Origin of the sequence: Paraburkholderia diazotrophica, assembly GCF_900108945.1 — a bacterium.
GTDB classification, from domain to species: Bacteria; Pseudomonadota; Gammaproteobacteria; order Burkholderiales; family Burkholderiaceae; genus Paraburkholderia; species Paraburkholderia diazotrophica.
Genome location: NZ_FNYE01000027.1, coordinates 1 through 112,739, shown reverse-complemented (window position 1 = coordinate 112,739; position 112,739 = coordinate 1). Strand labels below are relative to the sequence as shown.

At 62.7% G+C, this 112,739-nt stretch carries 106 protein-coding genes and 3 pseudogenes; 75 read left to right on the top strand and 34 right to left on the bottom strand.

Features of this window, described 5'->3' with window-relative positions:
• Positions 1 to 196: 196 nt before the first annotated feature.
• Complete coding sequence (locus BMW76_RS27755) at positions 197 to 799, top strand: hemerythrin domain-containing protein (protein WP_090871072.1); 603 nt, start codon at positions 197 to 199, stop codon at positions 797 to 799.
• Between the two features lie 158 nt (positions 800 to 957).
• Here BMW76_RS27755 and BMW76_RS27750 read toward each other — a convergent pair whose 3' ends face one another.
• Both BMW76_RS27750 and BMW76_RS42615 read right to left on the bottom strand, forming a co-directional pair.
• The gene (locus BMW76_RS27750; RefSeq protein ID WP_322789304.1) at positions 958 to 1,701 is read right to left on the bottom strand and encodes an MDR/zinc-dependent alcohol dehydrogenase-like family protein; all 744 of its coding nucleotides are present in this window, start codon (positions 1,699 to 1,701) and stop codon (positions 958 to 960) included.
• Between the two features lie 42 nt (positions 1,702 to 1,743).
• A complete protein-coding gene (locus tag BMW76_RS42615) occupies positions 1,744 to 2,046 on the bottom strand; it encodes an alcohol dehydrogenase catalytic domain-containing protein (protein ID WP_322789303.1) in 303 nt (100 codons plus the stop codon).
• Positions 2,047 to 2,138: 92 nt separating this feature from the next.
• Here BMW76_RS42615 and BMW76_RS27745 point away from each other — a divergent pair, with 92 nt between their 5' ends.
• From BMW76_RS27745 to BMW76_RS27725, 5 genes and pseudogenes are all read left to right on the top strand, one after another.
• Positions 2,139 to 2,642 carry a LysR substrate-binding domain-containing protein gene (locus tag BMW76_RS27745; protein WP_090871070.1) on the top strand — a complete coding sequence of 168 codons (504 nt, stop codon included), beginning with the start codon at positions 2,139 to 2,141 and terminating at the stop codon, positions 2,640 to 2,642.
• 179 nt (positions 2,643 to 2,821) lie between these two features.
• A pseudogene (locus tag BMW76_RS27740) lies at positions 2,822 to 3,111 on the top strand (FAD-binding protein); the annotation flags it as partial.
• A gap of 172 nt (positions 3,112 to 3,283) precedes the next feature.
• The gene (locus BMW76_RS42855; RefSeq protein ID WP_407669030.1) at positions 3,284 to 3,676 is read left to right on the top strand and encodes a group II intron maturase-specific domain-containing protein; all 393 of its coding nucleotides are present in this window, start codon (positions 3,284 to 3,286) and stop codon (positions 3,674 to 3,676) included.
• Positions 3,677 to 3,902: 226 nt separating this feature from the next.
• A complete protein-coding gene (locus BMW76_RS27730) occupies positions 3,903 to 4,589 on the top strand; it encodes an alpha/beta hydrolase (RefSeq protein ID WP_090871069.1) in 687 nt (228 codons plus the stop codon).
• Between the two features lie 54 nt (positions 4,590 to 4,643).
• Positions 4,644 to 6,266 (top strand): ATP-binding protein, encoded by a 1,623-nt coding sequence (locus BMW76_RS27725; protein WP_090871067.1) that lies wholly within the window; start codon positions 4,644 to 4,646, stop codon positions 6,264 to 6,266.
• 126 nt (positions 6,267 to 6,392) lie between these two features.
• Here BMW76_RS27725 and BMW76_RS27720 read toward each other — a convergent pair whose 3' ends face one another.
• Positions 6,393 to 8,585 (bottom strand): xanthine dehydrogenase family protein molybdopterin-binding subunit, encoded by a 2,193-nt coding sequence (locus BMW76_RS27720; RefSeq protein WP_090871066.1) that lies wholly within the window; start codon positions 8,583 to 8,585, stop codon positions 6,393 to 6,395.
• 3 nt (positions 8,586 to 8,588) lie between these two features.
• Complete coding sequence (locus tag BMW76_RS27715) at positions 8,589 to 9,053, bottom strand: (2Fe-2S)-binding protein (RefSeq protein ID WP_090871064.1); 465 nt, start codon at positions 9,051 to 9,053, stop codon at positions 8,589 to 8,591.
• 349 nt (positions 9,054 to 9,402) lie between these two features.
• Between BMW76_RS27715 and BMW76_RS27710 the strand changes: the two genes are divergently transcribed.
• Positions 9,403 to 10,077, top strand: coding sequence for a DUF4410 domain-containing protein (locus tag BMW76_RS27710; protein WP_090871062.1), 675 nt, complete (start codon positions 9,403 to 9,405; stop codon positions 10,075 to 10,077).
• 27 nt (positions 10,078 to 10,104) lie between these two features.
• On the opposite strand, the gene BMW76_RS27705 is transcribed toward BMW76_RS27710, so the two are convergent.
• Positions 10,105 to 11,403, bottom strand: a complete 1,299-nt coding sequence (locus BMW76_RS27705; RefSeq protein WP_090871060.1) for an L-fuconate dehydratase — start codon at positions 11,401 to 11,403, stop codon at positions 10,105 to 10,107.
• 161 nt (positions 11,404 to 11,564) lie between these two features.
• On the opposite strand from BMW76_RS27705, the gene BMW76_RS27700 reads away from it, so the two are divergent.
• The 4 genes from BMW76_RS27700 (at position 11,565) to BMW76_RS27685 (ending at position 16,160) form a co-directional block, all read left to right on the top strand.
• Positions 11,565 to 12,326, top strand: coding sequence for a GntR family transcriptional regulator (locus BMW76_RS27700; RefSeq protein WP_090871058.1), 762 nt, complete (start codon positions 11,565 to 11,567; stop codon positions 12,324 to 12,326).
• A gap of 239 nt (positions 12,327 to 12,565) precedes the next feature.
• Positions 12,566 to 14,077 carry a sugar ABC transporter ATP-binding protein gene (locus BMW76_RS27695; RefSeq protein WP_090871056.1) on the top strand — a complete coding sequence of 504 codons (1,512 nt, stop codon included), beginning with the start codon at positions 12,566 to 12,568 and terminating at the stop codon, positions 14,075 to 14,077.
• 19 nt (positions 14,078 to 14,096) lie between these two features.
• Complete coding sequence (locus BMW76_RS27690; RefSeq protein WP_090871054.1) at positions 14,097 to 15,122, top strand: ABC transporter permease; 1,026 nt, start codon at positions 14,097 to 14,099, stop codon at positions 15,120 to 15,122.
• Positions 15,123 to 15,218: 96 nt separating this feature from the next.
• Complete coding sequence (locus BMW76_RS27685) at positions 15,219 to 16,160, top strand: ABC transporter substrate-binding protein (protein ID WP_090871052.1); 942 nt, start codon at positions 15,219 to 15,221, stop codon at positions 16,158 to 16,160.
• Positions 16,161 to 16,234: 74 nt separating this feature from the next.
• Here BMW76_RS27685 and BMW76_RS27680 read toward each other — a convergent pair whose 3' ends face one another.
• Together BMW76_RS27680 and doeA are read right to left on the bottom strand one after the other, a co-directional pair.
• Positions 16,235 to 17,323 carry an alcohol dehydrogenase family protein gene (locus BMW76_RS27680; protein WP_090871051.1) on the bottom strand — a complete coding sequence of 363 codons (1,089 nt, stop codon included), beginning with the start codon at positions 17,321 to 17,323 and terminating at the stop codon, positions 16,235 to 16,237.
• Positions 17,324 to 17,398: 75 nt separating this feature from the next.
• Positions 17,399 to 18,619 (bottom strand): ectoine hydrolase DoeA, encoded by a 1,221-nt coding sequence (doeA, locus tag BMW76_RS27675; RefSeq protein WP_090871087.1) that lies wholly within the window; start codon positions 18,617 to 18,619, stop codon positions 17,399 to 17,401.
• Between the two features lie 420 nt (positions 18,620 to 19,039).
• Between doeA and ehuA the strand changes: the two genes are divergently transcribed.
• The 5 genes from ehuA (at position 19,040) to eutA (ending at position 23,049) form a co-directional block, all read left to right on the top strand.
• Positions 19,040 to 19,942, top strand: a complete 903-nt coding sequence (gene ehuA / locus BMW76_RS27670) for an ectoine/hydroxyectoine ABC transporter ATP-binding protein EhuA (protein ID WP_090871049.1) — start codon at positions 19,040 to 19,042, stop codon at positions 19,940 to 19,942.
• Between the two features lie 72 nt (positions 19,943 to 20,014).
• Positions 20,015 to 20,857 (top strand): ectoine/hydroxyectoine ABC transporter substrate-binding protein EhuB, encoded by an 843-nt coding sequence (ehuB, locus tag BMW76_RS27665; RefSeq protein WP_090871047.1) that lies wholly within the window; start codon positions 20,015 to 20,017, stop codon positions 20,855 to 20,857.
• Positions 20,858 to 20,930: 73 nt separating this feature from the next.
• On the top strand, positions 20,931 to 21,590 hold the full coding sequence (gene ehuC, locus BMW76_RS27660) for an ectoine/hydroxyectoine ABC transporter permease subunit EhuC (protein ID WP_090871045.1): 660 nt from the start codon (positions 20,931 to 20,933) through the stop codon (positions 21,588 to 21,590).
• A 4-nt stretch (positions 21,591 to 21,594) separates the two neighbouring features.
• Positions 21,595 to 22,254 (top strand): ectoine/hydroxyectoine ABC transporter permease subunit EhuD, encoded by a 660-nt coding sequence (gene ehuD / locus BMW76_RS27655; RefSeq protein WP_090871043.1) that lies wholly within the window; start codon positions 21,595 to 21,597, stop codon positions 22,252 to 22,254.
• Between the two features lie 3 nt (positions 22,255 to 22,257).
• On the top strand, positions 22,258 to 23,049 hold the full coding sequence (gene eutA / locus BMW76_RS27650; protein ID WP_090871041.1) for an ectoine utilization protein EutA: 792 nt from the start codon (positions 22,258 to 22,260) through the stop codon (positions 23,047 to 23,049).
• Between the two features lie 41 nt (positions 23,050 to 23,090).
• Here the strand turns inward: eutA and BMW76_RS27645 are convergent, their stop codons facing one another.
• Entirely contained in the window at positions 23,091 to 23,675 is a 585-nt protein-coding gene (locus BMW76_RS27645; protein WP_090871039.1) for a VOC family protein, read from the bottom strand.
• An 830-nt stretch (positions 23,676 to 24,505) separates the two neighbouring features.
• On the opposite strand from BMW76_RS27645, the gene BMW76_RS27640 reads away from it, so the two are divergent.
• From BMW76_RS27640 to BMW76_RS27625, 4 genes are all read left to right on the top strand, one after another.
• A complete protein-coding gene (locus tag BMW76_RS27640; RefSeq protein WP_090871037.1) occupies positions 24,506 to 25,639 on the top strand; it encodes a porin in 1,134 nt (377 codons plus the stop codon).
• A 14-nt stretch (positions 25,640 to 25,653) separates the two neighbouring features.
• Entirely contained in the window at positions 25,654 to 26,931 is a 1,278-nt protein-coding gene (locus BMW76_RS27635; RefSeq protein ID WP_090871035.1) for an MFS transporter, read from the top strand.
• Positions 26,932 to 27,090: 159 nt separating this feature from the next.
• The gene (locus tag BMW76_RS27630) at positions 27,091 to 28,323 is read left to right on the top strand and encodes a CaiB/BaiF CoA transferase family protein (protein ID WP_090871033.1); all 1,233 of its coding nucleotides are present in this window, start codon (positions 27,091 to 27,093) and stop codon (positions 28,321 to 28,323) included.
• A gap of 11 nt (positions 28,324 to 28,334) precedes the next feature.
• A complete protein-coding gene (locus BMW76_RS27625) occupies positions 28,335 to 28,997 on the top strand; it encodes a TetR/AcrR family transcriptional regulator (protein ID WP_090871031.1) in 663 nt (220 codons plus the stop codon).
• 121 nt (positions 28,998 to 29,118) lie between these two features.
• Here the strand turns inward: BMW76_RS27625 and BMW76_RS27620 are convergent, their stop codons facing one another.
• The gene (locus tag BMW76_RS27620) at positions 29,119 to 30,282 is read right to left on the bottom strand and encodes an acyl-CoA dehydrogenase family protein (RefSeq protein WP_245763407.1); all 1,164 of its coding nucleotides are present in this window, start codon (positions 30,280 to 30,282) and stop codon (positions 29,119 to 29,121) included.
• A gap of 205 nt (positions 30,283 to 30,487) precedes the next feature.
• Between BMW76_RS27620 and BMW76_RS27615 the strand changes: the two genes are divergently transcribed.
• The 6 genes from BMW76_RS27615 (at position 30,488) to BMW76_RS42850 (ending at position 36,416) form a co-directional block, all read left to right on the top strand.
• Positions 30,488 to 31,963, top strand: coding sequence for a benzaldehyde dehydrogenase (locus BMW76_RS27615; protein WP_407669029.1), 1,476 nt, complete (start codon positions 30,488 to 30,490; stop codon positions 31,961 to 31,963).
• Positions 31,964 to 32,106: 143 nt separating this feature from the next.
• The gene (locus BMW76_RS27610; protein ID WP_090871027.1) at positions 32,107 to 33,279 is read left to right on the top strand and encodes a mandelate racemase/muconate lactonizing enzyme family protein; all 1,173 of its coding nucleotides are present in this window, start codon (positions 32,107 to 32,109) and stop codon (positions 33,277 to 33,279) included.
• Positions 33,279 to 34,454 carry a CaiB/BaiF CoA transferase family protein gene (locus BMW76_RS27605; RefSeq protein ID WP_245763406.1) on the top strand — a complete coding sequence of 392 codons (1,176 nt, stop codon included), beginning with the start codon at positions 33,279 to 33,281 and terminating at the stop codon, positions 34,452 to 34,454. Before BMW76_RS27610 ends, BMW76_RS27605 begins: the two co-directional genes overlap by 1 nt.
• A 32-nt stretch (positions 34,455 to 34,486) precedes the next feature.
• Positions 34,487 to 35,236: an electron transfer flavoprotein subunit beta/FixA family protein gene (locus tag BMW76_RS27600; protein ID WP_090871023.1), complete on the top strand. Its 750-nt coding sequence runs from the start codon at positions 34,487 to 34,489 to the stop codon at positions 35,234 to 35,236.
• A gap of 26 nt (positions 35,237 to 35,262) precedes the next feature.
• On the top strand, positions 35,263 to 36,198 hold the full coding sequence (locus tag BMW76_RS27595) for an electron transfer flavoprotein subunit alpha/FixB family protein (RefSeq protein WP_090871083.1): 936 nt from the start codon (positions 35,263 to 35,265) through the stop codon (positions 36,196 to 36,198).
• Positions 36,199 to 36,236: 38 nt separating this feature from the next.
• Positions 36,237 to 36,416, top strand: coding sequence for a transposase (locus tag BMW76_RS42850; protein ID WP_407669028.1), 180 nt, complete (start codon positions 36,237 to 36,239; stop codon positions 36,414 to 36,416).
• Positions 36,417 to 36,689: 273 nt separating this feature from the next.
• On the opposite strand, the gene BMW76_RS27585 is transcribed toward BMW76_RS42850, so the two are convergent.
• Together BMW76_RS27585 and senA are read right to left on the bottom strand one after the other, a co-directional pair.
• On the bottom strand, positions 36,690 to 37,112 hold the full coding sequence (locus BMW76_RS27585) for a universal stress protein (protein WP_090871021.1): 423 nt from the start codon (positions 37,110 to 37,112) through the stop codon (positions 36,690 to 36,692).
• A gap of 190 nt (positions 37,113 to 37,302) precedes the next feature.
• On the bottom strand, positions 37,303 to 38,493 hold the full coding sequence (senA, locus tag BMW76_RS27580) for a selenoneine synthase SenA (RefSeq protein ID WP_245763405.1): 1,191 nt from the start codon (positions 38,491 to 38,493) through the stop codon (positions 37,303 to 37,305).
• Between the two features lie 19 nt (positions 38,494 to 38,512).
• Here senA and senB point away from each other — a divergent pair, with 19 nt between their 5' ends.
• A complete protein-coding gene (senB, locus tag BMW76_RS27575; RefSeq protein WP_090871018.1) occupies positions 38,513 to 39,523 on the top strand; it encodes a selenoneine biosynthesis selenosugar synthase SenB in 1,011 nt (336 codons plus the stop codon).
• A gap of 4 nt (positions 39,524 to 39,527) precedes the next feature.
• Here the strand turns inward: senB and metE are convergent, their stop codons facing one another.
• A complete protein-coding gene (gene metE / locus BMW76_RS27570) occupies positions 39,528 to 41,834 on the bottom strand; it encodes a 5-methyltetrahydropteroyltriglutamate--homocysteine S-methyltransferase (protein WP_090871016.1) in 2,307 nt (768 codons plus the stop codon).
• 66 nt (positions 41,835 to 41,900) lie between these two features.
• Here metE and BMW76_RS27565 point away from each other — a divergent pair, with 66 nt between their 5' ends.
• Positions 41,901 to 42,854, top strand: coding sequence for a LysR family transcriptional regulator (locus tag BMW76_RS27565; protein ID WP_177200519.1), 954 nt, complete (start codon positions 41,901 to 41,903; stop codon positions 42,852 to 42,854).
• A 158-nt stretch (positions 42,855 to 43,012) separates the two neighbouring features.
• Here BMW76_RS27565 and BMW76_RS27560 read toward each other — a convergent pair whose 3' ends face one another.
• The gene (locus tag BMW76_RS27560; RefSeq protein WP_090871012.1) at positions 43,013 to 44,758 is read right to left on the bottom strand and encodes an FAD-dependent oxidoreductase; all 1,746 of its coding nucleotides are present in this window, start codon (positions 44,756 to 44,758) and stop codon (positions 43,013 to 43,015) included.
• Positions 44,759 to 45,213: 455 nt separating this feature from the next.
• Between BMW76_RS27560 and BMW76_RS27555 the strand changes: the two genes are divergently transcribed.
• From BMW76_RS27555 to BMW76_RS27535, 5 genes are all read left to right on the top strand, one after another.
• Entirely contained in the window at positions 45,214 to 45,681 is a 468-nt protein-coding gene (locus tag BMW76_RS27555) for a hypothetical protein (protein ID WP_090871010.1), read from the top strand.
• Positions 45,682 to 45,907: 226 nt separating this feature from the next.
• Complete coding sequence (locus BMW76_RS27550; protein WP_090871008.1) at positions 45,908 to 46,642, top strand: hypothetical protein; 735 nt, start codon at positions 45,908 to 45,910, stop codon at positions 46,640 to 46,642.
• 210 nt (positions 46,643 to 46,852) lie between these two features.
• The gene (locus BMW76_RS27545; protein WP_090871006.1) at positions 46,853 to 47,506 is read left to right on the top strand and encodes a peroxiredoxin; all 654 of its coding nucleotides are present in this window, start codon (positions 46,853 to 46,855) and stop codon (positions 47,504 to 47,506) included.
• Positions 47,507 to 47,670: 164 nt separating this feature from the next.
• A complete protein-coding gene (locus BMW76_RS27540; protein ID WP_090871081.1) occupies positions 47,671 to 48,741 on the top strand; it encodes an MBL fold metallo-hydrolase in 1,071 nt (356 codons plus the stop codon).
• A 284-nt stretch (positions 48,742 to 49,025) separates the two neighbouring features.
• Entirely contained in the window at positions 49,026 to 50,216 is a 1,191-nt protein-coding gene (locus BMW76_RS27535; RefSeq protein WP_090871004.1) for a glycosyltransferase family 4 protein, read from the top strand.
• 22 nt (positions 50,217 to 50,238) lie between these two features.
• On the opposite strand, the gene BMW76_RS27530 is transcribed toward BMW76_RS27535, so the two are convergent.
• Entirely contained in the window at positions 50,239 to 51,681 is a 1,443-nt protein-coding gene (locus tag BMW76_RS27530; protein WP_090871002.1) for an aminotransferase-like domain-containing protein, read from the bottom strand.
• A gap of 259 nt (positions 51,682 to 51,940) precedes the next feature.
• Between BMW76_RS27530 and BMW76_RS27525 the strand changes: the two genes are divergently transcribed.
• From BMW76_RS27525 to BMW76_RS27515, 3 genes are all read left to right on the top strand, one after another.
• Complete coding sequence (locus tag BMW76_RS27525) at positions 51,941 to 53,389, top strand: amino acid permease (protein ID WP_090871001.1); 1,449 nt, start codon at positions 51,941 to 51,943, stop codon at positions 53,387 to 53,389.
• Positions 53,389 to 54,621 (top strand): NAD(P)/FAD-dependent oxidoreductase, encoded by a 1,233-nt coding sequence (locus BMW76_RS27520; RefSeq protein WP_090870999.1) that lies wholly within the window; start codon positions 53,389 to 53,391, stop codon positions 54,619 to 54,621. Before BMW76_RS27525 ends, BMW76_RS27520 begins: the two co-directional genes overlap by 1 nt.
• Positions 54,622 to 54,732: 111 nt before the next feature.
• Entirely contained in the window at positions 54,733 to 55,893 is a 1,161-nt protein-coding gene (locus BMW76_RS27515) for a branched-chain amino acid ABC transporter substrate-binding protein (protein ID WP_090870997.1), read from the top strand.
• 108 nt (positions 55,894 to 56,001) lie between these two features.
• On the opposite strand, the pseudogene BMW76_RS27510 reads toward BMW76_RS27515, so the two are convergent.
• From BMW76_RS27510 to BMW76_RS27500, 3 genes and pseudogenes are all read right to left on the bottom strand, one after another.
• Positions 56,002 to 56,466: pseudogene (locus tag BMW76_RS27510) on the bottom strand (GNAT family N-acetyltransferase).
• 171 nt (positions 56,467 to 56,637) lie between these two features.
• On the bottom strand, positions 56,638 to 57,393 hold the full coding sequence (locus tag BMW76_RS27505) for an alpha/beta fold hydrolase (RefSeq protein ID WP_090870995.1): 756 nt from the start codon (positions 57,391 to 57,393) through the stop codon (positions 56,638 to 56,640).
• The gene (locus BMW76_RS27500; RefSeq protein WP_090871079.1) at positions 57,390 to 58,202 is read right to left on the bottom strand and encodes a DinB family protein; all 813 of its coding nucleotides are present in this window, start codon (positions 58,200 to 58,202) and stop codon (positions 57,390 to 57,392) included. The genes BMW76_RS27505 and BMW76_RS27500 overlap by 4 nt, the downstream gene beginning before the upstream one ends.
• 536 nt (positions 58,203 to 58,738) lie before the next feature.
• On the opposite strand from BMW76_RS27500, the gene BMW76_RS27495 reads away from it, so the two are divergent.
• Positions 58,739 to 59,428 (top strand): HAD family hydrolase, encoded by a 690-nt coding sequence (locus BMW76_RS27495; RefSeq protein ID WP_090870993.1) that lies wholly within the window; start codon positions 58,739 to 58,741, stop codon positions 59,426 to 59,428.
• 99 nt (positions 59,429 to 59,527) lie between these two features.
• On the opposite strand, the gene BMW76_RS27490 is transcribed toward BMW76_RS27495, so the two are convergent.
• On the bottom strand, positions 59,528 to 60,388 hold the full coding sequence (locus BMW76_RS27490) for a LysR family transcriptional regulator (RefSeq protein WP_090870991.1): 861 nt from the start codon (positions 60,386 to 60,388) through the stop codon (positions 59,528 to 59,530).
• Between the two features lie 259 nt (positions 60,389 to 60,647).
• Between BMW76_RS27490 and mdtD the strand changes: the two genes are divergently transcribed.
• Positions 60,648 to 62,042: a multidrug transporter subunit MdtD gene (gene mdtD / locus BMW76_RS27485; RefSeq protein ID WP_090871078.1), complete on the top strand. Its 1,395-nt coding sequence runs from the start codon at positions 60,648 to 60,650 to the stop codon at positions 62,040 to 62,042.
• A gap of 17 nt (positions 62,043 to 62,059) precedes the next feature.
• Here the strand turns inward: mdtD and BMW76_RS27480 are convergent, their stop codons facing one another.
• Positions 62,060 to 62,977, bottom strand: a complete 918-nt coding sequence (locus BMW76_RS27480) for a LysR family transcriptional regulator (RefSeq protein WP_090870990.1) — start codon at positions 62,975 to 62,977, stop codon at positions 62,060 to 62,062.
• Between the two features lie 136 nt (positions 62,978 to 63,113).
• Here BMW76_RS27480 and BMW76_RS27475 point away from each other — a divergent pair, with 136 nt between their 5' ends.
• The 3 genes from BMW76_RS27475 to BMW76_RS27465 all read left to right on the top strand — a co-directional run bounded on the left by BMW76_RS27475 (position 63,114) and on the right by BMW76_RS27465 (position 66,789).
• Positions 63,114 to 64,073, top strand: a complete 960-nt coding sequence (locus BMW76_RS27475; protein WP_090870988.1) for a hydroxymethylglutaryl-CoA lyase — start codon at positions 63,114 to 63,116, stop codon at positions 64,071 to 64,073.
• Between the two features lie 8 nt (positions 64,074 to 64,081).
• Complete coding sequence (locus BMW76_RS27470) at positions 64,082 to 65,233, top strand: CaiB/BaiF CoA transferase family protein (RefSeq protein ID WP_090870986.1); 1,152 nt, start codon at positions 64,082 to 64,084, stop codon at positions 65,231 to 65,233.
• A 110-nt stretch (positions 65,234 to 65,343) separates the two neighbouring features.
• Entirely contained in the window at positions 65,344 to 66,789 is a 1,446-nt protein-coding gene (locus BMW76_RS27465; protein WP_090870984.1) for an MFS transporter, read from the top strand.
• A gap of 92 nt (positions 66,790 to 66,881) precedes the next feature.
• Here BMW76_RS27465 and BMW76_RS27460 read toward each other — a convergent pair whose 3' ends face one another.
• Both BMW76_RS27460 and BMW76_RS27455 read right to left on the bottom strand, forming a co-directional pair.
• Positions 66,882 to 69,059 carry a malate synthase G gene (locus BMW76_RS27460; RefSeq protein WP_090870982.1) on the bottom strand — a complete coding sequence of 726 codons (2,178 nt, stop codon included), beginning with the start codon at positions 69,057 to 69,059 and terminating at the stop codon, positions 66,882 to 66,884.
• A gap of 47 nt (positions 69,060 to 69,106) precedes the next feature.
• Entirely contained in the window at positions 69,107 to 69,523 is a 417-nt protein-coding gene (locus BMW76_RS27455) for a heme-binding protein (protein WP_090870980.1), read from the bottom strand.
• A 344-nt stretch (positions 69,524 to 69,867) separates the two neighbouring features.
• On the opposite strand from BMW76_RS27455, the gene BMW76_RS27450 reads away from it, so the two are divergent.
• The 8 genes from BMW76_RS27450 to BMW76_RS27415 all read left to right on the top strand — a co-directional run bounded on the left by BMW76_RS27450 (position 69,868) and on the right by BMW76_RS27415 (position 76,568).
• Complete coding sequence (locus tag BMW76_RS27450) at positions 69,868 to 70,632, top strand: fumarylacetoacetate hydrolase family protein (protein ID WP_090870978.1); 765 nt, start codon at positions 69,868 to 69,870, stop codon at positions 70,630 to 70,632.
• On the top strand, positions 70,629 to 71,387 hold the full coding sequence (locus BMW76_RS27445; RefSeq protein ID WP_090870970.1) for a fumarylacetoacetate hydrolase family protein: 759 nt from the start codon (positions 70,629 to 70,631) through the stop codon (positions 71,385 to 71,387). Before BMW76_RS27450 ends, BMW76_RS27445 begins: the two co-directional genes overlap by 4 nt.
• 17 nt (positions 71,388 to 71,404) lie before the next feature.
• The gene (gene hpaE, locus BMW76_RS27440) at positions 71,405 to 72,862 is read left to right on the top strand and encodes a 5-carboxymethyl-2-hydroxymuconate semialdehyde dehydrogenase (RefSeq protein ID WP_090870969.1); all 1,458 of its coding nucleotides are present in this window, start codon (positions 71,405 to 71,407) and stop codon (positions 72,860 to 72,862) included.
• 70 nt (positions 72,863 to 72,932) lie between these two features.
• Positions 72,933 to 73,796, top strand: coding sequence for a 3,4-dihydroxyphenylacetate 2,3-dioxygenase (gene hpaD, locus BMW76_RS27435; RefSeq protein ID WP_090870963.1), 864 nt, complete (start codon positions 72,933 to 72,935; stop codon positions 73,794 to 73,796).
• Between the two features lie 20 nt (positions 73,797 to 73,816).
• A complete protein-coding gene (locus BMW76_RS27430; protein WP_090870962.1) occupies positions 73,817 to 74,215 on the top strand; it encodes a 5-carboxymethyl-2-hydroxymuconate Delta-isomerase in 399 nt (132 codons plus the stop codon).
• An 83-nt stretch (positions 74,216 to 74,298) separates the two neighbouring features.
• Positions 74,299 to 75,102 (top strand): 2-oxo-hept-4-ene-1,7-dioate hydratase, encoded by an 804-nt coding sequence (hpaH, locus tag BMW76_RS27425; protein WP_090870957.1) that lies wholly within the window; start codon positions 74,299 to 74,301, stop codon positions 75,100 to 75,102.
• 9 nt (positions 75,103 to 75,111) lie between these two features.
• The gene (gene hpaI / locus BMW76_RS27420) at positions 75,112 to 75,918 is read left to right on the top strand and encodes a 4-hydroxy-2-oxoheptanedioate aldolase (RefSeq protein ID WP_090870954.1); all 807 of its coding nucleotides are present in this window, start codon (positions 75,112 to 75,114) and stop codon (positions 75,916 to 75,918) included.
• Between the two features lie 35 nt (positions 75,919 to 75,953).
• Complete coding sequence (locus BMW76_RS27415) at positions 75,954 to 76,568, top strand: HAD-IA family hydrolase (RefSeq protein WP_090870952.1); 615 nt, start codon at positions 75,954 to 75,956, stop codon at positions 76,566 to 76,568.
• Positions 76,569 to 76,573: 5 nt separating this feature from the next.
• Here BMW76_RS27415 and BMW76_RS27410 read toward each other — a convergent pair whose 3' ends face one another.
• Positions 76,574 to 77,554, bottom strand: coding sequence for a bifunctional helix-turn-helix transcriptional regulator/GNAT family N-acetyltransferase (locus tag BMW76_RS27410; protein WP_090870951.1), 981 nt, complete (start codon positions 77,552 to 77,554; stop codon positions 76,574 to 76,576).
• A 205-nt stretch (positions 77,555 to 77,759) separates the two neighbouring features.
• Here BMW76_RS27410 and BMW76_RS27405 point away from each other — a divergent pair, with 205 nt between their 5' ends.
• A complete protein-coding gene (locus BMW76_RS27405) occupies positions 77,760 to 78,176 on the top strand; it encodes a cupin domain-containing protein (protein ID WP_090870950.1) in 417 nt (138 codons plus the stop codon).
• Positions 78,177 to 78,294: 118 nt separating this feature from the next.
• The gene (locus BMW76_RS27400; RefSeq protein WP_090870948.1) at positions 78,295 to 79,146 is read left to right on the top strand and encodes an alpha/beta fold hydrolase; all 852 of its coding nucleotides are present in this window, start codon (positions 78,295 to 78,297) and stop codon (positions 79,144 to 79,146) included.
• 18 nt (positions 79,147 to 79,164) lie between these two features.
• Here the strand turns inward: BMW76_RS27400 and BMW76_RS27395 are convergent, their stop codons facing one another.
• The gene (locus BMW76_RS27395) at positions 79,165 to 79,680 is read right to left on the bottom strand and encodes a GNAT family N-acetyltransferase (RefSeq protein ID WP_090870946.1); all 516 of its coding nucleotides are present in this window, start codon (positions 79,678 to 79,680) and stop codon (positions 79,165 to 79,167) included.
• Between the two features lie 311 nt (positions 79,681 to 79,991).
• Between BMW76_RS27395 and BMW76_RS27385 the strand changes: the two genes are divergently transcribed.
• Positions 79,992 to 81,371, top strand: a complete 1,380-nt coding sequence (locus BMW76_RS27385; RefSeq protein ID WP_090870942.1) for an MFS transporter — start codon at positions 79,992 to 79,994, stop codon at positions 81,369 to 81,371.
• A 110-nt stretch (positions 81,372 to 81,481) separates the two neighbouring features.
• Here BMW76_RS27385 and BMW76_RS27380 read toward each other — a convergent pair whose 3' ends face one another.
• Together BMW76_RS27380 and BMW76_RS27375 are read right to left on the bottom strand one after the other, a co-directional pair.
• Positions 81,482 to 82,453 (bottom strand): LysR family transcriptional regulator, encoded by a 972-nt coding sequence (locus tag BMW76_RS27380; protein WP_090870940.1) that lies wholly within the window; start codon positions 82,451 to 82,453, stop codon positions 81,482 to 81,484.
• A 166-nt stretch (positions 82,454 to 82,619) separates the two neighbouring features.
• Complete coding sequence (locus BMW76_RS27375) at positions 82,620 to 83,699, bottom strand: tartrate dehydrogenase (RefSeq protein ID WP_090870938.1); 1,080 nt, start codon at positions 83,697 to 83,699, stop codon at positions 82,620 to 82,622.
• Positions 83,700 to 83,869: 170 nt separating this feature from the next.
• Here BMW76_RS27375 and BMW76_RS27370 point away from each other — a divergent pair, with 170 nt between their 5' ends.
• On the top strand, positions 83,870 to 84,055 hold the full coding sequence (locus tag BMW76_RS27370; RefSeq protein ID WP_090870936.1) for a hypothetical protein: 186 nt from the start codon (positions 83,870 to 83,872) through the stop codon (positions 84,053 to 84,055).
• A 139-nt stretch (positions 84,056 to 84,194) separates the two neighbouring features.
• The gene (locus BMW76_RS27365) at positions 84,195 to 84,680 is read left to right on the top strand and encodes a universal stress protein (RefSeq protein ID WP_090870934.1); all 486 of its coding nucleotides are present in this window, start codon (positions 84,195 to 84,197) and stop codon (positions 84,678 to 84,680) included.
• Positions 84,681 to 84,780: 100 nt separating this feature from the next.
• On the opposite strand, the gene BMW76_RS41345 is transcribed toward BMW76_RS27365, so the two are convergent.
• Positions 84,781 to 85,005, bottom strand: a complete 225-nt coding sequence (locus BMW76_RS41345; RefSeq protein ID WP_177200517.1) for a hypothetical protein — start codon at positions 85,003 to 85,005, stop codon at positions 84,781 to 84,783.
• On the opposite strand from BMW76_RS41345, the gene BMW76_RS27360 reads away from it, so the two are divergent.
• Positions 84,962 to 85,270 carry a DUF1840 domain-containing protein gene (locus tag BMW76_RS27360; RefSeq protein ID WP_090870932.1) on the top strand — a complete coding sequence of 103 codons (309 nt, stop codon included), beginning with the start codon at positions 84,962 to 84,964 and terminating at the stop codon, positions 85,268 to 85,270. The genes BMW76_RS41345 and BMW76_RS27360 overlap by 44 nt on opposite strands.
• Positions 85,271 to 85,297: 27 nt before the next feature.
• Here BMW76_RS27360 and BMW76_RS27355 read toward each other — a convergent pair whose 3' ends face one another.
• Positions 85,298 to 85,744 (bottom strand): universal stress protein, encoded by a 447-nt coding sequence (locus tag BMW76_RS27355; protein ID WP_090870930.1) that lies wholly within the window; start codon positions 85,742 to 85,744, stop codon positions 85,298 to 85,300.
• Between the two features lie 373 nt (positions 85,745 to 86,117).
• On the opposite strand from BMW76_RS27355, the gene BMW76_RS27350 reads away from it, so the two are divergent.
• The 4 genes from BMW76_RS27350 to BMW76_RS27340 all read left to right on the top strand — a co-directional run bounded on the left by BMW76_RS27350 (position 86,118) and on the right by BMW76_RS27340 (position 90,093).
• On the top strand, positions 86,118 to 86,636 hold the full coding sequence (locus BMW76_RS27350; RefSeq protein WP_090870928.1) for a Phasin protein: 519 nt from the start codon (positions 86,118 to 86,120) through the stop codon (positions 86,634 to 86,636).
• A gap of 358 nt (positions 86,637 to 86,994) precedes the next feature.
• Entirely contained in the window at positions 86,995 to 87,738 is a 744-nt protein-coding gene (gene phbB / locus BMW76_RS27345; protein ID WP_090870926.1) for an acetoacetyl-CoA reductase, read from the top strand.
• A gap of 301 nt (positions 87,739 to 88,039) precedes the next feature.
• Positions 88,040 to 88,198: a hypothetical protein gene (locus BMW76_RS41340; protein WP_162849300.1), complete on the top strand. Its 159-nt coding sequence runs from the start codon at positions 88,040 to 88,042 to the stop codon at positions 88,196 to 88,198.
• A gap of 236 nt (positions 88,199 to 88,434) precedes the next feature.
• Positions 88,435 to 90,093 (top strand): alkaline phosphatase family protein, encoded by a 1,659-nt coding sequence (locus BMW76_RS27340; RefSeq protein WP_090870924.1) that lies wholly within the window; start codon positions 88,435 to 88,437, stop codon positions 90,091 to 90,093.
• A gap of 123 nt (positions 90,094 to 90,216) precedes the next feature.
• Here BMW76_RS27340 and BMW76_RS27335 read toward each other — a convergent pair whose 3' ends face one another.
• From BMW76_RS27335 to BMW76_RS41335, 3 genes are all read right to left on the bottom strand, one after another.
• Positions 90,217 to 91,356: a YncE family protein gene (locus tag BMW76_RS27335; RefSeq protein WP_090870922.1), complete on the bottom strand. Its 1,140-nt coding sequence runs from the start codon at positions 91,354 to 91,356 to the stop codon at positions 90,217 to 90,219.
• Positions 91,357 to 91,435: 79 nt separating this feature from the next.
• Positions 91,436 to 91,705: a hypothetical protein gene (locus tag BMW76_RS40545; RefSeq protein WP_143062338.1), complete on the bottom strand. Its 270-nt coding sequence runs from the start codon at positions 91,703 to 91,705 to the stop codon at positions 91,436 to 91,438.
• A gap of 402 nt (positions 91,706 to 92,107) precedes the next feature.
• A complete protein-coding gene (locus BMW76_RS41335) occupies positions 92,108 to 92,260 on the bottom strand; it encodes a hypothetical protein (protein WP_177200518.1) in 153 nt (50 codons plus the stop codon).
• Positions 92,261 to 92,485: 225 nt separating this feature from the next.
• Between BMW76_RS41335 and surE the strand changes: the two genes are divergently transcribed.
• Positions 92,486 to 93,268 (top strand): 5'/3'-nucleotidase SurE, encoded by a 783-nt coding sequence (gene surE / locus BMW76_RS27325; protein WP_090870918.1) that lies wholly within the window; start codon positions 92,486 to 92,488, stop codon positions 93,266 to 93,268.
• Between the two features lie 8 nt (positions 93,269 to 93,276).
• On the opposite strand, the gene BMW76_RS27320 is transcribed toward surE, so the two are convergent.
• On the bottom strand, positions 93,277 to 94,182 hold the full coding sequence (locus BMW76_RS27320) for a helix-turn-helix transcriptional regulator (RefSeq protein WP_090870916.1): 906 nt from the start codon (positions 94,180 to 94,182) through the stop codon (positions 93,277 to 93,279).
• Between the two features lie 304 nt (positions 94,183 to 94,486).
• On the opposite strand from BMW76_RS27320, the gene BMW76_RS27315 reads away from it, so the two are divergent.
• The 14 genes and pseudogenes from BMW76_RS27315 (at position 94,487) to BMW76_RS27250 (ending at position 108,744) form a co-directional block, all read left to right on the top strand.
• On the top strand, positions 94,487 to 95,335 hold the full coding sequence (locus BMW76_RS27315; RefSeq protein ID WP_090870915.1) for a helix-turn-helix transcriptional regulator: 849 nt from the start codon (positions 94,487 to 94,489) through the stop codon (positions 95,333 to 95,335).
• Between the two features lie 296 nt (positions 95,336 to 95,631).
• Entirely contained in the window at positions 95,632 to 97,827 is a 2,196-nt protein-coding gene (sctV, locus tag BMW76_RS27310) for a type III secretion system export apparatus subunit SctV (RefSeq protein ID WP_090870914.1), read from the top strand.
• Positions 97,824 to 98,102 (top strand): type III secretion system export apparatus subunit SctS, encoded by a 279-nt coding sequence (sctS, locus tag BMW76_RS27305; protein WP_090870913.1) that lies wholly within the window; start codon positions 97,824 to 97,826, stop codon positions 98,100 to 98,102. Before sctV ends, sctS begins: the two co-directional genes overlap by 4 nt.
• Positions 98,102 to 100,204: a type III secretion system outer membrane ring subunit SctC gene (gene sctC, locus BMW76_RS27300; RefSeq protein WP_090870911.1), complete on the top strand. Its 2,103-nt coding sequence runs from the start codon at positions 98,102 to 98,104 to the stop codon at positions 100,202 to 100,204. Before sctS ends, sctC begins: the two co-directional genes overlap by 1 nt.
• Positions 100,185 to 101,594, top strand: coding sequence for a type III secretion system inner membrane ring subunit SctD (gene sctD, locus BMW76_RS27295; protein WP_090870909.1), 1,410 nt, complete (start codon positions 100,185 to 100,187; stop codon positions 101,592 to 101,594). Before sctC ends, sctD begins: the two co-directional genes overlap by 20 nt.
• Before the next feature lie 178 nt (positions 101,595 to 101,772).
• On the top strand, positions 101,773 to 101,988 hold the full coding sequence (locus tag BMW76_RS27290; protein WP_090870907.1) for a hypothetical protein: 216 nt from the start codon (positions 101,773 to 101,775) through the stop codon (positions 101,986 to 101,988).
• A 149-nt stretch (positions 101,989 to 102,137) separates the two neighbouring features.
• Positions 102,138 to 102,635 (top strand): hypothetical protein, encoded by a 498-nt coding sequence (locus BMW76_RS27285; protein WP_090870905.1) that lies wholly within the window; start codon positions 102,138 to 102,140, stop codon positions 102,633 to 102,635.
• Positions 102,636 to 102,761: 126 nt separating this feature from the next.
• Positions 102,762 to 103,598, top strand: a complete 837-nt coding sequence (gene sctJ, locus BMW76_RS27280) for a type III secretion system inner membrane ring lipoprotein SctJ (RefSeq protein ID WP_245763404.1) — start codon at positions 102,762 to 102,764, stop codon at positions 103,596 to 103,598.
• 79 nt (positions 103,599 to 103,677) lie between these two features.
• Positions 103,678 to 104,349 (top strand): SctK family type III secretion system sorting platform protein, encoded by a 672-nt coding sequence (locus tag BMW76_RS27275; RefSeq protein WP_245763403.1) that lies wholly within the window; start codon positions 103,678 to 103,680, stop codon positions 104,347 to 104,349.
• Positions 104,331 to 104,960 carry a type III secretion system stator protein SctL gene (sctL, locus tag BMW76_RS27270; protein ID WP_090870898.1) on the top strand — a complete coding sequence of 210 codons (630 nt, stop codon included), beginning with the start codon at positions 104,331 to 104,333 and terminating at the stop codon, positions 104,958 to 104,960. The genes BMW76_RS27275 and sctL overlap by 19 nt, the downstream gene beginning before the upstream one ends.
• 8 nt (positions 104,961 to 104,968) lie before the next feature.
• On the top strand, positions 104,969 to 106,342 hold the full coding sequence (locus tag BMW76_RS27265; RefSeq protein WP_090871076.1) for a FliI/YscN family ATPase: 1,374 nt from the start codon (positions 104,969 to 104,971) through the stop codon (positions 106,340 to 106,342).
• Positions 106,335 to 106,838: pseudogene (locus tag BMW76_RS27260) on the top strand (hypothetical protein); the annotation flags it as partial. The gene BMW76_RS27265 and the pseudogene BMW76_RS27260, both read left to right, overlap by 8 nt.
• A gap of 47 nt (positions 106,839 to 106,885) precedes the next feature.
• Positions 106,886 to 107,689 (top strand): type III secretion system export apparatus subunit SctT, encoded by an 804-nt coding sequence (sctT, locus tag BMW76_RS27255; protein ID WP_090870894.1) that lies wholly within the window; start codon positions 106,886 to 106,888, stop codon positions 107,687 to 107,689.
• A gap of 23 nt (positions 107,690 to 107,712) precedes the next feature.
• A complete protein-coding gene (locus tag BMW76_RS27250) occupies positions 107,713 to 108,744 on the top strand; it encodes an EscU/YscU/HrcU family type III secretion system export apparatus switch protein (protein WP_090870892.1) in 1,032 nt (343 codons plus the stop codon).
• A gap of 9 nt (positions 108,745 to 108,753) precedes the next feature.
• Here the strand turns inward: BMW76_RS27250 and BMW76_RS27245 are convergent, their stop codons facing one another.
• The 3 genes from BMW76_RS27245 to sctQ are packed head-to-tail and all read right to left on the bottom strand — an operon-like array spanning position 108,754 to position 111,522.
• Positions 108,754 to 109,647 (bottom strand): lytic transglycosylase domain-containing protein, encoded by an 894-nt coding sequence (locus BMW76_RS27245; RefSeq protein WP_090870890.1) that lies wholly within the window; start codon positions 109,645 to 109,647, stop codon positions 108,754 to 108,756.
• Positions 109,644 to 110,312 (bottom strand): type III secretion system export apparatus subunit SctR, encoded by a 669-nt coding sequence (gene sctR, locus BMW76_RS27240; RefSeq protein ID WP_090870888.1) that lies wholly within the window; start codon positions 110,310 to 110,312, stop codon positions 109,644 to 109,646. Before sctR ends, BMW76_RS27245 begins: the two co-directional genes overlap by 4 nt.
• Entirely contained in the window at positions 110,305 to 111,522 is a 1,218-nt protein-coding gene (gene sctQ, locus BMW76_RS27235) for a type III secretion system cytoplasmic ring protein SctQ (protein WP_090870886.1), read from the bottom strand. Before sctQ ends, sctR begins: the two co-directional genes overlap by 8 nt.
• Before the next feature lie 510 nt (positions 111,523 to 112,032).
• Here sctQ and BMW76_RS27230 point away from each other — a divergent pair.
• The coding region (locus tag BMW76_RS27230; protein ID WP_143062337.1) for a branched-chain amino acid ABC transporter substrate-binding protein at positions 112,033 to 112,739 on the top strand (707 nt) is incomplete at its 3' end.

The window sequence follows — 112,739 nt, the reverse complement described above, 5'->3', positions numbered from 1 at the left end:
CGGCCACGTGGCCTGGAACGATCCGCGCGCGACGACGCCGTTGGTTTGACCTGCGTCAGTTCTTCCCGGGTCGAAAATCATAGCATTCCAATTGCATTGCATCGCGCTGGGCGCGTCGAGCGCAGGGCCTTGGGTAATGTCCTGCCTATCGCACCAGACGTCTTCTGTACTCGACCCATCTCCATGGAGAACGACCATGGCCGACCCACTTGCCGCATGGCACACCGAGCACATCAATTTCGCCCGGCTACTCGACATTCTTGAGGAACAGGTTACGGCTTTGCAAAGGGGCGTGAGCCCGAATTACCTGCTTATGGCCGACATCCTGTATTACATGAGAAATTTCGCCGACCGCGTTCATCATCCGCGAGAAGATGTCGCGTACGCGCGGCTTGCCGAACGGGATCCTGGGATCAAACTGGTGGCAAACCGCCTTCTGCAGGAGCATCGCGTGCTTGCGACGGCCGGCGATGATCTCCTCGCTCACATCAATGAGGCCGGAGAAGATGTTGTGACCCCGCGCGCCGTGCTGGAGGCAGCTGCGGCCACGTACCTTGTGTATTATCGGCACCACCTTTCCACGGAGGAGCGAGACGTGATGCCTCGCGCTGCACAGGTGCTGACAGAACAGGACTGGGCTGCAGTAGATGCAACCCTACCGGCCAGCCCCGACCCGCTCTTCGGAGGCAATGTACTCGAACGCTTTGAGACACTTCGCAGGCAAATCGATCTTGATGCGAAGGTGGCCAGAGACCGGGGGCTCCCATCAGACATCCCTTCATTCCCCGCGAGGCAGTGAGAAAAGACATGGGCGTAGCGGACGCCCACAGTTATTCAAACTCACGAAACTGTGGCGTCAAGACTGTCCGGCCCGTCGATTGTTATGCAGGTCGTTTCCTTCGCGCTGGAATTATCCCGGCTCTCGCGAACCGCCCTCGGCGCGACCGGTCGTGCAGCTCAACCCCAGGCTCTTTCTCCTTCTGCACTGACAACCGTGCACTGGAGCCCCTGCGCGGCACCCGCGCGATCGATCGCCGCTTCGAGCCGTGCAAACGGATAAGTCGCGAGCTCGACAACATCGAGCGACAACTGTCCCGACGTCACGAGCGACACGAGCGCGAGGTAATCGGCGCTGCCGTACATGAAGTGACCGATCAGCTCCCAGTTGTTGCGCAGCATCTCGCTGTAGGCGATGGGCAGATCGACGTCCATGCTGCCCATCAGCACGAGCCGCCCGTTGCGGCGCAAGCTGCGCAGCGCCGCGAGCGTCGCGTCCGGTTCCTGTGCGTGGCCGACCATGTCGAAAGCAAGGTCGGCACCGCCGCCAGCCGCCTCACGGATTGCAGCGACATCGCGCGCACCATCGCGCGTCAGCACAATCGGCACGACGCGGCCACTTCCTAACTCGACGAGCTTCGCGAGCGGCTCGGCGCGACGGCCGAGGGCGACGATGCGGCTGGCTCCAAGCGCCAGCCCCGCGATCACGGCCGCCGAACCGAAGTATCCCGTCGCACCGTTCACAATCACTGTCTCGCCGGCCGCAAGTCTGCCGCGGCGCAAGCCACCGAACGGCACCGAAAATTTGCCCAGCGCCGCCAGGCGCGCTGCCGGCATCGCATCCAGGCCGTCGAGTGCCAGCACGGATGAAGCTGGGAATTCTGCGAACTCGCGCAGCGTTCCGTGCGGAAAATCGGCGAGCATCGGCGCGCTGCCCGTGCTGACGCCGGTGAGGCCAATCAGAATCTACTCGGGCTCAGCCACCGCTTCATTGGCAACCCAGTGCGGATGTACAACAACGCGCTGGCCGGGCCGAAAACCAAACACGCCTTCGCCGACGGTCTTGATAATGCCGATGCCGTCCGTCCCTGGCGAAAACGGCCCGGGCGGAAATGCATATGGCAGCTTGCCCTCGACGTATGACCGGGTATAGCTGAGCAGCGGCACCGCCTCCATGCGCAGCAGCACGGCGCCGCGCCGCGGTAGCGGCGTCGGTTCATCGCGCAAGACCAGGGGTTTGCCGGGTTCATCGAGCATCCAGGCTTTCATCGTCTTTCCTCACGAAAGGGTCATCGGACGATTGAACTGTAGCGGCGGCCGACATATTCTTGAAATCAATAGTCAGAATTGGACCTATCAACATGACGAGCGCCGAGCGCTTCGAGCGCGGCGAGATCGATCTGCTGATCGGTTCGGAGCGGATGGTCCCGGCGTGGACGAAGGCGCGCAAACTTTACGACGAGCACTTCGTCTTCGTGCAGCGCAAGGGGCATCCGCGCGGACTCGCGCCGCTTGATCTCGATAGCTACTGTGCGCTGGGCCATGTGCTCGTTTCGACGAGCGGTGGCAGCTTTTTCGGCTTCATGGACGAGCATTTGCAGGCGCTTGGGCGTGCGCGCCACGTTGCGCTGTCGGTTCAGCACTTCACACTCGTGCCCGAGCTGCTCGCTCGCACGGACTATGTCTCGACGCTGCCGTCGCGGCTCGTCACGCGCTATCGGGACGTGCTCGATGTGTTCGAGTTGCCGTTCGAGGCGCGCGGATTTTCGCTGTTTGCTGCATGGCATCCTCGCGATCAGGCTGATCCGGGCAGCGTTTGGTTGCGCGAGACGCTGACGCGGATTGCGGCAAACGGGTTGGCGTGATCATGAGCATAGGGAGCACCCAGCGTGATTTACCCGGTTGCGATTCACTCTCCACCGACGATCTTCCTGACGGAAAAGGGCAGACCGAAGTCTTTCCCTTGCTACGGCTAAGCAGCCTTCCCAGGTTATACCGGAGCTGAAATGCGCAACCGGTCCTGATCTTCACGGACCGGTCCAGAAGGATTCTGGAGGGGCTGGCAGACAAGCTGGGCACAGTAATGGGCGTCTCGCGCGCAGCATTCGATGGTACGTGCCTAACGACTATCGGGTCGGCCAAACAGGCAAGATCGTCGCGCCGCAACTGTACATCGCGTCGGCATCTCGGCGCGATCCAGCACCTGGCGGGCATGAGGCACTCGAAGGGCGATTCGCGATCAACGAGGATGAAGAGGCGCCATCTTCAGCGTCGCCGACTGCCGGCCTCGTCGGCGATCTGCTCACGATCCTCCCGGAGCTGGTGAGCGCTTAGTAAACGGTAAATAGTAGTCCAACGTATTCTGAATGTGTAATCACAAGTGAAACACCCCAGTGCGACGGATCGCCAGCGACATTGCGAGGCCATTTAACATAAATCAAACTAACAAATCTGTAGTTATCCGAATTATTCACAATAACCTTCAGTTCGCTTTAGAAGCCGTGACATGGTGGGGGTAAGGTTACACGTTATTCAACGTCAATTAGGTGGCTATGGTCTGGAGCACGCGCCAGCGGTGAGTGACGATGCGTTGAAGCGGATGAGGCAGACAGTGCGGGGTTGGCGAATACACCGACGGACATCGGCGACGCTGGCTGAACTCGCGCAGCAATGCAACACGACGATACAAGGGTGGTGGAACTACTATGGGGCGTTTTATCGGACGGCGATGCACAGCCTCTTCGGCTACGTGGACCAACGGCTTCAGCAGTGGGCTCGACGAAAGTACAAGAGGTTGCGGCAGCACAAGCAGTATAGTTGTGCATGGCTATGCAAAATGGCGACCGTCCACCCGCGGTTGTTTGTCCATTGGCGTGTCGTTGGCGTATCGGTTGGATAACGGGAGCCGAATGAGCCGAGAGGTTCACGTTCGGTTCAGGTTAATTTGTTTATTTTCGCGAAGTCAGATTGGTTTGTTCCGGATCAGTTCTTATTTGTGCGTCACCAAGCCCCCGTCCACTGTCCTTGAATCCATCAAGCCCAATCGTGATATATTGAATATCTAAGGGCTCCCGACCGGCACGTCCATCACCGTGCGCAACGCGCGTTCATCTCCAGGTTCCGCAATGTTCGACCCTTCGCTGTTTGGCCGTCTTTCGTTTATGCACGCCGAGCCGGGCAAGGGCCCGTTGCCGCCAGGCCGAAATCGTCTGGGAATCGCCGATGAGCGCGACGCGGTTCTGTTCGTGCCGACGGACCTCGATGCACAAGGTACGCAACGCCCCGTGCCGCTCTTCGTGATGTTCCATGGCGCGGGCGGTTTCCCGGAGAAGGTGCTGCCGTTCATCGAAGAGCACGCTGAGCGCGACAAGTTCCTCGTGCTCGCGCCGCATTCGATGTATCCGACGTGGGACATCGTGATCGGCGGAAGCGGTCCGGACCTCGAGCGGCTGCATCGGGCGCTCGTCGAAGTGACCACGCGCTATAGCGTCGACCGTAGCCGCCTCGCGTTTGCGGGCTTCTCGGATGGCGCGAGCTACGCGCTGTCGATCGGCATCACGAACGGCGACATCGCGAGCCACGTGATCGCGTTTTCCGGCGGCTTCATGTCGGTCTTCATGCAGGAGGGCGTGCCCAAGGTGTTTATCGCGCATGGGCTGCGCGACGAACAGCTCCCCATCGAAACCAGCGGCCGCGCGAACGCAGCGAAGCTGAAGTCCGCCGGCTATGACGTGCAGTTCGTCGAATTCAACGGCTTGCATGCGATCCAGCCTGCCGTCGTCGGCATGGCAATCGAGTTCTTCCTCGGCTAGCTTGCGCGCAGTCGAGCGCCGCGTCACCGGACCACAACCGATACGAGTGCGTTTATGGACTTTGAAATTCCGGAATCACTGGTGCATCCTCTGCTCGCGATGATCGAATCCGAATCGCCGCTGGCACGACAGCTCAATCAGCACAGCGCGTGTCACGGCAACATGCTGGTGTCGAGCAAGCTGTTCGATTCGAAGTCGCTGAATACGCTGTATTCGCTGAGCAAGGCGAACAACGAGCGCGCGCTGATGTTCCAGATGCTCGCGCTCGACAACATCTACAACGCACCGCAGGCACGCACGATTCCGGGCCTCGATCAGCTGGTGTCGGGCTTGATCGCGTATCTGTCGCGCGATGCGATCGATGGCTGGCTGTACAAGCGCGCGAAGGACGGCACGCTGCTGCCGTGGCTCGTGCGCCGCATGCGTTACGTCGAACCCGAGCAGGGCATGCCGTATGTCGTCGTCGATATGCTGGCGAATACGATGCAATCGGCGAACTCCGAGCGCACCGACCCGCACATGCGCCTCTCGGGCATGACGACATCGCTCGTGTTCAACCGTCTCGACATCGCGAACCGCACGATCCCCGAACTGCTCGCCGAATTCGGCTTCTACAAGGAGTGCCCGGAATTCAAGCGCGAATACGAGCAGTACGCGCGGCGCTTTCTGGCGTTTCAACCGCGCTTCGGTGCGCAGTTCGTCGTGTCGAAAGCGGCGTTTGCCGTCGATGCGAAGGGCGCCGCGGAGTTGACACGTATTGTCGATGGCGTGAGCGCGAAGTGCGTCAACGATGAGGAGACGCTGGAGCGGCGCTTTCAGATGACAGCCGACGCCGATTTCTGGCGCGGCGCGAATGTCGCCGGCGGCTTCGACAAGGTGCCGCTGCATTGCTACGTCTGCCTGTATCACCTGGAATGGCACCGGAATATCTGGGTGCATGTGCAGAACATGACCGAGTACCAGTACCAGCCCGAACTGCGCGAGAAGCTGGTTCTGCCCGAGCATCATCGCGATCTGATCGACATCCTGACGTCGAAGCTGAACGTGTTCGTGCAGGACTTCGTGCCGGGCAAGTCGGGCGGCACGACGATTCTCTGCCAGGGCGCGCCCGGACTCGGCAAGACGCTGACAGCGGAGATCTATTCGGAAGTGGTCGGCAAGCCGCTGTATCGCGTGCATTCGGGGCAACTTGGCACGACGGCGGCATCCGTCGGCGCGACGCTGTCAGGCATCTTGCAGCGCGCGACGCGCTGGGACGCGATCCTGCTGCTCGACGAAGCCGACGTCTACATCCGCCGCCGCGACAACGACCTCGAACACAACGCGATCGTTGCGGAGTTCCTGCGCACGCTCGAGTACTTCAACGGCTTGCTGTTCATGACGACCAACCGGATCGACGATGTCGACGACGCGATCCTGTCGCGCTGCATCGCGAAGATCCACTACGAGACGCCGCCGAGGCGCGATGCGATCCGTCTATGGAAGCTGCTCGCCGAACAGTTGGGCGCGGATATCGACGACGATCTGGTCGAAACGCTAACGAGCGCTTATCCGAAAGCGAGCGGACGGGACATCAAGGAACTGCTGAAGCTGACGACGCGCTATTGCCGCGCGAAACAGATTCCGCTGTCGGAGCAGGCGTTCAGGACGTGCGCGATGTTTCGCGGGCATGCGTGACGGCGCGCGTTTGTAACGCTAACGCTCACATCAGAGGTGTGCAGATGACAGCGTGACGCATCAAGAGAGCCGGGGCCGTTTGCTTGGCCCCGGCTCATGTTCACGCATGCGCGTGCGTCACTTCCTTCACGCGAGACTTTGCGTCGTCAATGGCAGCGCATGAACGCGCTTGCCCGTGGCCGCGAATATCGCATTCGCCACTGCGGGCCCGATGGGCGCCACGCCCGGTTCGCCGATGCCCGTCGGCGCTTCCGTCGAAGGGACGATGTGCACCTCGACTTGCGGCATCGCGTCGATGCGCAGCACACGGTAGCCGTCGAAGTTGTTCTGCTCGATGCGGCCGTCCTTCAACGTGATCGCGCCATACAACACCGCACCCAAGCCGAAGCCGATGCCGCCTTCGATCTGTGCCGCGATCACGTCCGGGTTGATCGCCGTGCCGCAATCCACCGCGCAGACGACGCGATCCACCTTGACCTTGCCGTCCTTGTCGATCGAGACCTCGGCGACCTGCGCGACGAACGTGTGGAACGCCTCGGCCACCGCGATGCCGCGTCCCTTGCCGCGCGGCAAAGGTTTGTTGCTCCAGCCTGCCTTCTGCGCCGCGAGATCGAGCACGGCGCGCATGCGCGGCTGATGTTCTAGCAGATCGCGCCGGAACGTGTACGGGTCCTTGCCGGCCGCATGCGCCGCTTCGTCCATGAACGCTTCGACGGCATAGGCGGTGTGCGAGCTGCCGACCACCCGCCACCACAGCACGGGCACGCCCGTGCGCGTCGTCGACAGCTGGACCGAGATGTTCGGAATCGCGTACGCGATGTTCGCGGCGCCTTCCACCGATGTTCCGTCGATGCCGTTCTTCACCATCGCCGAAAACGGCGTGTCGGCGACGATCGACTGCCCGACGATCCGATGCTGCCAGCCCACGAGCTTGCCGTCGCGCGTGAGTCCCGCTTCGAGCTTGTGGAAATACATCGGCCGATAGAGACCGCCGTGGATGTCGTCCTCGCGCGTCCACTGAAGCTTGACGGGTGTGCCGTTCGCGCCGAGCGCCTTCGCGATCGACACCGCTTCGGAGATGTAGTCCGAGCCCGGATTCGCGCGCCGGCCAAAGCTGCCGCCCGCATACAGCGTGTGAATGCTGACCTGCTGCGGCTGCAGGCCCGCCGCGCGCGCCGCATTACCCTGATCGATGGTCTGGAACTGATCGCCTGCCCAGATTTCGCAGCTGTCGGCCGTGAGCTTGACGACGGCGTCGAGCGGCTCCATCGGCGCGTGGGCGAGATACGGGAACTCATAGCTCGCGGAAATCTTGCGCGGCGCGCCCTGGATCGCCTTCGACGCGTCGCCTTCGGTGCGCGCGGGCAGGCCGGGCTTCTCAGCGATCTTGCGATACTCGGCCATGATGTCCGCTGAACTGCGCTTCTCCGCGTGCGAGTCGTCCCATTCGACCTTCAGTGCATCGCGGCCCTGCTTCGCGGCCCAGAAGCTCTTGCCGACGACGGCGACGCCGCGCGATACCTGCACCACATCGACGACGCCCGGCACCGCCTTGGCCGCCGACGCGTCGAACGATTTCACCGTTGCGCCGAATTGCGGCGGACGCTGCATCACGGCGACGAGCATGCCGGGGAACGTGACGTCGATCGTGAATTGCGCGGTGCCGTCGGTTTTCGGCGGCACGTCGACGCGCGGCGACTGGCTGCCGATCAGCTTGAAATCTTTCGGGTCCTTGAGCGTGGCCTGGTCCGGCACGGGCAGTTTTGCCGCCGCCGTCGACAGCGATCCGTAGGTCGCGTGCTTGCCGCTCGCGTCGTGATAGACGACGCCGCGCTCGGTGCGCAACTCGGACGCGGGCACCTTCCATTGCTGCGCGGCCGCCGTGACGAGCATCACGCGGGCCTTGGCGCCTGCTTCGCGCAGCTGCGTCCACGAATTGGCCATCGCCGAACTGCCGCCCGTTCCCTGTATCGTGCCGAACGCGAGATTCGCGTAGCGCTTCGCATCGGCGGGCGCGCTTTCGACGCGGACGTGCGTCCAGTCCGCGTCCAATTCCTCGGCGAGGATCGTCGCGATGCCCGTGTATGCGCCCTGGCCCATCTCGACGTGCTTGGCGATCACGGTCACGCTGTCGTCAGTGCCGACTCGCAGAAATGCATTCGGCGCGAACGTGCCGCTCGCCGTTTCAGCGGCGATGGCGCGCCGCGACGTGCCGGCCCATTCGAAGCCGACGGTCAGCGCCAGCGCGGCCGCCGCGCCGGCGCCTTTGAGGAACGTGCGTCGCGACGGACGCTGAACATCAACGATATCGGTCGTCATCGCTCACCCCCTGCTGACGGCATCGGCCGCATCGTGGATCGCCGCGCGAATGCGCGTGTACGTCGCGCAGCGGCAGATGTTGCCGCTCATCGCGGCGTCGATGTCGGCGTCGGAGGGCTTCGGGTTTTGCGCGAGCAACGCGGCTGCGGACATGATCTGCCCGGATTGGCAGTAGCCGCACTGCGGCACCTGCAACTTCACCCAGGCCGCCTGCACGGCCTTGGCCGGCTTGCCCTGCAGCCCTTCGATCGTCGTGACATGGCGGCCTTCGACAGCCGACAGCGGCGTGACGCACGAGCGTATCGGCTGCCCTTCGAGATGGACCGTGCACGCGCCGCATTGCGCCATGCCGCAGCCGAACTTCGTTCCGTGCAGGCCCGCGACTTCGCGGATCGCCCACAGCAGCGGCATGTTGGGATCGGCGTCCAGCGTCGTGGACTTGCCGTTGAGAAACAAAGTGGTGGACATCGATGACTCCGAGTGTGGTTCGGGTGCTGATCGTTCGTGCGCGTTGCCTGGCGTTTCGCGATGTTTCGTGGCTGGCGCCATACGGCGGGAGAACTGCGCGGCGGGTGGAACTGCGGCGAAGCGCTCGCTGCGTTTGCCATGCTTTCGCGGCCACGGCGCGCGGAGTGCCGGCGACGCAATGGGAACCTGTGGAGTGTGGCTCAAAGCCAGCGTTTTCTGTTATTCGGAAACTCTCGAAGTCTTGCCTAATCCTGCGGGACCGTTCGTCGGCCGGCGCGATGCAGGAGGCGTATATTCGCCGTGTGGCGCATCGATTCCGTCACGATTCCGACGATCAGGAGAGCCGCCGATGAACAATCGATCGTTGAAGTGCTCGCTCGCGGCCATCTGGCTGTTCGCATTCGCGTCGGTGGGAATCGCGCAGGAAGCGCATGTGGTGCCCGGAGCGACGGCCGTTTATGTCTCCGACTTCGAACTCGATGCGGCCAACGTTACGCCGGACCAGAGCCGGCTGAGCAGGGCGCGTCGCCTTGCCGGCAGCGTGTCCCCGCTGCACCTGACACAGCAGGACCCGAAGGCGAAGTCCCAGCAGATCGTAGCCGAGATGTCCGATACCCTGATTGCCGATCTGCGGAGCAAAGGCGTCGATGCGCGCCGCGTTTCCGGAACCACCGAAGTGCCTGCGCAAGGCTGGCTGGTGCGCGGCGTATTCCTGAGCGTCGACGAGGGCAATCGCGTGCGGCGCGCCGTGGTGGGTTTCGGCGCGGGACAAGGCAAGATCGAACTCGCGATCGCAATCGATGCGTTGCCCAATCCGACGCCGCAACCGCTTTATCAGGAGATTGAAGGTCAATCGCGCAAGCATGCGCCGGGCGCGATGGTCAAGCTCAATCCCTATGTGGCCGCGGCAAGGTATGTGATGGCGGGCAACGACGAGAAGGCAAATATCAAAGAGGTTGCGGGACAGGTCGCCGATGCTGTCGTCGCGCGAATGAAAGGGCGCGCCGAAGCACCGCAGCAGTGAGCGGCGCGCTCCGGCTAACGCGCTTTCTCAGACCCGCCACGCCTCGCCTTGAGGAAAGCCGTGCCTGTCGAGCGACGCGGCCTTCATCTCGATGCTATAGCCCGCGCGTTGCGGCGGCATGTAGCGACCGTTGCGAATCACGACGGGATCGACGAAGTGCTCATGCAAATGATCGACGTATTCGAGCACGCGGTTTTCCAGCGAGGCCGATACGCAGATATAGTCGAACAGAGAAATATGTTGGACGTACTCGCATAAACCGACGCCGCCCGCATGCGGACACACAGGCACACCGAACTTCGCCGCCATCAGCAGCACGACGATCACCTCGTTGAGTCCGCCCAGACGGCAGCTATCCACCTGACAGAAGTCGATCGCCTGCGCCTGTAGCAACTGCTTGAACATCACGCGGTTGTGGCAATGCTCACCCGTCGCGACGCCGATGGGATGAAGGCGCTTGCGGATCGCCGCGTGGCCGATAATGTCGTCGGGGCTCGTCGGCTCTTCGATCCACCACGGATCGAATTCCGCGAGACGCCGCATGTTGGCGACGGCTTCATCGACGTCCCACACCTGATTCGCGTCCATCATCAGCTTCAGGTCTGCGCCGATCTCTTCGCGCAATATTCGCGCGCGCCGCACATCCTCTTCGAGGCTGCCGCCCACTTTCTGCTTGAAGTGCGTCCAGCCTTGCGCGACGCCTTCGCGCGCGAGCCGGCGGATCTTCTCGTCGTCATAGCCGAGCCAGCCCGCCGACGTGGTGTACGCCGGATAGCCGCGCGCGAGCATTTCCTTTTCGCGCTCGCCTTTCGTGCTTGCGTGACGATGCAGCATCGCGATGGCCTCGTGCGGCGTGATCGCGTCCGTCACATAGCGGAAGTCGAGACAGCGCACGAGTTCTTCCGGGCTCATGTCGACGAGCAGTTTCCACACAGGCTTGCCTTCCGCTTTCGCCCACAGGTCCCACACCGCGTTCACGACGGCCGCCGTCGCCAGATGGATCGCGCCTTTGTCAGGGCCGATCCAGCGCAGTTGACTATCCGAAGTCACCTCGCGCCAGAAAGCACCCATGTTCGCTGAGATATCTTCAAGGCGCTTGCCGATGACGAGCGGCGCCAATGCATTGACGGCGGCCACGCAGATTTCATTGCCGCGTCCGATCGTGAACGTGAGGCCATGACCCGCGAGCTTCTTCGGCGAATCGGTTTCGAGCGTGACGTAAGTGGCGGAGTAGTCCGGCGCGGCGTTCATCGCGTCCGAGCCATCGAGGGAGCGCGAAGTGGGAAAGCGGATGTCCCGAACGGACAGACTGGTGATCGTGGTCATCTGAGCAACCCTCCGGGGGGCGATGGCTATCGGCTTCCGCCTGCGAACAAAGACGGACCGGCTCGTGCATGCAAGCGCCACGTAAGCCCCGGTTAGGGAAATCACCGAGCGTATTTGCTAAGCGTTTGCACGCGTTGACAACACTTCATTCACTTCCTAGCATGCTAGCATGTCTTAACGAAATCAAGCACGCCGTGAGCACTTCATCCGATGCAGCGAGTGCCGTCAGTAATCCGTATGACGCATTGCCAAAGATCAGGGGCGGCGAGCGGGGCAGCCTGACCGACGCAGTCGAACAGGCGCTGAGAGAAGCGATCGTGACGCTGGTGCTGGAACCGGGGATGATGATCGACAAGATGGCGGTCTGCGAACGGATGGGCGTATCGCGCTTTCCGGTTTCCGCTGCGTTGGCGAGGCTCGCGCATGCTGGGCTCGTCGAAGTGCTTCCGCAGCGCGGCACGCGCGTCAAGCCGATTGCGCTCGACGACATCCGTCAGCATCTGTTCATCCGTAGCGCGCTCGAAGTCGAGACCGTGCGGGATGTCGCGCTGATGCACGACAAGGCGACGCTCGATGCACTCGCGATCAATCTCGATGAGCAGCGCAAAGCAGTGAAAAGTGGCGAACGCCTCGCGTTTCATGTACTCGATCTGGCTTTTCACGAAGTCCTGCTCGATGCCGTCAATCTGCCGCGAGTGAAGGAAATCGTCGCGGTGTCGCGCAATGCACTCGATCGCGCGAGGCAATTGCTAGCAAGTCCCGAGCGGCTCGTACATACGCTCGAGGAGCACGAGATCATCTTCGAAGCGATTCGTAGCGGAAAGGCCGACGCGGCGGCGAAAGCGATGCACGGTCATCTCGATCAGGTGGTTGCCGAGCTGCGCCGGTCTGCGAAGGAAAGACCGGATCTTTTCGGGCCGTAACGACTCACACGATGATGAATCTGCGAACCTGAACCACTGAACGTGAACCACTTTACGCAGCGCCAACGCTCGCTGCATGGGATCAAGGGGGCCCCGGTAATGTGTCTGGCTTCTCGTTTTGTTTCCAGTCCTGAAAGACAACGACGACCAGTGCTTCACCTATCTGCTTCCCGCGAGGAGGCCTTTGGCCGTTGCGTCGGAGCCAGCGGCCGTCAGCCATTTGTCGGCAGGTCCGCGCCATGACGCCGCTCATTTCAGTCAATAAGCTTAGCAAGAGCTTTCCCGGTGTAAGGGCGCTGCATGAGGTCCAGTTCGAACTCGTGGCGGGCGAAGTCCACGCGCTGATGGGCGAGAACGGCGCTGGCAAGTCGACGCTGATGAAAATTCTCGCGGGCGTCTATACGCGCGATTCCGGCGAGATTCTCTATGACGGTAAGCCCGTCGAGTTCACGTGTCCACGCGATGCGCAGACCGTCGGCGTCGGCATCATTCATCAGGAACTGCAACTGATGAATCATTTGACCGTCGCGCAGAACATTTTCATTGGACGCGAGCCGCGCGGACGGCTCGGCGTTTTCCTCGACGAAGACAGGCTCAATGCGCAAGCAGCCGATATTCTCGCGCGCATGCATGTGCGGCTCGATCCGCGCAAGGTGGTCGGCACGCTGACGGTCGCGAGTCAGCAGATGGTCGAGATCGCGAAAGCGTTGTCCTTCGATTCGCGCGTGCTGATCATGGACGAGCCCACTTCCGCGCTCAACGACGCCGAGATCGCCGAGCTCTTTCGCATCATCCGGCAGTTGAAGGACAGAGGCGTGGGAATCATCTACATCTCGCACAAGATGGATGAGCTGAAGCAGATTTCCGACCGCGTCACGGTGCTGCGCGATGGCGAGTACGTCGCGACGGTGGCCACGGCCGATACCAGCGTGCAGGCGATCATCGGCATGATGGTGGGCCGCACGCTGGCCGACGTGACGCCGACGCACGGCACCACGGAGAAAGGCGACGTCGCGCTCGAAGTAAAATATCTCAACGCCGGCCCGCTCGTCAGGGATGTGAGTTTCACGCTGCGTAAAGGCGAGATATTGGGCTTTGCTGGCCTGATGGGCGCGGGCCGCACCGAGGTCGCGCGCGCCGTGTTCGGCGCCGATCCCGTCGAATCCGGCGATATCTTCGTGAACGGCTTGAGGGCGGTGATCAAAAGACCCAGCGACGCGGTGGCGCGCGGGATCGGCTATCTGTCCGAAGACCGTAAGCGCTTCGGTCTTGCAACGGGGATGGACGTCGAGTCGAACATCGTGATGTCCGACCTGGGTAAATTCCTGTCGTTGAAGTTTTTCCTGCGCCGCGCGCAGATGCGCAAGGCGGCATCCCGCTTCATCAGTCTGCTTGCGATCCGCACGCCTTCGCCGACACAGCCTGTGCGGCTTCTCTCCGGCGGCAACCAGCAGAAGATCGTCATTGCGAAATGGCTAGAACGGGACTGCGACGTGCTCTTCTTCGACGAGCCGACGCGCGGCATCGACGTCGGCGCCAAGAGCGAAATCTACAAGCTGCTGCGCTCGCTTGCCGGGCAAGGCAAGGCGATCGTCATGATTTCGTCGGAATTGCCGGAAATCCTGCGCATGAGCGATCGCATCGTGGTGATGTGCGAAGGCCGCATCACGGGCGAACTGTCCGCGAGCGACGCGACGCAAGAGCGCATCATGCATCTCGCGACGCAGCGCGAAACCTTGAAAGTAGCCTGATCCCCAAGAGGTCAAGTACATGACACAGCCATCGGATACTGCAGCGCTATCCAACGAAAGACGAATGTCGGGTCTGAGAGCCCGTGTCTTTTCGCCGACTGCTTTGCAAAAGCTGCTCGCCTTCGCGAGCCTGATCCTGCTGCTGATCTTCTTCAGCTTTGCTTCGCCCGCATTCATGCAGATGGACAACATCCTCGGCATCTTGCAGGCGACGGCCGTCAACGGCGTGCTGGCGATCGCGAGCACGTTCGTCATCATCACAGGCGGCATCGATCTGTCCGTTGGCACGTTGATGACTTTTACCGCCGTCATTTGCGGCGTGTTTCTCACGTACTGGCATTTGCCGATGTGGATCGGCGTGGTCGCTGCGATTGCAACGGGTGCGGTCTGCGGAACCGTATCGGGCACGCTGACGGCGAAAATGAAGATCCCGCCGTTCATCGCGACGCTCGGCATGATGCTGTTGCTGAAAGGGCTTTCGCTCGTCGTGTCCTCCGATCAGCCGATCTATTTCACCGACACCGAGAACTTCTACATGATCTCGCAGGACTCGCTGATCGGCTATTTCTTGCCCAGCGTGCCCGTGCCGAATGCAGTGCTGATCCTTTTCGCTCTTGCGATCGCGAGTTCGATCGCGCTCAATCGCACGGCGCTTGGCCGCTATACGTTCGCGCTCGGCAGCAATGAAGAAGCCGTGCGGCTTTCGGGCGTGAACGTGGACCGCTGGAAGATCGCGATTTATGGCGTGGGCGGCGCGATTTGCGGCGTCGCCGGACTGCTCATCGCATCGCGTTTGAACTCGGCGCAGCCGGCGCTGGGCCAGGGCTACGAACTGGAAGCGATTGCTGCCGTCGTCATCGGCGGCACTTCTCTTAGCGGCGGCTCGGGCACGATACTGGGCACGATCATCGGCGCATTCATCATGAGCGTGCTGACGAATGGGCTGCGCATCATGTCGGTTGCGCAGGAATGGCAGATCGTGGTGACGGGGCTCATTATCATTCTCGCGGTGTACGCGGACATCCTGCGACGCAAGAAGGGCTGACACAGTACGGGACAAGATCAAGAAGGGGAGCACGTAGCACGTAAAGGCTCCCTCAACGGCTGGAGGTTGATGGCCTACCTTAGGAGGAGAAACCCCATGTTGAAAAGAAGACTCATCAGTATCGCGATCGGTGTCGGTGCGCTCGCTGGCGTGACCAGTCTTGCGTATGCGGACGAGCCGTATATTCCGCTCATCTCGAAGGGCTTTCAGCACCAGTTCTGGCAGGCAGTGAAATCCGGGGCGGAACAGGCCGCGAAGGAGCAGAACGTCAGGATCACCTTCGAGGGCCCGGAAACGGAAGCGATGGTCGACAAGCAGATCGACATGCTCTCGGCCGCGCTCGCGAAGAAACCACAGGCACTCGGCATTGCCGCGCTCGACAGCAAGGCGGCGATTCCGCTGCTCAAGCGCGCGCAGTCGAGCAAGATCCCCGTCATCGCGTTCGACTCGGGCGTCGACAGCAACATCCCGTTGACGACCTGCGCGACGGACAACCTTGCGGCCGCCGCGCTCGCCGCCGACAAGATGGCCGAAATGATCGGCAACTCGGGCGAGGTCGGCGTGATCGTGCACGATCAGACGAGCCGCACGGGAATCGATCGCCGTGACGGCTTTCTCAACGAGATGAAGACGAAGCATCCCGGCATCAAGATAGTCTCTGTGCAGTATGGCGGCGGCGACCACTTGAAGTCGGCGGAAATCGCCAAGGCGATGATTCAGGCCAACCCGAATATCAAGGGCATTTTCGGCGCGAACGAAGGCTCGGCGGAAGGCGCGGCAATCGGCGTCAAGGAATCGGGCAAGAAACTCGTGCTGATCGGCTATGACTCGGGCAAGGAGCAAAAAGAGGACATCACATCAGGCTTGATGGCGGGCGCGATCACGCAGAACCCGATCGGTATCGGCAAATGCGTCGTCGACTCGGCGGTGAAGGCGTTGAAAGGCGAGAAGCTGCCGAAGAAAGTCGACACAGGGTACTACTGGTACGACAAGAGCAACATGAACGACCCGAAGATTTCCGCAGTGCTATATGACTGATGGGCGTCGGTAGTGCGTTCTGAGAAAGAGGGAGGGCTGCGGCCCTTCCTCTTTTTTCGTCCTGTGGCCATGTGTTATGAAGCGGCTTTCGCGTAGTGCCTGTCCGGAATCACGACGATGTTGCCGACAAAGCTCTTCGACATGAACTGCGTTTGTGCTTCATGAAACTGCGACAGCGGCCAGGTCGCGGCCAGAATCGGCTTGATCGTGCCCGCCTCGATGTAGTCGAGCACGCGTTTGAACGCGCCGCGCGTGCCTTGCGAAGAGCCGTTCAGCTGAAGCTGCTTCAGATACATCGTGCGCAAGTCGAGTTGCACGACGGGCCCGGCGATCGCGCCCGCCGTGGTGTAGCGTCCTTCCGGGCGCAGCACGTTCAGCAGCTTTCCGAACAGCGCACCGCCGACGAGATCGGCGACTACGTCGATGGGTCGGCCGCCTGTCATGCGCGCAACGTCAGCGGCGAAGTCGTCGGTGTCGCGAAGCATCACGCCTTCTGCGCCGAGCTTGAGCACGGCTTCTTCTTTGCCCTTGCTGACGACGGCATAGGGAATCGCTCCGCGGGCGCGGCACAGTTGAATGATGCCGGAGCCGACGCCGCCCGAAGCGCCCGTGATCAGCACCGTTTCGCCGCTCTTGACGGCGGCCCGCTCGATCATCTGTTCGCCTGTGTGATACGCGCACCAGAACGTCGCGAGTTCGGCATCGGTGTAGTGCGAGTCGACGCGATGCGCGTTTTCTGCGGGCACCGCTGTGTATTCGGCGTAGCCGCCGTCGCGGCCGTGGCCGATGTAGTCGATATCGGCGAGGCTGTCGTCGTCGCGGTTGTAGATCGACGCGTCGACGATCACACGTTCGCCGATGCGCGCATCGCTGACTCCGCTTCCGACCGCAACCACCCGGCCGACGATATCAGCGCCCTGGATGCGCGGGAACGTCAGCGTCGAGCGGCCGCGACGCCAGGTGGAGACGGCCTGCGGATCGTCGTCCGTGCCATACGCGCCCTGGCGAACCCATACGTCGGTATTGTTCAGCCCGCAAGCGGTGACTTCGAGCAGCACTTCGCCGGCGTTGCAGGCGGGAACGGGCACGTCGTCGCGATAGACAAGCTTGTCGAGTCCGCCGTGAGCGGTCAGCACAATGGCCTTCATCGTTTTAGGAAGCATGGTTCTCCTCTTGGCGTTGACGGATGCGCGGCGCAAATGCGCTGCAAGCGCGCCGGCATCCGGGCTGCTGCGGCCTTATGGCTTGATGAACAGCTTGCGTGGCGTGTTGCATAACGGCTCGACACCCGACTCGGTAATCAGGATGCTCTCCGTGATTTCGAGTCCCCAGTCGTCGAGCCACAGGCCCGGCATGAAGTGGAACGTCATGCCGGGTTCGAGGACCGTCTTGTCCCCGGGACGCAGGCTCATCGTGCGCTCGCCCCAGTCCGGCGGATAGCTCGCGCCGATGGGGTAACCACAGCGGCTGTTCTTCTCGATGCCCGATTTGCGCAGCACCGCAAAGAACGCATTCGCGATGTCTTCACAGGTATTGCCCGGCTTCGCGGCCGCAAGCCCCATTTCGATCCCTTCGACCACGGCCTTTTCCGCATCGATGAAATGCTGCGGCGGCTTGCCGAGATACACCGTGCGCGACTGCGGGCAGTGGTAACGCTTGAAGCAGCCGGCGATTTCGAAGAACGTGCCCGCGTTCTTTTCGAATGGCGAGTCGTCCCAGGTCAGATGCGGCGCGGCGGCATCGGCGCCTGTGGGCAACAGCGGCACGATCGCCGGATAGTCACCGCCGTAGCCCTCGATGCCCGTGATCCCCGCCGAATAGATGTCGGCGACGAGATCGCTTTTGCGCATGCCCGGCTCGATCCGCTCGACGATACGCGCGTGCATCTTCTCGACGATGCGCGCGGCAATGCGCATGTACTCGATCTCGCGCGGCGACTTGATGGCGCGCTGCCAGTTGACGAGCGCCGTCGCATCGCGCCACGTCGCGTCCGGCAGATTGCGCTGCAACGATGCGTAGGCGGCCGCGCTGAAATAGTAGTTGTCCATCTCGACGCCGATGCGGCGCGACTGCCAGCCGCGCGCCTCGATCACTTCGCGCGCGAGATAGTCCATCGGATGACGCTCGGTGGACTGCACGTAGTGATCGGGGTAGCCGATGATGTTCTCGCGCTTCATGAACACGGTGCGCAGCGCGCCGTTCGCGTCCTGACCGCGGCCGTACCAGACGGGCTCGCCGTCGAGCGCGAGCAGCACGCATTGATGCACGTAGAACGACCAGCCGTCGTAGCCCGTGAGCCACGCCATGTTGGTCGGATCGGTGACGATCAGCAGATCGATCTGCGCCTTCTCCATCGCCTTGCGTGTCTTCGCGATGCGTGCGTCGTATTCGGCGCGATCGAAAGGCAGGCGAACCGATGGTCCCTTGGCAGGCGGGTCCTGTTTTGTTGTATCTGACATCTTTCTCGTCTCCATGCACGAACTCGTCACAGAAGTGGCGTCCCACGCACCTGAATGAGGCGCCAGCAGGTACTGCTGAGCGCAGTCTAATGCTGTGAAAAATAGGCTCCAAATGTGCTAGTTCAATCTTCATCGGCAGATCGAACGAGGGCACGATGGCTCGTTGCATCGGCGATGAAATGTCTTGCGTTGCGCTTATAGGTGTTGTCCCTGATGCGCTCGCCCGCTCTTCCGCATTGCCCTTTGCACCACGGCGTATAAGGCTTTTTTGCGGTCCATACAGGTCCAGAGAGAATTGTTCTAGAGCAATCGGATCACGAATATGGCTTTGTATGCTGGTTTGCATAGCCGCTCTTCCTGCACTGCCGCAACACGCACACTAACCCCATGCAGGCGTGATGAACGGAACCCCGGACCAACATGAAAACCGCGCGAGTGACCCCAATGCCAAGCGCTTCAGGAATTGCCCAGGAGACTCTTTCGCCGGATGTGCAGGCCGCCGCCGGTGACGCCTCTTCCATTCGAGAGAAGACGCCTGCCACCAGGCCGCTGATCAGGATCGATCGCATCACCAAGCGCTATGGCGCGCTTACCGTGCTCGACGAGCTTTCGCTCAATGTGATGCCGGGCGAGAAGCTCGCATTGATCGGACCATCGGGATCAGGGAAGACCACTATTCTTCGTATCCTGATGACACTCGAAACGATCGATGGCGGTCATATCGAAGTGGATGGCGAACAGCTCTTCCACATGCAGCGCGGCGGCCAGATGATCCCCGCGAACGAGCGTCATCTGCAGAAGATGCGCGAGAAGATCGGCATGGTCTTTCAGCACTTCAATCTGTTTCCCCACAAGAGCGTGCTCGACAACGTGACGCTCGCGCCGATTCTGACAAAAGGCGAGAGTCGCGAGTCGGCGGAAAAGCGCGCACTGGAACTGCTCGACATGGTCGGCATGGCCGACAAGGCGAAGAGCCGGCCCGCGCAACTTTCCGGCGGACAAAAGCAACGTGTCGCGATTGCGCGGGCGCTTGCACTCGCACCCAAGATCATGCTTTTCGATGAAGTCACTTCGGCGCTCGATCCGGAACTCGTCGAAGAAGTACTCAATGTGATGCAGAGGCTCGCCAAAGAAACCGACATGACGATGCTGCTCGTCACGCACGAAATGGGCTTTGCGCACGATTTCGCGGACCGCGTGCTGTTTTTCGATCGCGGCAGGATCGTCGAAGAAGGCAAGCCCGAGCACATATTCAGACATCCGGAACACGAGCGGACTCAGGCGTTCCTGCGCAAGATCATCGCAGCCGGTCACAGAATCTGATTAACCCGCAACGCTTATCGCAAGACCACCACGCACATCACGCACACCACCAGGCGTTAGGAGCCAAAAACCATGAAACTGAAGGCGATTCTGATCACGGGGACGTTGTCGGTACTCACTCTGGCCTGTTCCGCAGCCAATGCAGAGGACAAACTGACGCAACTCAAGGAGCAAGGCTTTGCGCGCATCGCCATTGCCAACGAACCGCCGTTCACGGCAGTCGGCGCCGACGGCAAGGTGACGGGCGCCGCGCCCGATGTCGCGCGCGCGGTCTTCAAGAAGCTCGGCGTCAACGATGTCGTCGCGTCGGTTTCCGAGTATGGCGCGATGATTCCGGGCCTAGCAGTGGGACGGCATGACGCGATTGCAGCCGGCCTCTTCATGACGCCGCAGCGCTGCGCGGCCGTCGCGTACTCGGAGCCTGTGCTTTGCGCAGTTGAGGCGTTCGCCGTCAAGAAGGGCAACACCAAGAGCATCAAGACCTACGATGAAATCGCCAAGGACCCGAAGGCGGTGATCGGCGTCGAGGGCGGCACCACCGAACAGAAACTGGCGACGGCCGCACATATTCCGACGGACCGTATCGTCATCGTGCCCGACGGACAGAGCGGGCTGAAGATGCTTCAGGACGGCCGCATCGACGCGTTCGCGCTGCCGTTGCTCTCGATCAGCGATCTGCTGTCGAAAGCGAAGGACAGCGGTCTGGAATCGATCGCGCCCGTGCAAGGCACGCCCGTGCAATGCGACGGCGTGGCGTTCCGCAAGCAGGACACGGCGCTGCGCGATGCGTTCGACGTCGAGTTGAAGAAGATCAAGGCATCCGGCGAGTTCGCGAAGATCGTCGAGCCTTACGGCTTTTCGGCAAAGGCGGCGATGTCGACGAGCCGCGACAAGCTGTGCTCGGCGTCGAACTGAGTCTGTACAAACCGGCTAGTGCGCGATTCGTTCGTGCGCTAGCCAGTATCTTGGCTGCCTTCGAGGTGCGCTTATGAACCACTGGTCCGGCTATCTGACGCTGATCATGAAGGGCGCCGTTGCGACCGTCGAACTCACGGTGATGGGGGCGGTCCTCGCGCTCGTGATGGCGTTCGTCGCAGGCCTTGGCCGCCTGTCGCCATTCGCCGCGGTACGTGCGCTCGCTACCGCGTATATCGAGTTCTTTCGCGGCACATCGGTATTCGTCCAGCTGTTCTGGGCGTATTTCGTTTTGCCGATGATCGGCCTCACGCTCACGCCGCTACAGGCGGGCGTGCTCGCGCTCGGCCTCAACGTGGGCGCGTATGGTGCGGAAGTGGTGCGCGGCGCGATCGTCGCGGTCGGCCAGGAGCAGCGCAGCGCGTGCGTTGCGTTGAATCTGTCCGTCTATCAGCGCATGCGTCATGTGATCCTGCCGCAAGCATTGCCGTTGATGCTGCCCACTTTCGGCAACAACGCAATCGAGTTGCTCAAGGGCACGGCAGTCGTATCGCTGATCTCGCTCGGCGACATGACATTCCAGGCGCAGGTGGTGCGTTCGCAGACGGGCAACACGTTGATACCGTTCGCGGCGATTCTCGCGCTTTACTTCGCAATGGCATGCCTGATTTCGTTCGGCATGCGCAAGCTCGAACGCCGGATGACATTCGGTCTCGACGGCATGAGGAGATAACGGCATGGAATGGGACTGGAGTTTCGCATTCGGGATTCTGCCGATCCTGTTGCGGGGGCTGGAGATCACCGTGCTCGCGACCTTGCTCGGCGCGATCGTTGCAGCCGTGATCGGCATGGTGTTCGCGATACTGCGCCTCGCGCCGAACCGGGCAGTGTCGCGCACGACGACGGCCATCGTGAGCTTCATTCGCGGCACACCGTTGCTCGTGCAACTGTACTTCGTGTTCTACGTACTGCCGGATATCGGCATCCGTATGCCCGCGCTGGCGGCGGGCGTGCTCGTGCTCGGCGTGCACTACGCGACTTACGCAGCGGAGGTGTATCGGACGGGCATCGAAAACGTGCCGCGTGGGCAGTGGGAGGCCGCCAAGGCATGCAACCTGAACGCGCAGCAGATGTGGCAGCACGTGATCCTGCCCGAAGCGGTTCCGCCGATGTTGCCCGCGCTCGCGAACTATCTGATTTCGATGTTCAAGGAGACGCCGTTGCTGTCGGCGATCACCGTGCTCGAACTGATGAACGAAGCGAAGATCATCGCGAACACGGACTACCGCTATCTCGAGCCGATGACGCTGGTCGGCGTGCTTTTTCTGTGCATCAGTCTTGTGGCCGTGGTCGGCGTGAGACTGCTCGAAAAACGATTTCCCGCTCTGGGGCACTGATCGATGGCTATCGTCATTCATCCGCTGAACGCAGTCCCTCAACTGGACGCACGCGCGATCGACAAGCGCATCGGCCTTGTGATTCTCGCAACCGACCACACCACGGAGCCCGATTTCGCCAGGCTCGTCGCGAATGAGCGGATCGGCATCTACACGAATCGCGTGCCGTACGCGAACCCGGTGACGCCCGACAACCTGCGCGCGATGCAGCCTTCGCTGACTGCGGGCGCAGCGCTGATCCTGCCGGATGAAGCGCTCGACGTGGTGATGTACTCGTGCACGTCGGCATCCGTGATGATCGGAGACGAGGCGATCGAGCGGGCGATTCGCGCGGCGAAACCCGATGCACATATCGTCACGCCGACGATGGCCGCCGTGACCGCACTGCGAACGATCGGTGCGCGGCGCATCAGCGTGCTGACGCCCTATACCGTCGAGACCAGCCAGCCGATGGCCGAGTATTTCGCTGCCAAAGGCTTCGTGATCGATCGCTTCATGTGCATCGGTCTGACTGACGACCGCGACATGGCGCGGATTTCGCACGACGATATCGTGGCGTACGCGCGCAATGCGATGGCGCCCGAGTCGGATGCGCTCTTTATTTCGTGCACGGCGGTGCGTGCAGCGGCTGTCATCGGGCGAATGGAGGCGTTGCTCGGCAAGCCTGTCGTGAGCAGCAATCTCGCGACTGCGTGGATGTGCCTGCGTCTTTGCGGCGACAACGAACCTAAACCGCGCCTGGGGCAACTGATGATGTGGCCGCTACCGGCTGCGGACGCGCTGCTTGAGGCATGACGTCACGACGCAGCGTCGGCTTGCGATACAGTCGATCCGCGTTATGGCCACGGCCGCTTTTCAGCTGATCCCATCCGCTTCGCCATTTCCGCTTCCCACTCGTCGCGCGGCCTGAATCCGGGCAGCGTGCGCGCGTGCCGTTCGACGGCTGCGAGGAGCTCGTCGTCCGGCAGCGAGAAATCGACGGGCACGCGCATCGGCTGGTCCACGTACCAGGGCGTGTCGATAAAGATCTCCAAACGGTTTCCTTCAGGATCTCGCGCGTAGCACGAGATCGCATTCCCGTGCGTGACGGGGGCGATCTCCTGCAGTTTTTCGTCGATGAAGCGCTGGTGAAAACGCCTGAGCGTGTCGAGACTGTCCGCTTCGAAAGAAATCTGATTGATCGGATTGAACGCGAGCGTCTCGGGTCGTCCGCCCGCCAGCACGATCTGATGATGCACGGCGGGATCGCGGCTCAGAAACACGAGCTGGACCTTGCCGTTCGGCGTCGGAAGGCTGCCGCGATCCGTCACCGTGAATTCCAGAACGCGCGAATAGAAGTCCTCGCATCGTTCGAGATCGTGGACGTAGAAGCCCATGTGGCTGAGCGAGAGCCCGGTTCGCGTCGCTGTCGACGATGTCATGATGTCTCCGGCGGTAGTGACAAACCCTAAGATAAACGAACGAAACTGCTCGCGTGCGTGTCCGCAGGCAACCGCGAAGACGGCGACCTGCTCGACACAAAAGAATCCCAACGTTGGCCACATGTGCGCGAGTTCATCGAAACGGCGTGAAGCTCGGCGCCGTGATCCATTCGAAGCATGAAGTAGCGGGCGCAACGAATGATCTGGCGCCACCCGCGTTTTCGCAAGTTCGTCACGCCTCAATCCAAACTTGGGCCGGGATGCCGCCGGTCCGCACGCATTGCTTGCAGGCGCTATTCCACGGATGCAGGCCATGAGTGCCGAGCGCTACGCGCTTCCAGAGCATGCGTGCGGGATGGAGTCCCTCATCGCCGATCTTCATATTTCAACCATATAGTTGAAGTATGTGGGCTGCACAAACCACCTGAAACGGCGCATAAAACTGAAAATGACGCCGCTCGAGCCTTATTTGGCCGGGATCAAGGCGCATATCAAGGTAAACACGTAGGCCGCAGTCGTTGACTCCTCAGGGCGTCGTGTCAATAATTCAACTCATGAGTTGAAATTTTGCATCGAAACAGGCGCGCGGGAAATCGCGGTTTCGGCCAAAAGCGATTTTCGCGCGAACGCGGCCTGGATACGGAACGCGGATACGGTTCGATCCCTCGACGCCCGGCTTTCCAGTGGCCCCGTCTCGATGCAACGCCCTGCATGGGACGCATACATTCGAATGATGCACGGCGGACGCAAGCATCTGTACCGATCACACGCTACACGACTAGTAGTACTAACTAGAACAGAACCGGCATGGCTGGTTTCAGGAGACAGACATGAAGCATCGGGTGGTGGCTGCCACGTTTGCTGCGTTGTTCGCAGGCGCGGCGCACGCGCAAAGCAGTGTCACGCTGTACGGCATCATCGACGACGGCATCAGCTACATCAGCAACCAGGGCGGTCACAGCACGGTGAAGATGGACAGCGGAATCGCGCAGTCGAGCCGCTGGGGATTGAAGGGCACGGAGGACCTGGGAGGCGGTCTACGTGCGGTTTTCACGCTGGAAAACGGCTTTGATCTGAATACGGGCATCGCGGGACAGGGCGGGTCGCTCTTCGGCCGGCGCGCATTCGTCGGCTTGTCGAGCGACACGTTCGGTACGCTGATCGCCGGTAACGACTACGACTTCATCTACGACTACGTGACCTACTACACGAACGTCACGCAGTTCGCGCCGTCGTACTCGTTCCATCTGGGCAACGACATCGACCGTCTCGCCGGCGAACAGGTGCACAACATGGTGCGCTACGAGACGCCGACTGTGCATGGCTTTGGCGCCGGCGTGATGTATGGTTTCAGCAACGCAGCGGGAGCGTTCGGTGGCTCACCGTCGTCGGCGCGCGTGTTGAGCGTCGGACTCAAATACAGCCCCACGGGAAGCTTCAACGCACCGTATTCCATCGGCGCGGCGTTCACGAAGACCGACGGCGGCAACGGCGGGCCGGGCACGGGCGGCACGATTGCACAGGTCGCGCTGGGCGCAAAATCGATCTATACCGCGGCCTTCGGCGGGCTGGTGAAGCTCGGCAACTTCGGCATCAACGGCGTGTACACCTATACGAACGCATCCGACAGTCCGCTTGGCACCATAACCGCGAACGCGTATGAAGCCGGCCTCACCTGGCAGGCGACGCCGTATTTCCAGCTCGGAGCGGGCTTCGCTTATGTCGATGAGCGCAAGCTCGGCAAGTTCGACATTGCGAGCGCGGGTCTCGACTATCGTCTGTCGAAGCGCACCGACGTGTTCACGTTCGCCACCTATCAGCACGCGTTCGCTGGCGCGAGCGTCGCGGGCAACTTTCTCGCGGTGACGCCGTATTCGATGTCTCCCAAGCTCCCGAACGGCGTGGGCGCGTCGTCGTCGCGTAACCAGACGGCCGTGCAACTCGGCATCCGTCATCTGTTTTGAAAGGAGAGCGCGTCATGAGCCGTCCTGTGAGCACAAAAGCGTTGCCCGCGCTCGATGCGTCGTCGAAAGAGAAAACGGCCGCGAGCGTGTGGGTCGTATGTGGTGCTGCAATCGGGTTGATGTTCGGATTCGGTCCGCTGTTTTTTAGTGTCATCGGCATTTTCCTGAAGCCGATGACGGCGACGTTCGGCTGGGGACGCTCCGACGTCGCGATGCTGCCGATGCTCGCGATGGCGGGCACTGCGCTGGGCGCGCCCGTCGCCGGCTATCTTGCCGACCGCATTGGGTGGAGCAAGGTCATCGCGGGTGCGATTGCGCTATTTTCGATGTCTCTGGGCGCGCTCGCTCTGACGCCCGCCAACCATGTGTATGTCGCCGTCGTCGGCTTTCTGATTGGCTTTCTCGGCGCGGCGACGACGGCGGCGGGCTATCTGGCCGTATTGCCGCGCGTCTTCGACAAGCGGCTCGGCATGGCCCTCGGGTTCGCGATGATCGGCACGGGGCTGGGCGGGTTCTTCGCGCCCATCGCCGCCAACCGGCTCGGCGTGATGATGGACTGGCGTCATTCGTTCGCTGTGTGCGCGTTGGCCGCGTTGGTGTTCGGCATCGTCGCTCATCGACTGCTGTTTCGAAACGTGCGCATCGAGAAAAGCGCCGGCGCGAGCGTGCGGACTGCGTCGCTCGAAGCGGGACTCACGCTCGGAGAAGCGGTGCGCGGCTATCGCTTCTGGCTGCTCGCCGTCGTGATGTTCGTGATTTCGAGCGCGATTCTCGGCGGCTTCGTACACCTCGCCGCGTTCGTCAGCGATCGCGGGCTTGGCCGCGATGTCGGCGCGCAGGCCGCGGGCGTCGTCGGTGCGGGTCTTGCGATTGCGCGGGTCGGGCTCGGCGCGCTGCTCGATCGCGTGTTCGCTCCGTTTGTTGCGCTCGTCAGCTTTGGCATCGGCGCAGTGGGCTTTGCGATCTTCCTCACCGACGCGGCGCAGATGCCCGCGATGATCGTTCTGGCGGCGCTGCTGCTCGGCATCTCGACGGGCTCGGAAGGCGATCTGATTCCGTTCCTCGCGCGCAAGTACTTCGGCAAGCGTTCGTTCGGCTCGATTTACGGCTGCCTGTTCGGCGCGGCGACGCTCGGCGGCGCGGTCGGTCCGTTCCTGTATGGCATCGCGTTCGACCGCTTCGGGTCTTATACGGTCGTGCATGAAGTGTCGTGTGTTGCGTGCGTTGTCGGCGCAGTGGCGATCCTGCTTCTCGGGCGCTATCCGGCGGCGCGAGCGGGAGACGAACAGTGAAACACCCCGGTGCCGCCAGCACGCGATCGCGCACTTCGTGATCGTGGTCGGCGTCGGTGTGACAGGGATGACGCTTGCCAAAAAGCTATACATCGGCCCATCTACTGGGCGATAATGACCCGACGATTCAACCAACCAGTTGATTGACTGGAGGAGCACATGACGAATTCCCTGAGCGGCGCCTTGCGCGGCGTCCGCGTTCTCGACCTGACACATGCGCTGGCCGGCCCGTTCTGCTCGCAGGTTCTGGGCGATCACGGCGCCGACGTGATCAAGGTCGAACCGCTGGAAGGCGACTTCTTCCGCCGCATCGGCCCGTTTCGCGATGACGACCGGGAGCGTCACTACGGCGGGCTGTTCCAGTCGTGCAACCGGAACAAGCGGTCTATCGCGCTGAACCTGAAGAGCGCCGAAGGTCTGGAGACGTTCCGCACGCTGGTGCGGCGCGCGGACGTGCTGGTCGAAAACTACCGCGCGGGCGTGCTGACGAAGCTGGGCATCGGCTACGAGCAATTGAAGGAAATCAATCCGCGTCTCGTCTACACGTCGGTGCGTGGCTTCGGCGACAGGCCGGGCGGCGCGAGTCCTTACATGGACTGGCCGGCCTTCGACATCGTTGCGCAGGCAATGGGCGGCTGGATGGGCATCACGGGCGAAGACGAACAGCATCCCGTGAAGGTCGGCGGCGGCCCCGGCGATACGGTACCGGGCCTGCACGCGGCATTCGGCACGATGGCCGCGTTGTGGCACGCAAAGGCGACGGGGCAGGGCCAGTATGTCGATGTCGCGATGACGGATTCGATTCTCTCGATGTCGGAGCTTCTCGTCAGCCAGTATTCGTATCGCGGCGTTTCGCAGAAGCCGGTGGGCAACAATCTGCCGGGTCTCGCGCCGCAAGGCACAGTGCGCGCGAAGGACGGCATGATCGCGATCGCGGCGCCGCACGATCCGCAATGGCTGCAGCTTTGCAGGCTGATGGGCCGCGACGATCTGGCGAAGGACCCGCGATTCGGCTCCGAAACGCTTCGCTGGGAAAACAATGACGCACTGACCGGCGAGATCGAGGCGTTCACCACGCGCTACACCAAGACGGAACTGCGCGAAATGTTCGGTGGGAAGGTGCCGTTCAGCCCCATTTACACAGCGGAGGAGATTTTCGCCGATCCGCATTTCGCGGCTCGCAATATGCTGCCGAAGGTCGAGCATCCGGGGCTGGAAGGCGAGGTGTCGGTGCCGGGCGTGCCCGCGAAGCTGTCCGTCACGCCCGGAGCAGTGCGGCATCGCGCGCCGAAACTCGGCGAGCACACGCGCGAAATCCTGCGCGAAGCGAACTTTGCCGACGCTCAAGTTGAGCGCTTGATCGCGGAAGGCGCGATCGGCGCGCCCGTGTAAAATCGAGTTCTATGTCCACACGCCCCGACGAAGCCGCGCTGCCGGCTCCCATCGAACGTCCGGCCGGGCGCCGCCGCAAGGCGCCGCCCGTCGTCCGTCACGAAGACAAGCGCCTTGCGATCCTGCGTATCGCTGCGCAGCTTTTCGCGCAGAACGGGTACGAAGCCACGTCGCTCGACATGATCGCCGACCAGATCGGCATGCATAAGGCAACGCTGTACCACTACATCAAGAATAAGGAAGAGGTGCTGTACTTCTGCCTCGTGAAGTCGTTCGAGAATCTCGATGAAGTGGTGGAAAAAGTGCGGGATCGCAGCGAGCCGCCGTTGCAGCGGCTGCGCTACTTCGCGCAGAGCCTCGCGCATGCGCAGAACAGCGACTTCGGACGCTGTCTCGTGGTGGTGGGTCTGCGTCCGCTGACGACGGAGGCGAGCCTCGACATCCGCCGCTTCCAGCGCCGGCTCGATACGACCGTGCGCGACCTGATCACGGAAGGCATCGCCGCGGGCGACATCAAGCCGTGCGTGCCGGCGCTACTGTCGGCGATGCTGTTCGGCATGTTGAACTGGGTGCCGCAGTGGTATCAGGAAGATGGGAAGTACAGCATCGACGAAGTCGTCGAGGCGTTCATGAACATGGTGATTCAAGGCATCGCGGCCAAGCCCCAGCGCTAGGCACAGCACCAGGAAGCAAGAAAGGCGGGCAGGTCCCGCCTTTTTTTGTTCCCGCCTCATTTCATTGATAAAGCACCTCAAACGCTCGCGGCCGCCTGCATCAGGCGGCCGCGCTTCGTTTTTACAGCTTGCGGGCGATCAGTTCCTTCAGGATTTCATTGGAGCCGCCATAGAGCCGCTGAATGCGCGCATCCATCATGAACTGGCAGATCGGGTATTCGGCCATGTAGCCGTAACCGCCGAACAGCTGCACGCATTCGTCGATCACCTTCCACTGCACTTCCGAGCACCAGACCTTCGCCATCGCGGCTTCTTCCGCCGACGGCGGGTTGACGCCCTCCACCAGACGCTGGATCAGGCTGTCGATGAACACGCGGCCGATGCGCACCTGGCTCACGCTCTCGGCGAGCTTGAATTTCGTGTTCTGGAAGTCCCACAGCGTCTGATTGAACATCTTGCGCTGCTTGACGTGATCGAGCGTCAGTTCGATCGCGCGTTCCGTGCTGGCGATTGCGGTCACGGCGATCGTCAGGCGCTCCTTCACGAAGCTGTCCATCATCTTGCCGAAGCCGTTGCCTTCCACGCCGCCGAGCAGGTTCTCCGCCGGCACGCGCACGTCGTCGAGGAAGATTTCGCAGGTGTCGAGGCCGTGCTGGCCCATCTTCTCGAGAATCTTGTTGACCTTGAAGCCGCTCACCTTGTCCTTCTCGACCATGAAGAGCGAGATGCCCTTCGCGCCGGGGCCGTTCGTGCGCGCGGCGACGATGGCGAGGTCAGAGCGCGAGCCGTGCGTGATGAACATCTTCGAGCCGTTGAGCACGTACTCGTCGCCCTCGCGGCGCGCCGTCGTGCGAAGCGTCTTGATGTCGGTGCCGCAGTCCGGCTCGGTGGCCGCGAACGCCAGCAGTTTTTCGCCGCGGATGATGGGCGGCAGCCACTTGTCGATCTGCTTGGGCGTACCCGTCAGGATCAGCGTGGTCGGCGCGCCGATCACGCCTGGCACGTAGCCCCAGGCGGTGTCGCAGGCGCGCGCCTGCTCTTCCATGATCACGACGTCGTGCGCGTAATTGCCGCCGTGACCGCCGTATTCCTCCGGATAGCTGACGCCGATCAGGCCCAGCTCTCCCGCCTTCAGCCACACCGACTTGTCGATGTAATGCTGCTTGCGCCACTTTTCCTGGTGCGGCGTGACTTCCTTCTCGAAGAAGCGGCGTGCCGTCGTGCGCAGCATGTCCAGTTCTTCCGTCATCCACGGCGAACGATAGTTACCGAACAGAGATTCCACGGTGTCTCCTTGATCCTTGTCTGAATGTATCAACCTATCGGTTGGCTAATTTGCAAACGCAAATGGTTCGCCGATGCAACGACCTTGACGAAAGTATTGTCGATCGACATGCAAAAAGTCAACCTACCAGTTGGTTGACTTTTATTGCGACGACTTTTATAGTCGATTCCACGCCAGCGAAATACCTCAGAAGACAGGGCGAATCATGGAGACAGATATGGCGGACAACCTATTGAATGCCGTTGACTGGTCGGGCTGCGGATTGCTCGGCAACTGGAAATCACTTGCCGGCGGTCGCATCGACGTCGTGGAGCCCGCCACGGGCCTGCAACTGGCGACGACGGGCAAGGCGAACGCAGGGGACGTGCGCGCAGCGTGCGCGCTGGCGGCCGAATCGCAAGCCGCGTGGGCAGCGATGCCCTATCCGTCGCGCGCGGCGATCTTTCGCAAGGCCGCCGCGCTGCTCGATGCGAACCGCGCTCAATACGCCGAATGGATCGTGCGCGAAACAGGCGCGATCGGACCCAAGGCCGGTTTCGAAATCGAGTCCGTCTTGCATCTGCTGCACGAGGCAGCCGCGATGCTGACGCAGCCGCCGGGACTCGTGCTGCCGAGCCAGCCGGGCGTCGTGAGTATGGCGCGGCGTGTGCCGCATGGCGTCGTCGGCGTGATTTCGCCGTTCAACTTTCCCTTCCTGCTGACGTCACGCGCGACGCTGCCTGCGCTCGCAACCGGCAACGCGGTCGTGCTGAAGCCCGATCCGCGCACGCCCGTATCGGGCGGGGTGCTGCTCGCGCTGTTGCTTCAGCAGGCCGGCTTGCCCGAAGGCGTGCTGGGCATGCTGCCCGGCGAAGCCGATGCGGGCGAGGCGCTCGTCACCGATGCGAATGTCGCGATGATTTCGTTCACGGGATCGACTGCGGTCGGCCGCCGTATCGGAGAACTCGCGGGCAAGCATCTGAAGAAGGTCGCTCTCGAACTGGGCGGCAAGAACTCACTCATCATTTGCGACGACGCGGATTTCGATCTCGCCGTATCGGGTGGTAGCTGGGCGTCATGGCTGCATCAAGGGCAGATCTGCATGAGCGCGGGCCGTCATCTCGTCCACGAATCGATCGCCGATGCCTACGCCCAGCGCATGGCCGACAAGGCGAAGCAACTGCCCGTCGGCAACCCGCATACGGGCAACGTCGCGCTCGGCCCGATCATCACGCGCAAGCAAGTCAAGCGCGTGCAGCAGATCGTCGACGAATCGGTGCGGATGGGCGCGAAGCTGCTCGCGGGTGGCAGCGGCGAAGGCCGGTTCTATCAGCCGACCGTGCTCGCGGACGTCACGCCCGAGATGCCCGCGTTCCGCGACGAGATTTTCGGGCCGGTCGTATGCATCACGCCGTTTGCTTCGGATGACGAAGCAATCGATCATGCGAATGACAGCGAGTACGGCCTGTCGGCGGGCATCTACACACGCGACGTGGGCCGAGGAATGGCCATCGCCGATCGGCTCAGCACGGGTCTCGTGCACGTCAACGACCAGACCGTGAACGACGACGGCACGATGCCGATGGGCGGACGCGGTGCGTCCGGCAACGGCTCGCGTCACGGCGGCCCCGCCAACTGGGACGAGTTCACCCAATGGCGATGGATCACGGTGCGTCAGACGCCGCCGCAATATCCGCTGTGACGTTGTGGCTGCGGCCATACAACGCCACTTCTTTCTTCTATCAGACACATCGCCAACGCTGCCCAACCGCGCTTCTCGCACGCAAGCCACCGAGCGCGGCAGGGCTCCCTTACCTCTGCCTACTTGAACCCATTGGACCCATCATGAAGATCGTCAAAGTCGAAGTCATTCCCGTCTCCACCCCGATGAAGAAGCCGATGATCATGCCGAACACGCGCATCGAGGCGATCGACAGCGTGATCCTCAAGCTCACGTGCGATGACGGCACGGTGGGCTTTTCGGATTCGGGCGACACGTCGTCGTGGTACATGGGCGAGATGCAGGGCTCGATCATGTCGATGATCTGCGACGTCATCGCGCCGCGCGTCCTGCTGGGCGAAGATCCGCGCAACATCGAGAAGCTCGTCGGCAAGATGGATCTGCTGGTGCGCGACAACAACCAGGCAAAGGCGACCGTCGACTTCGCGCTGCACGATCTCAAAGGCAAGCTGTTCAACGTGCCCGTGTACGAGTTGCTCGGCGGGCGCACGATCGCGGGCGCGGCGATGGGCTGGGTGCTGTCGGCGGGCACGCCTGAACAGGTGGCGGCCGAGGCGATCGTTGCTCACAAGCAAGGCTTCCAGCTGCTGAAGATGAAGACGGGCTTCGGCTCCGTCGAAGACGACATCCGGATGGTGTATGCGGTGCGCGAGACGGTGGGCAAGGACATCCGCCTCACGGTCGATGCGAACGGCTTCTGGAACTACGAAACGGCGCTGCGCACGATTCGCCGCCTGGACGACGCGAATCTGGAACTGATCGAGCAGCCGTTGCCGCACTGGGACATCGAAGGAATGGCGCGTTTGCGCGCCCAGGTACGCACGCCGATCTACGCCGACGAGGCGGCCAAGGAACTGCATCACATCAAGGACATCATCGACCGGCGCGCGGCCGATGGCCTCTTCATCAAATTGCAGAAGGCAGGCGGGCTGCTGAAGTCGCAGCGCTGGTTGACGCTTGCGCGGCTCTCGGGGCTGCCCGTGATGTGCGGCTGCATGATCGGCTCGGGTCTGGAGCATAGCCCGTCCGCGCATCTGTGGACGAGCAACCAGTGGGCGTCGCAATTTCTGAACGAGTCGATCGGGCCGCTGACGATTCACGGCGTGTGGGAAAGCAAGGACATCGCGCCGGGCGCCGACATCGCACTGAACGTGCCGCGTTTCGAAAACGGCTACACGTACCCGAACGAAGGGCCGGGTCTGGGCATCGAGCTGAACGAAGAATTCCTGGTGCGCAATCTCACGAAGGGCAAGGAAGCGCGCGTGGTGGCGCTGTGATGATGGAGCGCAAGGGACCTCTGACGGGGATCACCGTCATCGAGTTCGCGGGGCTCGGTCCCGCGCCGTTCGCGGGCATGATGCTTTCGGACCATGGCGCGCGCGTGATCCGCATCGATCGCGCGACGAAGCGGGCCCCGGTTCGCGACAGCGGCGCGGGCGCGCTGACCGCGCGCAGCAGCGACGTGCTCGCGCGCGGACGCGAATCGATTGCGCTCGATCTGAAGCATCCGGAGGCGACGGAAATCGCGCTGTCTTTGATCGAGCGCGCCGATATCGTGCTCGAAGGCTTTCGTCCAGGCGTGATGGAATCGCTCGGGCTCGGTCCAGACGTGTGCCTCGCGCGCAAGCCGTCGCTCGTGTATGGGCGCGTGACGGGCTGGGGGCAAACGGGTCCGCTTGCGCAAGCCGCAGGGCACGACATCAATTACATCGCGTTGGCGGGCGCGCTTCATTCGACGGCGCGTCGAGGCGAGCCGCCTGTGCCCGCGCCCGGCATGATCGGCGATTTCGGCGGCGGCGGCATGCTGCTCGCGTTCGGCGTGCTGTCGGCTCTGCATCAGGCGAAGCTGAGCGGACAAGGCCAGGTGGTCGACGCTTCGATTTGCGAAGGCGCTGCGCTGCTTGCATCGCTGATGTATGGCTGGCGTTCGGCGGGCATCTGGCACGCCGAGGCAGGCACGAACAACGGCGATGGCGGCGCGCACTTCTACGATGCGTATGCGTGCGCCGATGGCAAGTACATCTCCATCGGTTCGATCGAGCCGCAGTTCTACAAGCTCTTGCGCGAACTCGTCGGACTGGACGATGCAGCGTTCGATCAGCAGTGGGACGAATCGCAGTGGCCGGCGCTCAAGGAACGCGTCGCCGAAGCGTTCAGACAGAAGACGCGTGCCGAATGGTGCGAACTGCTCGAAGGCACGGATGTGTGCTTTGCGCCCGTGTTGTCGCTCGACGAGGCGCCGCACCATCCGCATTACGAGGCGCGAGGCACGTTCGCGACGGTCGACGGCATTACGCAGCCTGGCCCCGCCCCGCGCTTCAGCGCGACGCCGGCGGCGCCATGTCATCCCGTCGGGGCCGTGGGCGACTCGACGAGCGTGCTGCTCGCGGAACTCGGCTACTCGCCGGATGACATCGCGCGCCTGCTCGATGGTGTCGCGCAAAGTGTGTAGCGGGCCGCGTCAGTGAATAGGTGGAGACGAAGATGAAAATCCTGGTGCCAGTCAAGAGAGTGGTTGACTACAACGTGAAGGTCCGCGTGAAGTCGGATGGGACGGGCGTCGATCTCGCGAACGTGAAGATGTCGATGAATCCGTTCGACGAAATCGCCGTCGAAGAGGCCGTGCGCCTGAAGGAAGCGGGCGTCGCGACGGAAGTGATCGCGGTGTCGGCAGGCGTCGCGCAGTGCCAGGAAACGCTGCGCACGGCGCTGGCGATCGGTGCGGATCGTGCGATCCTCATCGAATCGAATGAAGACCTGCAGCCGTTGGCTGTGGCGAAGCTGCTGAAGGCGCTGGTCGACAAGGAGCAGCCTTCTCTTGTCATTCTCGGCAAGCAGGCCATCGACGACGATTCCAACCAGACGGGCCAGATGCTGGCCGCGCTGGCGAATCTGCCGCAGGCGACGTTTGCATCGAAGGTCGTCGTGGCTGACGGCAAGGCGACGGTGTCGCGTGAAGTCGATGGCGGCGCGGAAACGCTTTCGCTGCAATTGCCCGCCGTGGTGACGACTGATCTGCGCCTGAACGAGCCGCGCTATGTGACGCTGCCGAACATCATGAAGGCGAAGAAGAAGCCGCTCGAAACCGTGAAGCCCGAAGACTTGGGCGTCGATGTGACGCCGCGTCTGAAGACGCTGAAGGTCAGTGAGCCGCCGAAGCGTTCCGCCGGCGTCAAGGTGCCGGACGTGAAGACGCTGGTCGAGAAGCTCAAGACCGAAGCCAAGGTGCTTTGATCGACGGACATGCGGAGACGAATGAAATGACGATTCTGGTAATTGCTGAACACGACAATGCGTCGATCAAGGCCGCGACGCTGAACACGGTCGCGGCCGCACAGAAGATCGGCGGCGACATTCACGTGCTGGTCGCTGGCCACAACGCACAAGCTGCTGCGGACGCGGCTGCGAAGATTGCGGGCGTCGCAAAGGTGCTGCTCGCCGATGCGCCGCAACTCGAAGCGGGTCTCGCAGAAAACGTCGAGGCGACGGTGCTGAAGATCGCGAAGGACTACTCGCACATCCTCGCGCCCGCGACGGCCTACGGCAAGAACATCGCGCCGCGCATCGCCGCAAAGCTGGACGTCGCGCAGATCAGCGAGATCACGGCTGTCGATAGCGCGGACACGTTCGAGCGCCCAATCTATGCAGGCAACGCGATTGCAACGGTTCAATCTCAAGACCCGATCAAGGTCATCACGGTGCGTGCAACGGGCTTCGACCCGGTCGCAGCGCAAGGCGGCAGCGCTTCTGTCGAGAAGATCGAAGCTGCGGCAGACGCAGGCATCTCGCAGTTCGTGAGCCGCGAAGTGACGAAGCTGGACCGTCCGGAACTGACCTCGGCGAACATCATCGTGTCGGGCGGCCGTGGTCTTGGCAGCGGCGAGAACTACACGAAGATTCTCGAGCCGCTCGCGGACAAGCTCGGTGCAGCAATGGGCGCATCGCGCGCAGCCGTCGACGCAGGCTACGTGCCGAACGACTATCAGGTCGGCCAGACGGGCAAGATCGTTGCGCCGCAACTGTACATCGCGGTCGGCATTTCGGGCGCGATCCAGCACCTCGCAGGGATGAAGGACTCGAAGGTGATCGTCGCGATCAACAAGGATGAAGAGGCGCCGATTTTCGGCGTCGCGGACTACGGTCTTGTCGGCGATCTGTTCACGGCCGTCCCGGAACTCTGCGCGAGTCTCGCGTAAGCGGATCTGAGGGTGGGGCAGGCAATGAGCTTCAATCATTGTCCGATGAGGATTGGGACAAGATCGCGCACCTGTTCCCCCGCGACAGGACTCGCAGATACGGTCGCGTGCCCCGCGACCCGCGCGAACTCCTGAACGCAATCCTATGGGTGCTGACGCAAACGAGCGCTGGCATCATCTGCCGCGTGATGGACCGCCTGCGCAGACGTGCTACATGAAATATCGTCAATGGTGCCGGGATGGCACGCTCGCCAAAGTCGCAGACGTGCTCGGCATTGCGCTTCCCTTATCCCCTGCTACGACAGAGAGCAAAGACGAAAGGGGATAACGCATAGGGGCGGTCCGCTCCCGTTGATCTGCCTTCAAGCAAGCATCCCGAAACACCCGGGCACGTTCGGTCACGCGCCGATGGACGAGCGGCGTCCAAGGGCGCCGATCTCGTCACATTCTCTTTCGCGCTGCTCAAAACCCGAAATCAGGGCATAACAATTTCAGCGGAAGACGAGGACAGGAATCGTACTGTGGCTGAGCACCTTCTGTGTTTCGCTGCCCAGCAAAAGGCTGCTGACCCGGTTCCGGCCATGCGATGCCATGAAGATCACGTCACATTCGAGCTCTATCGCCTTGGCGATGATCCCGAGATAGGGCGACGACGCGACCGACGCGGCACCGACGCAATGCACGCCATTTTGAGCGGCGGCTTCCTCGATCTTCACGTGCTCTGCACGGGCCTCATCGTGCGCGCGTGATGCGTATTCCGGCCACAGTTCGTTATCGGTTGGAATCCACTGGTCGTGTACGCAGGTATAGGGCGTAAGACGCGCGCCGCTGATCCGGGCGAATTCGATGGCACTCGAAACGGCCCTGCGCGATACGTCGGAACCGTCAACGGGAAGAAGAATGTGTTTGAACATGGATAGTGGGTCGCGCATCGCGCGGCTGTGACAGAGTCAATAAGATCGACAGGTGGATCAGTATTCCTCTTTTCGTCGCTCGGGTATTGACGATGGTCATCCGCCCATTTTCCATTCCGGGCGGCAGAACGCCACAGCACGTCGACAAGCTCATCTCGACGCCCCAAGACCCCACAGATGAAGCTTGCTGTCAACGGCAGGTACGAAACCCCACGAAGATATCGCTACGGTGCGGCAGATAAAAGTTTCGATAGCGAGGATTGCGCATCCGGTCGCGTGTGACGAACGACGCGCCGCGCACGCTCCGGTGCGTATGAAACCAGGGCGCGGAATAGTCCTCGTACGGATCAGCGGAAAAGCCCGCATACGGCTCGAAGGGATCGGCCATCCACTCCCACACAGACTCGCCCCATTCGATCAGTTCGTTGCACGCGGCGTACTCCCATTCGGCTTCAGTCGGCAAGCGCCGGCCATGCCAGCGGCAAAACGCTTCCGCTTCGTACGCGTTGACGTGACAGACCGGCTGCGAAAGCGGCAGCGGCTGCCATTGCCCGAACCAGCGATGCTCCCAGCGCGTGGAGCCGCTGCCTGCTCTTGCGGTTTCGCGCCACCGCTTCGGCGCTTTGAGGCCGGTGCGCTCGAGCCACGCGATGCCATCGCTCGACCACCAGCGTTCGTTTTCATAGCCGTTCGCCGCGACGAATTCCATGAACTGGGCGTTGCTCACGCATTGGCGGTCGATCTGCGCCGGCCCGACGGACACCGCGTGTCGCCATTTTTCGTTGTCGAACACGAAGCCGTCGTCCTGTGATCCGCCCATCTCGAACGTCTCGCCGCCGATCGCGATCTCGCTCGTCTCCGCGAGATGCTCGACGGGCCGCATCGCGAGCGGCATATGTGACGGATAGTCAAGCGTCTGCCGCATGTAGGTCAGCGCCTCGGCATGCATGTCTTCGTGGTACAACGCGAGACGGAAGTAATAGAGATCGTCGTCCGATTCCGTCGAGGCGACGAGCTTCGCGCGCACCTGTTCCAGCACGGTGTCCGCATAGTCGATAATCTCCGCACGCGGTGGCAGGTCAAGATGCCAGCGATCGTCGTGCGCAACGCTTCCCGAGTCGAACCATCGGTCAGCGTTTGCGAGCAGCGAAGGGCGCGTGGGGGCGAACCGGCCTTGCGGGTTTCGTTGTGGATCGCGCAGTATCCAGTGTTCGGTGAACCACGCGACATGCGCGTATTCCCACAACGGCGGATTGATGCCGGGGTCGCAGGGAACCTGCATCTGCGTGGGCGTCAAATCTGCGAGGATCGACCACGTCTGCCGATGAGCATCGACGAATGCCGCATCCAGTTGGGCCTTGTCCAGTTTGCGTGTTGTCACTCTGCCAATCCGTACCACCATGCGTCCTCCCATGGCCAGAATATTCATCGCGAGCCCCGCACTGCGCAGCGCCAACAATGGAAACTGGCAGACGGCCTATCGCTGGTTCAGGTTCCTGCGGACAGACTACCAGGTGTCGCTCGACGCCGAATGGCCTTCCGCCGATCACCCACACGAGCCGCCCGCCTGTCTGATTGCATTGCATGCGCGGCGTTCAGCCCCGAGTATCGCCAGGTTTGCCGAGGCTTGCCCGGATCGTCCCCTTGTCGTCGTGCTGACGGGCACCGATCTCTACAGGGACATTCGCGTCGACGAATCCGCGCGCCGTTCGCTCGATCTTGCTACACATCTGGTCGTGTTGCAGGAAGAGGGGCTGGCGGAAATGACGGCTGCGCATCGCGCGAAATGCCGTGTGATCTACCAGTCCGCGCCGGCGCGCAAAACAGAAATTCCTTCGACGCGCCGACGCCGCACGTTCGACGTCGTGTTCGTCGGTCACATGCGCGCGGAAAAAGACCCGCGCACGCCGATGCGCGCGCTCGAGCGGCTGCCCGACGATTCGCGCGTCCGGCTGATCCACATCGGCCGTGCACTTGAAGACGAGTATCGGCTGGCGGCGCAGACATTGCAAACGAGGGCGTGGCCCACGGTGCAGCGCTACGTCTGGTACGAGGGACTGGCGCACGGCGCCACGCTGCGACGCATTGCGAACGCCGACGCGATGGTCATATCGAGTGTGATGGAAGGCGGCGCGAACGTGATCATCGAAGCGGTGAACGCGGGCGTTCCCGTATTGGCGAGCCGCATCGCGGGCAACATCGGCATGCTGGGCCGCGATTACGGTGGCTACTTCCCGCCCGGCGACGACCAGGCGCTGGCGGCGCTGCTCGATCGCGCGAGCCGCGACCGCGCGTTTCTGACAGCGCTCCAGCAGCAATGCGCGCGGCGGGCGCCCTGGTTTGCGCCCGCCGTGGAGCATGCGGCAGTAGTCAGCCTGGTCAGGGATGCGCTGGCTCAGGCATCGCCATAGCGGATCACCGATCGCGTGAAGCGGGCCGTTGGCGCAGCGTGCGCGCGGCCGCAACCATGTTCGTCAGCGCGGGGATCACTTCTTCCCATGCGCGCGTCTTCAGGCCGCAATCCGGGTTCACCCATAAACGCTCTGCAGGAATCCGCTCCGCCGCTTTCTGCATCAGATTCACGATGTGTTCCTCGCTCGGAATGTTCGGCGAGTGAATGTCATAGACGCCCGGCCCGATCTGGTTCGGATAATTGAAGTGATCGAAAGCATCCAGCAGTTCCATGTCGGAGCGCGACGTTTCGATCGTGATCACATCGGCGTCCATATCGGCAATCGACGCGATGATGTCGTTGAACTCCGAGTAGCACATGTGTGTATGAATCTGCGTTTCGTCCTTCACGCCGTTCGCGGCGATGCGGAACGATTCCACCGCCCATTGCAGATACGTGTTCCATTGCGAGCGGCGCAGCGGCAGCCCTTCGCGCAGCGCGGCCTCGTCGATCTGGATGATGCGCACGCCGGCCTTTTCCAGGTCGAGCACTTCATCGCGTATTGCGAGCGCCAGTTGATGGCATGACACCGAGCGAGGCTGATCGTCGCGCACGAACGACCAGTTCAGGATCGTGACGGGCCCTGTCAGCATGCCTTTCATCGGCTTGCTGGTTTGCGATTGCGCGTATCGGGTCCATTCGACCGTCATCGCCTTCGGGCGGCTGATGTCGCCGAACAGGATGGGCGGCTTCACGCAACGCGAGCCATACGACTGCACCCAGCCGAACTGGCTGAACGCATAGCCGTCGAGTTGTTCGCCGAAGTATTCGACCATGTCGTTGCGTTCGGCTTCGCCATGCACGAGCACGTCGAGGCCGAGCGCTTCCTGTTCCTTCACGGCGCGCGCGATTTCGCGTTCCATCGCCGCGTGGTAGCCCGACTGATCGAGTGCGCCGCGCTTGAACGCGCTGCGCGCGTGACGGATTTCGTTCGTCTGCGGGAACGAGCCGATCGTGGTCGTCGGATAAGCGGGCAGATCGAAAAGCGCTGCCTGCTTTTCGGCGCGCTGCGCATATGCGCTCGCGCGTTGGCCGAGCGCGGTATCGATGCGCGCGATCGCCGCCTTCACGGCCGGTTTGTGCACGCGCGGCGAGACGCGGCGGCTTTCGATGGCGGCGGCATTCGCATCGAGCGCATCGGCCACCGATGCGCGGCCGTTATTCAGCGCGCCCGCCAGCACCGTCAGTTCGTCGAGCTTTTGCAGCGCGAACGCGAGCCACGATCTGATTTCGGCGTCGAGCTTCTGCTCGCTGTTCAGATCGACGGGAACGTGCAGCAGCGAGCACGACGGCGCGATCCACAAGCGATCGCCGAGCGTGCGATGCAGCGGTTCGAGCCATTGCAGCGCCGCGTTCAGATCGGTCTTCCAGATATTGCGGCCGTTGATCGCGCCAACCGATAGGACCGCCGTATCCGGCAGTTGCGCCGCGGCCTGCGCGACTTCATCGCGTGCATTGATCGCATCGATATGCAGGCCATCGACGGGCAGCTTGCACGTGAGTTCGAGATTGTCCTGCAACTGCCCGAAGTAAGTCGCGAGCAGCAGCCTCACGCGCCGTGCCGACAGCGCATCGTAGGCGGTGACGAATGCTTCGCGCCACTTCGCGTCGAGTTCCGTGACGAGCGCCGGTTCGTCGATCTGCACCCATTCGACGCCTTGCGCCGTGAAGTAGTCGAGCAGCGCCGCGTACACGGGGAGCAGGCGCGGCAACAGCGCGAGCTTGTCGGAGCCGTCCTTCGATTTGCCGAGCCACAGATACGTGACGGGTCCGATGATCACGGGCTTCGCGTTCACGCCCGCTGCGCGCGCTTGTGCAAGCTGTTCGATGAGGCGCGAAGGATCGAGCGAGAACTGCGTGTGCGCGTCGAACTCGGGGACGATGTAGTGATAGTTCGTGTCGAACCACTTGGTCATTTCGCCAGCGGCCACGCCACCGCGGCATGCGTGGTGATCTTCCGCGCCGTGCGCCGAGCGGCCGCGCGCGACGCGGAAAGCGTTGTCGAGCGCATCGCCGTGAAAGCCGCGCACGCGCTCGGGCAGATTGCCGAGCGTAAAGCTCATGTCGAGCACCTGGTCATAGAACGCGAAATCGCCGACGGGTACGAAGTCGAGTCGCGCCTGATCCTTCCAGTGACGCGCGCGAAGCTGCGCGCCGGCCGCCTTCAGCTCGTCGCGTGAAGACTGGCCTTTCCAGTAGCTCTCAAGGGCGAATTTCAATTCGCGGTTTGCGCCGATGCGCGGAAAACCAAGGTTGTGCGTCGTGACCATCGTTCTTGTGCCGTCCAGAGAAAAGAGCCTGAAGCCGATGATAGAATTTTCGATGTATGAATAAAAATGGATTTATTTCATGCAAGCATTAGGTTCTTTCATGGAGGCGGGATGCTCGAACGTAGTCATCTGATGGTGATCAGAGAGGTCGAACGCCAAGGGTCGCTCACGGGCGCCGCCGACGTGCTGAATCTCACGCAGTCGGCGTTGAGCCACACCGTGAAGAAACTGGAGCAGCAACTGGGCACGCCTGTCTGGACGCGCGAAGGTCGCTCGATGCGGCTCACGCAGGCGGGCCAGTACCTGCTTGGACTCGCGAACCGGATGCTGCCTCAGTTCGAGCATGCGGAAGCGCGCATGAAGCAGTACGCGCAGGGCGAGCGCGGCACGCTGCGTATCGGCATGGAATGTCACCCGTGCTATCAGTGGCTGCTCAAGATCGTGTCGCCGTATCTCGCGCGCTGGCCTGATGTCGATGTCGACGTGAAGCAGCGGTTTCAGTTCGGCGGCATCGGCGCGCTGTTCGGCTATGAGATCGATGTGCTCGTCACGCCCGATCCGCTGAAAAAGCCGGGGCTGCAGTTTGAGCCGGTGTTCGATTACGAGCAGGTGCTCGTTGTCGCGGACGGCCATGCGCTCGCGACCGAGCCGTACGTGACGCCTGAGCATCTGGCTTCGGAAGTGCTGATCACCTATCCCGTCGAAACCGACCGGCTCGACATCTACACGCAATTTCTCACGCCCGCCAACGTCGTGCCGAGGCGTCACAAGGTGATAGAAACGACGGACATCATGCTGCAGATGGTCGCGAGTGGCCGGGGCGTCGCGGCGCTGCCGCGCTGGCTCGCGCAAGAGTACGCCGACCGTATGCCGATTACGCCGCTGCAGCTCGGCAAGAAGGGCATCGCGAAACAGATCTTTCTCGGCACGCGCGAATCCGATGATGCAGTCGACTATCTGACGGCATTCGTCGCGATGGCCCGCGAGACGGAGCGGGCAGAAGCGCGCGTGCGCGCGTAGCGCTGCCGGCGCGCGGCGGCTTCTATCCGCGCGCGTGCCGGGAGGACGACGCGAAACGATCGCGCAGCAGATGCCGCCGCAGCCCGATATGTCGATATCGCGCTGACGAAAGTGCTGGATGTGCGTATCGCAGCGTCGATGCGATGCGACGCAAGACGCTAATGCGTTTGCCGTGTATCGGCGAGAAAGCGGTGAATCTGCGCGACGACGGCCGCGCCTTCGCCCACGGCCGACGCGACACGCTTCGTCGACCCCGAGCGAACGTCGCCGATCGCGAAGACACCGTCGACGCTCGTCTGCAACGATTGCGATTGCAGGCCCGAGCCGGGAATGTCGGGGCCTGTCAGCACGAAGCCTTTGCTGTCGAGCGACACGCCGCAGGTCTTGAGCCAGCCCGTATTCGGCTCGGCGCCGATGAAGACGAACAGATGATGCGCGGTCATGCTGCCTTCGATGCCGCCCGCGCCGCGATAATGAACGCGTTCGAGCCGCGCATCGCCTTCGAGCGCCGTCAGTTCGATCCGCGTATGCAACGTGACGTTGGGCAGCGACGTGATCCGTTCGACCAGATAGTGCGACATGCTGTGCGCGAGACTCGCGCCGCGAATAAACATATGCACGTGCTCGGCGTGCGATGCGAGAAACACGGCCGCCTGCCCGGCGGAATTGCCGCCGCCGACCAGCAGCACGGGCTCCTTGCGGCACAGCCTGGCCTCGATGGGCGTCGCCCAGTAGTAGACGCCGCAACCTTCGAAGCGCGCCAGGCCTTCGACATCGGGACGCCGGTACTCGGCGCCGCTCGCGATCACGACGGTGCGCGCCGTGATGCGGCGCGTGTCCGCAAGCTCGATCGATGGCGGCTGGCTGTCGCAAAACAGTGCTTTGACCTCGCACGGAATGCCGATGTGCGCGCCGAACTTCTGCGCCTGGACGAACGCGCGTCCCGCGAGGGCCTGTCCTGTGATGCCCGTCGGAAAGCCCAGATAGTTCTCGATACGCGAGCTCGTGCCCGCCTGGCCGCCTGGGGCGCGGCAATCGAGCGCCGCAACCGACAGCCCTTCGGATGCGGCATACACGGCCGTCGCGAGACCCGCCGGTCCGGCGCCGACAATGGCCACATCGTAGACATGCGTCTGATCGAACTCGGGTATCAGTCCGAGACACGACGCGAGCTGGCCTTCGTCAGGGTTGCGCAACACCGTGCCGTTCGGACACACGACGAGAGGAAAGTCATCGGGCTGCGGCGTCAGACGTTCGAGCAGCGCGATCGCTTCGGCGTCCTGCTGCGCATCGAGCGTCAGACTCGGAAACACGTTGCGCCGCAGGAAGTTCTGCAACGCGAGCAGCCGCGCATTACCGGAAGGGCCGACGAGCACGACGCCGTGTCCGCGTTCGATCACGAGCACGCGCCGCAGAATCAGCGCGCGCATGATCTTCTCGCCGAGATCGGCTTCGCTGATCATCATCGCGCTGAGTTCGTCGGGTCTGAGCAAGATCGCTTCGACATCTTCGACTACATGCGCATCGACGACGGCGGGCTTGCTGGAGAGCTGCGTCACGTCCGACGTAAACTCGCCGCGCTTCGTGTATGTGTGGATCATCCGCTCATGCCCGAGGCCGTCGCGGCCGACGATGCGGACCTTCCCCGACAGCACGACGAACATGCCTAGGCAGAGATGTCCCGCGCGATAAAGCAACTCGCCTTTCGCGTAACGGCACAGATTGCCGAAGCGGCGCACGCGATCGATCTCGGCATCGGAGAGGACGGGAAACATCTGCTGGTAACGCGGATGATCGCGCACGCTCGGGTCTTCGAGCGTGCCGTCGTCCTCGATGGCGCGGCTCTCGTCCGCCGCATGTCGATGCTCGGGCGCTCCGCTTTCAGGCGTTGGTTCGTTGCTCATCGCGAGTTCTCCTCCAGCGGCTGACGGGTGCCGCCAGGCAGCCGGAGGCTCCGCAACGTCGAACAAAAGTGGAACGGCTGCGAAAGATTTTCGCTTGCCTGTCTCGACAGCAGGCCGTGCGCGCTGAACGGATTGCGTGCGGGGCCGCTCGTGCGATTGCATTGAACAGAGTAATCGAGTTGTCGTGAGCAGCCAAGGGGCGATGAAAAGCTTCACGCTCGATGCGCGATTCTCGGCGGGCCTATTCGTGTGAGCGGGTATACCCCATTGCGCTTTATTCCCGTTGCATTCGCTCGCGCGCGGATCGTCTAGCAGTCGATGGCGCCGGACACTGCACTGAGCCACACGTATCGCGTATTCGCCGCTCCGCGTCGACGTTCGCAGTCGAACGCGCGGCCGCTCCCGGTGCGTGAAGTCCCGCGCTTTTTCGTCGAATCACTTAGCGGGAGGACAGCATGAAACGTTCCGATACCTATGCTGCCGCGTTCGTACTCCGTGGACTTCTGGCCGCGACTTTTGGCGCGATGAGCTCAATGGCTTTGGCGGCCGCAAGCGAAGGGGCCGTGTCGAACATTGCGACGGAACCTGTCGCTCCCAACCTTGCCGCGCCCTGTGTCGCTGCAGCGTCGTCGGGCAACGGACCACTGACGTTGCTGGTCCAGTCGCCAACAGGCAGCGCCGTGCGGCTCACATACGCCGCCAATGACGGATGGAGCGCGAACCCGGCTACGACTGCTGCGGAACAGGTCTCCGAGCGTATCGGACCCGTCGACGTATCGCATTCGACTGAAGACCCCGGCTTCGCACAATCGCCCAGCAAGCCGCTGACGGTGTTCATCGACGGGCCGACCGGCTTCACTTACTTGTGGAGCCAGGAGCGCGGCTGGAAGTTCGTTGGTCGGCTGACGGAGCGGATTCAGTAGTGCCGGCGACGTCGATGGTCGCGAAACGTTCGCGCGCTGGCGGCTGCGTGCCTGGCCGAAGCGACCATGTGCACGGCCAAAGCGTCGGGCCGATCGAGGAGCGCGTTTGACGCGCTTGCGCGAACGGCCTTGCGGATCGGGCCTAAAATCACGAGCAGCGCCCGCTACTGTGGTTCGTTTCATTGGGCGGGCCTCTCGTGATCGCTCCCATCGACGGCAGACGGCCATGACCATTCGCGACGCGCGTTTCGTTCGCCAGACGTTGGCTGCACTTTGCGCGGCTTCGCTCGCGACGCTCGGCGCGTGCGGCGGCGGCAGCTTTTGCATCGGGTTCGATAGCTGTACGGCTTCGAGCGCACAAAGCGTCACGTTGTCCGGTACGGCCGCGACGGGCAGGGCGCTGGCCAGTGCAAACGTGAGCGCCAGTTGTGCGCAGGGTTCCGGCTCCACGCTCTCGGACGGCGGCGGACACTACAGCGTCACGTTCAATGCGACGCTGCCGTGCATCGTAACCGTGACCTCCGGCAGCACGACGCTGCATGCGCCCGTATTCGCCAGCGGCACCTTCAATACGACGCCCGAAACCGAGCTGATGCTGGTCTATCTTGCCGCTCAACTGGGTACGAGCGAGGCCAACCTGATCGCAGGCTTCCCAGGCAATGCGCAGTTCCAGAGGGTGCTGTCGAACCAGGACGATGTGCTGGCCGCGCAATCGGCGGCCGTGACGAACCTGCAACAGCACTACGCCGTCACGCTGACAGTGCCCGCGTTTCTCACGACGCCGTTTGTCGTCGGGCAAGCGGGCGTCGACGGCGATCTCGAAGCGCTCGCGAAAGCGGGAGCCATCGACGCGAACGGCATGCCCGATCCCGCCGCCGTCTCGTTGATGTCGACGGCGGGCCAGGCGCATCCGTTCGCGGGGACATCGACGTCTTCATCCGGCACGGGCGGCGCGATGTGATGCCGCGAATCACCGCTTGCCTTTCTTGACCGCTTCCGCACCGTCCACGCCACAAAAAAGCGGTCGCTCACATCCGGTTCGCGAAAGCTGCAAATTGTTCTACGCTATAGAAGCTATGCGCTGAACGTTTCAATCCGTACTCAACGCCGACGCTCGGGACGACGGCGGCGGTTCATTGATCTGCTCGCACCTTTCTTATGGAGGATGAAGATGGCGATTCGACTAGGAGAAGAAGCTCCCGATTTCACTGCGGAAACCACTGAAGGCACGATCCGTTTTCATGAATGGATTGGTGACGGCTGGGCGATCCTGTTCTCGCATCCGAAGGACTTCACGCCCGTCTGCACGACGGAGCTGGGCTATATGGCGGGGCTCAAGCCTGAATTCGAAAAGCGCAACACGAAGATCATCGGGCTCAGCGTCGATCCCGTCAGCGATCACACGAAGTGGGTCAAGGACATCGAAGAGACGCAAGGCCATGCGGTCAACTATCCGATGATCGGCGATGCGGATCTGCACGTCGCGAAGCTGTACGACATGATCCACCCGAACGCGAGCGGCGGTCCGCGCACGGCTGTCGACAACGCAACGGTACGTTCGGTGTTTCTGATCGGACCGGACAAGAAGGTCAAGGCGATGTTCGTCTATCCGATGAGCTCGGGCCGCAATTTCGACGAAGTGCTGCGTCTGCTCGATTCGCTGCAGCTCACGGCGAAGCATACCGTCGCAACGCCCGCGAACTGGAAGCCGGGCGACGATGTCATCATTCCGACTTCCGTTTCCGACGATGCCGCGAAAGAGAAGTATCCGCAGGGCTTCAAGACGCTGAAGCCTTATCTGCGCTACGTGCAGCAGCCGAAGTGAGAAGTTGATCGATACGCCGATGCGCGTGCGTTCGAAGCGCGTGCGCGCGTCGGCGTGATACCCGCCAGACAAAGACGATGACGGCAATGGCCGCATGAACGGGGCAAGCCGATGAAGCCAACGCCCCGCCGCTTCCTGATACAAGTCGAGAGAACATAAGCGTGCTGATCTTCAGACAGCTGTTCGACCAGCAATCGTCGACCTACACCTATCTGCTCGCCGATGGCGGCACGCGCGAGGCCGTGCTCGTCGATCCCGTCTTCGAACAGGCGCGGCGCGATGCAGCGCTGCTCGACGAACTCGGACTGCATCTGCTTTATACGATCGACACCCACGTTCACGCCGATCACGTGACGGGCGCGTGGATGCTCAAGCAGCGCACGGGCAGCCAGATCGCGATCTCGGCGGCAAGCGATGCGCAAGGCGCGGACCGCTATCTGAAGCACGGCGACACGATCGCATTCGGCGCGCGTCATCTGGAAGTGCGCGCCACGCCCGGCCACACGAGCGGGTGCATCAGCCTCGTGCTCGACGATCAGTCGATGGCCTTCACGGGCGACTGTCTGCTGATTCGCGGCACAGGGCGCACCGACTTCCAGCAGGGCAATCCGCATGCGCTCTTTCGTGCGGTCCATGAGCAGATTTTCTCGTTGCCCGAGACGTGTCTGCTCTATCCGGCGCACGACTATCGCGGCCTCACGGTGACGAGCGTCGCCGAAGAGCGGCGTTTCAATCCGCGCTTGGGCGGCGAGTTGTGCGAGGACGATTTTGCGGGCTATATGACGAACCTCGGACTTGCGCATCCACGGCAGATCGACGTCGCGGTGCCCGCGAACATGAAGTGCGGTGTCGCGCCAGGCGATCCGTCGAAAAAGCCCGAGCCCGATTGGGCGCCTTTGACGTACACGTTCGCCGGCATCTGGGAAATCCATCCGCAATGGCTCGAAGAACATCTGCAATCGGTGCAGATCATCGACGTGCGCGAGCGCGATGAATACGACGGACCGCTTGGCCGCATTCCCGAAGCGAAGCTGATCTCGCTCGGCGAACTGGCCGTGCGTGCGAAGGAAATCGGCAACGAGCGCCCCATCGTCACCGTCTGCCGCGCGGGCGGACGTTCTGCCCAGGCGACCGTGATACTGCGTCAGGCCGGATTCGAAGACGTCGCCAATCTCGCGGGCGGGATGCTGCGCTGGCGCGCCGAAGGGCGCGTCGTCGAGAACGGCGGCGTGTAGCACGCAGCGAATTCCGCTACTTGTATTTGTCACTTGCATTTGTCACATGACGCGTCGATCGAATCCTGTCCGTCCGGCAGGGTATGACGACCGTATTCGGCCCGTATACGGCCCGTAAGGTGCCGATCGTCATACCTATGTTTCTTTTGCCAATTCATCGCTGTTTTCGGACGTGGTGCCAGATCGACACATGCATGCCCCGCCTGTTGAGTTAAGGTCAGCCGAAAGCATCCGTTCGAGCAATCGTCTGGCGTTCATCGTCAACATCGGTCTGGAGGGTGTGCATGCGTATGATGTTTGTAATCGGGCATCTGGGTGATTACCACGTGCCACGATACGAAGCGCTGAAGAAACTCGTCGAACGGCGAGGCGACGAGATTTTCCTCGTCGAGATCTTTGGGCGCTCGGGCGTCTACGCTTTCCCTCAATTGACCCGCGACGCCTTCTTCGGCAAAGAGCCCGCGCGCGCCGTCACCCTCGAACCCGACGTCACCGATGCGGGCGGACGCTGGGCCAGCGTCGCGTACAAGCTCGCCGGCATCGCGAGAACGCTGCGGCCCGATGTCGTCGTCACGCTCGGCTATCACACGCCTTACTCGCTGTGGCTCTATCTGATCCGACGGACAGCGGGCACGTTCCGCATCATCTACATGTCGGACTCGAAGCTCGATGACGGCGTGAGGCACCGCTTCAAGGAACGCCTCAAGCGGGCGCTCGTGTGCCGCTTCGACGGCGCGCTCGTCGCGGGAGAAAGACATCGCGCTTATGCGCAGACGCTCGGCATTCCGCTCGAACGCTCGCGTGTGGGCTTCGATGTGATCGACGTCGAGCGCTTCGCGCGGCTCGCTGATAACGCGCGCGCTTCCGAATCCGAAACGCGCCGCCGTTACGCGCTGCCCAGGCGCTACGTGCTGTGCGTGAGCCGCTTCGTGCCGCGCAAGAACGTCGATGTCGTCGTCGATGCGTACGCGCGCACGGGACTCGCGGATAAAGGCATCTCGCTCGTGCTGGTCGGACATGGGCCCGATATGCGCGCGATCGAGGGACGCGTGTCGAGCATGCAGCTCGACGAGAACGTCCGTTTTCTCGATCCCGTTCCGAACGCGCAGATGCCTGCCGTGTATGCGTTGTGCGACTTCATGGTGCTCGGCAGCGAGTTCGATCAATGGGGGCTGTGCGTCAACGAGGCATTCGCCGCGTCGAAGACGGCGATCGTCACGCAGACATGCGGCGCAGCGGACGAACTCGTGAAAGACAGCGTGAACGGGTTCGTGGTCGAGCCGGGCAACGCCGATGCGCTCGCGGAGAAAATGCAGATGCTGGCGCTGAACGATGCGCTACGGGACGCGATGTCGAAGCGGGCGCGACAGTCCGTCGACAAATGGAGTCCTTCGCTGTTCGCCGCCAATCTGATGGAACTGGCCGACCGGCTTCTGTGTTCCGAGCGGCGCGTCCTTGTTTCCGCGAAGCGCTAGCCGCGCAGCCTGCGCCGCAAAGTCAGATCGTGCCGAACAACGCGCGAGGACGATCGCGCAGCGCTTGCGCGAGCGTTTGCAGCGCGCTCACCAGCTGCTCGCGCGACGACGCACACGCAAGGTTGATCCGCACGCCGTGCTCGACTTCGGCGCGGTCCACGGCAAACGCCGACGAAGGCATCACGACCACGCCGCGTGCTTTCGCATTGGCGGCGAAGTCGTCCGCGCGCCACGGCGGCGGGAGTCTCAGCCACACGAACATGCACGCGGGATCGGAGTCGAGCCATTCCTGCGGCAGAATCTGGCGCGCCAGATCGTGCCTCACGCGAATCTCGGCGAGCTGCGAGTCCATGATGCGTCGCGCGGTGCCATCTTCGATCCATATCGTCGCGATCAGCATCGACATCGGCGCGGGCATCCACGCGGTCGTGCGCACGGCTTCGGCCGCGAGCGCGGAACGCTCGGGCGGGCTCAGCAGATAACCGAGCCGCAGTCCCGGCGCGAGAATCTTCGAGGTCGCGGCGATATGGAACGTCAGCTCCGGGCACAGGCTCGCGAGCGTCGGCAGGCGCTGCGAAACGAGCGGACCGTAGACATCGTCCTCGATGATCGCGACGCCATGGCGGCGCGCGATATCGACGAGCGCGACGCGCCGTTCGAGGCTCATCGTCGTCACGGTCGGGTTCTGCAGATTCGGCACGGTGAAGATCGCCTTTACGGGCACGCGGCTGCAGATGCGCTCCACTTCATCGGTGATGAGCCCGTCGCGGTCGCTCGGCGCGCTGACGATTTCGAACTGGAACACGGGCGCGAGCGCTTTCAGGCCGTAGTAGGTGAGACGGTCGGCGATGATCACGCCGTCCGTGCCGATCAGGCTGTTGAGCACGGCATACAGACCGTGCTGCGCGCCGCTCGTCACGACCAGATGCTCCGGCGATGGCGTGAATCCGGGTGCGGCCGTCCACTTCGCGCCCGCGGCGCGCGCCCATGCGGGCCCCTGCGGCGGCTGATATTCCTGTAGCGACGCATAGCGCGGATCGCGCGGCAACTCGGCGAGCGTGGCAGCGAGACACGCGAGGAATTCACCCGTCGCGGGCCGGTTGACGGTCAGGTCGATTGCGCCGCCCGGTGTGGCATTGGGCGCCGCAGCCGTTTCGACGCGCGGCATCGCGCCGCCCGTCACGAGCGAGCCGCGCCGCTTGCTGCCGATCACGAGCCCACGCAACTGCAATTCCTTGTACGCGCGCGAAACCGTCGACACATTGATGCCGAGCTCCGTCGCCAGCTGACGTTGCGGCGGCAGGCGGCTGCCGGGCGGATAGACGCCGCCGCGAATCTCATCTTCGATCGACGCCGACACCTCGATGTAGGTCGCGCGTTTTGTCTGGACCTGGTCGCCGTTTGTCTGGTCGACTTCGGCCGTCGCACCGTTGCCGTTCGCTGCCTTGGGTTTGCTGGAAGCCATTGTCTTGCCCTGTCTCCATACAAAACAGGCTTTGTCTGCCCGTTTGTGCCAGTTCGCCGGATTTTATACCAGATATATACCTTCTTGCCTTCGTTTTCAGGCATGGCAAGGAACGCGCCCAACCGCGCCAGGGAAAGTCCTGGACCACACAATGAGGCTTTTAATTGCACACAAAAAAATGTTGTGTGATTCTTTGAGCCAGGTTGATCGGGTTTTGTGTGGTTTTGAATCGCTGAATCGGGCTGGAAGGAGATGACGCATGGCAGAGAGCAGGACAAACGGGCGCGCATCGCGCGGCACACAGGACAACGCGGCGCCGCGTCTCGGCGTCGCCTTGCGTCAGCGGCACGTCACGATGATTTCGCTCGGCGGCATCATCGGCGCGGGGCTGTTCGTGGGCAGCAGCGCGACGCTCAGCACGGTCGGGCCGGCAGCATGTCTGTCGTATCTGGTGGCGGGCATCGTCGTGCTGTTCGTGATGCGCATGCTCGGCGAAATGGCGCTGGCCGTGCCGGGCGTGGGCTCGTTCACCGAATACGCGCGCATCGGGCTCGGCGACTGGGCGGGCTTCACGAGCGGCTGGCTCTACTGGTACTTTTGGGTGATCGTCGTCGCGGTGGAAGCGGTCGCGGGCGCGGCGATCCTGCAGCGCTGGATTCCCGCGCCCGTGTGGATGATCGGGCTCGTGCTGCTGTCGGTGATGACGTTCGTCAACCTGATGTCGGTGAAGTCGTATGGCGAGTTCGAGTTCTGGTTCGCGTCGATCAAGGTCGCGGCCATCATCGTGTTCATCGCGATCGGCGCCGCGTGGGTCTTCGGTCTCGGCCATACGCACAGCGCGGTGCGCAATCTGACGGCAGCGCAGGGCTTTCTGCCGTTCGGCGCGATGTCGGTGTTCGCGGCCGTGCCGACCGTGATCTTCGCCGTCGGCGGCGCGGAAATCGCGACTATCGCCGCTGCCGAATCCGATAATCCCGCGAAGAGCGTTGCCGCGATGACGCGCTCGGTGATCCTGCGCGTGATCACGTTCTATGTCGGCTCGATGTTCCTGATCGCGTGCATCGTGCCGTGGACCAGCATCGTCACGGGCCATTCGCCATTCGTCGCCGCGCTCGAAACGATGCGCGTGCCGGGCTCGGCGGACATCATGAACGCAATCGTGCTGGTCGCCGTGCTGTCGGCGCTGAACTCGGGGCTGTACGTGTCGTCGCGGATTCTGTTCCGTCTCGCAGGTCGCGGCGATGCGCCGCGCGCGCTGTTGCGCCTCACGCCGTCGCGCGTGCCCCGTCTTGCCGTGTTGCTGAGCAGCGTGGTCGGCTATGTGGCAATCGTCGCGGCCATCGTGTCGCCGCAGGGCGTGTTCCTGTTTCTCGTGAACGCATCGGGTGCCGTGATGCTGTTCGTCTATCTCGCGACGGCGCTCGCGCAGATTCGCATCCGCCGGCGTCTCGAGCAAAAGGGCGAGAAGCCCGAGCTGCCTGTGTGGCTCTTTCCGTGGCTCTCGTATGCGGTCGTGGCGGCGATCGTCGGCGTGCTGATCGCGATGGGCACGGATGCGTCACTGCGTCCGCAATTGATGGCGAGCATTGCGAGTCTCGCGGTTGCATCGGCGGCGTGGCTGCTCGGCACGAAACGGCGCGCCGCGGACGAAGGCACGCGCACGGGTTATCTCGCAGCCGATGCACGCGCGATGCAGGGAGAACGTTGATGGCGGAAGTGGGCATTGTCGGCGCGGGTTTCATCGGGCTTGCGAGCGCCGGCTGGCTGATGCGCGACGGGCACCGCGTGACGCTGTTCGATCCGTCCGGCGTCGCGCAGGGCGCGTCGTACGGCAACGCGGGCACGTTCGCGCCGTATGGCTGCATACCCGTGAACAACCCGTCGGTGTTCCGCGATCTGCCGCGCTTCCTGCTGTCGAGCGAGAGCCCGTTCCGCTTGCGCTGGAGTTATCTGCCGCACGTGCTGCCGTGGCTCGTGCGCTTCATGATCAACTCGACGCAGCGCCGCTATGAAGCAAGCGCGAGCGCGCTCGCTGCGCTGCTTGCGCAGGCGCAGGCGGGCTACGCGCCGTTGCTCGAAGAGTGCGAGCTGGCGAAGTTCGTGCGGCCGCGCGAATGCCTGTATCTGTATTCGAGCGGCGCGTCGTTCGATGCGTCGCGCGCTTCGCTGAATCTGCGCGAGCGGCTAGGCGTTTCGTTCGACGTGTTGTCGGGCGAAGAGGTGCGCGAGCTGGAGCCTTCGCTCGCGCCGATCTTCGAACGCGGCGTGCTGTTTCGCGACAGCTGGCATTTATCCGATCCGCAGCGCTTTCTGCTGTCGCTCTACGATGTACTCGCCGCGCGCGGCCTCGAACTGGAACGCAAGAGCGTGAGCGCGCTGGCGCCCGCATCGGACGGCGTCACGCTGACGACGGACGACGGCACGCCGCGCCGCTTCGATCATGTCGTCGTCGCGACGGGCGCGCGCTCGGCGAAGTTCGCGGCGCAATGCGGCGACCGCGTGCCTCTCGATACCGAGCGCGGCTATCACGTGCGCTATCGCGGCGCGTCGCAACTGATTTCGCGGCCGGTCGGCTGGGCCGAGCGAGGCTTCTACATGACGCCGATGGACGAGGGCATTCGCGTCGCCGGCACGGTCGAGCTGGGCGGCTTCAGCGATGTGCGCAACCGTTCGCTGCTCGATCTGCTGACGTTTTCATCGAAGCGCGCGTTGCCCGCATTGCAGCAGCCCGACAGCGCGTGGCTCGGCTTCAGGCCCACGCTGCCCGACGGCGTGCCCGTGCTCGGCTGCGCAAGCGCAAGCGAGCGCGTGATCTACGCATTCGGTCATCAGCATCTCGGGCTGACATTGGCGGGCGTGAGCGGGCGTATCGTCGCGGATCTCGTCGCGCGGCGCGCGCCGCCGCTCGACCTGGCCCGCTACGCGGCAACCCGGTTCTGAATGGACACACACCGGACACACACTGGACACACCCGGACGACTTCGACGCGTCGCGCATCGGGTCAGTCGACAGGCAAAACGCGCGGCATTTTCTATCGACAGGAGCGCATCATGAATCGACGTACATGGATCATCAGGCTGGCGGTGTGCGCTCTTGCAGCGCATGCGTCGTTCGCCGCTTCAGTTGCATCGGCCGCCGATCCGGAAGTGGTCAAGATCGGCTTTGTCGGCCCGCTGACGGGGCCTGTCGCGCGGGTCGGCAAGGACCTGCAATATGGCGCGCAACTCGCCATCGACGAAGAGAACGCGAAACATCCGACCGTCGCCGGCAAGCCCGTCAAGTTCGTGCTCGACGTGCAGGACGATCAGGCCGATCCGCGCGTCGCGATCCAGGTCGCGCAAAAGCTCGTCGACGATGGCGTGGTTGGCGTGATCGGCCATTACAATTCGGGCTGCAGCATTCCCGCATCCGCGGTGTATCACAACGCCAACGTCGCGATGATCACGCCGGGCTCGACCAATCCGCAACTGACGAAGCAGGGCTTCAAGAACGTGTTCCGCACGATGGGACATGACGGCGTGGGCGGCGTGGTGGCGGGGCACTTCGTCGTCGAGCAGATGAAGGCGAAGCGGATCGGCATCATCGACGACCGCACGGCGTTCGGCCAGGGTCTTGCCGATGCATTCGAAAAAGGCGCGAAGGAAGCGAACGGCAATATCGTCGATCGCGAATTCACGAACGACAAGGCTGTCGACTTCCGCGCAATTTTGACTTCGCTGAAGAGCAAGAATGTCGATCTGATCTTTTTCGGCGGACTGGACGAACAGGGCGCGATGCTGGTCAAGCAGATGCGCTCGCTCGGCATGACGGCGCAACTGTTCGGCGCGGGCGCGCTGAAGAGCAACGCGTTCCTGCAGATCGCCGGCGCTTCCGGCGAACGCACGCAGGACCTCGAACCCGGTCCCGCGCTCGACAAGCTGCCCGCCGCGCAGGACTTCGGCAAGCGCTACAAGGCGCGCTTCAACCAGGACGTGGAACTGTACGCGCCGTTTGCGTACGACGCCGCGCTCGCGATGCTGAAGGCGATCCACGACGCGAATTCACTCGACAGGCAGAAGATCGTCGACAGCCTCGCCAAGGTTTCGCTGACGGGCGTGACGGGCAAGATCACGTTCGATCCTTACGGCGATCTGATCAAGCCGCCTTATACGCTGTTCCAGGTCGAGCAGGGGCAGTGGAAGAGCATCAGGACCGTGGGAGGCGGAGTCTGATCGTGGGCTGAGCGATGGCGGCGGCGTGCGCGGCGTGTGTTGCGCGCGCCGCCGCTGCTTTGCGTGCCACAGATACTGCCGCTGATGCATGAAGCGCAATGGACCGCTTCACAAATCGAGTTCGAGAAAACGTGTGCCCTCGACGGGATTGAACACATACGCGGAGATAGGCCTGAACCCGAGCGACGCGTAAAGCCGCTGAGCCGCCTGCATGGTCGGCAGCGTATCGAGCCGCATCTTCCTGTAGCCCGCTTCTCTGGCCGCGTGCACGACGGCTTACGCAAGACGCCTGCCTAGCTGCTGGCCGCGGCCTTCCTCACGCACATAGAGGCGCTTCATCTCGCAGATGTCGTACTCGAACGGCCGCAGCGCGACGCAGCCGATCACGCGGCCATCGCGCCATGCAAGCAGAATCGCGCCGGCCGGAGGCGCATATTTCCCGGGCAGCGAGGCCAGTTCGGCATCGAATGACTGAAACGACAGATCGACGCCGAGGCTGTCCGCGTACTCGCGGAAGATCGCGCGCACGGCGTCGAGGTCATCGGGGAAGCGGGCGGGCTGGACGGCTGTCATCGAGGGGTTGGGCGGCAAGCGGGCGAGTCGATGTTCCTTTGTACGACGATAGCACGCTGGATGCGCAGCGCCATGGCCCGTGAATCGGCGTGCGCATCCTGTGCGCGCGGTGCGCCGCATGCAGATATGGCTCGTGTCATTGATGAGATTGGCGCGTTGGGGCGGCGCGTATCAGTCGAGACAGTACCGGAGCGCGGCTGCAAACGCGTGCGGTCGCTCCAGCATCATCATGTGTCCAGCCCCTTCGATGGTTTGGAAGCTCGCGCATTCGATCGACGCCCAGTCCGGCGCATGCCAGCCGTCGCGTGAATGCTCGCCGGCGATCAGGTGAACGGGATGCGTCCCGAAGACCTTGCGCACGATCGAAAGATATAGCTTGTCGCCCGTCGTCGCGACGACGGATTGCCCCATCGCTCTCAGCGTCGACGCGGGTTGACGCGCGAGGCTGTGCGCGGCTGCATCGCGCATGTCGGGTGTCGCATCGACTCCCGCGCCGCGCAGCCATTCGAGCGGATCGGCGCGCAAGCGTTCGAGCAGAGCGGTTGCATCGGCGTCGCTCATGCGGCCGACCGACGCCGACCAGAACGCATCATCCAGCGTGAAATTGCCTTCGATATTGACGATCCTTCGCACACGCTCAGGATGCGCGTGGGCAAGCAGCATCGAGATTGCGCCGCCGACGGAATGCCCAACGACGTCGACTGTTTCGTCGCCAAACTGCTGCTCTATTGAACGGCTGATGTGCTCGGCCTGCGCGCGGAGGGTAATCGCATCGAACGGGACATGCTGGTATTCGCCATAACCCAGCAGGTCGGGTGCGAGCACGCGGCGTGACGAACGCTTAACGGCGTCATCCTCAGCGAACTCCGTCGCGTTTAGCGGACCGAAAAAGCCGTGAATGAAAACGACGGGAGGGCGAGTGCTCATGCTCTTTTCTGGCCTTTGCGTCGATCCTGCGTCTGCTTCAGTTCCGCCTCGAGTTCGTCCATTTCCAGACGGTGCGTGCGGTCGTGATCGAGAAGTTCGCGCACAAGCTCTTCCAGTGTCATGCGCCGCGTGCCGTCGCGCAGGCCGCAACGCGCGAGTTGCTCGGGCTTCAGCTTCTTCAGCATCGTGCACAGATGCTTGCGCGATTGCGCGAATGCATTGACGGCTGCCGTCATGTCCTGATGCAGATAGTCGCGTTCTTCCGCGAGTACCGTTCCGTCGACGGAATCGATGACGGGCAAATGCCGGTTCCGCACGGCTGCGATCCGGTCTGCAAAGATCGCGTCGAGGTCGCGCAAGTGACAGGCGTGCTCGACAGGCGCAAAGCCCGTACCCTTTGGCCGCTGTGACCACCGAGCATTCGGTATGTGCGAGGCGAAAGCAGAGAAGGCGGCAGGCATCTGCGAGAGCGCTTCGATGACGCCTGAGAATGGCAGCAGGATCGGCTGCGGGCTGAACACCGCGCCATAGCTGAACAGCGCACCGGCGACACGTCCGCGCGCCTGCGTGACTTCGTGGCCGTGCTGTCGCATGACTTCCGCGATCATCGCGCCGCAGAACTGACGCGCCGTCGTGTCCTGCTCGATCTCGGGGAATTTCTCCGCGATTTCGTCCGTGACGGCGGCGATAGCCGCAACGCCCGCGCGCGACAGGGCGGCGAATTCGATGTAGCGATCCCGCCCGACGAGCAGTCTTTCAAGCTGCTGTCCGAGCGGAGTCGTTCTGAAGCGGTCGAAGCGGGAATGCATGAGGAGCCGATCTGCCATAAGTAAGTAACGTCGCAAAACGATACGTTATGAGGTGGCATCAGGTCAAGTCATGCCACTTGGCGATTCGCGTTCGCAGTCCACTCCCTGGGTGCTTGCACAAGCGCAACTAACGGTCCGGCCCGCAGCCCCCCGGCCAACTGCTACGCAGCTACACCCCGTCTACACGCCGTGCGGTCAATACAACGGATACACGCGCCGCACCAGAGCTAATCCGCCCGTGCCCGTCAGCGCATGAAAGCAAATCGCGCCAATCTTTCCAGTGCCCCTCACCGACGCCTATTCGACGACAGTGCTAGTCTTTCGGCTGATCGCGTGTTAGCCGGGACAGCGAACTTCGTCGCTTGTTCGAAACTCTCAGCGCAACACGACGCGCGGCAGGCGGCACTCGCGCGCTGTGCTCGCATCGAGCTTTCGCGCGCCAGCGCAAGAACGCAAGCGCGCAAGCACGCCCAAGACGCAAGCAGCGCCACCCGGCCTGCTCAATCGATACAGACGACCGATGCGAGGTAACGTGCATGAACACACCGTCAAGCAACGACGTTGTCTTTCTGTTCGATGTCGACAACACACTGCTCGACAACGATCACGTCCTGCAGGATCTGCGGATGCACATGATGCGCCAGTTCGGAGAGGCGAACAGCTCGCGCTACTGGCGGATTTTCGAAGACCTGCGCGGCGAACTCGGATACGCGGACTATCTCGGCGCATTGCAGCGCTATCGACATGAGCGTCAGGACGACACGCAGCTATTGCTGATGTCCTGCTACCTGATCGACTATCCGTTTGCGAACCGCATTTTTCCTGGCGCGCTCGATGCGCTTCGCTACGCGAGCCAGTTCGGCCAGACGGCGATTCTCTCGGACGGCGATGTCGTGTTCCAGCCGCGCAAGGTGTCGCGCGCGGGGCTGTGGGACGAAGTCGAAGGGCGAGTGCTGATCTATATCCACAAGGAACAGATGCTCGACGACGTGATCGCGCACTTTCCCGCACGCCACTATGTGATGGTCGACGACAAGCTGCGCATCCTCACGGCGATGAAGGAGCAATGGGGCGACCGGCTGACCACGATCTTTCCGAGGCAAGGTCACTATGCGCTCGACGAAGCGGAGATCGCGAAGTATCCCGAGCCCGACATTACGATCGAACGGATCGGCGAACTGACGTCGATCGACTTCGACGGATTGGCGGCGAAGAGACGCAAGTAGCGCACACGAAGCAAGACGCGAGCGATACGCGCGTCAAGCAGCGTCAAGCACATAAGGCACACCTCAAGCACACGTCCAGCACGTCAACCGCGCGAACGTTCATTCGCTCATCCATCCGCCGCTCAGATCGCTGCCCTGCAACAGTTCGAGCAGCGTACCTGCGGGATGACTGAGCCGCTTCGCGGCAAGCGCGATGAATTCGACGTGGGGCAGCGCGGGCAAACTCGCGCTGTTGATGGGCGCCGCGAGCCCGCGCGCCGACACATACTGAGACTTCGCCGTCAGTCCGAGGCCGCCGCGCGCGGCGGCAATGCAGCCGGCGTGGCTGCTGCTCGTGCACACCACCTCCCAGCCGATGCCTTTTTCCGCGAGCGCGTTCAGCACGACGGCGCGCGTCACGCTCGGCTCCGCGACCAGCACCAGCGGCAACGGCTGCCCGACATCGACCACCGTGCCGGGCCGCGCGATCCATTCGAGGCGTGAGCGCAGCAACTGCGTGCCGCGCCGCTCGCCGAGGCGCCGCTTGCCGACGAGCAGATCGATCGACCCCGCATCGAGCAGTTCGTACAGGCGGCTCGTCATGCCGATCGTGAGTTCCAGTTCCACATCGGGATGCGCATGGCGAAACGCGGCGAGCACGTTGGGCAGTGCGCCGAGCGCGATATCGTCGGATGTGCCGAGACGCACGCGCCCCTTCAGCCGCGGCTTGCGAAACTGCGACTCCGCGCGGTTGATGGCTTGCAGGATCACGTTCGCATGCACGAGCAGCGCTTCGCCATCGGCTGTCATCGCAAGCGAATGGGTATCGCGTATGAAGAGGCGCCTGCCGACGTTTTCTTCGAGGCGCCGGATATGTTCGCTTACGCTCGACTGATTCAGACCGAGCCGCTTGCCCGCTTCCGTGAAGCTGCGGCAGTTCGTGACGGTCGCGAACGTCTTGAGCCAGAGAGGATTGAGCATGGCGCATTGTCATCGGCTTTTACGATGACAGTCAATGCCATCAGGCGACTTCCCGATTGCCATTGAAATCGATACCATGATGGCTGATGTGGACGAATCGGCCACCAGAATCGGCCACCAGGAAACACAGCGGGCCCGATTCGGCGAAACGCCCGCAACGCCCGAAACGCCTGTTTCCGAGGCGCAACCGCCGCGACGCCGAAACACGTACGTGCTGAACGCAGGTGTCCGAGCAGGTCGCGCCTCTCCGAACTTCATCATGACCCGCGATTCCTCACACACCGCGCTGCTCTGGATCGTCGCCGCTGCATTCTTCATGCAGGCGCTGGACACGACGATCGTCAACACCGCGCTGCCTTCCATGGCGCAAAGCCTGCACGCATCGCCGCTTGCGATGCAGCCCGTCGTCGTCGCGTACACGCTGACCATGGCGCTACTCACGCCCGCATCCGGCTGGTTCGCGGATCGCTTCGGCACGCGCCGCGTCTATTTCGCCGCGATCCTCGTCTTCGTGCTCGGCTCGCTGTGCTGCGCCGGCGCGCATACCCTCGATCAACTCGTCATTGCGCGCGTGCTGCAAGGCATCGGCGGCTCGATGCTGCTGCCCATCGGACGGCTTGCCGTATTGCGCCGCGTGCCCGGCGAGCAGTACGTGTCGGCGCTGGCCTTCGTGTCCGTCGCGGGACAGGTCGGGCCGATCGTCGGGCCGACGCTGGGCGGCTGGCTCACGCAGTCCATTTCGTGGCACTGGATTTTTCTCGTCAACGTTCCCGTCGGTGCGATCGGGCTCTTCGCTGTGCAACGCTATCTGCCGCACGATCACGCAACGCAGCCGCCGCCATTCGATTTCATCGGCTGCGGACTGCTCTCGCTCGCGATGATCCTGCTTTCGCTCGCAATCGATCCGCCGATGAGCAGCCATCGCATCGAATGGTCGGCAGGTCTCGCGGCGGCCGGCGTCGTTGCGGCGCTCGCATACATTCCGCACGCCCGCTCGTTCAAGCGGCCGCTCTTCAGGCTCGCGCTGTTCAGCGAGCCGAACTTCAGCGTCGGTCTCGTCGGCAATCTGCTGTGCCGGATCGGATCGAGCGCGGTGCCGTTCATGCTGCCGCTGTTGATGCAGGTGCAGCTCGGCTACTCGCCGTTGCGTTCGGGCCTGATGCTGCTGCCCGCCGCGATTGCGGGCACCGTCTCCAAGCGCCGGATCGCGCCGCTGATCAAGCGCTTCGGCTACCCGGCGTTTCTCGCCGTCAATACGGTGATCGTCGGCTCGACGATCGTCGCGTTCGCGCTCGTGTCGAAGCACTCGGCGCCGTTGCTGGAAATCGTGCTGCTTACCGTGTTCGGCGCGGCGAACTCGATGCAGTTCGCCGCGATGAACAGCGTGACGCTCAAAGGTTTGTCGCACGCGGACGCGGGCAGCGGCAACAGCCTCTTCTCGATGGTGCAGATGCTGGCGATCGGCCTTGGCGTGTCAATCGGCGGCGGGCTCGTCAACGTGTTTTCCGCGCAATGGGGCTCGGAGTCGATGGGCTTCATGCTCAGCTTCGTGTGCGTCGGCATGATCACGCTGCTGGCGGCGCTCGTGTTCCGTCGACTCGACGTGCCGCCCGCACAGCCCGCCGTCGCCGCGCCGGCGCGCACGGCGCGCTGATCGTGCGCCGCTCGACATCAATGGGCGTCGTGCGTATGCCGCGCCCGCTCGACGAGATGATCGACCATCCGCTGCGCCGCCGGCTGTAGCGATTCGAAATCGCGAAAGCACACGACGAACTTCCGCTTCGCCCATTCGTCCGTCAACGGAATCACGCGCACATCGAGAATGCGCGCATACGTATCGCCCACTACTTGCGGAATCACGCTGATGCCGAGCTTCGCGGCGACCACGCGAAACGCCGCATCGAAGTTCGACACGACCGCCCGGTACGACACCGTGCCGCCCGCTCGCGCGGCGGCGCGCTGCATCATCATGTGCACGGCCGTCGATGGCGGCAGGCCCACGTGCTCGTAGCCGAGCGTCTCCGCGAAGCGCAGTGTCGAGCGCTTCGCGAGCGGATGGTCCGGATGCACGGCGAGCGCGAGCCGGTCCTCGCGATACGGCCGATGTTCGAGCCCTTCGAGATCCACGTTGTCCCAGCACACGCCGACGGACGCCGCGCCTTCGCGCAGCCGCCGCACGAGATCGTGCGACAGCCACTCCTCGACATGCACGCGGATGTTCTCGTGCGCGGGCATGCTCATGAACGATGCGACGTCGTCGAGCAAGCTCTCCGCAATCGCCGATGCCGACGCGCACACGCTCACACTGCCGCGCAGGCCGCTGCCGAATGCAGCGATATCGCTCGCGATCCGGTCCATCGTGAACAGCACGTTGCGCGCGTGCTCGAGCAGCGCCATGCCGGCGGGCGTCGGCAGCACGCCGCGTCGCGAGCGCGTGAAGAGCGGCACGCCCAGATCGCTTTCGAGCTGCGCGATCCGCTTGCTGACGGCGGACGGCTCGATATGTTCGTCGTGCGCGGCGCGCGCCATGTTCTTGTGTTCGCAGACGGCCACGACGAGCCGCAATGTTTTCAGGTCGATGTCGCGCACGCGCTGTCTCCCTTAGCGTTTCCATTTCGGAAATCTGACGCTTCCAAAATAGCGCTTTATGTATCGGATGGAATGTCTAAAGTTAGCACAACGCCGGCATTCGCAAAGACCGGCATGCCAATCGGAGACACACTCGATGCCCTCATTCCCCTCCCGCGTCGTGATCCGCGAAGTCGGCTTGCGCGACGGGCTGCAAAGCATTCAGACCGTGCTTCCCACGGAAAAGAAGATCGAATGGATCGCCGGTGCGTATGCGGCCGGTCAGCGCGAAATCGAAGTCGGTTCGTTCGTGCCCGCGCGCCTGTTACCGCAACTCGCGGACACGGCGGAACTCGTCGCGTATGCGAAGACGCTGCCCGGTCTGTTCGTCTCGGTGCTCGTGCCGAACCTGAGAGGCGCCGAGCGCGCGATCGACACGCGAGCGGACCTGATGCTCGTGCCGTTGTCCGCGAGTCGCGAGCATAGTCTTGCAAATCTGCGCAAGACGCCCGACGAAGTGGTCGCCGAAGTCGCGCGCATCCGTGCCGCGCGCGACGCAGCGGGCTCGAAGACGCTGATCGAAGGCGGCATCGGCACTGGGTTCGGCTGCACGATTCAAGGCGCCGTCGATCAGGCCGACGTGCTGCGCTGCATGCAGGCGCTGCTCGATGCGGGCGCGGACCGCGTGAGCATCGCGGATACCGTCGGCTACGCGAATCCCGCCGCCGTGCGCGACCTGTTCGAGAAAGCGCGGCGCATCGTCGGCGAACGCTTGTGGTGCGGCCACTTCCACGACACGCGCGGCCTCGCGCTCGCGAACGTGTATGCGGCGCTCGAAACGGGCGTCGCGCGCTTTGATGCGACGCTCGCCGGCATCGGCGGCTGTCCGCATGCGCCGGGCGCAAGCGGCAACGCATCGAGTGAGGACCTCGCGTTCATGCTCGCGGACATGGGCATCGAAACGGGCGTCGATATCGAACGGCTGCTGACGCTGCGCGCGAAGGTCGCGCAGTGGCTCTCGAACGAAACGCTGCACGGCACGCTATGGCTTGCGGGCCTGCCGAAGACATTCAACGGCGGTGCGAAGCGTGCCGCGAATCCCATCGTTACCGCCTGAGGTTCAACATGAGCACATCCAACCGGCTGCCTCTCGAAGGCGTGCGCGTCATCGAATTCACTCACATGGTCATGGGGCCGACGTGCGGGATGATCCTCGCGGATCTCGGCGCCGAAGTCATCAAGATCGAACCGCCCGGCGGCGACAAGACACGCAAGCTGCCGGGCCTCGGCATCGGCTTCTTTCGCACGTTCAACCGCAACAAGAAGAGCGTCGTGCTCGACATCAACACGCCCGACGGTCACGCAGCCGCCGAAGAGCTGATCGGCCAGTGCGACGTGATGCTCGAAAACTTCCGGCCTGGGTTGATGCAGAAGCTGGGCCTCGACTACGACACGCTGTCGAAGAAGTTTCCGCGCCTGATCTACGTCTCGCACAAGGGCTTTTTGCCCGGCCCTTATGAAAAGCGTCTCGCGCTCGATGAAGTCGTGCAGATGATGGGCGGCCTGTCGTATATGACGGGGCCGGCGGGGCGTCCGTTGCGCGCGGGCACGTCGGTCAACGACATCATGGGCGGAATGTTCGGTGCGATCGGCGTGCTCGCTGCGCTGCGCGAACGCGATTTCACCGGGCGCGGACAGGAAGTGCAGAGCGCGTTGTTCGAGAACTGCGTGTTCCTCGCCGGCCAGCATATGCAGCAGTACGCGATGACGCATGAAGCGCCGCCGCCGATGCCGTCGCGCGTCTCCGCATGGAGCGTGTACGACGTGTTCACGCTCGCGAACGGCGAGCAACTGTTCATCGGCGCCGTCAGCGACAGGCAGTTCCTCACGCTGTGCGATGTGATCGGATGCCCCGATCTGGCAAACGAACCGCAATTCGCGGACAACGCGATGCGCGTGGCCGTGCGTCCCGAACTGCTCGCGCGTCTCGGTGAGATCCTCAAGCACCATCGCGCCGATGAACTCGCGGCAAAGCTCGAAGCTGCGGGCATTCCGTACGCGCACATCGTGCGCCCCGATCAACTGTTCGATGATCCGCACCTGAAGCAAAGCGGCGGACTCGTGCCGATGCAAACCGATGACGGCGGCACGACAGAAGTGGTCTTGTTGCCGCTGACGATGGGCGGCCGGCGTCCTGGCGTGCGTCAGGCGCTGGCGAAAGTCGGCGAGCACACACAGGAGATTCTTTCGCGGCTGACGGGGCGCGCCGCTGCGTGATCGCGCCGACAAGCGAGGGAACGCAGCCCAACCGACATGAACGAAACATCGACCATCAGGCATCCAAACCGATCCGACAACTGATGGCGCATTTCAGGAGACAGACAACTATGCAGCGCTCGATACCCGCGACAGCGGACAATCCCCCGTTTGCGCCCGCGGAGGCGCAGACCAATCTGCGCGCGGCGGCGGCATTGTCGGCACGAATGGATCGCTTGCCCGTCACGCGTTACTTGTGGATGCTCGTCCTGCTGATTTCGCTCGGCGGATTCTTCGAGGTCTACGATCTGATCTTCACCGGCTACATCGCGCCAGGGATGGCGAAGAGCGGTTTGCTCAAGACGACGACGGATTCGTTCTTCGGACTTCAGGGCATCGCGGGTTTCATCGCATCGACGTTCGCGGGGCTGTTCGTCGGCACGTTCTGTTTCGGATGGCTGCCGGACCGCTTCGGGCGCCGTAAGGTGTTCACGGTGTCGCTGCTCTGGTATTCGGTCGGCTCCGCCATCCTGGCGTTTCAGCACACGCCTGAAGGGCTGATCTTGTGGCGCTTCATCACGGGCATCGGTGTCGGCATCGAAATCGTGACGATCGACAGCTACGTCACCGAACTCGTGCCGCAGCACATGCGGGGCCGCGCGATGGCGTTCAACCAGGCCGTGATGTTCGCAGCCGCGCCTGCCGCGGCGATTCTGTCGTACTGGCTCGTGCCGACCACGTTCGCGGGCATCGACGGCTGGCGCTGGGTCGTGCTGATCGGCTCGGCGGGCGCGGTGATCGTGTGGTTCATTCGTCTCGTCGTGCCGGAGAGCCCGCGCTGGCTCGCGAGTCATGGGCACGTCGAGGAGGGCGACCGCGTGGTCAGAAAGATGGAAGCGATGGCCGCGCGCCAAACGGGCCGCGCGTTGCCGGCGCCGCTGCCTGCCGTCGAAGTGCCCGCGCATCGACGCGCGTCGCTCGCGGAATTGTGGCAGCCGCCGTATCGCTCGCGGCTCATCATGTTGATCGTCTTCAACTTCTGCCAGGCGATCGGCTATTACGGATTCGCGAACTGGGTGCCGACGCTGCTGATCGGTCAGGGCATCACGGTGACCAAGAGCCTGCTCTACTCGTTCATCATCGCCATTGCGTTGCCTTCGGGGCCGTTGCTCGCGATGCTGTTCGCCGACAGGCTCCAGCGCAAATGGCTGATCGTCGGCTCGGCGTTTGCAGTGGTCGTGTTCGGGCTCCTGTTCGGGCAGATGAAAGCCGTCGTGCCGCTGATCGTGCTCGGCGTGCTCATCAGTCTCGCGGGGCAGACCATCTCCGTTTGCTATCACGCGTACCAGGCCGAGCTATTCCCGACGCGCATCCGCTGCCGCGCGAACGGAATCGTCTATTCGGCGAGCCGCATCGGCGCGATGATGTCGGGCTTCGTCATCGCGCACCTGTTGCGCGAGTTCGGCGTCGCGGGTGTGTTCGTCGGCATTACCGCGTGCATGATCGTCGTGATGATTTCGATCGGCGGATTCGGGCCGAAAACGAATGGCGTCCGGCTCGAAGAGCTTTGCCATTGAGGTCGCGCTAGTCGCTAAAAATAGAAACGCCGGCCGGGTCTTTGGCGACCCGGCCGGCGTTTTGTCGTCATGCAACGGCTACGCGCGGAAACTTACGCGCGGCCTGCCTTCAGTTGCAAACGGAACTTGTGCAGCAACGGTTCCGTATAGCCGCTCGGCTGCGCGCAGCCTTCGAACACCAGCGCGCACGCGGCCTTGAACGCAACCGAAGCATCGAAGTTCGGTGCCATCGGCTTGTAGTTCGGGTCGCCTGCGTTTTGCTGATCGACGACCTTCGCCATGCGCTGCAAGGTTTCCTTCACGAACTCCGGCTTGACGACGCCGTGACGCAGCCAGTTCGCGATGTGCTGGCTCGAAATGCGCAGCGTCGCGCGGTCTTCCATCAGGCCGACGTTGTGGATGTCGGGCACCTTCGAGCAGCCGACGCCCTGATCGATCCAGCGCACCACATAGCCGAGGATGCCCTGTGCGTTGTTCTCGACTTCCTGGCGGATCTCGTCGTCGTTCCATTGCGCGCGTTCGACGACGGGGATGGTCAGCAGTCCGTCGAGCAGTTCGTCGCGCACGCTCGCGAAGTCCGTGCGTTCCAGTTCCTTCTGCACGGCCTGCACGTCGACCTGATGATAGTGCAGCGCATGCAGTGTCGCGGCCGTGGGCGAGGGCACCCATGCCGTGTTCGCACCTGCCTTCGGATGGCCGATCTTCTGCTCGAGCATTGCCTTCATCAGGTCCGGCATCGCCCACATGCCCTTGCCGATCTGCGCACGGCCGCGCAGGCCCGCAGCGAGACCGACGAGCACGTTGCTGCGCTCGTAGGCGGCGATCCACTTGCTCGACTTCATATCGCCCTTGCGCATCATCGGGCCCGCTTCCATCGAGCTGTGCATCTCGTCGCCCGTGCGATCGAGGAAGCCCGTGTTGATGAACGCGACGCGCGCCGATGCCTCGCCGATACACGCGGAGAGGTTCACGCTCGTGCGGCGCTCTTCGTCCATGATGCCCATCTTGATCGTGTTGCGCGCAAGCCCGAGCAGATCTTCGACGCGCGTGAACAGCTCGCTCGCGAACGCGACTTCAGCGGGGCCGTGCATCTTCGGCTTGACGATGTAGATGGAGCCCGTGCGCGAATTGAGCTTGTGCGTGCGGTCGTGCAGCGCGCACAGCGTCGTGACGACGGCGTCGAGAATGCCTTCGGGAATCTCGTGGCCATCGCGATCGAGCACGGCCGGGTTCGTCATCAGATGGCCGACGTTGCGGATGAACAGCAGCGAGCGGCCATGCAGCGTGACCTGCTGGCCATTCGCGCCCGTGTACTCGCGGTCCGCGTTCAGGCGGCGCGTGAACGTCTTGCCGTTCTTCGTGACTTCTTCCGTCAGCGTGCCGACCATCATGCCGAGCCAGTTGCGATAGAGCAGCACCTTGTCGTCGGCATCGACGGCGGCAACCGAGTCCTCGCAGTCGATGATCGTGCTGACAGCCGCTTCCATCAGCACGTCCTTGATGTGCGCGGGATCGGTCTTGCCGATCGAATCGTTTGCGTCGATGTGGATTTCGAAGTGCAGGCCGTTGTGCTTGAGCAGCACGGCCGACGGCGCATTCGCATCGCCCTGATAACCGACGAACTGCGCCGGGTCTTGCAGCGCGGTCGCGCCGCTCTTCAGCGCGACGCTGAGCTTGCCGTTCTCGACGCGGTAGCCGGTCGCGTCCTTGTGCGAACCGTTCGCGAGAGGCGCGGCATCGTCGAGGAACTTGCGCGCATACGCGATCACGCGCGCGCCGCGCACCGGGTTGTACTTCGCGCCGCGTTCGGCGCCGTCGGTTTCGTCGATGGCATCGGTGCCATAGAGCGCGTCGTACAGGCTGCCCCAGCGCGCATTCGCTGCGTTCAGCGCGTAACGCTGGTTCGACAGCGGCACGACGAGTTGCGGGCCCGCCTGTTCGGCGATTTCGCGGTCGATGTTCTCCGTGCTGGCCTTCACGCTCGCAGGCACGGGCACGATATAGCCGATGCTTTCGAGGAAGCCGCGATATGCGCGCAGGTCGCGCACCGGGCCGGGGTTGGCGCGATGCCATTTGTCGAGTTCGACCTGCAGGCGGTCGCGTTCGGCGAGCAGCGCGCGGTTCTTCGGCGCGAGGTCGTGCACGATGGCATCGAAACCGGCCCAGAATGCGGCGCTATCGACACCGGTTCCAGGCAGGGCTTCCTTTTCGATGAACTGTTCGAGGTTCGCGGCGACCTGCAATCCGCCGCGTTGAGTCATTTGGGTCATGGGCTGTTCCAAGAGGGGCGAAATTTCGACTAGCTTCGGGGCGGCGTTCAACCATTCGCACCGGTGGCAACGGCCGCGGCACCGGCCTTTGCCACTTGCGCATCCTGATCGGCCTTCACGCCGGAAACACCGACGGCGCCGACCACCTGACCATTTACCACAACGGGCACGCCGCCTTCCAGCGTACCCGAGAGCGGCGCGCTCAGGAACGCGGTGCGGCCGCCGTTGATCATGTCTTCATACTGCTTCGATTCGCGGCGGCCCAGCGCGGCCGTGCGGGCTTTCTCGGTTGCGATGTAGGCGCCGATGGGTGCGCAGTTGTCGAGGCGCAGTAGCGCGAGTTGGTGGCCGCCGTCGTCGACGACGGCAATCGCCACGGCCCACTGGTTGCGTTCGGCTTCGGCGCGTGCCGCTTCAATGATTTTCGTCGACTCGGCGACCGTCAGAACGGATTTTGTCTGCATATTGCGTTTCCTGAAACGATTGAGGTGACTTCCATCTACAGACCGGTCGCGAGTCGCGGATCGACATGACAGGCGGCACACGCGCGCACGACTTACGCGCGTGCGAGGTCCAGTCTTATATATGACTTGGGGTCCATTGTTCCCCGTTCTCGGCTGCTTGTCGACCCGGTGGAACACTGGTCTTACCAGTTTTTTCTGTCCCCTGCAGGTCTTGTCGCTACAGACAAGCACACGCAAGCGCCGCGCCAGGGAAAACCCGCGCCGACCACCGATGCGCTTGACCATCGGTTGAACTGCGCGAATACTACTAATATGTTAGTGAATTGAGCGGATACAACCAGGCCATGTTCGTAATCCACGATCACCGGATTCATCTAGAAGGCGAGCCGCTCGCACGCGATGTCGATGCGCCCACCGTGAGCGCGCTGCTCGCGGATGGAAAGATCTGTCGTTCGCCCGTGGGCGGCGCGGTCTATGGCACGTTGCTGAACGATCGTGCCGCGCTCGATGGGTTGGGCGATGCCGTCCATGCTTCGCCGTACAAGGCGCCGCCGAAAGCGCCCGTTCTGTACCTGAAGCCGCGCAACACGCTGGCAGGGCACGGCGCGCAAGTCGTCGTGCCGGACGATCAGCACGGCGTGCAGATCGGCGGATCGCTTGGCATTGTGATCGGGCGCACGGCGTGTCGTGTGAGCGTCGATCGGGCGCTGGAATTCGTCGCCGGATATACGATCGTTGCCGATCTTTGCGTGCCGCATGCAAGCGTTTATCGGCCATCGGTGCGGTTTCGCGCGCGCGATGGTTTCTGCGTGATCGGTCCTGCTGTAGTCGCGCGACGGCACGTAGCCGATGCGGATGCGCTGCGTATCGCGATCAGCATCGAAGGAGAGCGCGCTTTCGAAGCGAGCACTTCGACTTCGATTCGCAACGTCGCGCGATTGATCGCCGACGTGACCGACTTCATGACGCTTTCCCCCGGCGATGTGCTGACGCTGGGTGTCCCGCATGGCGCGCCCATCGCGCACGCCGGCGACAACGTGAGCATCGCGATCGACGCATGGACGCCGTTGCGCTTCTCGATGACGTCGAAAGAAGGAGAAGAACGATGATGCGCGGCCGTGTTGCGTATGCAGGCGCGATTCACGAGGCGTATCCGCACGGGCGCGGCGTGCGGCTCGCCGATGGCCGCGTCTGTCGCGAAGAAGAAGTCGTATGGCTTGCGCCAATCGAACCCGGCACGATCTTCGCGCTCGGTCTGAATTACGCGGAGCACGCGAAGGAACTGCAATTCTCGAAGCAGGAAGAGCCGCTCGTGTTTCTAAAGGGACCGGGCAGCGTGATCGGCCATCGCGGCGTGACGCGCCGTCCAAACGATGTGACGTTCATGCACTACGAGTGCGAACTCGCCGTGGTAATCGGCCGGCCCGCAAAAGAAGTGAAACGCGACGAAGCAATGCAGTACGTTGGCGGCTACACGATCGCGAACGACTACGCGATTCGCGACTATCTGGAGAACTATTACCGGCCCAATCTGCGCGTTAAGAACCGCGATGGCGGAACGGTACTCGGCCCGTGGTTCGTCGATGCCGCCGACATTGCCGATGTCGCGCAGCTCGAATTGCGCACCTATGTGAACGGCACGCTGCAACAAAAGGGCAATACGCGCGACCTCGTCACCGACATTCCCGCGCTGATCGAATATCTGAGCAGCTTCATGACGCTCGCGCCCGGCGACGTGATTCTGACGGGCACGCCCGAGGGCGTCGTCAATGTGAATGCCGGCGATGAAGTCGTCTGCGAGATCGATGGCCTCGGCCGTCTCGTCAACGTAATCGCTTCCGACGCGGACTTCAACCGCGACTGACTCTTTGGGACCTGCCAATGCGAATCGAACATCTGATCAACGGCCAATCGACGAAAGCACGCGATTACTTCGAGACTGTGAATCCGGCGACACAAGAAGTACTGGCCGAAGTCGCGCGCGGCACGGGCGAAGAGATCGACGCAGCTGTGCGCGCTGCGAAAGACGCATTTCCCGCGTGGGCCGCGAAGCCCGCAGCCGAACGCGCGAAACTCGTGCGCAAGCTCGGTGAACTGATCTCGAAGCACGTGCCCGAGATCTCCGACACGGAAACGCGCGACACCGGGCAAACGATTTCGCAAACGCGCAAGCAACTGGTGCCGCGTGCCGCCGACAACTTCACGTATTTCGCGGAGATGTGCACGCGTGTCGACGGCCATACGTACCCGACCGATTCGCATCTGAACTACACGCTGTTTCATCCCGTCGGCGTGTGCGCGCTGATTTCTCCGTGGAATGTGCCGTTCATGACGGCCACGTGGAAGGTCGCGCCGTGTCTCGCGTTCGGCAATACGGCTGTGTTGAAGATGAGCGAGTTGTCGCCGCTCACGGCGTCGATGCTCGGCAATCTGGCGCTCGAAGCGGGCATTCCTGCGGGCGTGCTGAACGTCGTGCATGGCTATGGCAAGGAAGCGGGCGAACCGCTCGTCGCGCATCCCGATGTACACGCCATTTCGTTCACCGGCTCGACGGCGACGGGCAATCGCATCGTGCAGACGGCGGGCCTCAAGAAGTTCTCGATGGAACTGGGCGGCAAGTCGCCGTTCGTGATCTTCGACGATGCCGATTTCGAACGCGCGCTCGATGCCGCCGTGTTCATGATCTTCTCGAACAATGGCGAGCGCTGCACGGCGGGCTCGCGGATACTCGTGCAGAAATCGATCTACGCGAAATTCGCGGAGCGCTTTATCGAGCGCGCAAAACGTTTGACCGTTGGCGATCCTTTGAGCGACAGCACGATCATCGGTCCGATGATCAGCCAGGGTCATCTCGCGAAAGTGCGCAGCTATATCGAGCTGGGACGGAAGGAAGGCGCGACGCTCGCGTGCGGCGGACTCGATACGCCATCGTTGCCCGACGCGCTGAAGCAAGGCAACTTCGTCGCGCCTACTGTATTCGTCGATGTCGATAACCGCATGCGTATCGCGCAGGAAGAGATCTTCGGGCCGGTCGCGTGCCTGATTCCGTTCGACGACGAAGCGCACGCGATTCGCCTCGCCAACGATATCTCGTACGGCCTGTCGAGCTATGTATGGACCGAGAACACAGGTCGCGCGCATCGCGTGGCGGCGGCGATCGAAGCGGGCATGTGCTTCGTGAACAGCCAGAACGTGCGCGATCTGCGGCAGCCGTTTGGCGGCACGAAGGCATCGGGTGTCGGGCGCGAAGGCGGCACGTGGAGCTATGAAGTGTTCCTCGAACCGAAGAACGTGTGCGTGTCGCTTGGATCGCATCACATTCCGCGCTGGGGCGTTTAATTTTTCGCGCGCTTATTTTTCGCAGGTAGCGTTTCAGCTTCACATGGGTTTGAAGTAAAAGGAGACCGCGATGGGCAACCTCGCACTGGCCGCGAAGGTCACACATGTGCCTTCGTTGTATCTGTCCGAACTCGATGGACCGCACAAAGGCTGCCGCCAGGCGGCAATCGACGGGCACTACGAGATCGGCCGGCGTTGTCGCGAACTGGGTGTCGATACGATCGTCGTGTTCGACGTGCACTGGCTCGTCAATAGCGAGTACCACATCAATTGCGCGCCGAAGTTCGAAGGCATCTATACGAGCAACGAACTGCCGCATTTCATCAACAACATGGCGTATGCGTATCCTGGCAATGTGAGACTCGGCCAGCTGATTGCCGAAGCCGCGAATGAAATGGGCGTGAAAACGCGTGCGCATAGTGAGACCTCGCTCGACCTCGAATACGGCACGCTGGTGCCGATGCGTTACATGAACTCGGATCAGCGCTTCAAGACGGTGTCGATCGCGGGATGGTGCATGTGGCACGACCTGCCGACGAGCGCGCGCTTCGGTCTCGCGGTGCGCAAGGCCATCGAGGAACGCTACGACGGTACTGTTGCGATTCTCGCGAGCGGTTCGCTCAGCCATCACTTCGCGAACAACGGCACGGCCGAGCAGTTCATGCACAAGGTGTGGGACCCGTTTCTCGAGCAGACCGACCGCCACGTCGTGTCGCTATGGGAGAAGGGCGACTGGAAGACCTTTTGCGGCATGCTGCCGCTGTACAACGAGAAATGCTGGGGCGAGGGCGGCATGCACGATACGGCGATGCTGCTCGGTGCGCTCGGTTGGGACCGTTACGAAGGCAAGGCCGAAGTGGTGACGCCTTATTTCGGCAGTTCGGGCACCGGGCAGATCAACGCAATCTTTCCCGTGACGCCGTTGCCGGGCTGATTGCTCGAAGGAGGCTTAACATGCCACATCTCACGCTCGAATACAGCGCCAATCTGGCGAACGACGACAGCATCGGCGCGCTGTGCAGAACGCTCGCGCAAAGCCTCGACGCGCAACGCGAGAACGATCAGCGCGTTTATCCGCTCGGTGGCATACGCGTGCGCGCGTTGCGTTGCGAACAGTATTGCATCGCGGATGGCAGAGAAGATGCCGCCTTTCTGCATGCGAACCTGAAGATCGGCGCGGGCCGCTCCGAAGCCGTAAAGAAAGCGACAGGCGATGCGCTATTCGATGTCATCAAGCAGCACTTCGCCGAAGCCTTCGAAAAGCGGGGCGTTGCGCTATCGCTCGAAGTCGGCGAATTCAGCGAAGCGGGCACGTGGAAGCACAACAATCTGCATGCGCGCCTGAAGGGCTGAAGACAACTGCTGTGCATGGGGCTGCAGTAACGCGCTAAAGCGCCAACTGCCGCCGACAGCTTTACATAGGACGGGAATTGATCATGCTAGACCAGACGACCATTCGCGAACTCGCGGCGAAACTAGACCACGCCGAGAAAACGCGCACGCAATTGCGGCATTTCTCGGCTGCCTATCCGCAGATGACGATCGAAGATGGGTATGCAATCCAGCGCGAATGGGTAAAGATGAAACTGGCCGAAGGCCATGTGATCAGGGGGCGCAAAATCGGCCTGACGTCGCGCGCGATGCAACGCTCGTCGCAGATCGACGAGCCGGACTATGCGCCGCTTCTCGACAGCATGTTTATCGAAAACGGACAGGACATTCGTGCGGACCGCTTCATCGCGCCGCGCGTCGAAGTGGAACTGGCGTTCATCCTCGCGAAGCCGCTCAAGGGCCCCGGCGTGACGCTGTTCGATGTGCTCGACGCGACGGCATACGTGACGCCCGCTGTCGAGATCATCGATGCGCGCATCGAGCAGTTCGACCGCGAGACGCGCGCGCCGCGCAAGGTCTTCGATACGATCTCGGACTTCGCCGCGAATGCGGGCATCGTGATGGGCGGCCGCCCCGTGCGTCCGATGGACGTCGATCTGCGCTGGGTCGGTGCATTGCTCTACAAGAATGGTGCCGTCGAAGAGAGCGGTCTCGCCGCGGCTGTGCTCAATCACCCGGCGACAGGCGTTGCCTGGCTAGCGAACAAGATCGCGCCGTATGACGAGAGCCTCAATGCAAACGACGTGATACTCAGCGGCTCCTTCACGAATCCCATTCCCGCGCGCGCCGGCGATACGTTCCATGTGGATTACGGCCCGTTAGGCGGTATTGCGCTCAACTTTGTCTGAGGGCTCGCTATGGAATGTGTCCAGAATCGCTTCAAGCGCGCGTTGGCGCAAGGCGAGCAGCAATTCGGATTGTGGGCGGCGCTCGCCGATGCGTACGTCGTCGAAGTGCTTGCGACGGCGGGTTTCGACTGGCTGCTCATCGACAACGAGCATGCGCCGAACGATGTGCGCAGCACGCTTGCGCAATTGCAGGCGGTGTCCGCGTATCGGTCGCATCCTGTCGTGCGGCCGGTGAAGAGCGATGCCGCGCTGATCAAGCAGCTGCTCGACATTGGTGCGCAGACCTTGTTGCTGCCGATGATCGATACCGAGGAACAGGCGCAAGCGGCCGTCGCGGCGACGCGTTATCCGCCGCAAGGCGTGCGCGGTGTCGGCAGTGCGCTTGCGCGGGCGTCGCGCTGGAACCGTGTGCCCGATTATCTGGCCACCGCTTTGGATGAGTTGTGCGTGCTCGTGCAGGTTGAGACGCTACAAGGGCTGTCGAATCTCGAAGCGATTGCTAACGTCGATGGCGTGGACGGCGTATTCTTCGGGCCTGCGGATCTGAGCGCATCGATGGGCTTTCTCGGCAAACCTGGCGAACCCGTCGTGCGCGAGGCGATCTGCGAGGGCATTCGAACGGTGCGCGCAGCGGGCAAGGCGGCGGGCGTGCTTGCGTCGGATCGCGCGTTCGCTGCCGAATATCTGGAAGCAGGCGCGACGTTCGTGGCCGTTGGCACCGATACGGGTCTGCTCAGCCGCGCGGCCGCCGATCTTGCGGCCTCATACATCGGCGACGAGAGGAGCGCGAATACGACGGGGAAGGGCGGCTATTAGCGTTGCGTGGATGCGTTCGATGCGGAGGCTGCAGCATGACGTCATCGATCAAACTCGTGCTCTTCGACATGGAAGGCGTGTTGTCCCATTACGACCGTGTCGCGCGGACCAACAGCATGTCGCTGATCACGGGCAAGCCGCCGGAGACCGTGCGCCACGCGATCTGGGGCTCAGGGCTCGAGGCGCGCGCCGATGCCGGCGAGATCACCGACGACGCGTATCTGCTCGAACTCGGCAATCTGCTGGGTTGTCCGATCAGTCGTGACGACTGGCTCATTGCGCGCCACGCGTCGATCACGCCCAACGCCGAATCGCTCGCCGTCGCTGAGCGGATTGCCACGCGTCGCAAGATTGCCGTGCTGACCAACAACTGCCGTCTCGTCACTGATCACATCGGCTATCTGAACCCGCCTGTCGCGAAGCTTTTCGGCTCGCATGTCTATCCGTCGGCTGCGTTTGGCGCGGCGAAGCCCGCGGCCGAAGCGTATCTCGGCTGCGTCGGCTATCTCGGCGTAGAAGCACGCGAGACGCTTTTCATCGACGATTCAGAAGCCAACGTCAAAGGCGCACTCGATGCCGGTTTGCACGCGTATCGCTTCGTCGATGCCGATGCGCTGTCGCGAGAGCTTGCGCGATTCGATCTGCTCTAGCGCTTCTATCGAGGCGACTTCACGCGCCGGATGAAACGCTGTTCGATGACCGTCTTTCCCCACTGCGTGCCCTCTGCCTCCTCGGCCAGCGTGAAGCCGAACGCCTCATACAGATGACGCGCGGCGTCGAGGCCCTTGAACGTCCAAAGATAGGTTTCGTCGAAGCGTTCGTCGACGAAGGCCATCGCGCGTGTCATCAATTGACGGCCCAGACCGGAGCCGCGCAGCGAATCGTCGACGATGAACCAGCGCAGGTGCGCGATGCGTGTCGATGGGTCCGAGTCGATCGCGACCGACGCAAGCGTGCGCGCATTATCGACGACGAGCCACAGTCCCTTATCGGGATCGGGCAATGATTCTGCGAACGCTGCGAGCTCTGTCGCGACGCGTTTTTCGAAGAAGACGCCGAAGCCCGTGTGCTGCGAGTAATAACGCCCATGAAGACTCGCGACATCGCCGATGCAGCCGGGGTAGTAGCCCTCGACGATTTGCACGTTCGGCGCCGATGGCGTCTGACTCTCCTTGGCATCGTTGTCCTGCGCGAGCGCGCTCGCATACAGCGACAGCGCGCGCACCAGCGACTGTTGATCGGAGGGCGCGAGCTTGCGCAATGCGCTCGATACCTGATCGGTTGCGAACTTGTCGATTTTCTTGCGCAGCTGCTGGCCTGCTCTCGTCAGATAGAGCTCCGACGAACGCGCGTCCTCGCTCGATGCCGTGCGCTCGACGAGCCCGGCCGATTCGAGCTTGGCGATCTGCCTGCTGGCATTCGACTTGTCCAGGCGCAGAAGATGAGCGAGATCGCGCGCCTGCATGCCGGGCGTCGCGCCGATTTCGAGGATCGCGTGTACGGCCGACGGCGCAAGATCGCTTTCCGCGAGCGTGGAGCGCATGAAGCCGAGCTCGCGAACGAGCTTGCGCGAGAACTCCCGCAATTCGAGGATGGTCTTGTCTCGCGATTGAGAAGGTTTATCGATGATATCCACCACAGCTCCTTGAGTTGCGCCTCGCAACTACTATAGTTGCGAGGCGCAACTTATGCAAGAGGTGTGATTTTCGTGTGATTTCTCTATGCCTCGCTCACCTTTCACCGATGCCGACGCGGCAACGCGTCGGCGTAGAATCGAATCGCAGTGAATGCGGCTTTTCATTCAATCCGCGCCTATTCCATTGAATCGGGGAGGATCGCGCATGAAAGACGAATCGCAAGGCGAACTGGCGCCGCTCGTCGTGGTGCATCCCGACAGGGAGATCGCAACGAGTCAGCGCCTGCCGTATTTCGTGGGCATTTCGGCCACGACGGCGGGCGCGCAGGCGTTGTCGATGCACCTGGTCGTGGTTCCGCCCGGCGGACACGCCGAACCGCACAGTCACAGCGGCTTTGAAACGGGAATCTATGTTCTGGAAGGGCGCGTAGAAACGCGCTATGGCCCGGGCTTGCGTCAGTCGGTCGTAACGGAAGCCGGGGACTTTCTCTTCATTCCGCCCGGCGTGCCGCATCAGCCTTTCAATCTCAGTACGACGACACCGGCTCGCGCGATTGTGGCGCGCAATCATCCTGACGAGCACGAGCAGGTGGTGCCCTACGACCCGTCCAGCACGCCATAGCAGTCCGCGCAAGAGATATCAGAAAAGCTGAACGATTCGATGCAGATTACGCGTTTTTCTTACGCTCGCGATTGCGGCATAGTAGTCACACGACGACCTACCCGAGATTGTGACCGCCATGAACATGCGAACCGACCACGCGTTGCTGGCCGATCCCCAGTTGAGCTTCGCGAATGTCGCATCGGGCATCTGCATTCCGTACATCGAACGCGGCGCGGGCGAGCCCGTGGTATTCGTCCACGGATCGCTGTGCGACTACCGTTACTGGGACGCGCAGATTGCGCCGCTCTCCGCGCATTTTCGCTGCATCGCTCCGAGCCTCAGCCACTATTGGCCCGCTGCCGACGCATGCATTCAGAACGATTTCAGCTGGCACGCTCACGTCGCCGAACTGGCGGAGTTCATCGACGCGCTCGATCTCGCGCCCGTTCATGTGGTGGGCCACTCGCGGGGCGGTTGCATTGCGTTTCATCTGGCGCGCGAATATCCGCGTCTCGTCAAAACGCTGACGCTTGCCGATCCAGGCGGTCCGCTGCAAAAGGACGGCGCGCGCGAAGCATCGCTGCCCGCTGCCACGAACGCTTTGCGCGCGAAAGTCGCGGGCATGATCGAAGAGGGTATCGTCGAACCGGGACTCGAACTGTTCGTCGATTCCGTCAGCACGCCCGGTGCGTGGAGAAAGAGCACGGCCGCTTTTCGCACGATGGCGCTCGACAATGCGAGCACGCTGCCCAAGCAGTTTTGCGATCCGCTGCCCGCCTATTCTCGCGACGCAGCGTCGGAAGTGACGTGCCGGACGCTGCTCGTCGATGGGCAAAAGAGTCCGCGCATGTTCCGCAATAACGTCGACAGTCTTCAAGAGTGGATCTATCTCGCGGACCGACGAACAATTGAGGGCGCATCGCACGGTATGAACGTCGCGAGTCCGGCTGCTTTCAACCGGACGCTCAGTTCATTTATCGATTATTGATGTCCGCACCAGGCTCGCTCATTTGAGGCGCAGCATCATCTCGACTTCGCGATCCGTATCGTCGTCGATTCCGTCGACGCACGGTTCGTTCTCGACGGCTTCGAATCCCGTCGATCTGTAGAGCGCAATTGCGCCGGCGTTTTCGGCGTCGGTATTCAGCGCGACATGGGTCAGGCCCATTGCGCGTGCGTGATCGATGGCTGCGGCAATCAGTTGCCGCGCGACGCCATTCCTGCGATGCGCCTGCGCGACGAACAAGCCCCACAGAAAGCCCTTTTGCTGCACGGGACGCAACGGGTAACGCCTGAGCCCTGCCACGGCGATCAGCGTGGCGCCGTCGAAGGCGCCGAATACGATCTGGTTCGTCGTCGAACAGATACGCGCCTCGATGTCATCGAGAGTGCGTTTTCCCTCTTCTTCGCGCGTGGACGCGAACGCGTGAGGCGCCTCGTCGATAGCGCACAGGCGCAGCGACGCGTAGGCAGCTGCATCGCTCGCGCACAAGGGGCGAATGTGAGGGCGAACTCGGTTCATCGCGCGATTTTAAGGCACTAAGGCGCGGATCAGGCGCGATCGCGCTTCGAAGTTCATTGACATACGTCATCGTATAACATCCGTCTGCAATCCATTCTCGAGTCCCTTGATCTCGCGCTGCGAGACGTGATAAGCGTGCACGAGCAGTCGCTGGTTGGCATCCAAAAGAAGGATGCTCAGGGTAAACGCGTTATTGCAAAATTCGGTGTGCCGTTTCATTCTGTCATCAGACAACCTATGAGCATGCGTTTGCATTGCTGCGGTTGCGAATCTTGCCGGCAGAGCGCCGGTGCATCAGGAGGAGACGATTCATGGCCAACGTTGTGCAAGGCGTGTCCGCGGCACAGAAGACGCGAATCCGCTACGGGATCGTCGCGATGCTGTTTCTTGTCACGGCCGTCAACTATGCGGACCGTGCGACGCTTTCGATGGCGGGCACCGCGATGTCGAAAGATCTCGGTCTCGACGCGGTTGCCATGGGCTTCATCTTTTCCGCATTCGGCTGGTCGTATGTGATCGGTCAGTTGCCGGGCGGCTGGCTGCTCGACCGCTTCGGATCGAAACGCGTTTACGCGGCGAGCATTTTCATCTGGTCGCTTTTCACGGTATTGCAGGGCACGGTCACTTACCTGAGCATTTCGCTTGCAGTCAGCACGCTATTTGCATTGCGCTTTCTTGTCGGCTTGAGCGAAGCGCCGTCGTTTCCCGCCAATGGCCGCATCGTGGCTGCGTGGTTTCCCGCCGCCGAGCGCGGCACGGCTTCTGCGATTTTCAATTCCGCGCAGTACTTTGCGACCGTGTTGTTCGCGCCGATCATGGGTTGGGTCACGCATCGCTTCGGTTGGCCGTATGTGTTCTATTTCATGGGCGCAGTGGGCATTGTCGTGAGCATCGCGTGGATGAAGACGGTCTACGGTCCCAAAGATCATCCGCGTATCAGCCGCGCCGAACTCGACCACATCAAGGAGGGCGGCGCGCTCGTCGACATGGATGGGCCTAAGAAGCGCAACGTCGCGAATGAAGCGGCGACGCACGAATCGAACGTCGCTGCGCAATCCAACGACGAAGCGCCGAAGTGGTCGTACGTCAAGCAGTTGCTGTGCAACCGGATGCTGCTCGGCGTTTATATCGGCCAGTACTGCATTACGACGCTCACGTATTTCTTCCTGACCTGGTTCCCCGTGTATCTCGTCAAGGAACGCGGCATGTCGATTCTCAATGCGGGTTTCGTCGCCGCCTTGCCTGCTGTGTGCGGATTCATTGGCGGCGTGCTCGGCGGGATCTTCTCCGATTTCCTGATTCGCAAGGGATGTTCGCTGACCGTCGCGCGCAAGGTGCCGATCGTGGTGGGCATGTTGCTGTCGACGAGCATGATCGCTTGCAACTACGTCGATTCGTCGGTCGTCGTCGTGGCGATCATGGCGTTCGCATTTTTCGGCAAGGGGCTGGGCGCGCTCGGCTGGGCCGTCGTCGCGGATACGTCGCCGAAGCAGATCGCCGGTTTGAGCGGCGGCATGTTCAACACGTTCGGCAACATCGCCGCGATCACCACGCCGATCATCATCGGCTACATCGTCAAGCTGACGGGATCGTTTAGTGGCGCGCTCGTGTTCGTCGCTTGCAACGCGCTGGTGGCGATAGTGAGTTATCTGCTGATCGTGGGTGAGATCAAGCGGGTGCACTTGAGGTGATGTTCTGAATGCCTGCAAGCGCGCGCGATTTTCAGTTCGACCGCTTGCGGGCATTTCGCGTTTGGCCGAAACACGCGCTCGCTCGCATCCGTGCCGATAGACGCCATCGCTTAACCAAACTTGAGCCCCGTCTGCTTCATCGCCGCCTGCAATCCCAGCTTCGGGTATTTCTTCGCGACGATGCGCATATCGTTACGCGTCTCTTCAATGAGCCAGTCGCGCAGGTTCGCAACAATCTGCCGCAACGGTTTGTTGGCCGGCGTGAGAAGACAGCAACGCCAATCCGTCACGATCACTTCGTGCTCGGCGGGCAGCAAGGCGCCTTGTGCGAGCCAATGCGATACCACGTCGAGCCTGCCGAGCGCGATGCCCTGGCCAACCAGCGCGGCTTGCACGGCGCTTGCGTAATCGGCGAAGCTCAGCGTGCGCGCGATACGTGGTCCGTTTCCGATGAACTTGTTAAAGCGCTCATGCCAGTCGTGCTGTTCGTCATCCGTTACGAGCAGCGTGTCGCCTTGCGCGCGGCCGGCGTCCGTGCGAACCGTGTCGAGATAGCGCTGATTGCAGACGGGCAGCAGCGTTTCGGGCATCACGAACATGGCGTTCTCGTCGATCTCGCTGTCGTGCAGAAAGCGCATGCCCAGATCCACGTCAGTGAGCGGCCCGTCGCTATGCCCGCAAATCAGTTGAAACCGCAAATCGATGTGAGGGAAAGCCTGCTTCACGCGGCTCATGCGCGGCATCAGCCAGTGCGTTGCGAAGCCCGTCGGTACGGATAGCATGACCGGCTCCACACCCGTCGCGCGGGCCTCGATTTCACGTATGGCGTTTTCGATACCATCGAAGCCGTCTGAAATCGCGCGATACAGAATCTTGCCGTTTTCCGTCAACTCGATGCCGCCGCGCACGCGTTCGAACAGGCGCACGCCGATATGGTCCTCCATGCGCGCGAGCATGCGGCTCACGGCCGGCTGACTCACCTCGAGCTCCTGCGCTGCGTGCGTGAAGTTGCGGCAGCGGGCGGCCGCTTCGAACACGAACAGCGCATTGGCACTCGGCAGTTTCTTGCGAAGGCTGGGCATGATGATGCCTGATCCATCGAGTTGAAAATCGCTGTCGCAATGCGCCCGCCGCTTGCTGCGGCGAGCGATCGCGCGTCGATGAATTCGCCGCCGTGAATCGATTCTCCCGACGCGCGTCCTCTGTCATAAGAGCACTCGCACGCGGATGGAGTTCAATCGGGTGCAATCACGCAAGCCGATGCGCAATCGCGGCGCCCACTTCCGCCGTGTTGGCCTTGCCGCCGAGATCGCCCGTATGCGGGCCGTCCTTCAGCACACCTTCGATGGCGACGAGAATCGCGTCGTGCGCCTCGCGTTCCTTGCCCTGGCCGTGGCCGAGAAAGTCGAGCATCATTGCCGCCGACCAGATCATCGCGATGGGGTTGGCGATCCCCTTGCCCGCGATATCGGGCGCGGAGCCGTGCACGGGTTCGAACAGCGACGGGAACGCGCGGTCGGGGTTCATGTTCGCCGACGGCGCAATGCCGATCGTGCCCGTGCAGGCCGGGCCAAGATCGGAGAGGATATCGCCGAACAGGTTGGTCGCGACCACCACGTCGAAGCGGTCGGGATTCAGCACGAAGCGCGCGCACAGGATGTCGATGTGCTGCTTGTCCCACTTCACGTCGGGATAACGCGCGGCCATTTCGGCGGCGCGCGCGTCCCACCACGGCATGCTGATCGAGATGCCGTTGCTCTTCGTCGCGACCGTGATCTTCTTCGCGCGGCGCTGCGCGAGATCGAAGGCGAACTTCAGCACGCGCTCGGAGCCCTTGCGCGTGAAGATCGACTGCTGCATCACGAATTCGCGCTCGGTGCCTTCGAACATCGTGCCGCCCACCGACGAGTACTCGCCCTCCGTGTTCTCGCGCACGATCATGAAATCGATGTCGCCCGCCTTGCGGCCAGCGAGCGGCGATGGCACGCCATCGAACAGACGCGCGGGACGCAGGTTGATGTACTGGTCGAACTCGCGGCGGAACTTGAGCAGCGAGCCCCACAGCGAGATGTGATCGGGCACGGTGGCGGGCCAGCCGACCGCGCCGAATAGAATCGCATCGACGCCATCGAGTTGTGCCTTCCAGTCGTCCGGCATCATCTGGCCGTGCTGAGCGTAGTAGTCGCAACTGGCCCACTCGATGTGCTGATATGCGAGGCCGATGCCGTAGCGCTTGCTGATGACATCGAGCGCGCGCAGTGCTTCGGGCATCACTTCCTTGCCGATGCCGTCGCCGGGAATCACTGCGATGCGGTAATTACGGATCATAGATGTGTCCTCATGGGGTATGCGTGGGAATGGATCGGCTTCGATCAGGCCGTACGAGCGATCAGTCTATTCGATTCGCCATTTGCGCACCGCCGCAAAACCCATGTAACCGGCGGCTTCAATGCGTCCTATCATGGTAATGACAGTATCCATCAGCGCAGGAGCACACCATGCCCTCCAAGACGCCCGCTGAGCCGCCTGACAAGCCCCTCGACCCCGCGCGATCTTCAACTGGCACGAAGCGCAAAGCGGCCGCGCGCGCCCCGGCAAAACCGAAAGACATCGACAGGCTCGATGCCGATGCAGCCGAGCCCGAGCCGCACGAGCATCTTCCGAGCCGAAGCGACGACAACTGATCCGGGCGCAAGCGTCGGCATCTTCCGCAACGAGTCATGCGGCGAGCCGTGGAGACAATCGAATGCGCTTGCCGGGAATCGACGAACGGTTGCTGATCAAGCAAAGCATCTTCCCGTTCGAACCCGAAGGGAGCAGATCATGCAGAACGTACTCGTAGGCTATGACGGGTCGCCGTCCGCGCGACATGCCGTCACTTTCGCGCTCGATCTCGCGAAGCGTTTCGACGCGCGATTGCACGTGCTCGTCGTGGCGCGCGCGCCCGATTGGGGCGCGATAGAGCTGGAAAGAAAGGAAATGATCGACTACGAGCTGCGCCACGCGAACGAAGTGCTCGATGATATCAAGGCGAAGCTCGCGTCCTCCGGTGAACAGGCCGAGTTCGATCTCGTGGTCGGGCAGCCGGCGAAGGAGATCGTGCTTTACACCGAGCAGCACGGTATCGATCATCTCGTCGTCGGCCATCGCGGACACACGCCGTTCGACCGCTGGCTGATCGGCTCCGTCGCGCGCCAGGTGCTCGCCTATGCGCCGTGTGCCGTGACGATCGTGCGAGATCCGGCGTCCGTGAAGAAGCGTCGCGCAAAGAGCGAACAACGTTCGTCGGAAGACGCCTCGTTCTTCTGAGCGCAACGCGCACTTCTTGATACGCGGCTTTTCGCCGCGTGCTTACGTCTGGTTAACGGACGGGCGTCGAAGCGGCATATCCGTCCCCCGCTTGAATGGATCACAACATGATATAAAATGAAATGAAGCCTTCGAGCGGCTGTCGGATAAGCGGGACTTTGCTGTCGGTACGGACGGGAATAGTCCGCACGGCAAGATCCAAGACCTCCATGGAGAAGAGAGCAGTCTCCGCATCGGAGCAACCGCTACGAAGGCCCTGCATTTTTACAGGGGGAGTAGCCTTGCTTGTCACCTTCCAGTCACCAGCAACGCCGGATGTCGTCATGCTTCGCGACCTCGCGCAGTATCTGCTCGGGTTGATCGGCAAGCGTCTCGACCGCCAGGGTGTGATCGTGCATAACGATTTGCCGGAGGCGATCCGACGTCTCGAAGCTGCTATCGAAGACGATGCCCAGTCCGGTACCGTCTACGAAACGCCGACATCCCGTGCCGATCATCATAAGTCGGGTCTCTCACAACGCGCATGGCCGTTTCTCGACATGCTGCGCGAAGCAAAGCGGCAGGACGCCGATATTCTGTGGGGCTTGTAGCGCCTGTTGTGCGCGCTCCGTGACGATTTACGGCGCGCTATCCGGCGCAACCTCGAAGAGAATGCCGCAACCGACGCGATCCAGCAGTTGCGCATGCCGCTCGCCCGTCCACCAGCGTGCGAAAGGTCCGAGATGATGATGTCCGATCACGATGAGGTCGGCGCGAAGTTTGTCGGCCATCGTCGCAATGCGATCAACGGGGTCGCCGACACAGAAATGTCCCGTTGCGTTCACGCCGCACGCCAATAACCGCTCGATGCCATCGCTCAAGACGTTGCGTGCTGCCTGCTCGTCGATTTCGAAGGCCATCGACGAAAGAACGTCGTACCCGCTCGACCACCACGACGAATCCACGACCGAAAGCAGATGCGTCTCGGCGCCGAGCTGATGTGCAAGCGCCGCTCCACTGCGAAGCGCACGACGTCCTTCGGGCGTTCCGTCATAGCACAGCAGAATGCGTTTGAACGGGATCACTTTGGCACCCCCTCACTCGCTGGTCATTCGAAAGTCACTTCCAACACTCCTGATATTGCTGCCCTTCCGCGCGGGACGAACCTTCGCTGTTTCCAGTGTATATCACGTTGTGAGGTAAATGGTTGCTGGGCACCGGTGTGCAAGCGATGCGCTTTAGGGGTTCGATCGCGAGAAACGCCCGGCGACAACCCAGGGTAACTACCGACAAGACTGTTTAAAAATTGTCAAATGATGTGTTTAGAATGTGGGTTCTAATGGTGCTTCGCACAAGCAACCATTTAATTGCGAACACTCATGCGATTCGCATGGTATAGCGCGGCCCCGCTATGCATGCGGCATCAAAGGACTTAGTAATACTAATGGAGTCTCGTCAATGAGCATTCGGAATTCCGAAGGTGTCATTTCGGCGTGGGAGTCGGGAATCTCCGCTCTCAACGCGTGGGCCAATCCCGTCGTTCAGGAACTGCAACCAGTCGCGGAACTCAATCTGCGCACAATCAGCGCCGTGAACGTCGAGGCACTGAAAAGCCTGAGCACGATCGGCAGTACTCGCACCGCAATTCAATGGAATACGGCGAGCGAGCTTGTAAGACTATTTGCGGACTACGGCACTGAATTGGGCCGCATCGTTTCGCGCCTGAATGACAGGCTGCAGGACGTGGCGCATGCCCAGGCCGAGAAGAATGAAGTACTGGCGCGGTCCATCATGGAAGCGTTCCAGTGTCGTGCCAATGCGGCTTCGGCGCCGTTGACCTCGGTATTCCAGACGATGCTGTCCCCCGCGCCGGATCCGGAAACGGCAGCCCGCCAGGAAACCGAACAGGCGATCGCGGCCGCGCGCGCCGATCGTCTCGTATCTACCGCTCGAACCCGCAAGGCGGTTGTCGATTAATACTACGAATCCTGGCATTGCCTTGCGCAATGCACGCTGTGTCGCCTGCATGACACACGCGCCATGTATTGCGTATTCACGCAGTGCAGTTTGATTGCGAATTACCAGAAGCAGATATCAGAAGCGGTCCGCGAGCCCGAACGACTCGATGGGCTCTTTCGAATCAACCGATGTGTGCGGCCCACGCCGCACCAACCACCGACACGCGACGTCGCAGTGAATAGCGAACGCGCAGGCCAACGCGTAGCGAACGGCCGGAATAAAAGGATCAGTCGGGGAGACCAGTCAACGGCTGCAACTGCGAACCAGTCATTGACGATCGGGAAGTTTCGCAATGAACGTCTGATAGGTGCAAAGGATGACTAATCGAATTGCTTTGGTAACGGGCGGTATGGGCGGTCTTGGCGAGGCCATCAGTATTCGTCTGCATGACGCCGGCTATCGCGTGATCGTCACGTATTCGCCGGGCAACAAGGGTGCGGACGAGTGGCTTGCTGCAATGGAAAAGGCTGGCCGCGCATTCTATGCCGTTCCCGTCGATGTCGCCGACTATGACTCGTGTCACAAGTGCGTGGCGAAGATCACGGCCGAGATCGGTCCCGTCGATATCCTCGTGAACAATGCGGGCATTACGCGCGACATGACGCTGCGCAAGCTCGACAAGGTGAACTGGGACGCCGTCATGCGCACGAATCTCGATTCCGTCTTCAACATGACGAAGCCGCTGTGCGAAATGATGGTGGAGCGCGGCTGGGGACGCGTGATCAACATTTCTTCGGTGAATGGCTCGAAGGGCTCGGTCGGGCAGACCAACTACGCAGCGGCAAAAGCGGGCATGCACGGCTTCACGAAGTCGCTGGCGCTCGAAGTGGCGCGCAAGGGCGTGACTGTCAACACGATTTCACCCGGCTATCTCGCAACGAAGATGGTCACGGCCATTCCGCAGGAAGTCCTCGACACGAAGATCCTGCCGCAGATTCCCGCCGGCCGTCTCGGCAAGCCGGAAGAAGTGGCCGCGCTCGTCGCTTTCCTCTGCTCGGACGACGCGGCATTCATCACGGGTGCAAATCTGGCCGTGAATGGCGGCCAGCATATGAACTGATCGAAAGAAAACGACTGGAGCAAAGGCCCCGGCTAAAGCGAATAAAGCCGACCGAGGGCCTATCAAGAAGGAAGAAGTGGTGGAGACAAAACAACAGTTGTATCAATGCCGGTGCACGAATCGCGTCGTCGTCGTGAACCGGACTTTCGGACCGCGGACACCCGCAGATCGCGATGCGGGCCGATACCGCGAACTCGTATTCGAGCAGTGCACGAATGCCGCTAATTGTCCGAAGTCGGGTCAATGCCCGCTTTGATCATGCAGCGAAGCACTGCGAGAGTGTTTGCTACAGGGGATGGCAATGAACGAAACATGGATTGCAATCGCGCTAGGCGCGTCCGTGCTGCTGTTTGCGTTGCTGTCGATGGTGCAGCACTACCGTCGCGAGCGATTGCGTGCCGAGTTACTGAAAAACCTCGATCATCATAGCTGGTGTCGTTTTTCGCGCGTGCGGCGGTAAGTTGGTTCTCTGTTCTGGTTTGCCAGGTACTTCAATCGCATTCTTCGCCATGGTGAGAACATCGCGAATGGCTGCGAATGCGGACGCAGATCAAAGCCAAAATCCATAATCTGATTTCGATTCTCAACCTTAGGGCAAAACGAAAGCCGCGCTTCATCGTGAGGTCGCATTGAACGTGCACATTACCGCTGCCGTAACAATTGGTGATCTGGACTGGACATCACGCGAGGTGAACAATGAATCGTCTCTTCAGATGGGTTGGAGCGGGTGCCTTATTGGGTTCGGCGATTTTGCCGGCAGCGGCCGCGCAGGCGGACAACGCGCAAGGTCACGACCAAGGCAACCGGAGCAGTGCAATCAAGCATGTGCTGCTGATCAGTGTCGATGGTCTGCATGAGCAGGACGTGGCGCGATGCATCGGTGCGAATACTTGCCCGAACCTCGCGCTGCTGGCGAAGTCGGGCGTGACTTATACGAATGCCTATACGCCGGGTCTGTCGGATTCATTCCCGGGTCTCGCCGCGCTGGTCACGGGTGGATCGCCGAAGACGGCAGGGCTCTTCTATGACGTATCCTACGACCGCACGTTGTACGCGCCTGCGGATACCGGTTGTACAGGCAAGCAAGGCTGGAACGTCGTATTCGATGAAACGACAGGCATCGATGCGCAGGGCGGCGGGGCGTTAATTCATCTCGACGGCGGCGGCGCATTCAATCCCGATGCGATTCCGCGCGCGAAGGTCGGTAGTAAGTGCGTGCCCGTCTTTCCACATGACTACATCAAGACGAATACGATTTTCGAAGTCGTGAAGCAGCACATGCGCGACTCGCGCACTGCCTGGGCCGACAAGCACGCGTGGGGTTATGACTGGCTGAATGGACCCTCCGGCCGCGGCGTCGACGATCTTTCTCGCACTGAAATCAATTCGATCAATCCGGCGACGGGCAAGGACTATACCGATGCCTATCAGAACACCGAGATCTTCGATAACTTTCACGTCAATTCGATCATCAACGAAATAGACGGCAAGAATTCGACGGGAACGCGCAATGCGCCCGTGCCGACTCTGTTCGGCGCGAACTTCCAGACGTTGAGCGTTGCGCAAAAGGCGACGGTCGCAACGGGCGGCGGTTATCTCGATGCGAGCTTTACGCCGGGTCCGCAGGTGACGGCGGCAATCGCTTACGTGGACGATGCCCTCGGCAAGATGGTCGCGGAGTTGAAAGCGCGCAATCTCGCGAGTTCGACGATGATGATCGTGACGGCGAAGCACGGGCAGTCGCCGACCGATCATACGAAGCTCGTCAAGAACGGCGATACGTTGACGGCGCTGCTCGAAGCAAACAACTACCTCGATCCGGACGGCAACTTTGGTCAGAACAACAACGCCAAGGCGCTGAACGATGGGACGGGTCTGGTCGGAACGGGCCTCGTGCAGACGGATGACGTAGGGCTCATCTGGTTGCGCGATCAGAGCCAGGTGCAGGCCGCCGTCGCGACGCTCAAGGCGAACCTGAGCTGCAATGCGCCGGGTATCTGCGCCGACGGCCCGCAGGCGTACATCCTGTCGGGACCGCGCCTCGCGTCGATGTTCGGCGATCCGTCGAATGGCCGGACGCCTGACATCATCGTGCAGCCGAACCCCGGCGTGATCTACACGACGAGCCAGAAGAAGGATGAAGAGCACGGCGGCAATGCACCGGATGACAGCCACCTCGGCCTGGTCGTATCGTTCCCGGACGGTCACTTTCACGGTGAGCGCATCGGACGCCGTGTGACGACGACACAGGTCGCGCCGACCATTCTTCGCGCACTGGGACTGAACCCGAACGAACTGCACTCCGTCAAGGTCGAAGGCACACCGGTTTTGCCCGGACTCGATGCCAACAACTGATCACCATCGATAGTCCGGTTGACGTGCGGCGTCTGTTGGCTTGTCTGCCGCACGTCTTTTTCTTTTCAGTGGTTGATTGCGCCCACTGCATATCGAGGCGACCCACGCAGGGTCGCTCGATGATCATTTCGTCGAGAACACCGAAATGCCGCCATTCGGGAACGCCGCGGCGCCAGGCTGATAAGGCACATAGACCTGACCGAGGTTGCTATCCACTGCAACCGAATGCGCGCCGGTTCCCACTGCGACCGTGAAGAGCAATTTGCGCGTCGTGCCGTCGATCACGCCCATCTGCGGATTGAAGCCCGATGACGCAGCGGTGCCACTTGTCACATAGTGACGCGCCGGCAGGAAATAGCGATTCGACGCGGGATCGTATGTCACCTGATCCACGCCGCCAAATGGAATCGATGCGAGCTGAGCGCCCGTGTTGCGGTCGAGTATCAGCGTGATCAACGGATTGCCCGCCGGCGGATCGCAACCGATCAGTACGTCGCTGTTAGGGCCGAGCGCAATACCCGAAGGCCCGCATTTGCCGAGCGGAAACGACTTGCTGACGATCGGCGCACTCGATATGACAGAACTCGCCGTGATGACGTCGAGCTCGCCGTCGGGATTGGCCGCGGTTCCATCGTTATTGATCAGGAAGTTCTTCGACGCCGGATCGTACGTGCACGCCTCGAGTCCCGAAGAACCGTTGAAGACCAGTTTCGACACGACAGCTTGCGTCGTCGTCGAGATGAAGGTCACATACGGCGGCGATTCGCCCGGGCTTGCGAACATCACGAGATGGTCGTCGGGATCGTAGCAGCCTTCGTCGACGCGCGAGCCCGTAGTGCTGATCGCAATCGTCTTGAGCGTTTTCATCGCGGACGTATCGACGATTTTTACGGAGTCCACGTCGCCCACATACAGCGTATTCGCTCCCGTGATGCCCACGATACCGTCAGGCCCCGACGCATCGGTCGTCGCGCCGGCGCCGGTAAAGCCGCCTTGAATCTGCGCAATCAACGCATTCGATTTCGTGTCGACGACATCGACTGATTTGTTGTTGCGGTCGGCCAGATAGTATTTGCCCGCTTCCACATAGCCGATGTCGAAGCTGAAGGCCGGGCTCGATGCGTTGGGCACGGCAATGTTAGTCAGCAGCTTGGGCGGGGTGGGTGTCGACGCCGTCGGTGTCGAGTTGGAGTTGTCTCCTCCGCCGCATCCGGCGATCACGGCCGTCGCCACGAGTAGACAGGCCAATAACGGTTTTTTCATCAGTGAGCTCCTTTGAGTAGCAGAAAACGCAGGTCAACGCCTGAGTACTTCAGAAAATCTGCCGGAGCGCCTCGATGGTTCACTGCACACGCGGGCTCACGTCATCCATGTCTTTGAAGAGGCCGAATTGCCGTGCTTCGATCTGCACGTAAGGATGCGGAACGCGCGTTGATAATGCACCGAAAATAAATTGATGGTTTCCATATAAAGGTGCGAATGAATGTATGGATGCCGAAACATTTAAATAAAGAAATGGCGCCGTTTTAGTAAGTTTCAGGCGGTGAATGCAAAATTTGAAAATGGTTTTGAGAAGCAGTGCACGATTGGGATGATTGGAATGCTGCTGCATTGCCGCATTCGTTTTATTGATGCAGGGACAAAGCATTAACGGTCGGCGATATCTTCGCTAGCGTCGAATTGATGCGATGGCACATGGAATCGTCGGCGCCTGGTCGATCACATCCGCCACGCCGGCCAGTCGTGTGGCGTTGTAAGCTGTGGTTGTCCAACCGAAAGCGCCGTCAATGGAAGATCGGGAGGCAAACCGCGAGTGAAGCGTCCGACGCCAGGGAAAACGCCTGGCGTCGGATTGATTCATCGAATGGATAAGAGCGCATTAACCAGAAATAACTGCTTCATTTAATGAAATGAATGAATGGCTCAGGCAACAATTGCCGTCGAATCGGACCAAGGGTATTAATGCATGGAAGACGAAGATCCTTAAGCTTGATCTAGGATTGAGAGAATACAATTAGCGATTAAAGACTCCGGGTTCTTCCCTCGTAAAGTCCGGAGTCTTCTTGCCGGCGCTATCAGGGCCGGCTTTTTTGTCGATGTTCTTCTGGGTGAGCGGCACGTCGAGCGCCAATGGCGCCAACACAAAGTGCACTCTCTCGCTGCCCATTTTCCGCTTCCGAAAATCCGTTCCACCCGACATTCGGACCATCTCGCATCTGCGGGCCGCGCTGGGCTGAGGGTTCTTGCGCTCAATGTCCGCGATGCTCTTTCTTTGATACGCTCTGCCCATCGCGGATGCCTGGGTTTTCCAACGCAAACGCAAACGCAACCGCAACCGCAACCGGGAACACAACCCTCCACAGCCAACGCCACCCATACAGGAGATCCCTTGATGTCCGCTTTTGATTCAAAAGTACCGCGCGTTATTCTGACCAATGACGACGGCATCGATGCGCCGGGTCTTGCGGTACTCGAAGCCGTCGCCGCCGAACTCGCCAATGAAGTGTGGGTTGTCGCACCTGAGCACGACCAGAGCGGGACGTCGCACTCGATCAGCCTCCATTCGCCGCTGCGCGTGAGCCGCCAAGGCGAACGCCGCTTCGGCGTCGTCGGCACGCCTGGCGATTGCGTCGTGATGGCCGTGCGTCATCTGATGCGCGAAGCGCCGCCGACGCTCGTGCTGTCCGGCATCAATCGCGGCGGCAATCTTGGCGTCGAGACGATGTTCTCCGGCACCGTCGGCGCGGCGATGACGGGACTGCTGCTCGGGCTGCCGTCGATCGCCTTGAGCCAGACGTTCACGGACCGCGAGAACGTGCGCTGGGACACGGCTCGTGCGCTCGCGCCCGGCGTGATTCGCCAGTTGCTCGCGATCGAGCACGATGCGCCCGTGTGCCTGAACGTCAATTTCCCCGCTGTCGATGCATCCGCTGCGGGGCCGCTGACGCCGACGAGGCAAGGCGTGGGACTGGTCCAGGATATCGAAGTGCTGCCGCAGGTCGATCCGCGCGGCCTCGAATATCACTGGCTGCGTTTCCAGCGCGGCCCGCGCGACAACGCTCCCGATAGCGAAACGGCCGTGGTGGCATCGGGGCGCGTATCGGTAACGCCGCTCTATTTCGATCGCACCGACGAGAACACCTACGCGAAGCTCGCGGCATCATTGAGTACATGAGTACCTGCTCAAATCAATTCCATCTTCGCCGTCAGATAAGTCAGTTCGATCCGGTTCGACACGCCAAAGCGCTTGCGCAGCTTGCGTAAATGGTAGTCGACGTTGTGCGCGCTGGTGTCGAGACGGCGGCCGATTTCCTTGTCGGATGCGCCCTCTGCGATTCCCGTCAGTAGTTTCTGTTCGAATGCGGTGAGCCGGTTGGCCGCATGTTCGCGCGCGGTAGCGATCAGTTTCGGTGAGCCGAACTTGTGTACGGACAGGCCTATCGACAGCGCCTGTTCGACCGTCGCAGATGTGATCCAGTCGCGATTGCGGCGAGGCGCGGTAAAGCTCATGAACGCATGCAGCCGCGTGCCCGGCATCGCCATCGAATACATGATGCCGCTGCACATCGCATCGTCGCGCATCGTCTGCAGGAAATCGGCGAAGGCTTCGCGTTCGTCGGGCAAAGCAAGCCCGTGAGGCTCGCCGTGCTGACGAAGATTGCGCAAGTCCCACACGATCGGCATGTTGCACATGCGCGCGCCGAATGTGCGTGGATCGACATTGAAGTGATGACGCTGAACGTATTCGCCGCGATACGTTGACGGCGTGAATGCCTCGTGCAAAAAGAGCCGCTCCACGCGGTCGCTTGTAAATTCGAGTGCAAAGTACGCGAACGTCGAAAAGCCCGTCAGATGCAGCAGGCTCGACACGATGCGCGCGCGTTCCGCTTCGCTTTGCGCGCTCGACAAGATTTCGGCTACGCCAAGCCGCGGCGCATCCTTCTGTTCGACGGCAGCCTCTTTTGAGTCGTTGTACCAGACCACGGGAATGCGGCGCGCATTCAGCGCGGCATCGCCATTCGCGCATGCGGTGGCGCCTCGCGCAACGCTGCGTGCGGAAGAATGTGGGCTCGACACGACTTCAGACATTGGCGCAGTCCTTGATGCGGCATCGCCGATTTCACGCAGGATCGCCAATCAACGGCCTTTTGCGTAGAGATCGCGCTGCGCGCGTGCAACAGCTAAACGAATGTTAAAAGCAAAAGAAGGCATTAAAGGGAAGCACTAAAGCGTTCGGGGGCATTGTACATACGAAAGTAGACTCAAGTAATATGTCGCAGAACAAAGTGCGCCAAATGAAAAACGAATGTGCGCAATACATATAAAAAGGCCAGTGACATATCGGGGTTCGAAGTGTTGTCGACAGAACAAGAGAACGAGATAACGGCTCTTTATGACACCCCACGAAGGCGCGCCCATTGTCGAATGGTTTTCACAGGCGGATGTTCAAGCGCATCGAAATCATTTGCCGGTACATCACGCCGCCGATGCGCGCGGCGATAACGATGTCGTTATTACCGGCTCCCGGATGGCGGCCGGAAAATCCGACCCATTCGAACTCGATTTTTGTCAAATCCATGCGCGTATGCGCGCGGCGGGATTTAGCACGCTGAGTTACGGCGCATATGAAATGATTGGGCAGCGCGTATTGCAGGCTTATGTACTGCGCGATCTCGCGCCTGTTTCTTTCGTACAGGCTTATTTCGATGGCATGTGGTACGCATCCGATCCGCGTTTTGCCGAAGTACAGCAAAGCGGCTTTCCTGTCGCATGGCGGCTCGATCGCATCGACGAAGAGGCGCAGCGCACGGGCGACCGTCGCGCACTCGCGCTCGCCGCATCGTTGCGGGCGCACGGGATGAATAGCGGCGTGATCTTCAGCCTGTCCGCGCCGCAACTCGATTTGAATGTCGGCGTCGGGCTCACTTCCGAGTTGCGCGATGCAGACTGGATCAACGACCGCGTCATCGGCACGGCACTTGCCGTGAGCCTCGCCGTGCATCGTTTCGCGCAGCCCTATATCGCGTCGCGCGTGCGGCGGGCGCGCGCGATCACGCTCGACGACGAGCAGGAAGCCGTGCTCGAACGGCTCGTGCAAGGGCTGTCGGATCAGGACATCGCCGATGCGCTGCATATCTCGCTGCACAAGGTCGGCTATCACATCCAGACACTCGAACGGCTCTTCAACGTGCAGAATCGCGCACAGCTTGCGTATCTCGCCGCGCGGCGCGTGCGTGCGTGAACGTTCCGTGACGCCGCCGCGCGTTTCGTAGTGACGCGCGCGGTTCACCCTGAAAGCGTCAGTGCGCCTACGAGGTGCACTGAAATTTATAAACACACGCGCCGCTACACTCGATCGCATCCGGATACCCGTCGGGTGTCGGGCGGCGTGCGCGCTGCGAAAACCGTCTCGCGCATGTCCACCGATCACGCGGCGCGCCAGGCCGATCAGGACCGCTTGCGCACAACGGGTCCAACCACGATTCGCCTCAGCAGATATCACAAACCGTGTTTCAAACAGGGAGTGGGCATTCGACGATGGCAGATCTCAAGGCGCTTCCGCGCGGCTGGCAGCGGATGTTTCCCGCTGGCGCGAGCGTGTCCGGCGCCCGCCGCGCCGCGGCGCCGCGCGCCGATCTGTTCCTCGCGGCGTTCATCGTCGCCGTCATTGCGCTGTTTATTCTGCCGCTGCCGCAAGCGGCGCTCGATGGGATGATCTCGCTGAATCTCGCCGTGAGCGTCGTGTTGCTGACGGTGTCCACGTATGTGCCGTCTGCGGTGAGCTTTTCGTCGTTTCCGGCCTTGCTGCTGTTCACGACGCTGTTCCGCCTTTCACTGAACATCGCCTCATGCAAGCTGATTCTGTTGCACGCCAACGCGGGCCACGTGATCGACGCGTTCGGGCGCCTCGTCGTCGGCAATAACGTCGTCGTGGGCGGCGTGGTGTTTCTTGTGATCGCCGTCGTGCAGTTCATCGTGATCGCAAAGGGTTCGGAGCGCGTCGCGGAAGTGGGCGCGCGCTTCTCACTCGACGCGATGCCAGGCAAGCAGATGAGCATCGACGCCGATCTGCGCGCGGGCATCATCAGCGCGGAAGAGGCGAGAGAACGACGCGAAAAGCTCGAGCAGGAATCGCAGTTGCACGGCGCGATGGACGGCGCGATGAAGTTCGTGAAGGGCGATGCGATCGCGGGCCTCGTCATCGCGTTCATCAATATCGTCGCGGGTATCGCAGTGGGCACGGTGATGCACGACATGAGCATCGGCGACGCGTTGCAGCGTTACGCAATTCTCACGGTCGGCGACGGCATGGCATCGCAGATTCCGTCGCTGCTGGTGTCGATTGCGGCGGGCATCGTGACGACGCGTGTCGCGACACGCGATGCGCGCCAACGCCAACTCGGCGAGCAACTCGGCGAACAACTGGGTGCGCATCCGCGCGCGCTGCTGATCGCGGCGCTCGTGCTCGCCGGTTTTCTGATCGTGCCGGGCTTTCCGAAATGGTCGTTCGCGCTGATCGCGCTCTCGCTCGGCGGCGTCGCGATCGTGCAGATGAAGCGCCGCACCACCGCGCCGTCGTTCAACCTGATCAACATCGCGGGCCGCGTCGACGGCGCGCAGGGCGAAGGGCAAGCGGCGCGCGTTTCGCATGTTGCGGGCGTGACGTCGCTGATCGCCGTCACACTGGCCGCAGATCTTCGCAGCGCGCTCAACCTCGCGCAGTTGCAGTCGGCGCTGTCGGCCGCGAAGGCGCGCGTCGATGCCGATATCGGCACGGTCTTTCCGCGCATCACGCTGAACGACGACGAAAGCGCGCCGGGCGGCACCTATCGGATCTATCTGCAGGACGTGCTGGCCGCGCACGGCGCGTTGAAGCCCGGCTGGCTGATGTGGGACGGCGCGTCGCCGTTGCCCGAGAGCGCGGAGCGTCAACCGGCGGAAGCGTTCGGTCCGTTCGCGACCGCGCTCTGGATCAGGACAGACGCAAACGCGCCCGCGGAGGGCAAGCATCTGTCGAACGAAGCCGTGCTCGCGGCGCACGTCGAACAGATCGTGCGGCAGCACGCGGACGAGCTGATCGGCATTCAGGAAACGCAGGCGCTCGTGCATCTGGTGCGGCGCGATCACCCCGAACTCGTCGGCGAACTGACGCGGCTCGTGCCGCTGCAACGCGTGACGGAAGTGTTGCGGCGCCTGCTTGCCGAGCAGGTGCCTATCCGCAATCTGCGCGTGATCTTCGAGAGCCTCATCACGTGGGCGCCGAACGAGCCCGACGATGTGATCGCGCTCGTCGAACTCGTGCGCATCGATTTGCGCAGGATGATCACCGACCGCCACGCGGGCGCCGCGCGCCAGTTGCGCGTCGTGCTGTTCGAACAGAACTTGCAGGAGCGCATCGAGAACGCGGTGATGCGCACGAAGCAGGGCAATTTTCTGGCGCTTTCCAGCGCGATCAAGCAGGACATCTGCGAGCAGGTGCGCGCGATCGTCAATGCGTCGAGCGCCGCGCCGGCACAGCACGGCAATGCGCGGCTCGCCGTGATGGTCGCGCTCGGCGCGCGCCGCTACGCGAAGTCGATCCTGCAACCGGTGCTGCCCGATCTGCCCGTGCTGTCGTATCAGGAGATCGAGGAGGACGTGCAGTTGCACACCGTGGGCTGGGTGAAGAATCCCCCCGACGACGGCACGGTCGGCGCTGGCGCCGAAGTTCGCACGTCACAGGCCACGCCATGACGAGCTCGACGATCCTCGATCTCACGCAACAGGCGCTCGTGCTCGTGCTGCTGCTGTCGCTGCCCATCGTGCTGACGGCGACGGTCGTCGGCCTGATCGTGGCGATCCTGCAAGCGGTGACGCAGGTGCAGGACGCGAACATCGGCATCGCCGTGCGGCTGATCGCCGTGATGGTCGCGCTGGTGGTGTTGTCCGGCTGGCTGGGTGGCGAGGTGCTGCGTTTCGCGCAGCAGGCGCTGACGCGTTTGTTCGTTTCTTCGACGGGTGTTCTCTGATGGGCCTACGTGCCGTTCCGTTCCAGTTCGACAGAAGGCGCGCGCAGAACGCGCTCGCGGTGCTGTCCGTGGTCGCGCTGCTGTCGATGTCGATCGTCGCTTCGCTAGCGCAGCCCGCGCGCGCGGCCGAGCTGCGCTGGCGCAACCGGCCATTTACGATCGTCGCGAACGGCCGCAAAATCGCGGACTTCATTCGCGAGCTGGCTTCGTCGCAAGGCGTGACAGCCGTCGTCGATCCGAAAGTGGACGGCACTATCAGCGGACGCTTCTCGGGCACGCCGCAGCAGACGCTCGATACGATCTGCTCGACCTACGGCCTCACGTGGTACTACGACGGCTCGTTCCTCTACGTCGATCCCGCCGATCAGTCGCAAAGCCAGGTCATTCCCATTCCACCGAATTCGGCCGGCGAAATCGGCCGCGCGCTGGAGACGATGCAGATCACCGACAAGCGGTTTCAACTTGTCATCAACGACCGCGCGAACAGCATCTATGTGTCCGGGCCGCGCCGCTATATCGAACTCGTGCACCAGGCCGTGAGCACGGTCGGCAATCCGTCGTCGAACGGGCAGCTCGCGGATGTGCGCGCGTTCCGTCTCAAGTACGGCTGGGCATCGGACTTCACGATCAACCGCTCGGGCAAGGAAGTCGTGATTCCCGGCGTCGCGACGATGTTGAAGCGCCTGTACGGCAAGGGCGGCACGCGCAACAACTACGTGCCGGCCAACGCGACGCTCGGCGCGGCCGCGCGGCAGATGAAGCTCGGCTCGGGCGTGACGATCGCGGTGCCGCGCCTTGAGTTTCCCGACATCGCGGGCGGGCCGGCGGGTTACGGCGGCTATGGCGCGAGGGGCGCGTCGCCGGACAGCTCGGTGCCGTTTTCGAACGACTCGTCGGCAGGCAGCGATACGCTGCCGCAAATCGAAGCCGATCCCGCGATCAACGCAGTGCTCGTGCGCGATCTGCCGGAGAACATGTACCGCTACCAGTCGCTGATCAACGAACTCGACGTGCGTCCGCGCATCGTCGAGATCAACGTGACGATCATCGATATCGACGAGAACTCGCTCGACAGTCTCGGCATCGACTGGCGTCTGCATACGACGCACGGCGACGTGCAGATCGGCAACGGCGCGAATCCGCTCAACGGCAACACGCAGTTCAACGGCAGCGGCAATCCGCCTCTTACGTTCGGTGTCGGCACGACCGAGCCGGGGCAGACGGGCACCTTCATGCCGACGGGCATCGCGCTCACGGCGTCGATCGGCGGCTCGCTGCGCGACTATCTGCTCACGCGCGTCAACGCGCTCGCGCAGACGGGCAAGGCCGAACTGCATTCGAAGCCGAAGGTGCTCGCGCTCGACAACACGGAGGCGATCCTCGAAAACCTCACGCAGTTCTACGTGCAGGTGCAGGGCTTTCAGGATTCGTCGCTGTACAGCGTGACGACGGGCACGAGCATCAAGGTGACGCCGATGATCGTCGACGATGCCGCCGCGCAAGCCGCCGCCGCACACGTCGCAGCCGCGCACGGGCCGAACGCTCAGAGCGTGATGATGTCGATCGACATCCAGGACGGGAACGTGGTGCCGGGACAATCGGTGTCGAACGTGCCCGTGATCCAGCAGCGCAACATCGTCACGAAGACGATGATCGACGAAGGCAGGAGTCTGCTGATCGCGGGCTTCAACAACGATCAGGTGCAACTGAACAAGAGCGGCGTGCCGTGGCTCTCCGACATTCCCCTCATCGGCAATCTGTTCAAGTACACCGACAAGACAGGCGAGCACATGGAGCGCTTCTATCTGCTCACGCCGCGCGTGGTCAGCAATGCGTCGATGTATGGGCCCGATGGCGCGCCCATCAATCCGGACATCGGCAGCACGCCCGATGCGAACGGGCTGGCGACGTACCGGCCGCCCGATAACGACATCGCCGTGCCGCTCACGCCGAAGCCGTTGCCGGGCACGCGCTACGGGCCGCCGCTGCCCCCGCCCGAGCCGCAATCGCCGGACGACGCGGCGTCGCAGCCGGCAGCGATGCAGCAGACCGCGCCGCAGGGAACGCAAGGAACGCAGGATCATGCCTACGATCACCCTTGATCCGCATGCCGCCGCGCTGAGCGCGCCCGCTGCGCCGTCGCAGGACACGGCGGCGTCGCCGTGGAATCTGTGCTTCCTGAGCGGCCCGATGTATGGACGCACGATGTCGCTCGCGCGCGGCGCGAACTGGGTCGGCACGGCGGCCGATTGCGAAGTGATCCTGCCCGATCGCGAGATCGCGGCGAAGCAGCTGTGCCTTCAGGTCGGCGCGCTTGCAGTGACAGTGCAGAACTTCGGCGAGGGCAAGGCATCCGTGCTCTTCAACGACGAGCCGCTCGGCGCGGGCCGCCGTTCGATGACGCCCGCCGACATCGTGACGGTCGGCTCGATACGGCTCGGCATCGCGCGCAATGCGTTCTCGACGGTCGCGTTCCCCGCCGAAAGCGAACAGCCGCCGATGGGCCGCGACGCCGCATGGCTCGGCTGGCTCGCGGATGCGGGACGGCGCGTCGGCAGCCGGCGCTTCGTGCTCGTGCTGGCCGCGCTGTGGGTCGGCGTCGCGCTCGGTGCACTGGGCTATGGGCTCGTTGCGTGGTCGGGCGGCTTGCCGTGGCAGCACGAATCGGCGCTCTCGCGCGTGCACCGCTTGCAGCAGGCGCTGCGCGGCTATCCCGAACTCGACGTCGCGCCGCGCGACGACGGCGCGCTCGTCTCCGGCTATGTGAAGGACGGCGCGGAGCGCGAGAAGGTCGCGCAGGTCGTTGCGAGCGTCGACAACGCGGCGCTCGGCAACATCTATGTCGTCAGCGATCTGCTCGCGACCGCGCAGACCTACTTCAGCGATACGCCGCTGAACGTGACCTACGAAGGGCGCGGCCGGATCGAACTGACGGGCACGGCGCCGCGCGCGCAGATCGCGCAGCGCATCCAGAACTACATGAAGGACGCGCGGCCTGCGCTCGAAGTCGTCGATCACGTGCGCTATGACGATCCGCGCGCGCCGGCTCGCACGGGCATGCTCGGCGGCATGGCGGGCATTCCGGAGATCGTTACCGTGTTCGCGGGCGACGGCGATCAGCGCTACATCGAAACCGTCGACGGCAGCCGCTATTTCGAAGGCGCAAAGATGAAGCAGGGGCCGACGATCGTGTCGATCGGCGCGGACGAGGTCGTGTTCGACGCGGATGGACGCCGCATCACGATGCCGCTCGGCGGCAAGGCGGCGGGAACGCCCGTGAGCGCGTCGGCGGCTGCGGCGGCATCCGTGGTCGCGAGCGGCTCGGCGGCGGGCGTTGCGTTGCCGGTATCGGGCGTGGCGGCGTCTGCCGTTGCGGGCGCGAAGCCGGCAGCGCCAACGCCGGGTTCATCGCCGATGCAAACGCCGACCGCGACCCCAACGGGAACCTCAGCGCCAACCCCAACGCAAGCACACGGAACAACACAGCCATGAAGGCTCGACAGGATTCTCGCCATACACGCAGCCGCACACGCAGCCGCACATGTCGTGCGCGCAGTGTGGCGCAGCAGGACGCAGGCTCGCGCATCGACTTCGATGCGAAAGCTCGCGTGACGGCTCACGGCATGGGGCCGTGCGGCTGGATGTTTCTTGACGCATGAAGGAGCGACAGATGGGTACGACGAACAACACGGGTCCCGTGACGGACACGGGCGCAGTCCAGAACCAGGCGAACCAGCTGATCCAGGCGCAGGAGAAGCTCACCGAAATCCAGTTCCAGGTGCAAAGCTCGACGAGCACGTTCCAGACGACGGGTGCCGTCACGTCGGCAGCCGGGACGGCCGCATCGCAGGCAGCGGAGCATATCGGTTCCGCGGGACGCTCCTGACGCCGGGCACCGCTGGTCGCCCGCCGCCCGCGCCACCGTGGCGCGCGATGCCCGCATACGCCGATGAAGCGCATCGGCGGCGGCCTCGTGCGCGCGCGATGCGGCCGGCTGCCCGTGCGTCGACGGAATGAGCACAAGGAGGACAGATCATGAGTGTCTCAGGTGTCGCGCCGCCTTCGACGGCGGCGCTCGCCAATGCCGTGGCCTCGACGAACGCCGATGCGGCCCGGGCGCCCGACGCAGTGCAGGTCAAGCGTTTCGACGGATTGATGCAGACGCCGGATGCAAGCGAGCCGTCCGCAGCGCAACGCACGTCGTCGACATCGGCGACGCAGCAGACGCAGCAGGCGCCGCCCGTATCGACGGATGTCCGCATGACGCCCGCCGACGCGAATCGTTCGTCGCTCGTCGAACGGCTGCGCACGTTCACGACCGATCTCGATACGCGCTATTCGGGCTTGCAGAAGCATCAGGAGCAGATGCTCACGTCGATCGCGCAGAACGGCAACGACCCGTTGATGTCGATGGCGCAGGCGCTCGACTTCCAGTGGAGCGCAACGACGACGATTTCCGAATACCAGTTGAGCCTTGCCGTCGCACAGGCGACCAATGGCTTGACGCATTCGATTCTGAAGAACCAGGAATGACGGATGACGGCTTCATGCAACGCGTGCAATAAGCGCGATACAAGCGATCCATGTGATCCATGTGATCCATCCGATACGCGAAATAGCCGCACGCGAGCGTCGTGTTTCGGGCCCGCCGCGCGCGTCGTGGCAGCGGGCGCGCTCGTGCTGCTGCTCGCGGGCTGCCAGAAGGAAGTGTATTCGGGCCTCACGGAAGCCGAGGCGAACCAGATGGTCGCCGTGCTCGGCGACGCGGGCATCGCTGCGTCGAAAGACAACGATGCGCGCGACGCGTCGGACCGGCAGGCGTGGCTCGTCGAAGTCGCCGACGACGACATGCAGTCCGCGCTCACCGTATTGCACGCGAACGGCCTGCCGAAGCCGCATTACGCGAGCGTCGGCGAGCTGTTCCAGAAGCAGGGGCTCGTGTCGACGCCCGCCGAGGAGCGCATGCGCTATCTGTACGGCGTCTCGCAGGATCTGACGCATACGTTGCAGGATATCGAAGGCGTGGTCCTCGCGCGCGTGCAGGTCGTGATACCGGAGAACGATCCGCTTGCGGACAAGATCAAGCCGTCGTCGGCGGCCGTGTATATCCGCTACAAACCAGGCGTCGATCTGCGCGCGATGGCGCCGATGGTGAAGGATCTCGTCGCGCACAGCATCGAAGGCTTGCAATACGACAACGTATCGTTGTTCCTGCAACCGGCTGCGACCAAAGCGGCGCCCGTGAACGGCATCGGCAACGCGCTCACCGACATCGTGCGGCTGCACTCGCCGCTCGGCTGGCTGGTCGGCGCGCTGATCCTGCTGACGCTCGCGGTGATCGCGCTGTCCGCCGCGCGGCGCGGCATGTTCGGCGCGCGGCTGGCGGGGCTGCTCGGCGGCGCGCGCAGCGACGGCGCGGCGTCGAACGGCGCGTCGGGTGCCGCAATCGCCACGCGCGGCGTGCGCATGAGCGACAGCGCGCGTGACAGTGCATGACGGTGCACATTGCGCGCGCGAAGCCCGCGAGTATTCACGACGATGATTCAGCATGACGATGACGCAGCCCTGGACACACATGCTCGCACCACCCGCGCCGCCGCAGCATGTCGCGTTCTACCGGATGGTGTGCGAGTTCAATCTGCGGCCCGACACGTATCTGCACGTGACGCGCATTCCCGCCGACTGGCCCGCCGCGTACCGGCATCTATCGCGTTTTGACGACGCGGGCCGCCGCCTGATCGCGCGTCATCTGCTGTCGCTGCATCGCGCGGAGCAGACGGACTTCGATGCGTCGACGCCGCTTGCGCGGCTCGCGCTGCTGCCGGGCGCGGCGCTCGAACAACTGGCGTCGTATGCGGGGCTGCTGCTGCATCGCGTGTGGCTGCGCGACGCGTTGCAGCAGCGGCGCGTGCGCGCGGAGATCGTCGGCAAGCTCGGCGCGGATGCGCTCGAACTGACGCTCGAACGCGCGCCGGAGTTCGGCGCGCTCGGCGAGACGCTCGAACCGTGGCGCGACGATCCCGCCGCGTTGCCTTCGCTAATCCGTGCGCGCGGAGGCCGCCTGCTCGCCGACTTCGTCGGCGCGGCGGGCGGAGCCGTTGAACGGCGTGTGACGCTCAAGTTCAACCTGGCCATCGACAGCGAAGCGCCGTATCTGCTGAATCACGCGCAACGCGACCAGCTTGGCGAACTGCTGTTTCTGTTCCTGATCCCCGAGAGGTTCGCGACATGGGACTGGCTTTTCTGATTACGAGCGACAACCTGCAACTGCTCTCCGAGCGCAAGGTGCTCAAGGAGCGCGAGTACGCGGCGCTGCTCGACGCGTCGGCGGTGATCGCGACTGCGCGCGAAGAGGCTGGACGCATCGTCGAGGCGGCGCAGCGCGAATTCGATGCGCGGCGCGAAGCGGGCTATGCGGAAGGCTTGCGGCGCGCGCAACAGGAGCACGCGGTGCAGAGCTACACGCAGGCGCTCGCGGCCGCGAAGACGATGGAATCGATGAAGGACGCGATGGCCGGGATCGTCGTGAAGGCCGTGCGTGCGATCGTCGGCGAGATGAATACGCAGCGGCTCTATGAGGCGGCGCTCGCGCGCATCTTGCCGCTCGTGCGCGACGAGCCGTTTCTCGTCGTGCACGTCGCGCCGGGACGCCGCGAAGAAATGGAGGAAGCGCTCAGCAGTGCTTCTGTGCAGCACGCGCAGTCGCAGAAGATACGCATCGTCGAGGACGCGCAGATTGGCGCGCAGGCATGCACGGTCGAAACGCCGTCGGGCCGCATCGACGCGAGCCTCGATTTGCAGATCGACGCGCTGCGTCAGGCGATTCGCCGCGAGCCGTTCAAGGGGACCGCGCGATGAACCGCGCGATGAACACGCCATCGAGCGACACGGATATCGGCGACGACGACGCGTTGCCGCTCGACAGCGGCCGGCTCGTCGGTGATCTCGATGCGGGGCTCGCGTTCTTTTCGCCCGTGTCGGTGCAGGGGCGTGTCAATCATGCCGTCGGGCAGATATTGAACGCGACGGGCATTCGCGCGCGGCTCGGCGAAATCTGCGAACTGCACACGCCCGGCCAGCCAACGCGTCTTGCCGAAGTCGTCGGCTTCTCGCGGCAAACGACGCTGCTCACGCCGCTCGGCGACGTCGAAGGTCTATCGCCGGAAACGACCGTCGTGCCATCGGGCCGCGCGCATATGTTCGCCGTCGGGCCGTCGCTGTTCGGGCGCGTGCTCGACGGACTCGGCGCGCCGCTCGATGGCCTGGGCCCGGTGACGGGCGGCGCGTGGGTATCGACGCAACAGCCGCCGCCCAATCCGCTCGCACGCCGCATGATCGACGCGCCGTTCGTGACGGGCGTGCGCGTGATCGACAGCCTGATGACGCTCGGTGTCGGACAGCGTGTGGGCATTTTCGCGCCGTCGGGCGTCGGCAAGAGCACGCTGCTCGGCATGATCGCGCGCGGCGCGCAAGCCGATGTGAATGTGATCGCACTCGTCGGCGAGCGCGGCCGCGAAGTGCGCGAGTTCATCGAGCATTCGCTTTCGCCGGAAGTGCGCGCGCGCTCGATTCTCGTCGTCTCGACGTCCGATCGTCCCGCGATGGAGCGCGTGAAGTCCGCGCTGGTCGCGACGGCCATCGCGGAGCACTTCCGCGATGAAGGGCAGCGCGTGCTGCTGCTCGTCGATTCGCTGACACGTTTCGCGCGCGCGCAGCGCGAAGTCGGTCTCGCGAGCGGCGAGCCGCCGACGCGCCGCAGCTTTCCCCCTTCGACGTTCGTCGTGCTGCCGCGTCTGCTCGAACGCGCGGGGCAGGGCGAGCAAGGCTCGATCACGGCGCTCTATACGGTGCTCGTCGAAGGCGACGAGGAGTCGGACCCGATCGCGGAGGAAGTCCGCTCGATTCTCGACGGCCATATCGTGCTGTCGCGCAAGATCGCGCTCGCGAACCGCTATCCCGCGATCGATGTGCTCGCGAGCCTGTCGCGCGTGATGCCGCTCGTGACGAACGCAAAACATCAGCGCGCGGCGGGGCGCGTGCGCGAACTGATCGCGAAGTATCAGGAAATCGAACTGCTCGTGCAGATCGGCGAGTATCGCGAAGGCAGCGACCGTCTTGGCGATCTGGCCTTGCGCGCGCGCGATGCGATCGCCGGGTTCTGCGCGCAGGCCGCAAGCGACAACGCATCGTTCGAGCCGACGCTCGCGCGTCTCGCGAAACTGGCGGACGATCATGTCTGATGCCGACGACGCAGCCGTGCTTGCGACACTCGCGCGCCTGAAGCGCGTGCGCGAAATGCGCTCGCAACTCGCGCGCGTCGCGGCGGCCCGTCAGCAGCGCATCGCCGCGCAAAGCCGGCGCGCGCTCGACGAAGCACAGCAGCGTCTCGATCAGCAGATCGCGGCGAAGGCGGCGATCCAGCAACGGCTCGCGCAGGGCGAGGGCGGATCGGCGCGTCGCTTCCAGGAGGCTGTCGCCGACACGCGGACGTTCAACGCGAGCATCGGCAGGGCAAGCGATTCAGTGAAGCAGGCCAGCGTCGCGCACGACGGCCACGAAGCGGAGCTTGCACAACTGCAACGCGCGGCACGACGCGCGCAGGCCGCCGAGGACAAGCTCCAGAAAGCGGGCGAACAAGCGCAGCGCTCGCGGGCCGCGCGCGTGGAGCGGGCTGCCGAGGAACTCGCGGACAGCTTCGCAGCGAGGCGCTTCGGCGTATCGCAAGCGGCTGGCGCATCCGGCGACGACGGCAACGACGCGTTGCCCTTTACCCGCGACGCGCGATGCTAGACCAGGCTCAACAATTTAACGACATCGCTTCGGGCGCGCGGCCTTTGCTCTACGTGATGCCGCGCCTGTTGCCCGTGATGCTGATCGTGCCCGTCTTCAACGAAGAGATCGTGACGGGCCTCGTGCGCAACGGGATAGCCGTCGTGATCGCGGCATTCGTCGCGCCCGTGATCGATCCCGCGCAGATCGTCGATCTGCCGTTTCTCGTGTGGTGCCTGCTCGCCGCGAAGGAAGCGCTCGTCGGCGTGCTGCTCGCGGGCGCGATGAGCGCCGTGCTGTTCGCGATCCAGGGCATCGGCTATCTGATCGACTTTCAGACGGGCAGCGGCAACGCGTCGTTCTTCGATCCGATGGGCGGCCATGAAGGCGGGCCCACGTCGGGCTTTCTGAACTACGTCGCGATTGCGCTCTTCGTGACGGCGGGCGGGTTGCAGATGATCGTGCAGGTGTTCGCGCAGTCGTATGCGTGGTGGCCGGTCGGCACGCTGCTGCCGAACTTCTCGCAGGTGCTGTCGACGTTCGTCGTGCGGCAGACGGATGCCGTCTTCGTCTGGATGATCAAGCTCGCCGCGCCCGTCGTGATCGTGCTGGTGCTCGTCGAGGCGGGGATCGGGCTCGTCGGGCGCGGAGTGCCGCAGCTCAATGTGTTCACGTTCTCGCAGCCGGTGAAGAGCGCGCTCGCGATGATGATGATGGTGCTGTTCCTGCCCGTCGTCTATGCATCGCTGCACGATCTGCTGAGCCCCGACAGCGGCATGGTCGCGTTGCTGCGCTCGCTGTTGCAGTCGGCGCACTGACGGGCCGCTGGGGGGCTTTGGCAATGGCGGAAAAGAGCCAGCAACCGACCGCGAAGCGCCTGCGCGAAGCACGCGAAAAAGGCGAGGTGCCGAAGAGCGCGGAGACCATTTCGACTGCGATGTTCATCGGCGTGTGCGTCGCGCTCGCGAGCGGCCTCTCGCAGATGTTCACGCGCGTGCAGACGCTGTTTCGTCTTGTCTTCGACGCCGTCGGCGCGCCCGATCCCGGCGAGCGGATCGCATCGCTCGTCGGCGCCGGGTCGCACGCGTGGCTGATGCCGACGCTCGGCTTTGTCGGCATCGGGCTTGCGTCGGGACTGCTCGCGGGCTTCGTGCAGGTGGGCGGCGTGATGGCGTGGAGCCGGCTTGCGCCGTCGCTATCGCGGATCAATCCCGCCGAGGGCCTCAAGAACCTGTGGTCGCTGCGCAATCTCGTCAATCTCGCGAAGATGATCGTCAAGACGGTGCTGCTCGTCGCGACGCTCGGCTGGGTGATCTATGCATCGCTCGATCCGTCGGTGCAATCGGGCTTCACGCGGCCGCTGTCGATACTCGCGCTGATCGCTCACCTGCTGCTGTTGCTGTTCGGCTGGGCCGCGCTCGTGTTCATCGTGATGGCGCTGATCGACATCGTGCATCAACGGTTCGAGTTCAACCGGAAGATGAAGATGTCGATCGAGGAAGTGCGGCGCGAGCACAAGGAAGACGAAGGCGATCCGCATGTCCAGTCACGCCGCAAGCAGATCGCGATGGAGATGCAGCTTGCGTCGCTGAGCGACAGGATCGGCTATGCGTCGGCCGTCGTGTATTCGTCGCGCGTGGCCGTTGCGCTGTACTACGGCGGGCTGGGCACGCTGCCGTGGGTGCTCGCGCGCGGCGAGGGCGAAGCCGCTGAGCGTATCGTGAAGCTCGCGCAGGCCAGCTTGCGGCCGACGCTTGCAAACACGGGGCTCGCCGAAGCGCTCTATGAGTCGACGCCGGAGAACGGCACGATCTCGCCGCATCACTTCGAGGAAGTAGCGCGGCTGCTGAAATGGGCGAAGGGCAGCGGATGACGGCGCGCTTCAATGCGTGTCGAGACAGCGCACGCACAGCGCGCGAATCTGGGCCGCGCTGAGTCCGCGGCAGACGGTCACGAGCGGATGCGCGCTGCACGACGGCGCGCTGCGTTTGATGTTGCTCACACGCGCGGTGTCGTGAGTGGCTGAAGCGCCATGGCTTCGCACTTCGTTCAATGTCTCGTCGACTCTTGCACCGAGCGCCTTGGCCTGGTCGCGGCGCGCAAGCGGCGGCGCGTGCGCATCGCTGACGACGGGTATCGGCTCGACGCCGCCGCGCATCGCGTTGATGCGCGCGCTCATCACCACTTTGCCGACGTAGCCCGCGCGAAAGCCCGTCGTGAAGTTGCCGCTGTAATAGCACGACAGGGCTGCGCGCAATGCCGTCTGCTGATCGACGGGCGCGCGGCTCGAACGCGCGAAACAATCGGTGAGAATGGCGGCGCCCGCGCGCAGATTGCGGCACGGCTCGAACAGCGTGGCCGCCGTCTCGCCGTACTTTGCGAAGTTGCGATTGTTCACTTGCGACAGGCCAACGCTGTAGCTGTAGCCGCGCGCTTCGAGCGCCTGTACCGTCGCGAGCGCTTGCGCAAGCGACGCCGGCTGACGCGCGAGATGCGCGCCCACCACGCCGATCGCGAGCGGATTGAAGCCCGACTCCGTGCGCACGAGCGCCGCGAGTGTGACGACATCGACGTTCGGCGCGCAACTGTGCGCGAGCTGCGCGAAGCCGTTGCGGGGATCGGCGTGCGTTTGCGCTGTTGCATCGTTCGCGATGCTTGTCGCGAGCGCTGTGAGCGACGTGAGCGACGTGAGCGACGTGAGCGACGCGGCGATGCACGACAGCAGACACGCGAAGCGCGACAGTTGCCGCCAGCCCGCGCAGCCCGCGCGTTTCATCCCGTCACCCGATATGACAGCACGAGGCCGTGCACGAGCAGCGACCATCCGTCGAGCGCGACGAACAGAAGCAGCTTGAACGGCACGGAGATCGTGGTCGGCGAAATCATCTGCATGCCGAGCGCGAGCAGCACGTTCGCGACGAGCAGATCGACGACGATGAACACGATGTAGATCACGAAGCCGATCTGAAACGCCTTCGTCAGTTCGGCGAGCGTGAAGCTCGGCACGAGCACCAGCAAGTCGTCGTCCTTGAGACCGTCGGCGCGGCTTTTCGGCCAGACGCTCGTGGCCGTCTTCACGAAGAACTCGCGATCGCGCAGCCGCGTGTGCGCAACGAGAAAGTCCTTGATGGGCGGCAGCGCGGCGTCGGCGAGCGCGCCGATATCCGCCGTCGACAGCTGCCCCGAAGGATTGAAATTGCGCTGCTGCAACGCGTCGCGGATGTTCATGCCGACGGGCGCCATGATGAACAGCGACAGGATCAGCGCAATGCCGTTGAGTACCATGTTGGGCGGCACCTGTTGTATACCGAGCGCCGAGCGCAACAGGCCGAGCACGACGACGAGCTTCGTGTAGCTCGTCACCATCAGCGCGGCGAACGGCGCAATGCCGAGCGCGACGATGACGGCGATCAGCGAGACGGGATTCGGCAGATTACCCATCCTGACGCTCGCGCGGCGCATGCGCAGCGGGCGGCGTGAGCGACGTGACGCGCACACCGAGCTTCTGGCCCACGGCGATCAGATGGCCGGTGCCGATCTGCGTGCCGTTCGCGACGATGTGAATCACGCTTTGGTTGATGCCCTGCTGCAACTCGATCACACCGCCCGGTTGCAGCGTGCTCAATTCGCCGAACGGCATCGTGCATGACGGCAGCTGGAACGTCAGCTCGACGGCGAGCCCGTTGAACGGGCGCGCGGACTGCGTGGAAGAAGCAGGCGTGTCCTGCGTGGCATTCGATTGTGACGACTGCGCGCGCGGCGCGTCCGGCGATTGCGTAGGTTCCAAAGGCATCTCCCTGATTCGCTCGACGACGATACGATTGCCCGACGGCATGCCGAGAATCTCCCATGCGGGCGTCGCCCGCAGGTACGCGACGCACAGCAGGTTTTGTCCCTGCGTGCGCCAGTGTTCGATCGCCACGATGTCGCCGGCTTCGACATCGGCGAGTTCTTGCGCGGTCAGCGTCGTGCGGCCCAGTTCGAATGCGAGCGGCACGGGCAGTGTCGCGAACGCGTTGGCGGCTTGCGCGCGCGAGGCGGCATCGTCGGCGGGCGGCACGGCGAAGAACACGCCGAGCGCGTCCGGCACATCGAACAGCAATGCGCCGTGACAACGCCAGCCATCGTCGGCGCGCCGCAGTTCGAAACGCAGCGCGGCGCTGTCGGTGTGCGACGGCTGCGTTGGCTGTTCATCGCTTTGAGCAACTGTTGGATCGATAACGGGCGGCAACAATTCGACACGCTGACGCGTGAGCGTTTGCAGCGCCTTCGTCAACGGCGCGCACAGGTCGGCGAGCAACGCGGCGCGCAATACGGCGGGCACGGCAGGATCGGCTGCGTCGCCGAGCCATTGCGCTTCCGCCGACGGATCGATCCACACCGTCCCATGCGCCGGGCCGACGACGAAGCGATACGCGTGCGCATTCGCGACGGGTTCGGCATCCGCTCGCCAGACGACCTCGTAAGTGTTGTCGCCGAGGCGCAGCGGCAGCGGCGCGCGCGCCGCATAGGCGTTGGTCAGTCCGCGCGCCGCGGCGGCGGGCAGGCGCGGCAGGTAAGGCGACGCATCGAGCGCGGTCGCGGGCGGCGTCTGTGCGGGTTCGGCGCGACGCGTGCCTTGCGTATGCGGGTCGCCCATCACCTGATCCATACGCTCGTCGACGTTGGCTCGCGAGAAAGGCAAGGCATGCACGGCGGAATCAAGTCGCGTTGAGTGTCGTTTGTGCCGGGAACAGGAAGGCGCGCTGCCGCAACGGCAACGTGCCCAGTCTGTCGATTGTAGGGATAGGCGCGCGCGATTTTGCAGTGCGACTCGTAGTCTTTCGACCGTGTTGCCGCCGCGTGCATGTAGAAACTACGAAGGAGGTTGCGGTTGCGTGAGCATGCCTGCGCTGAAGCATTGACTGCTGCACATCTCCGGAGGTTTTACCTTCGATGCTCGAGGCGGCAACGACGTGCACAAGACTCCTGGCCCGACGGATAAGTATTTGCCCGTAGCAACAAAAGCGCGAGATTCGACGGAGAATGACTTGCGAGAACTTTTTATGTGGAACGGTGGGCCGAATCGCGAACCTTGTGAACGAATGTTCAGAAGTGCCAGATCTGATGACTCGCGATGTCGGCTCGAACTTGTGACATTCTTCTTATCGATTGCCCTGCCATGAAAACGCTCCTTTCCCTCATCGCAGCGACCGTGCTTGGTATTACTCCGCTCGTCGCCGGCGCACAGCAAACTGTTCGAATCGGCGTGTCGGCGCCGCTTACCGGCCTGGGTGCATCCAATGGCAAGGACATCGAAAACGGCGTGCGTCTGGCAGTGGAAGAAGCGAACGCGCAACACCTCAACATCGGCGGACAGCCGGTTCAGTTCGAACTCGCATCCGTCGATGACCAGGGCGATCCGCGCATCGGCGTTCAAGTGGCGCAGAAGCTCGTCGACGATGGCGTTGTGGCCGTGGTCGGCTATTACAACTCGGGTGTAGCGCTCCCATCGTCGCCGATCTTCGCGCGCGCGGGCATCCCGCTGATCGATCCAGCGGCGACGAATCCGGCGATTACTCGCCAGGGCTTGAACAACGTGTTCCGCATCATCGCGACGGACAAACAGAACTCCGGTAACGCCGGCACGTATGCCGTGAAGGTCACGAAAGCGAAGCGGATCGCGGTGATGGACGACCGGACAGCCTTCGGACAGGGAGCGGTCGAAGAATTCAAGAAGGCCGTGCAAGCAGCCGGCGGCCAGATCGCGGCCGAGGAATATACCAACGACAAAGCCGTCGAGTTCAATGCGCAACTGACGAACATCAAGGCGGCCAACGCAGATCTTCTCTACTTCGGCGGGCTCGATGGCCAGGCGGGCCTGATCGT

Bases quoted from the DNA above. Each gene is read 5' to 3' on its own strand.
- hpaI (WP_090870954.1), top strand. From the start codon at position 75,112: ATGGAATGTGTCCAGAATCGCTTCAAGCGCGCGTTGGCGCAAGGCGAG.
- BMW76_RS42855 (WP_407669030.1), top strand. From the start codon at position 3,284: ATGGTGGGGGTAAGGTTACACGTTATTCAACGTCAATTAGGTGGCTAT.
- BMW76_RS27490 (WP_090870991.1), bottom strand. From the start codon at position 60,388: ATGCTCAATCCTCTCTGGCTCAAGACGTTCGCGACCGTCACGAACTGC.
- BMW76_RS27530 (WP_090871002.1), bottom strand. From the start codon at position 51,681: ATGGCTTCCAGCAAACCCAAGGCAGCGAACGGCAACGGTGCGACGGCC.
- ehuC (WP_090871045.1), top strand. From the start codon at position 20,931: ATGAACCACTGGTCCGGCTATCTGACGCTGATCATGAAGGGCGCCGTT.
- BMW76_RS27560 (WP_090871012.1), bottom strand. From the start codon at position 44,758: ATGAGCAACGAACCAACGCCTGAAAGCGGAGCGCCCGAGCATCGACAT.
- BMW76_RS27335 (WP_090870922.1), bottom strand. From the start codon at position 91,356: ATGAAAAAACCGTTATTGGCCTGTCTACTCGTGGCGACGGCCGTGATC.
- BMW76_RS27505 (WP_090870995.1), bottom strand. From the start codon at position 57,393: ATGAGCACTCGCCCTCCCGTCGTTTTCATTCACGGCTTTTTCGGTCCG.
- BMW76_RS27430 (WP_090870962.1), top strand. From the start codon at position 73,817: ATGCCACATCTCACGCTCGAATACAGCGCCAATCTGGCGAACGACGAC.
- BMW76_RS27350 (WP_090870928.1), top strand. From the start codon at position 86,118: ATGAGCATTCGGAATTCCGAAGGTGTCATTTCGGCGTGGGAGTCGGGA.
- BMW76_RS27610 (WP_090871027.1), top strand. From the start codon at position 32,107: ATGAAGATCGTCAAAGTCGAAGTCATTCCCGTCTCCACCCCGATGAAG.
- BMW76_RS27755 (WP_090871072.1), top strand. From the start codon at position 197: ATGGCCGACCCACTTGCCGCATGGCACACCGAGCACATCAATTTCGCC.
- sctT (WP_090870894.1), top strand. From the start codon at position 106,886: ATGCTAGACCAGGCTCAACAATTTAACGACATCGCTTCGGGCGCGCGG.
- sctS (WP_090870913.1), top strand. From the start codon at position 97,824: ATGACGAGCTCGACGATCCTCGATCTCACGCAACAGGCGCTCGTGCTC.
- sctR (WP_090870888.1), bottom strand. From the start codon at position 110,312: ATGGGTAATCTGCCGAATCCCGTCTCGCTGATCGCCGTCATCGTCGCG.
- BMW76_RS27375 (WP_090870938.1), bottom strand. From the start codon at position 83,699: ATGATCCGTAATTACCGCATCGCAGTGATTCCCGGCGACGGCATCGGC.
- BMW76_RS27585 (WP_090871021.1), bottom strand. From the start codon at position 37,112: ATGTTCAAACACATTCTTCTTCCCGTTGACGGTTCCGACGTATCGCGC.
- BMW76_RS27725 (WP_090871067.1), top strand. From the start codon at position 4,644: ATGGACTTTGAAATTCCGGAATCACTGGTGCATCCTCTGCTCGCGATG.
- BMW76_RS27715 (WP_090871064.1), bottom strand. From the start codon at position 9,053: ATGTCCACCACTTTGTTTCTCAACGGCAAGTCCACGACGCTGGACGCC.
- surE (WP_090870918.1), top strand. From the start codon at position 92,486: ATGTCCGCTTTTGATTCAAAAGTACCGCGCGTTATTCTGACCAATGAC.
- BMW76_RS27640 (WP_090871037.1), top strand. From the start codon at position 24,506: ATGAAGCATCGGGTGGTGGCTGCCACGTTTGCTGCGTTGTTCGCAGGC.
- BMW76_RS27515 (WP_090870997.1), top strand. From the start codon at position 54,733: ATGAATCGACGTACATGGATCATCAGGCTGGCGGTGTGCGCTCTTGCA.
- BMW76_RS27600 (WP_090871023.1), top strand. From the start codon at position 34,487: ATGAAAATCCTGGTGCCAGTCAAGAGAGTGGTTGACTACAACGTGAAG.
- BMW76_RS27730 (WP_090871069.1), top strand. From the start codon at position 3,903: ATGTTCGACCCTTCGCTGTTTGGCCGTCTTTCGTTTATGCACGCCGAG.
- BMW76_RS40545 (WP_143062338.1), bottom strand. From the start codon at position 91,705: ATGCAGCAGCATTCCAATCATCCCAATCGTGCACTGCTTCTCAAAACC.
- BMW76_RS27365 (WP_090870934.1), top strand. From the start codon at position 84,195: ATGCAGAACGTACTCGTAGGCTATGACGGGTCGCCGTCCGCGCGACAT.
- sctL (WP_090870898.1), top strand. From the start codon at position 104,331: ATGGGACTGGCTTTTCTGATTACGAGCGACAACCTGCAACTGCTCTCC.
- doeA (WP_090871087.1), bottom strand. From the start codon at position 18,619: ATGTCAGATACAACAAAACAGGACCCGCCTGCCAAGGGACCATCGGTT.
- BMW76_RS27695 (WP_090871056.1), top strand. From the start codon at position 12,566: ATGACGCCGCTCATTTCAGTCAATAAGCTTAGCAAGAGCTTTCCCGGT.
- BMW76_RS27630 (WP_090871033.1), top strand. From the start codon at position 27,091: ATGACGAATTCCCTGAGCGGCGCCTTGCGCGGCGTCCGCGTTCTCGAC.
- BMW76_RS27545 (WP_090871006.1), top strand. From the start codon at position 46,853: ATGGCGATTCGACTAGGAGAAGAAGCTCCCGATTTCACTGCGGAAACC.
- senB (WP_090871018.1), top strand. From the start codon at position 38,513: ATGCGTCCTCCCATGGCCAGAATATTCATCGCGAGCCCCGCACTGCGC.
- ehuD (WP_090871043.1), top strand. From the start codon at position 21,595: ATGGAATGGGACTGGAGTTTCGCATTCGGGATTCTGCCGATCCTGTTG.
- BMW76_RS27380 (WP_090870940.1), bottom strand. From the start codon at position 82,453: ATGCCCAGCCTTCGCAAGAAACTGCCGAGTGCCAATGCGCTGTTCGTG.
- BMW76_RS27745 (WP_090871070.1), top strand. From the start codon at position 2,139: ATGACGAGCGCCGAGCGCTTCGAGCGCGGCGAGATCGATCTGCTGATC.
- BMW76_RS27625 (WP_090871031.1), top strand. From the start codon at position 28,335: ATGTCCACACGCCCCGACGAAGCCGCGCTGCCGGCTCCCATCGAACGT.
- BMW76_RS27690 (WP_090871054.1), top strand. From the start codon at position 14,097: ATGACACAGCCATCGGATACTGCAGCGCTATCCAACGAAAGACGAATG.
- BMW76_RS42615 (WP_322789303.1), bottom strand. From the start codon at position 2,046: ATGAAAGCCTGGATGCTCGATGAACCCGGCAAACCCCTGGTCTTGCGC.
- BMW76_RS27370 (WP_090870936.1), top strand. From the start codon at position 83,870: ATGCCCTCCAAGACGCCCGCTGAGCCGCCTGACAAGCCCCTCGACCCC.
- phbB (WP_090870926.1), top strand. From the start codon at position 86,995: ATGACTAATCGAATTGCTTTGGTAACGGGCGGTATGGGCGGTCTTGGC.
- hpaH (WP_090870957.1), top strand. From the start codon at position 74,299: ATGCTAGACCAGACGACCATTCGCGAACTCGCGGCGAAACTAGACCAC.
- BMW76_RS27340 (WP_090870924.1), top strand. From the start codon at position 88,435: ATGAATCGTCTCTTCAGATGGGTTGGAGCGGGTGCCTTATTGGGTTCG.
- BMW76_RS27450 (WP_090870978.1), top strand. From the start codon at position 69,868: ATGTTCGTAATCCACGATCACCGGATTCATCTAGAAGGCGAGCCGCTC.
- sctV (WP_090870914.1), top strand. From the start codon at position 95,632: ATGGCAGATCTCAAGGCGCTTCCGCGCGGCTGGCAGCGGATGTTTCCC.
- BMW76_RS27250 (WP_090870892.1), top strand. From the start codon at position 107,713: ATGGCGGAAAAGAGCCAGCAACCGACCGCGAAGCGCCTGCGCGAAGCA.
- ehuB (WP_090871047.1), top strand. From the start codon at position 20,015: ATGAAACTGAAGGCGATTCTGATCACGGGGACGTTGTCGGTACTCACT.
- BMW76_RS41335 (WP_177200518.1), bottom strand. From the start codon at position 92,260: ATGGGCAGCGAGAGAGTGCACTTTGTGTTGGCGCCATTGGCGCTCGAC.
- BMW76_RS27285 (WP_090870905.1), top strand. From the start codon at position 102,138: ATGAGTGTCTCAGGTGTCGCGCCGCCTTCGACGGCGGCGCTCGCCAAT.
- BMW76_RS27405 (WP_090870950.1), top strand. From the start codon at position 77,760: ATGAAAGACGAATCGCAAGGCGAACTGGCGCCGCTCGTCGTGGTGCAT.
- BMW76_RS41345 (WP_177200517.1), bottom strand. From the start codon at position 85,005: ATGACGACATCCGGCGTTGCTGGTGACTGGAAGGTGACAAGCAAGGCT.
- BMW76_RS27525 (WP_090871001.1), top strand. From the start codon at position 51,941: ATGGCAGAGAGCAGGACAAACGGGCGCGCATCGCGCGGCACACAGGAC.
- BMW76_RS27455 (WP_090870980.1), bottom strand. From the start codon at position 69,523: ATGCAGACAAAATCCGTTCTGACGGTCGCCGAGTCGACGAAAATCATT.
- BMW76_RS27500 (WP_090871079.1), bottom strand. From the start codon at position 58,202: ATGCATTCCCGCTTCGACCGCTTCAGAACGACTCCGCTCGGACAGCAG.
- BMW76_RS27445 (WP_090870970.1), top strand. From the start codon at position 70,629: ATGATGCGCGGCCGTGTTGCGTATGCAGGCGCGATTCACGAGGCGTAT.
- BMW76_RS27520 (WP_090870999.1), top strand. From the start codon at position 53,389: ATGGCGGAAGTGGGCATTGTCGGCGCGGGTTTCATCGGGCTTGCGAGC.
- BMW76_RS27685 (WP_090871052.1), top strand. From the start codon at position 15,219: ATGTTGAAAAGAAGACTCATCAGTATCGCGATCGGTGTCGGTGCGCTC.
- BMW76_RS27705 (WP_090871060.1), bottom strand. From the start codon at position 11,403: ATGACCACGATCACCAGTCTGTCCGTTCGGGACATCCGCTTTCCCACT.
- BMW76_RS27395 (WP_090870946.1), bottom strand. From the start codon at position 79,680: ATGAACCGAGTTCGCCCTCACATTCGCCCCTTGTGCGCGAGCGATGCA.
- sctC (WP_090870911.1), top strand. From the start codon at position 98,102: ATGGGCCTACGTGCCGTTCCGTTCCAGTTCGACAGAAGGCGCGCGCAG.
- BMW76_RS27550 (WP_090871008.1), top strand. From the start codon at position 45,908: ATGACCATTCGCGACGCGCGTTTCGTTCGCCAGACGTTGGCTGCACTT.
- sctQ (WP_090870886.1), bottom strand. From the start codon at position 111,522: ATGGATCAGGTGATGGGCGACCCGCATACGCAAGGCACGCGTCGCGCC.
- BMW76_RS27475 (WP_090870988.1), top strand. From the start codon at position 63,114: ATGCCCTCATTCCCCTCCCGCGTCGTGATCCGCGAAGTCGGCTTGCGC.
- sctD (WP_090870909.1), top strand. From the start codon at position 100,185: ATGCCTACGATCACCCTTGATCCGCATGCCGCCGCGCTGAGCGCGCCC.
- BMW76_RS27470 (WP_090870986.1), top strand. From the start codon at position 64,082: ATGAGCACATCCAACCGGCTGCCTCTCGAAGGCGTGCGCGTCATCGAA.
- ehuA (WP_090871049.1), top strand. From the start codon at position 19,040: ATGAAAACCGCGCGAGTGACCCCAATGCCAAGCGCTTCAGGAATTGCC.
- BMW76_RS27460 (WP_090870982.1), bottom strand. From the start codon at position 69,059: ATGACCCAAATGACTCAACGCGGCGGATTGCAGGTCGCCGCGAACCTC.
- BMW76_RS27535 (WP_090871004.1), top strand. From the start codon at position 49,026: ATGCGTATGATGTTTGTAATCGGGCATCTGGGTGATTACCACGTGCCA.
- BMW76_RS27605 (WP_245763406.1), top strand. From the start codon at position 33,279: ATGATGGAGCGCAAGGGACCTCTGACGGGGATCACCGTCATCGAGTTC.
- BMW76_RS27385 (WP_090870942.1), top strand. From the start codon at position 79,992: ATGGCCAACGTTGTGCAAGGCGTGTCCGCGGCACAGAAGACGCGAATC.
- BMW76_RS27595 (WP_090871083.1), top strand. From the start codon at position 35,263: ATGACGATTCTGGTAATTGCTGAACACGACAATGCGTCGATCAAGGCC.
- BMW76_RS27700 (WP_090871058.1), top strand. From the start codon at position 11,565: ATGCTAGCATGTCTTAACGAAATCAAGCACGCCGTGAGCACTTCATCC.
- BMW76_RS27265 (WP_090871076.1), top strand. From the start codon at position 104,969: ATGAACACGCCATCGAGCGACACGGATATCGGCGACGACGACGCGTTG.
- BMW76_RS27615 (WP_407669029.1), top strand. From the start codon at position 30,488: ATGGAGACAGATATGGCGGACAACCTATTGAATGCCGTTGACTGGTCG.
- BMW76_RS27415 (WP_090870952.1), top strand. From the start codon at position 75,954: ATGACGTCATCGATCAAACTCGTGCTCTTCGACATGGAAGGCGTGTTG.
- BMW76_RS27645 (WP_090871039.1), bottom strand. From the start codon at position 23,675: ATGACATCGTCGACAGCGACGCGAACCGGGCTCTCGCTCAGCCACATG.
- metE (WP_090871016.1), bottom strand. From the start codon at position 41,834: ATGGTCACGACGCACAACCTTGGTTTTCCGCGCATCGGCGCAAACCGC.
- eutA (WP_090871041.1), top strand. From the start codon at position 22,258: ATGGCTATCGTCATTCATCCGCTGAACGCAGTCCCTCAACTGGACGCA.
- BMW76_RS27565 (WP_177200519.1), top strand. From the start codon at position 41,901: ATGGATTTATTTCATGCAAGCATTAGGTTCTTTCATGGAGGCGGGATG.
- BMW76_RS27400 (WP_090870948.1), top strand. From the start codon at position 78,295: ATGAACATGCGAACCGACCACGCGTTGCTGGCCGATCCCCAGTTGAGC.
- BMW76_RS27635 (WP_090871035.1), top strand. From the start codon at position 25,654: ATGAGCCGTCCTGTGAGCACAAAAGCGTTGCCCGCGCTCGATGCGTCG.
- BMW76_RS27710 (WP_090871062.1), top strand. From the start codon at position 9,403: ATGAACAATCGATCGTTGAAGTGCTCGCTCGCGGCCATCTGGCTGTTC.
- BMW76_RS27555 (WP_090871010.1), top strand. From the start codon at position 45,214: ATGAAACGTTCCGATACCTATGCTGCCGCGTTCGTACTCCGTGGACTT.
- BMW76_RS27720 (WP_090871066.1), bottom strand. From the start codon at position 8,585: ATGACGACCGATATCGTTGATGTTCAGCGTCCGTCGCGACGCACGTTC.
- BMW76_RS41340 (WP_162849300.1), top strand. From the start codon at position 88,040: ATGAACGAAACATGGATTGCAATCGCGCTAGGCGCGTCCGTGCTGCTG.
- BMW76_RS27495 (WP_090870993.1), top strand. From the start codon at position 58,739: ATGAACACACCGTCAAGCAACGACGTTGTCTTTCTGTTCGATGTCGAC.
- hpaD (WP_090870963.1), top strand. From the start codon at position 72,933: ATGGGCAACCTCGCACTGGCCGCGAAGGTCACACATGTGCCTTCGTTG.
- BMW76_RS27750 (WP_322789304.1), bottom strand. From the start codon at position 1,701: ATGCTCGCCGATTTTCCGCACGGAACGCTGCGCGAGTTCGCAGAATTC.
- BMW76_RS27315 (WP_090870915.1), top strand. From the start codon at position 94,487: ATGACACCCCACGAAGGCGCGCCCATTGTCGAATGGTTTTCACAGGCG.
- hpaE (WP_090870969.1), top strand. From the start codon at position 71,405: ATGCGAATCGAACATCTGATCAACGGCCAATCGACGAAAGCACGCGAT.
- BMW76_RS27465 (WP_090870984.1), top strand. From the start codon at position 65,344: ATGCAGCGCTCGATACCCGCGACAGCGGACAATCCCCCGTTTGCGCCC.
- BMW76_RS27275 (WP_245763403.1), top strand. From the start codon at position 103,678: ATGCTCGCACCACCCGCGCCGCCGCAGCATGTCGCGTTCTACCGGATG.
- BMW76_RS27680 (WP_090871051.1), bottom strand. From the start codon at position 17,323: ATGCTTCCTAAAACGATGAAGGCCATTGTGCTGACCGCTCACGGCGGA.
- BMW76_RS27290 (WP_090870907.1), top strand. From the start codon at position 101,773: ATGGGTACGACGAACAACACGGGTCCCGTGACGGACACGGGCGCAGTC.
- BMW76_RS27320 (WP_090870916.1), bottom strand. From the start codon at position 94,182: ATGTCTGAAGTCGTGTCGAGCCCACATTCTTCCGCACGCAGCGTTGCG.
- BMW76_RS27245 (WP_090870890.1), bottom strand. From the start codon at position 109,647: ATGAAACGCGCGGGCTGCGCGGGCTGGCGGCAACTGTCGCGCTTCGCG.
- mdtD (WP_090871078.1), top strand. From the start codon at position 60,648: ATGACCCGCGATTCCTCACACACCGCGCTGCTCTGGATCGTCGCCGCT.